At 56.8% G+C, this 114,982-nt stretch carries 107 protein-coding genes (1 of these 107 running past the window's edge); 63 read left to right on the forward strand and 44 right to left on the reverse strand.

What is annotated here, in order from left to right:
* Positions 1–81 precede the first annotated feature (81 nt).
* Both AO726_RS02965 and dapC read left to right on the forward strand, forming a co-directional pair.
* Complete coding sequence (locus tag AO726_RS02965; RefSeq protein WP_058066554.1) at positions 82–2,778, forward strand: [protein-PII] uridylyltransferase; 2,697 nt, start codon at positions 82–84, stop codon at positions 2,776–2,778.
* A gap of 62 nt (positions 2,779–2,840) precedes the next feature.
* A complete protein-coding gene (dapC, locus tag AO726_RS02970) occupies positions 2,841–4,049 on the forward strand; it encodes a succinyldiaminopimelate transaminase (RefSeq protein ID WP_058066555.1) in 1,209 nt (402 codons plus the stop codon).
* Positions 4,050–4,090: 41 nt separating this feature from the next.
* On the opposite strand, the gene AO726_RS02975 is transcribed toward dapC, so the two are convergent.
* Positions 4,091–5,728 carry a Na+/H+ antiporter gene (locus AO726_RS02975; RefSeq protein WP_058066556.1) on the reverse strand — a complete coding sequence of 546 codons (1,638 nt, stop codon included), beginning with the start codon at positions 5,726–5,728 and terminating at the stop codon, positions 4,091–4,093.
* Positions 5,729–5,925: 197 nt separating this feature from the next.
* On the opposite strand from AO726_RS02975, the gene AO726_RS02980 reads away from it, so the two are divergent.
* From AO726_RS02980 to AO726_RS02995, 4 genes are all read left to right on the forward strand, one after another.
* The gene (locus tag AO726_RS02980; protein ID WP_058066557.1) at positions 5,926–6,273 is read left to right on the forward strand and encodes an ArsC family reductase; all 348 of its coding nucleotides are present in this window, start codon (positions 5,926–5,928) and stop codon (positions 6,271–6,273) included.
* A gap of 39 nt (positions 6,274–6,312) precedes the next feature.
* On the forward strand, positions 6,313–7,347 hold the full coding sequence (gene dapD, locus AO726_RS02985) for a 2,3,4,5-tetrahydropyridine-2,6-dicarboxylate N-succinyltransferase (protein ID WP_058066558.1): 1,035 nt from the start codon (positions 6,313–6,315) through the stop codon (positions 7,345–7,347).
* Between the two features lie 114 nt (positions 7,348–7,461).
* Entirely contained in the window at positions 7,462–8,667 is a 1,206-nt protein-coding gene (locus AO726_RS02990; protein WP_058066559.1) for an aminotransferase class V-fold PLP-dependent enzyme, read from the forward strand.
* Positions 8,664–9,074 carry a SufE family protein gene (locus tag AO726_RS02995; protein ID WP_058066560.1) on the forward strand — a complete coding sequence of 137 codons (411 nt, stop codon included), beginning with the start codon at positions 8,664–8,666 and terminating at the stop codon, positions 9,072–9,074. The genes AO726_RS02990 and AO726_RS02995 overlap by 4 nt, the downstream gene beginning before the upstream one ends.
* Before the next feature lie 77 nt (positions 9,075–9,151).
* On the opposite strand, the gene tcdA is transcribed toward AO726_RS02995, so the two are convergent.
* Positions 9,152–9,967 carry a tRNA cyclic N6-threonylcarbamoyladenosine(37) synthase TcdA gene (gene tcdA / locus AO726_RS03000; protein ID WP_058066561.1) on the reverse strand — a complete coding sequence of 272 codons (816 nt, stop codon included), beginning with the start codon at positions 9,965–9,967 and terminating at the stop codon, positions 9,152–9,154.
* Positions 9,968–10,220: 253 nt separating this feature from the next.
* On the opposite strand from tcdA, the gene AO726_RS03005 reads away from it, so the two are divergent.
* From AO726_RS03005 to AO726_RS03020, 4 genes are all read left to right on the forward strand, one after another.
* Positions 10,221–12,815 (forward strand): glycosyltransferase, encoded by a 2,595-nt coding sequence (locus AO726_RS03005; RefSeq protein WP_058066562.1) that lies wholly within the window; start codon positions 10,221–10,223, stop codon positions 12,813–12,815.
* Positions 12,816–12,902: 87 nt separating this feature from the next.
* Positions 12,903–14,057, forward strand: coding sequence for a succinyl-diaminopimelate desuccinylase (gene dapE / locus AO726_RS03010; protein ID WP_058066563.1), 1,155 nt, complete (start codon positions 12,903–12,905; stop codon positions 14,055–14,057).
* Positions 14,054–14,860 carry a putative RNA methyltransferase gene (locus tag AO726_RS03015; protein ID WP_058066564.1) on the forward strand — a complete coding sequence of 269 codons (807 nt, stop codon included), beginning with the start codon at positions 14,054–14,056 and terminating at the stop codon, positions 14,858–14,860. Before dapE ends, AO726_RS03015 begins: the two co-directional genes overlap by 4 nt.
* Positions 14,861–14,862: 2 nt before the next feature.
* Positions 14,863–15,234: a hypothetical protein gene (locus tag AO726_RS03020; protein WP_058067077.1), complete on the forward strand. Its 372-nt coding sequence runs from the start codon at positions 14,863–14,865 to the stop codon at positions 15,232–15,234.
* Positions 15,235–15,518: 284 nt separating this feature from the next.
* On the opposite strand, the gene fadD1 is transcribed toward AO726_RS03020, so the two are convergent.
* From fadD1 to AO726_RS03035, 3 genes are all read right to left on the reverse strand, one after another.
* Positions 15,519–17,207 (reverse strand): long-chain-fatty-acid--CoA ligase FadD1, encoded by a 1,689-nt coding sequence (gene fadD1, locus AO726_RS03025; RefSeq protein WP_058066565.1) that lies wholly within the window; start codon positions 17,205–17,207, stop codon positions 15,519–15,521.
* Positions 17,208–17,497: 290 nt separating this feature from the next.
* On the reverse strand, positions 17,498–19,186 hold the full coding sequence (fadD2, locus tag AO726_RS03030; RefSeq protein WP_058066566.1) for a long-chain-fatty-acid--CoA ligase FadD2: 1,689 nt from the start codon (positions 19,184–19,186) through the stop codon (positions 17,498–17,500).
* A gap of 240 nt (positions 19,187–19,426) precedes the next feature.
* Entirely contained in the window at positions 19,427–19,828 is a 402-nt protein-coding gene (locus AO726_RS03035) for a hypothetical protein (RefSeq protein WP_058066567.1), read from the reverse strand.
* 627 nt (positions 19,829–20,455) lie between these two features.
* Between AO726_RS03035 and AO726_RS03045 the strand changes: the two genes are divergently transcribed.
* Together AO726_RS03045 and AO726_RS03050 are read left to right on the forward strand one after the other, a co-directional pair.
* Positions 20,456–21,415, forward strand: a complete 960-nt coding sequence (locus tag AO726_RS03045; RefSeq protein WP_058066569.1) for an alpha/beta hydrolase — start codon at positions 20,456–20,458, stop codon at positions 21,413–21,415.
* Entirely contained in the window at positions 21,415–21,885 is a 471-nt protein-coding gene (locus AO726_RS03050; RefSeq protein WP_058066570.1) for a MaoC family dehydratase, read from the forward strand. Before AO726_RS03045 ends, AO726_RS03050 begins: the two co-directional genes overlap by 1 nt.
* 35 nt (positions 21,886–21,920) lie before the next feature.
* Here the strand turns inward: AO726_RS03050 and AO726_RS03055 are convergent, their stop codons facing one another.
* A complete protein-coding gene (locus AO726_RS03055; RefSeq protein WP_058066571.1) occupies positions 21,921–22,910 on the reverse strand; it encodes an alpha/beta fold hydrolase in 990 nt (329 codons plus the stop codon).
* 145 nt (positions 22,911–23,055) lie between these two features.
* Positions 23,056–25,359: a 5-methyltetrahydropteroyltriglutamate--homocysteine S-methyltransferase gene (gene metE / locus AO726_RS03060; protein ID WP_058066572.1), complete on the reverse strand. Its 2,304-nt coding sequence runs from the start codon at positions 25,357–25,359 to the stop codon at positions 23,056–23,058.
* Between the two features lie 147 nt (positions 25,360–25,506).
* On the opposite strand from metE, the gene metR reads away from it, so the two are divergent.
* Positions 25,507–26,427, forward strand: a complete 921-nt coding sequence (metR, locus tag AO726_RS03065) for a transcriptional regulator MetR (protein ID WP_058066573.1) — start codon at positions 25,507–25,509, stop codon at positions 26,425–26,427.
* A 5-nt stretch (positions 26,428–26,432) separates the two neighbouring features.
* Here the strand turns inward: metR and AO726_RS03070 are convergent, their stop codons facing one another.
* The 3 genes from AO726_RS03070 to AO726_RS03080 all read right to left on the reverse strand — a co-directional run bounded on the left by AO726_RS03070 (position 26,433) and on the right by AO726_RS03080 (position 29,051).
* Positions 26,433–27,119, reverse strand: coding sequence for a class I SAM-dependent methyltransferase (locus AO726_RS03070; RefSeq protein ID WP_058066574.1), 687 nt, complete (start codon positions 27,117–27,119; stop codon positions 26,433–26,435).
* Positions 27,120–27,248: 129 nt separating this feature from the next.
* Entirely contained in the window at positions 27,249–28,076 is an 828-nt protein-coding gene (gene cheR / locus AO726_RS03075; protein WP_058066575.1) for a protein-glutamate O-methyltransferase CheR, read from the reverse strand.
* A gap of 36 nt (positions 28,077–28,112) precedes the next feature.
* Positions 28,113–29,051 carry a chemotaxis protein CheV gene (locus tag AO726_RS03080; protein ID WP_058066576.1) on the reverse strand — a complete coding sequence of 313 codons (939 nt, stop codon included), beginning with the start codon at positions 29,049–29,051 and terminating at the stop codon, positions 28,113–28,115.
* 75 nt (positions 29,052–29,126) lie between these two features.
* On the opposite strand from AO726_RS03080, the gene flgA reads away from it, so the two are divergent.
* From flgA to AO726_RS03100, 4 genes are all read left to right on the forward strand, one after another.
* A complete protein-coding gene (gene flgA, locus AO726_RS03085; RefSeq protein ID WP_058066577.1) occupies positions 29,127–29,885 on the forward strand; it encodes a flagellar basal body P-ring formation chaperone FlgA in 759 nt (252 codons plus the stop codon).
* 151 nt (positions 29,886–30,036) lie between these two features.
* The gene (gene flgM, locus AO726_RS03090) at positions 30,037–30,384 is read left to right on the forward strand and encodes a flagellar biosynthesis anti-sigma factor FlgM (protein WP_058066578.1); all 348 of its coding nucleotides are present in this window, start codon (positions 30,037–30,039) and stop codon (positions 30,382–30,384) included.
* Positions 30,385–30,463: 79 nt separating this feature from the next.
* A complete protein-coding gene (locus AO726_RS03095; protein ID WP_058066579.1) occupies positions 30,464–30,931 on the forward strand; it encodes a flagella synthesis protein FlgN in 468 nt (155 codons plus the stop codon).
* Between the two features lie 92 nt (positions 30,932–31,023).
* Complete coding sequence (locus AO726_RS03100; RefSeq protein WP_058066580.1) at positions 31,024–31,770, forward strand: flagellar brake protein; 747 nt, start codon at positions 31,024–31,026, stop codon at positions 31,768–31,770.
* A gap of 38 nt (positions 31,771–31,808) precedes the next feature.
* Here the strand turns inward: AO726_RS03100 and AO726_RS03105 are convergent, their stop codons facing one another.
* Together AO726_RS03105 and AO726_RS03110 are read right to left on the reverse strand one after the other, a co-directional pair.
* Positions 31,809–33,125, reverse strand: coding sequence for an MFS transporter (locus AO726_RS03105; protein WP_058066581.1), 1,317 nt, complete (start codon positions 33,123–33,125; stop codon positions 31,809–31,811).
* A gap of 51 nt (positions 33,126–33,176) precedes the next feature.
* Positions 33,177–34,418 carry a glutamine synthetase family protein gene (locus AO726_RS03110; RefSeq protein ID WP_162491576.1) on the reverse strand — a complete coding sequence of 414 codons (1,242 nt, stop codon included), beginning with the start codon at positions 34,416–34,418 and terminating at the stop codon, positions 33,177–33,179.
* A gap of 429 nt (positions 34,419–34,847) precedes the next feature.
* Here AO726_RS03110 and AO726_RS03115 point away from each other — a divergent pair, with 429 nt between their 5' ends.
* Positions 34,848–35,366 (forward strand): hypothetical protein, encoded by a 519-nt coding sequence (locus AO726_RS03115; protein WP_058066583.1) that lies wholly within the window; start codon positions 34,848–34,850, stop codon positions 35,364–35,366.
* Positions 35,367–35,735: 369 nt separating this feature from the next.
* Entirely contained in the window at positions 35,736–36,959 is a 1,224-nt protein-coding gene (sstT, locus tag AO726_RS03120; RefSeq protein ID WP_058066584.1) for a serine/threonine transporter SstT, read from the forward strand.
* A 91-nt stretch (positions 36,960–37,050) separates the two neighbouring features.
* On the opposite strand, the gene AO726_RS03125 is transcribed toward sstT, so the two are convergent.
* Positions 37,051–37,992, reverse strand: a complete 942-nt coding sequence (locus AO726_RS03125; protein WP_058066585.1) for an alpha/beta fold hydrolase — start codon at positions 37,990–37,992, stop codon at positions 37,051–37,053.
* Positions 37,993–38,026: 34 nt separating this feature from the next.
* Positions 38,027–38,455, reverse strand: coding sequence for an organic hydroperoxide resistance protein (locus tag AO726_RS03130; protein ID WP_058066586.1), 429 nt, complete (start codon positions 38,453–38,455; stop codon positions 38,027–38,029).
* A 117-nt stretch (positions 38,456–38,572) separates the two neighbouring features.
* On the opposite strand from AO726_RS03130, the gene AO726_RS03135 reads away from it, so the two are divergent.
* The 10 genes from AO726_RS03135 (at position 38,573) to AO726_RS03180 (ending at position 46,778) form a co-directional block, all read left to right on the forward strand.
* On the forward strand, positions 38,573–39,424 hold the full coding sequence (locus AO726_RS03135) for an AraC family transcriptional regulator (protein WP_058067078.1): 852 nt from the start codon (positions 38,573–38,575) through the stop codon (positions 39,422–39,424).
* 117 nt (positions 39,425–39,541) lie between these two features.
* The gene (locus tag AO726_RS03140; RefSeq protein WP_058066587.1) at positions 39,542–39,823 is read left to right on the forward strand and encodes a peptidylprolyl isomerase; all 282 of its coding nucleotides are present in this window, start codon (positions 39,542–39,544) and stop codon (positions 39,821–39,823) included.
* Between the two features lie 142 nt (positions 39,824–39,965).
* On the forward strand, positions 39,966–40,667 hold the full coding sequence (locus AO726_RS03145) for a YebC/PmpR family DNA-binding transcriptional regulator (protein ID WP_058066588.1): 702 nt from the start codon (positions 39,966–39,968) through the stop codon (positions 40,665–40,667).
* A gap of 188 nt (positions 40,668–40,855) precedes the next feature.
* Positions 40,856–41,476, forward strand: a complete 621-nt coding sequence (locus tag AO726_RS03150; protein ID WP_177330532.1) for a hypothetical protein — start codon at positions 40,856–40,858, stop codon at positions 41,474–41,476.
* Positions 41,477–41,539: 63 nt separating this feature from the next.
* Positions 41,540–42,142: a hypothetical protein gene (locus AO726_RS03155; protein WP_058066589.1), complete on the forward strand. Its 603-nt coding sequence runs from the start codon at positions 41,540–41,542 to the stop codon at positions 42,140–42,142.
* A gap of 13 nt (positions 42,143–42,155) precedes the next feature.
* Complete coding sequence (locus AO726_RS03160; protein WP_058066590.1) at positions 42,156–42,734, forward strand: hypothetical protein; 579 nt, start codon at positions 42,156–42,158, stop codon at positions 42,732–42,734.
* 116 nt (positions 42,735–42,850) lie between these two features.
* The gene (locus AO726_RS03165) at positions 42,851–43,177 is read left to right on the forward strand and encodes a DUF2025 family protein (protein ID WP_058066591.1); all 327 of its coding nucleotides are present in this window, start codon (positions 42,851–42,853) and stop codon (positions 43,175–43,177) included.
* Positions 43,178–43,347: 170 nt separating this feature from the next.
* Positions 43,348–45,087 (forward strand): N-acyl-D-amino-acid deacylase family protein, encoded by a 1,740-nt coding sequence (locus tag AO726_RS03170; protein WP_058066592.1) that lies wholly within the window; start codon positions 43,348–43,350, stop codon positions 45,085–45,087.
* Between the two features lie 95 nt (positions 45,088–45,182).
* Positions 45,183–45,584: a GNAT family N-acetyltransferase gene (locus tag AO726_RS03175; RefSeq protein ID WP_058066593.1), complete on the forward strand. Its 402-nt coding sequence runs from the start codon at positions 45,183–45,185 to the stop codon at positions 45,582–45,584.
* 156 nt (positions 45,585–45,740) lie between these two features.
* A complete protein-coding gene (locus AO726_RS03180; protein WP_058066594.1) occupies positions 45,741–46,778 on the forward strand; it encodes a GGDEF domain-containing protein in 1,038 nt (345 codons plus the stop codon).
* A 3-nt stretch (positions 46,779–46,781) separates the two neighbouring features.
* Here AO726_RS03180 and AO726_RS03185 read toward each other — a convergent pair whose 3' ends face one another.
* From AO726_RS03185 to AO726_RS03205, 5 genes are all read right to left on the reverse strand, one after another.
* Complete coding sequence (locus tag AO726_RS03185) at positions 46,782–47,969, reverse strand: HlyD family efflux transporter periplasmic adaptor subunit (protein WP_058066595.1); 1,188 nt, start codon at positions 47,967–47,969, stop codon at positions 46,782–46,784.
* Between the two features lie 7 nt (positions 47,970–47,976).
* The gene (locus AO726_RS03190; RefSeq protein WP_058066596.1) at positions 47,977–50,124 is read right to left on the reverse strand and encodes a type I secretion system permease/ATPase; all 2,148 of its coding nucleotides are present in this window, start codon (positions 50,122–50,124) and stop codon (positions 47,977–47,979) included.
* The gene (locus tag AO726_RS03195; protein WP_058066597.1) at positions 50,114–51,376 is read right to left on the reverse strand and encodes a TolC family protein; all 1,263 of its coding nucleotides are present in this window, start codon (positions 51,374–51,376) and stop codon (positions 50,114–50,116) included. The genes AO726_RS03190 and AO726_RS03195 overlap by 11 nt, the downstream gene beginning before the upstream one ends.
* Entirely contained in the window at positions 51,373–58,311 is a 6,939-nt protein-coding gene (locus tag AO726_RS03200) for an Ig-like domain-containing protein (RefSeq protein WP_058066598.1), read from the reverse strand. Before AO726_RS03200 ends, AO726_RS03195 begins: the two co-directional genes overlap by 4 nt.
* 481 nt (positions 58,312–58,792) lie before the next feature.
* A complete protein-coding gene (locus AO726_RS03205) occupies positions 58,793–59,635 on the reverse strand; it encodes a CvfB family protein (RefSeq protein ID WP_058066599.1) in 843 nt (280 codons plus the stop codon).
* Here AO726_RS03205 and AO726_RS21245 point away from each other — a divergent pair.
* The 3 genes from AO726_RS21245 to AO726_RS03215 all read left to right on the forward strand — a co-directional run bounded on the left by AO726_RS21245 (position 59,591) and on the right by AO726_RS03215 (position 62,521).
* Positions 59,591–59,839, forward strand: coding sequence for a hypothetical protein (locus tag AO726_RS21245; RefSeq protein ID WP_162491568.1), 249 nt, complete (start codon positions 59,591–59,593; stop codon positions 59,837–59,839). The two genes, AO726_RS03205 and AO726_RS21245, sit on opposite strands and share 45 nt — an antisense overlap.
* Positions 59,840–59,915: 76 nt before the next feature.
* Positions 59,916–60,095 (forward strand): hypothetical protein, encoded by a 180-nt coding sequence (locus AO726_RS03210; RefSeq protein WP_058066600.1) that lies wholly within the window; start codon positions 59,916–59,918, stop codon positions 60,093–60,095.
* Positions 60,096–60,283: 188 nt separating this feature from the next.
* The gene (locus AO726_RS03215) at positions 60,284–62,521 is read left to right on the forward strand and encodes an LTA synthase family protein (protein ID WP_058066601.1); all 2,238 of its coding nucleotides are present in this window, start codon (positions 60,284–60,286) and stop codon (positions 62,519–62,521) included.
* 57 nt (positions 62,522–62,578) lie between these two features.
* Here AO726_RS03215 and AO726_RS03220 read toward each other — a convergent pair whose 3' ends face one another.
* A complete protein-coding gene (locus AO726_RS03220) occupies positions 62,579–63,922 on the reverse strand; it encodes a DEAD/DEAH box helicase (RefSeq protein WP_058066602.1) in 1,344 nt (447 codons plus the stop codon).
* Positions 63,923–64,097: 175 nt separating this feature from the next.
* Between AO726_RS03220 and AO726_RS03225 the strand changes: the two genes are divergently transcribed.
* Positions 64,098–64,523 (forward strand): anti-virulence regulator CigR family protein, encoded by a 426-nt coding sequence (locus tag AO726_RS03225; RefSeq protein ID WP_058066603.1) that lies wholly within the window; start codon positions 64,098–64,100, stop codon positions 64,521–64,523.
* Between the two features lie 19 nt (positions 64,524–64,542).
* On the opposite strand, the gene rarD is transcribed toward AO726_RS03225, so the two are convergent.
* The 3 genes from rarD to AO726_RS03240 all read right to left on the reverse strand — a co-directional run bounded on the left by rarD (position 64,543) and on the right by AO726_RS03240 (position 66,669).
* Positions 64,543–65,439, reverse strand: coding sequence for an EamA family transporter RarD (rarD, locus tag AO726_RS03230; RefSeq protein ID WP_058066604.1), 897 nt, complete (start codon positions 65,437–65,439; stop codon positions 64,543–64,545).
* A 171-nt stretch (positions 65,440–65,610) separates the two neighbouring features.
* Complete coding sequence (locus AO726_RS03235) at positions 65,611–66,210, reverse strand: FMN-dependent NADH-azoreductase (RefSeq protein WP_058066605.1); 600 nt, start codon at positions 66,208–66,210, stop codon at positions 65,611–65,613.
* 144 nt (positions 66,211–66,354) lie between these two features.
* Positions 66,355–66,669: a hypothetical protein gene (locus AO726_RS03240; protein WP_058066606.1), complete on the reverse strand. Its 315-nt coding sequence runs from the start codon at positions 66,667–66,669 to the stop codon at positions 66,355–66,357.
* Positions 66,670–66,800: 131 nt separating this feature from the next.
* Between AO726_RS03240 and AO726_RS03245 the strand changes: the two genes are divergently transcribed.
* The 8 genes from AO726_RS03245 to AO726_RS03285 all read left to right on the forward strand — a co-directional run bounded on the left by AO726_RS03245 (position 66,801) and on the right by AO726_RS03285 (position 73,884).
* Positions 66,801–67,730 carry a LysR family transcriptional regulator gene (locus AO726_RS03245; protein WP_058066607.1) on the forward strand — a complete coding sequence of 310 codons (930 nt, stop codon included), beginning with the start codon at positions 66,801–66,803 and terminating at the stop codon, positions 67,728–67,730.
* 9 nt (positions 67,731–67,739) lie between these two features.
* Entirely contained in the window at positions 67,740–68,552 is an 813-nt protein-coding gene (locus tag AO726_RS03250) for an alpha/beta fold hydrolase (protein ID WP_058066608.1), read from the forward strand.
* A 4-nt stretch (positions 68,553–68,556) separates the two neighbouring features.
* Positions 68,557–69,111 carry a peptidylprolyl isomerase gene (locus AO726_RS03255; protein WP_058066609.1) on the forward strand — a complete coding sequence of 185 codons (555 nt, stop codon included), beginning with the start codon at positions 68,557–68,559 and terminating at the stop codon, positions 69,109–69,111.
* 76 nt (positions 69,112–69,187) lie between these two features.
* Positions 69,188–71,020 (forward strand): ABC transporter ATP-binding protein, encoded by a 1,833-nt coding sequence (locus tag AO726_RS03260; protein WP_058066610.1) that lies wholly within the window; start codon positions 69,188–69,190, stop codon positions 71,018–71,020.
* A 286-nt stretch (positions 71,021–71,306) separates the two neighbouring features.
* The gene (locus tag AO726_RS03270) at positions 71,307–71,726 is read left to right on the forward strand and encodes an NUDIX hydrolase (protein ID WP_058066612.1); all 420 of its coding nucleotides are present in this window, start codon (positions 71,307–71,309) and stop codon (positions 71,724–71,726) included.
* 289 nt (positions 71,727–72,015) lie between these two features.
* On the forward strand, positions 72,016–72,492 hold the full coding sequence (eco, locus tag AO726_RS03275; RefSeq protein WP_058066613.1) for a serine protease inhibitor ecotin: 477 nt from the start codon (positions 72,016–72,018) through the stop codon (positions 72,490–72,492).
* A 157-nt stretch (positions 72,493–72,649) separates the two neighbouring features.
* Positions 72,650–73,117 carry a DUF2846 domain-containing protein gene (locus tag AO726_RS03280; RefSeq protein WP_058066614.1) on the forward strand — a complete coding sequence of 156 codons (468 nt, stop codon included), beginning with the start codon at positions 72,650–72,652 and terminating at the stop codon, positions 73,115–73,117.
* Between the two features lie 176 nt (positions 73,118–73,293).
* Complete coding sequence (locus AO726_RS03285) at positions 73,294–73,884, forward strand: NAD(P)H-dependent oxidoreductase (RefSeq protein WP_058066615.1); 591 nt, start codon at positions 73,294–73,296, stop codon at positions 73,882–73,884.
* A 12-nt stretch (positions 73,885–73,896) separates the two neighbouring features.
* On the opposite strand, the gene AO726_RS03290 is transcribed toward AO726_RS03285, so the two are convergent.
* Entirely contained in the window at positions 73,897–74,748 is an 852-nt protein-coding gene (locus AO726_RS03290; protein ID WP_058066616.1) for a CAP domain-containing protein, read from the reverse strand.
* Between the two features lie 191 nt (positions 74,749–74,939).
* On the reverse strand, positions 74,940–75,314 hold the full coding sequence (locus AO726_RS03295; protein WP_058066617.1) for an HPF/RaiA family ribosome-associated protein: 375 nt from the start codon (positions 75,312–75,314) through the stop codon (positions 74,940–74,942).
* Here AO726_RS03295 and AO726_RS03300 point away from each other — a divergent pair.
* Entirely contained in the window at positions 75,313–75,570 is a 258-nt protein-coding gene (locus AO726_RS03300) for a hypothetical protein (RefSeq protein ID WP_058066618.1), read from the forward strand. The genes AO726_RS03295 and AO726_RS03300 overlap by 2 nt on opposite strands.
* Here AO726_RS03300 and AO726_RS03305 read toward each other — a convergent pair.
* A complete protein-coding gene (locus AO726_RS03305) occupies positions 75,567–76,328 on the reverse strand; it encodes an ABC transporter permease (protein ID WP_058066619.1) in 762 nt (253 codons plus the stop codon). The two genes, AO726_RS03300 and AO726_RS03305, sit on opposite strands and share 4 nt — an antisense overlap.
* 34 nt (positions 76,329–76,362) lie before the next feature.
* Positions 76,363–77,286 carry an ABC transporter ATP-binding protein gene (locus tag AO726_RS03310; protein ID WP_058066620.1) on the reverse strand — a complete coding sequence of 308 codons (924 nt, stop codon included), beginning with the start codon at positions 77,284–77,286 and terminating at the stop codon, positions 76,363–76,365.
* 159 nt (positions 77,287–77,445) lie between these two features.
* On the opposite strand from AO726_RS03310, the gene AO726_RS03315 reads away from it, so the two are divergent.
* Together AO726_RS03315 and AO726_RS03320 are read left to right on the forward strand one after the other, a co-directional pair.
* On the forward strand, positions 77,446–77,757 hold the full coding sequence (locus AO726_RS03315) for an I78 family peptidase inhibitor (RefSeq protein WP_058066621.1): 312 nt from the start codon (positions 77,446–77,448) through the stop codon (positions 77,755–77,757).
* 62 nt (positions 77,758–77,819) lie between these two features.
* Positions 77,820–79,355, forward strand: coding sequence for a sigma-54-dependent transcriptional regulator (locus AO726_RS03320; RefSeq protein ID WP_058066622.1), 1,536 nt, complete (start codon positions 77,820–77,822; stop codon positions 79,353–79,355).
* Positions 79,356–79,464: 109 nt separating this feature from the next.
* Here the strand turns inward: AO726_RS03320 and AO726_RS03325 are convergent, their stop codons facing one another.
* The 5 genes from AO726_RS03325 to AO726_RS03345 all read right to left on the reverse strand — a co-directional run bounded on the left by AO726_RS03325 (position 79,465) and on the right by AO726_RS03345 (position 83,298).
* Positions 79,465–80,373, reverse strand: coding sequence for an SDR family oxidoreductase (locus tag AO726_RS03325; RefSeq protein WP_058066623.1), 909 nt, complete (start codon positions 80,371–80,373; stop codon positions 79,465–79,467).
* A gap of 115 nt (positions 80,374–80,488) precedes the next feature.
* The gene (locus tag AO726_RS03330; protein ID WP_058066624.1) at positions 80,489–81,019 is read right to left on the reverse strand and encodes a DUF1569 domain-containing protein; all 531 of its coding nucleotides are present in this window, start codon (positions 81,017–81,019) and stop codon (positions 80,489–80,491) included.
* A complete protein-coding gene (locus AO726_RS03335) occupies positions 81,016–81,906 on the reverse strand; it encodes an alpha/beta fold hydrolase (protein WP_058066625.1) in 891 nt (296 codons plus the stop codon). Before AO726_RS03335 ends, AO726_RS03330 begins: the two co-directional genes overlap by 4 nt.
* Positions 81,903–82,685, reverse strand: coding sequence for a class II aldolase/adducin family protein (locus AO726_RS03340; protein WP_058066626.1), 783 nt, complete (start codon positions 82,683–82,685; stop codon positions 81,903–81,905). Before AO726_RS03340 ends, AO726_RS03335 begins: the two co-directional genes overlap by 4 nt.
* Positions 82,686–82,845: 160 nt before the next feature.
* The gene (locus AO726_RS03345) at positions 82,846–83,298 is read right to left on the reverse strand and encodes a flavodoxin (protein ID WP_058066627.1); all 453 of its coding nucleotides are present in this window, start codon (positions 83,296–83,298) and stop codon (positions 82,846–82,848) included.
* Between the two features lie 253 nt (positions 83,299–83,551).
* On the opposite strand from AO726_RS03345, the gene AO726_RS03350 reads away from it, so the two are divergent.
* From AO726_RS03350 to AO726_RS03375, 6 genes are all read left to right on the forward strand, one after another.
* Positions 83,552–84,157: a hypothetical protein gene (locus AO726_RS03350; protein ID WP_058066628.1), complete on the forward strand. Its 606-nt coding sequence runs from the start codon at positions 83,552–83,554 to the stop codon at positions 84,155–84,157.
* 159 nt (positions 84,158–84,316) lie between these two features.
* Positions 84,317–85,027, forward strand: coding sequence for a dihydromonapterin reductase (folM, locus tag AO726_RS03355; RefSeq protein WP_058066629.1), 711 nt, complete (start codon positions 84,317–84,319; stop codon positions 85,025–85,027).
* Between the two features lie 21 nt (positions 85,028–85,048).
* The gene (gene folE / locus AO726_RS03360) at positions 85,049–85,609 is read left to right on the forward strand and encodes a GTP cyclohydrolase I FolE (RefSeq protein WP_058066630.1); all 561 of its coding nucleotides are present in this window, start codon (positions 85,049–85,051) and stop codon (positions 85,607–85,609) included.
* Entirely contained in the window at positions 85,609–85,980 is a 372-nt protein-coding gene (gene folX / locus AO726_RS03365; protein WP_058066631.1) for a dihydroneopterin triphosphate 2'-epimerase, read from the forward strand. The genes folE and folX overlap by 1 nt, the downstream gene beginning before the upstream one ends.
* Before the next feature lie 155 nt (positions 85,981–86,135).
* Positions 86,136–86,429 carry a DUF1244 domain-containing protein gene (locus tag AO726_RS03370; protein WP_058067080.1) on the forward strand — a complete coding sequence of 98 codons (294 nt, stop codon included), beginning with the start codon at positions 86,136–86,138 and terminating at the stop codon, positions 86,427–86,429.
* Positions 86,426–86,770: a HopJ type III effector protein gene (locus AO726_RS03375; protein ID WP_058066632.1), complete on the forward strand. Its 345-nt coding sequence runs from the start codon at positions 86,426–86,428 to the stop codon at positions 86,768–86,770. The genes AO726_RS03370 and AO726_RS03375 overlap by 4 nt, the downstream gene beginning before the upstream one ends.
* A gap of 76 nt (positions 86,771–86,846) precedes the next feature.
* Here AO726_RS03375 and trxB read toward each other — a convergent pair whose 3' ends face one another.
* The gene (trxB, locus tag AO726_RS03380; RefSeq protein ID WP_058066633.1) at positions 86,847–87,791 is read right to left on the reverse strand and encodes a thioredoxin-disulfide reductase; all 945 of its coding nucleotides are present in this window, start codon (positions 87,789–87,791) and stop codon (positions 86,847–86,849) included.
* Positions 87,792–88,063: 272 nt separating this feature from the next.
* On the opposite strand from trxB, the gene cysZ reads away from it, so the two are divergent.
* Both cysZ and AO726_RS03390 read left to right on the forward strand, forming a co-directional pair.
* Complete coding sequence (gene cysZ, locus AO726_RS03385) at positions 88,064–88,819, forward strand: sulfate transporter CysZ (RefSeq protein WP_058066634.1); 756 nt, start codon at positions 88,064–88,066, stop codon at positions 88,817–88,819.
* Positions 88,820–88,834: 15 nt separating this feature from the next.
* Positions 88,835–90,046, forward strand: coding sequence for a glycosyltransferase family 4 protein (locus tag AO726_RS03390; RefSeq protein WP_058066635.1), 1,212 nt, complete (start codon positions 88,835–88,837; stop codon positions 90,044–90,046).
* On the opposite strand, the gene sfsA is transcribed toward AO726_RS03390, so the two are convergent.
* Positions 90,043–90,750, reverse strand: coding sequence for a DNA/RNA nuclease SfsA (gene sfsA, locus AO726_RS03395; RefSeq protein WP_058066636.1), 708 nt, complete (start codon positions 90,748–90,750; stop codon positions 90,043–90,045). The genes AO726_RS03390 and sfsA overlap by 4 nt on opposite strands.
* Positions 90,740–91,924 carry a pyridoxal phosphate-dependent aminotransferase gene (locus AO726_RS03400; RefSeq protein ID WP_058066637.1) on the reverse strand — a complete coding sequence of 395 codons (1,185 nt, stop codon included), beginning with the start codon at positions 91,922–91,924 and terminating at the stop codon, positions 90,740–90,742. The genes sfsA and AO726_RS03400 overlap by 11 nt, the downstream gene beginning before the upstream one ends.
* A gap of 196 nt (positions 91,925–92,120) precedes the next feature.
* Here AO726_RS03400 and dksA point away from each other — a divergent pair, with 196 nt between their 5' ends.
* Complete coding sequence (dksA, locus tag AO726_RS03405) at positions 92,121–92,564, forward strand: RNA polymerase-binding protein DksA (RefSeq protein ID WP_058066638.1); 444 nt, start codon at positions 92,121–92,123, stop codon at positions 92,562–92,564.
* Positions 92,565–92,627: 63 nt separating this feature from the next.
* Complete coding sequence (gene gluQRS / locus AO726_RS03410) at positions 92,628–93,515, forward strand: tRNA glutamyl-Q(34) synthetase GluQRS (RefSeq protein WP_058066639.1); 888 nt, start codon at positions 92,628–92,630, stop codon at positions 93,513–93,515.
* Between the two features lie 21 nt (positions 93,516–93,536).
* On the opposite strand, the gene pgm is transcribed toward gluQRS, so the two are convergent.
* A complete protein-coding gene (gene pgm, locus AO726_RS03415; protein ID WP_058067081.1) occupies positions 93,537–95,132 on the reverse strand; it encodes a phosphoglucomutase (alpha-D-glucose-1,6-bisphosphate-dependent) in 1,596 nt (531 codons plus the stop codon).
* Positions 95,133–95,305: 173 nt separating this feature from the next.
* Here pgm and AO726_RS03420 point away from each other — a divergent pair, with 173 nt between their 5' ends.
* Positions 95,306–95,842 (forward strand): hypothetical protein, encoded by a 537-nt coding sequence (locus tag AO726_RS03420; protein WP_058066640.1) that lies wholly within the window; start codon positions 95,306–95,308, stop codon positions 95,840–95,842.
* 46 nt (positions 95,843–95,888) lie between these two features.
* On the opposite strand, the gene AO726_RS03425 is transcribed toward AO726_RS03420, so the two are convergent.
* Positions 95,889–97,010 (reverse strand): beta-ketoacyl-ACP synthase III, encoded by a 1,122-nt coding sequence (locus AO726_RS03425; RefSeq protein WP_058067082.1) that lies wholly within the window; start codon positions 97,008–97,010, stop codon positions 95,889–95,891.
* Between the two features lie 506 nt (positions 97,011–97,516).
* Between AO726_RS03425 and AO726_RS03430 the strand changes: the two genes are divergently transcribed.
* Positions 97,517–98,242, forward strand: a complete 726-nt coding sequence (locus AO726_RS03430) for a substrate-binding periplasmic protein (RefSeq protein WP_241492040.1) — start codon at positions 97,517–97,519, stop codon at positions 98,240–98,242.
* On the opposite strand, the gene AO726_RS03435 is transcribed toward AO726_RS03430, so the two are convergent.
* The 4 genes from AO726_RS03435 to AO726_RS03450 form a co-directional block, all read right to left on the reverse strand.
* Positions 98,239–99,552, reverse strand: coding sequence for an FAD-dependent oxidoreductase (locus tag AO726_RS03435; RefSeq protein ID WP_058067083.1), 1,314 nt, complete (start codon positions 99,550–99,552; stop codon positions 98,239–98,241). The genes AO726_RS03430 and AO726_RS03435 overlap by 4 nt on opposite strands.
* A 41-nt stretch (positions 99,553–99,593) precedes the next feature.
* Positions 99,594–100,019 (reverse strand): hypothetical protein, encoded by a 426-nt coding sequence (locus AO726_RS03440; protein WP_058066642.1) that lies wholly within the window; start codon positions 100,017–100,019, stop codon positions 99,594–99,596.
* Positions 100,020–100,138: 119 nt separating this feature from the next.
* Positions 100,139–100,576, reverse strand: coding sequence for an HIT family protein (locus AO726_RS03445; protein ID WP_058066643.1), 438 nt, complete (start codon positions 100,574–100,576; stop codon positions 100,139–100,141).
* A 93-nt stretch (positions 100,577–100,669) separates the two neighbouring features.
* Positions 100,670–101,518, reverse strand: a complete 849-nt coding sequence (locus AO726_RS03450) for an oxygenase MpaB family protein (protein ID WP_058066644.1) — start codon at positions 101,516–101,518, stop codon at positions 100,670–100,672.
* 178 nt (positions 101,519–101,696) lie between these two features.
* Here AO726_RS03450 and AO726_RS03455 point away from each other — a divergent pair, with 178 nt between their 5' ends.
* Positions 101,697–102,401 (forward strand): glutathione binding-like protein, encoded by a 705-nt coding sequence (locus AO726_RS03455; protein WP_058066645.1) that lies wholly within the window; start codon positions 101,697–101,699, stop codon positions 102,399–102,401.
* A 201-nt stretch (positions 102,402–102,602) separates the two neighbouring features.
* Positions 102,603–103,817 (forward strand): MFS transporter, encoded by a 1,215-nt coding sequence (locus tag AO726_RS03460; RefSeq protein ID WP_058066646.1) that lies wholly within the window; start codon positions 102,603–102,605, stop codon positions 103,815–103,817.
* 45 nt (positions 103,818–103,862) lie between these two features.
* Here AO726_RS03460 and hrpA read toward each other — a convergent pair whose 3' ends face one another.
* On the reverse strand, positions 103,863–107,894 hold the full coding sequence (gene hrpA, locus AO726_RS03465; protein ID WP_058066647.1) for an ATP-dependent RNA helicase HrpA: 4,032 nt from the start codon (positions 107,892–107,894) through the stop codon (positions 103,863–103,865).
* Positions 107,895–108,099: 205 nt separating this feature from the next.
* On the opposite strand from hrpA, the gene AO726_RS03470 reads away from it, so the two are divergent.
* From AO726_RS03470 to AO726_RS03490, 5 genes are all read left to right on the forward strand, one after another.
* On the forward strand, positions 108,100–109,047 hold the full coding sequence (locus tag AO726_RS03470) for an alpha/beta fold hydrolase (RefSeq protein ID WP_058066648.1): 948 nt from the start codon (positions 108,100–108,102) through the stop codon (positions 109,045–109,047).
* Between the two features lie 245 nt (positions 109,048–109,292).
* Positions 109,293–110,216: an ABC transporter ATP-binding protein gene (locus tag AO726_RS03475; protein ID WP_058066649.1), complete on the forward strand. Its 924-nt coding sequence runs from the start codon at positions 109,293–109,295 to the stop codon at positions 110,214–110,216.
* Positions 110,213–110,947 carry an ABC transporter permease subunit gene (locus AO726_RS03480; protein ID WP_058066650.1) on the forward strand — a complete coding sequence of 245 codons (735 nt, stop codon included), beginning with the start codon at positions 110,213–110,215 and terminating at the stop codon, positions 110,945–110,947. The genes AO726_RS03475 and AO726_RS03480 overlap by 4 nt, the downstream gene beginning before the upstream one ends.
* An 8-nt stretch (positions 110,948–110,955) precedes the next feature.
* Positions 110,956–112,791 (forward strand): GldG family protein, encoded by a 1,836-nt coding sequence (locus AO726_RS03485; RefSeq protein ID WP_058066651.1) that lies wholly within the window; start codon positions 110,956–110,958, stop codon positions 112,789–112,791.
* 270 nt (positions 112,792–113,061) lie between these two features.
* Entirely contained in the window at positions 113,062–113,271 is a 210-nt protein-coding gene (locus tag AO726_RS03490) for a cold-shock protein (protein WP_058066652.1), read from the forward strand.
* Between the two features lie 81 nt (positions 113,272–113,352).
* Here AO726_RS03490 and dsbG read toward each other — a convergent pair whose 3' ends face one another.
* Positions 113,353–114,126, reverse strand: coding sequence for a thiol:disulfide interchange protein DsbG (gene dsbG / locus AO726_RS03495; protein ID WP_058066653.1), 774 nt, complete (start codon positions 114,124–114,126; stop codon positions 113,353–113,355).
* Positions 114,127–114,341: 215 nt separating this feature from the next.
* Positions 114,342–114,982 carry the 3' portion of an NADH:flavin oxidoreductase gene (locus tag AO726_RS03500; RefSeq protein ID WP_058066654.1) on the reverse strand. 463 nt of this gene lie beyond the right edge of the window, so 641 of the gene's 1,104 nt are visible here — the last part of the coding sequence; the start codon falls outside the window, past its right edge — the gene reads right to left on this strand; it ends in the stop codon at positions 114,342–114,344.

A 114,982-nucleotide genomic window follows, 5' to 3' on the forward strand; every position in this document is an offset into this window, starting at 1 on the left:
AACCTTTATATGCAGCCCAGGCGGGCCACCTCCTTCTGAGCCCACCCGATGGCCGGACTTGTTTATAGAAGGAAAACGGCCATGCCGCAGGTAGATCAAGAGTTGTTCGACCGGGGCCAGTTCCAGGCAGAACTCGCCCTTAAAAGCAGCCCTATAGCAGCCTTCAAAAAAGCCATCCGACACGCGCGAGAAACCCTGGACGAACGCTTTAAATCAGGCCGTGACATACGTCGTTTGATTGAAGACCGAGCTTGGTTTGTCGATCAGATCCTGACGGAAGCCTGGCACAGGTTTGACTGGAACAAAGGCGCTCAGATTGCCCTGCTGGCTGTAGGTGGCTACGGCCGCGGCGAGCTTCACCCCTACTCCGACATTGACCTGCTGATTCTTCTGGACAGCAACGACCACGAAACTTTCCGTGAACCGATTGAACAATTTCTTACGTTTCTCTGGGATATCGGCCTGGAAGTCGGGCAAAGCGTCCGTTCTGTTGCTGAATGCGCCGAAGAAGCCCGCAATGATCTGACCGTTGTCACCAACCTGATGGAAAGCCGGACCATCACCGGCCCTGAAGAGCTGCGCCAGCGCATGCAATCTGTAACCAGCAGTCAGGTGATGTGGCCCAGCCAGCAGTTCTATCAAGCCAAACGCGACGAGCAACGTGCCAGGCACCGCAAGTACAACGACACCGAATACAACCTGGAGCCCAACGTTAAAGGCTCTCCTGGTGGTTTACGGGACATCCAGACCATCCTCTGGGTTGCCCGCCGGCATTTCGGAACCCTCAACCTGCACGCCATGGTAGGTCAGGGCTTCCTTCTGCAGAACGAATACCAGCTGCTGGCGGCCAGCAAGGAATTCCTCTGGAAGGTTCGCTATGCCCTGCACATGCTCGCCGGGCGCGCTGAAGACCGCTTACTGTTCGACCATCAGAGCGCAGTGGCAAAACTGCTCGGCTTTGATGAGGCTGATCAAAAGCGCAGCATCGAGCGCTTTATGCAGAAGTACTACCGCGTGGTGATGGGCATTGCCGAGCTGAGCGAGCTGATCACCCAGCACTTCGAAGAAGCTATTCTGCGCCCAGACCATGATGCTCCAATAACACCGATCAACAGCCGGTTCCAACTGCGTAACGGTTACATCGAGGTCACCAACCCAAGCGTCTTCAAGCGCACCCCGTTTGCGATTCTCGAAGCCTTTGTACTGATGGCACAGACCCCGGATGCCAAAGGCATGGCGGCCGATAGCATCCGCCTGCTGCGCGACCATCGCCATCTGATTGACGAGGATTTCCGCCGCGACCTGCGCAATACCAGTCTATTCATTGAGCTTTTCAAAAGCCCGCAGGGCATCCACCGCAATCTGCGCAGGATGAACCGCTACGGTATTCTGGGCCTGTATTTACCGGAGTTCGGACATATCGTCGGGCAAATGCAGCACGACTTGTTCCACATCTACACCGTGGACGCTCACACGCTGAACCTGATCAAACACCTGCGCAAATTCAAATGGCCGGAATTGGCTGAGAAGTTCCCGCTGGCCAGCAAGCTGATTGACGAGCTGCCGAAACCGGAACTGATCTATATCGCAGGCCTGTATCACGACATCGGCAAAGGCCGTGGCGGTGACCACTCTGAGGTCGGCGCAGTGGATGCCGAAGCCTTCTGCAAACGCCATCACCTGCCGGTATGGGACTCCAAACTGATTGTCTGGTTGGTTCAGCATCACTTGGTGATGTCTACGACCGCACAGCGTAAGGATCTGTCCGATCCACAGGTAATTTTCGACTTCGCCCGTCTGGTGGGCGATCAGACCCGCCTTGACTACCTCTACGTACTGACTGTGGCCGACATCAACGCCACCAACCCCAGCCTGTGGAACTCCTGGCGCGCCAGCCTGCTGCGCCAGCTTTACAGCGAAACCAAGCGCGCACTACGCCGCGGCCTGGAAAACCCACTGGACCGTGAAGAGCAGATTCGCCTGACCCAAAATGCCGCACTGGACATTCTAATAAGCCAAGACGTCGATACCGATGAAACCGAGCAGCTCTGGTCGCAACTGGGTGACGACTACTTTCTGCGCCACAGCGCCAGTGATGTGGCTTGGCACAGCCAAGCCATCCTTAACCATGGCAACAACAGTGATCCACTGGTTCTGGTCAAAGAACCCAGCGAGCGAGAATTTGAAGGCGGCACTCAGATTTTCATCTACGCCCAGGATCAGCACGACTTCTTCGCCGTAACCGTGGCGGCCATGGCCCAGCTGAACCTGAACATTCACGATGCTCGAATTCTGACCTCTACCAGCCAGTTCACCCTCGATACCTACATCGTGCTGGACGCAGAAGGCGGCTCAATCAGCAATAACCCGGAACGCCGTGAGCAGATCCGTCAGAGCCTGATTGACGCACTGAAGAACCCCGACGAATACCCGAGCATCATCCAGCGCCGAGTCCCGCGCCAACTTAAACATTTTGCTTTTGCCCCGGAAGTCACCATCCACAACGATGCACACCGCCCAGTCACCATTTTGGAGGTCACGGCACCTGATCGCCCAGGCCTGCTGGCCAGAATCGGGCGCATCTTTCTGGATTTCGACCTATCCGTTCAGAACGCCAAAATTGCCACGCTGGGCGAGCGCGTAGAGGACGTGTTCTTCATCACCGACGCCAACAACCAGCCACTGTCTGACCCGGAGCTGTGCCAGCGCCTGCAGGAAACCGTGACCGAGCAATTGTCCGACACCTGCGACGCCCATCCGACCAGCATTCGCATTTAACCCTGCCCAAGACTGAGCCACCGGCCCCCAACGCCGGTGGCTGGAACCTTCAGGAACCTGTAATGAACAACGCGTTAAATCAGCTGCAGCCTTACCCGTTTGAGAAACTTCGCGCCCTGCTCGGTAGCGTGCAGCCACCGGCTCATAAAAACCCAATCGCCCTCTCCATTGGCGAGCCCAAGCACCCGGCCCCTGCATTTGTTGCCGAAGCGCTGAGCAACAACCTCAGCCAACTCTCGGTGTACCCAACCACTTTGGGCATTCCGGCGCTGCGTGAAGCCATGGCTGCCTGGGCTTGCCGCCGTTTCGGCCTGACTGCCGGCGCAGTTGATCCGACACGCCACATCCTGCCGGTAAACGGCACCCGTGAAGCGCTGTTTGCCTTTACCCAAGCAGTGGTTAAACGCAGCGAACCGGGCCAGGCACCAGGTCTGGTGGTCAGCCCTAATCCGTTCTATCAGATCTATGAGGGTGCCGCGTTTCTCGCCGGCGCTGAGCCGCATTACCTGCCGTGCCTCGAAGCACATGGCTTTAACCCGGATTTTGACGCAGTCAGCGATGACATCTGGCAGCGTTGTCAGATTCTCTTCCTATGTTCACCGGGCAACCCAACAGGCGCGCTAATTCCGGTTGAGACACTGAAAAAGCTGATCGCTCTGGCAGACAAGTTCGACTTCGTTATCGCCGCGGATGAGTGCTACAGCGAGCTGTATTTCGATGAAGAAAACCCGCCTGCCGGCCTGCTGACTGCCTGCGCGGAGCTGGGCCGCAGCGACTTCAAACGCTGCGTGGTCTTCCACAGCCTATCCAAACGCTCCAACCTGCCAGGGCTGCGCTCCGGTTTTGTGGCCGGTGATGCAGAAATCCTCAAGGCCTTCCTGCTGTACCGCACCTACCACGGCTGCGCCATGCCGGTGCAAACTCAGCTGGCCAGCGTAGCAGCCTGGCAAGATGAAGCCCATGTCAAAGCCAACCGCGACATGTACCGTGAAAAATTCGATGCCGTGCTGGCCATTCTTGAAGGGGTGATGGACGTCAAACGCCCTGACGGTGGTTTCTACCTGTGGGCGAAGACGCCTACAGACGATGAAACCTTTACCCGCGAGCTCTTTGCCCAAGAACACGTAACGGTGGTGCCGGGCTCCTACCTGTCCCGCGAAGTGAATGGCACCAACCCTGGTGCCGGCCGTGTACGCATGGCGCTGGTTGCTCCGCTGGCGGAATGCGTTGAAGCGGCTGAGCGGATCGCCCGTTTTATTCGCGCCCGCTGATTAAAAGCCCGTGCAAGCGTCGCGCCTGCACGGGCTCAGCCTCACACCTTGTGCAGGCGCGCCTCGGCAATATCGAGATCGCGCAGAATCTCCATCAGCATATCGTCGTCCAGCTGATTCTCCCGACGCATGCGATAAAGCTCCTGACGCTGAGTACGCAAGGCATCCAGACGCAGGCGATGCTCCAACTGCGCCGCCACTGCATGCTGCTCACCCGCCTCATCACTGGCATCTTGGGTACGCGCCAACAACTCGCGGTATTCACTCATCAACTTAGCTTTAACTTCAGCTGTGGCCACCGCCGTGTGGGCATCGGTGGCACGCTCGTCATCGGCCTCCAGACAACGAATGGCGGACTCCAGAACCTGCGAACGATGTCGGTTTAACTCACGCTCACGCAACTCGGCATTATCCGCCGGCAACAGCGGCAGAATTTTCGGCAAAGCAGCACTGGCAACCAGCAGAGATACCAGAATGACACCAGCGGCGATCAAAATCAGCAGATCCCGCTCAGGGAAGTTTTGACCGTTGTTCAGCAACAACGGCAGCGACATCACCCCCGCCAACGTCACGGCTCCACGCACTCCGCCGAAGGTGATCATCGCAGACAACGCAATGCGCGACTGCCCGGCAAAGCGGGTCTTCTTGCCCCGCCAGCGCCGCAAACTGCCTGAAATCCGCCAGTACACATAAACCCAGACAAAGCGCAGGGCCATCAACACAACATAGACACTCAGCACACAGGTAAGAGCCCAGCCGATAAAGCTCCATTCGCCCTGATGCCCGTTGAACGCCGCGGTGACAATGTCCGGCAGTTGCAAGCCCAGCAACAGAAAGATCAAACCGTTGAAGGTGAACTCCAGCAACGTCCAGACACTGCGGTTGAGCAGACGCGTGGTGGTTTGCTTAGGCAGCAGATCCAAACGACTCTGCATCATCCCGGCCGCAACCGCCGAGAGAATCCCGGACAACCCTAAATGCTCGGCGACCACATAGGCTGCAAAAGGCAGCAGCAACAGCATCAACACATGCGGAGCCGGATCTTCCCAACCGCGAGCAATCATCCACGCGCGCAAACGCCCGAACAGATAGCTCAGCACCACCCCGACCAATACCCCGCCGACCGCCACCAATACGAATTGGAAACCTGCATCCACCAGCGAGAAGACCCCGGTCAGAGTGGCCGCCACAGCAAACTTGAACGCCACCAGACCAGAGGCATCATTCATCAGCGCCTCCCCCTGCAGCAGGTTATTCAGGGTGCCCGGTAACCGGCCGTGGGTAATCGCCGAAACTGCCACCGCATCGGTCGGCGAGAGTACGGCCGCCAGTGCAAAGCATGCTGCCAGCGGCACCTGTGGCAACAGCCAGTGAATGAAATAACCCGCACCAACAATGGTGAAAAACACCAGCGCAAAAGCCAGCACCAAAATAGGCGTACGCAACTCGCGAAACTGCCCTTTGGGCATCCGCCAGCCGTCCACAAACAGCAGCGGCGGGATAAACAGCAACAGAAATAGCTCCGGCTCCATCCGCACATGCAACCCCAGCGCAGGCACTGCAAGCAGCGCGCCGATCAGAATTTGCAGCAGAGGCAGAGGAACAGGAATGAACTGGGCGGTAATTCGGGTACCACTGACCACCAATAGCATGATCAGAATGGTGTAAAGCAATTGCATGATGGAACCTCAAGGCAGGAGTTGTCAGTCTAGAACCTGCATGGCCCGAAGGCGAACGTTCTTGTCGTTCAATGATTGTCATCTGCGCCGGATAGTCTTGCCCCGGTACGTTTGCGTCTCCGGCATGGCATAATGGCCGGTCAGAATTTGCAGAAAATCGCGCCCGACATTGGGGCGTTATGACCATGGAAAGCCCAATGAGTTACGTTCTGTATGGAATCAAAGCCTGCGACACCATGAAAAAAGCCCGTACCTGGCTGGAAGAACATGGCAAGCAGTTCACATTTCACGATTACAAAGTCAGCGGTATTGACCGTGGGAATCTGGAGAAGTGGTGCAACGAGCATGGCTGGGAAACCATCCTGAACCGTGCCGGCACCACGTTCCGCAAGCTGGATGATGCGCAGAAAAGCGATCTGAACCAGCACAAAGCGATCGAGCTGATGCTCGCTCAACCGTCGATGATTAAACGCCCGGTGCTGGATATCGGCAACAAGACACTGGTTGGCTTCAAGGCTGACCGCTATGCCGCCGAACTGGCCTGATCCAGTCGGCACACACGAATTTGCGGCAAGGAAAAAAATATGAGCACTACCCTTTACAGTTTGGCCTTCGGTGTTGGCACCCAGAACCGTCAAAACAACTGGCTGGAAGTTTTCTATGCACAGCCGATGCTCAACCCGCCCAGCGAGCTGGCCGAAAAGGCAGCGCAAGTTCTGGGCTACGAAGGTGGCAACCAGGCCATCGCCCTGAGCAACAACAAGGCCGCCGAACTGGCCGAAGCTCTGAAGAGCATCGACGCCGTTCAGTCTGCTCTGCTGACCCGCCTGGCCGAAAGTCAGAAGCCGCTGGTAGCCACCTTTATTGCCGAAGACGCTGCGCTGACCAGCACACCTGAGGCGTACCTGAAGCTGCACCTTCTCTCCCACCGTCTGGTTAAACCGCACGGCCTGAGCTTGGCTGGCATCTTCCCGCTGCTGCCAAACGTTGCCTGGACCAATCAGGGCGCGATCGACCTGGCCGAACTGGCTGAGCGTCAACTTGAAGCCCGCCTGCGTGGTGAGCTGCTGGAAGTGTTCTCGGTAGACAAGTTCCCGAAAATGACCGACTACGTGGTACCGGCTGGCGTGCGTATCGCCGACAGCTCGCGCATCCGTCTGGGCGCTTACGTAGGTGAAGGCACCACCGTCATGCACGAAGGCTTCGTCAACTTCAACGCAGGCACCGAAGGTCCGGGCATGATCGAAGGCCGTGTGTCGGCTGGCGTCTTCGTCGGCAAGGGCTCCGATCTGGGCGGCGGTTGCTCAACCATGGGCACCCTGTCTGGCGGCGGCAACATTGTAATTTCCGTTGGCGAAGGCTGCCTGATCGGCGCGAACGCCGGTATCGGTATCCCGCTGGGCGACCGCAACACCGTTGAAGCCGGTCTGTACATCACCGCGGGCACCAAAGTGGCTGTACTCGACGGCGAAAACAATCTGGTGAAAGTGGTTAAAGCCCGTGAGCTGGCCGGCCAGAACGACCTGCTGTTCCGTCGCAACTCGCAAAACGGCGCAGTGGAGTGCAAAACTCACCTGTCGGCCATCGAGCTGAACGAAGCATTGCACGCCCACAACTAAGCATTTGCTATAGAGTGGCTGCTTAGCAGCACCTAAGGCCCGGAACGTACATCAAGTGCCGCATCCGGGCCTTTTCGTTTTCTCAGTAACCAGCCGCGTGACACCTGAACAGCTATGCCATTAACCTCCCCCTGGCGCGCCGACTTCCCCGGTATCCTCAATCTGGCCGACGAAGGTCAGACCTACCTGGACAGCGCTGCCACCGCGCAAAAGCCGCAGATAATGCTGGACGCCTTGCTCGGCTACTACGCAAGCGGTGCGGCAAATGTTCACCGCGCCCAACACCTGCCAGGTGAACGGGCGACGCGGGCGTTTGAAGCCACTCGGGAGAAGGCTGCACAGTGGTTTAACGTGGCTGACGCACAACAAATCATCTTCACCCGCAGCGCTACGGAAGCCTTCAACCTACTGGCCTACGGACTGGAATCGCAATTTCAGGCCGGTGATGAAATCGCCATCAGTGCAGTGGAACACCACGCCAACCTGCTGCCCTGGCAACAGCTGGCCCTGCGCCATCAGCTCAAGCTGGTTGTACTGCCACTAACTGAGACTGGACTGATTGATCTCAAACAGGCTGCACAGCTGATTACGCCCCGCACGCGCTTGCTTGCCCTGAGCCAACTGTCCAACGTCATCGGTGCCTGGCAACCGATCCAACCACTGCTGGCCCTGGCGAAGGCTCAAGGTGCACTGACAGTGGTCGACGGCGCGCAAGGTGTGGTCCATGGCCGCCATGATCTGCCCGCACTGGGCTGCGACTTTTATGTCTGCTCCAGTCACAAATTGTATGGCCCGGACGGCGTAGGCCTGCTCTATGGCCGTCCGCAAGCACTGAATAGCCTCAAGCACTGGCAATTCGGCGGCGAAATGCTACTGAACACCGATTACCACAGTGCCCATTTCCGTCCCGCACCTCTGGGTTTTGAAGCCGGGACACCGGCGATTGCTTCCGTTATCGCCTTGGGCGCTAGCCTGGATTATCTGAACGGGCTGGATGCCAATGCAGTAGCCCAACATGAAGCAGAACTGCACGCCGAACTGCTTAACGGTCTGCAACAGGTTCAGGGCGTGAAGGTGCTGGGTCAGCCGGAAGTGGCACTGGTCAGCTTTGTGGTAGAGGGCGTACACAGTGCCGACCTCGCTCACCTGCTGACTGAACAAGGTATTGCCGTGCGCGCTGGGCACCACTGCGCGATGCCGCTGCTCCAGAGCTTGGGCGTCAATGGTGCAATCCGCGTATCGCTCGGCCTGTATAACGACAGTAGCGATCTGCAGCGTTTCTTTACCTCACTGGACCAAGCGCTGGAGCTTCTGCAATGAGCCTCCCGCCCCTCGCACAACAGGCGCTGGACGCCTTCACCGCCTGCTCTGGCTGGGAACAGCGCGCGCGCCTTCTTATGCAATGGGGCGAACAGCTGAAACCACTGACTGACGCAGAGCGCTGCGCTGCCAATCGGGTCGAAGGCTGTGAGAGTCAGGTATGGCTGGTGGCAGATCGCTCAGGTACGGGCTTGAGCTTTCGCGCCAGCAGCGATGCACGCTTACTGCGTGGTCTGCTGGCCCTGTTGCTGGTCCGGGTTAATGGCCTAAGTGCTGAGGCCGTGCAACAGCTTGATCTCCCCCAGTGGTTTCATGACCTGGGCCTGAGCCGAAACCTGTCGCCTTCACGCAGCAATGGATTGAATGCAGTGCTGCAGCGGATGAATGACCAGCTGAAGACTGCCTGAATAACCCGGTTTGAGGACAGCGCTTTAAACCGTGAGTCTGGCAACCACGCCCATCACCTGCACAATTGAAGTCGGTATTACTGATTTTGTGCTGCTTTGCGCTCTGAAGGCCGACGCGTACCAGCCACCAGTTTGTCGACGATACGTGCTGCTGCGACCATGCCAAACGTCGCCGTCACCATCATCACCGCGCCAAACCCACCGGCGCAGTCCAGTTTGACGCCGTCACCGACAAACGCCTTGTACTGACAGACCGTGCCGTCCGGCTTGGGATAACGCAGCTGCTCATTGGAAAACACACACGGCACACTGTAGTTGCGCCCCGGCGTTCGGGAAAAACCATAATCACGACGCAGGGTGGACCTCACTTTGGAGGCCAACGGGTCGTTCCAGGTCTTGTTCAGATCAGCCACCTGCACCTGGGTCGGGTCGATCTGACCTCCTGCACCGCCAGTGGTGATGATCTGAATCTTGCGGCGCTTACACCATGAAATCAGCGCGGCTTTGGCGTTAACGCTGTCGATGCAGTCGATCACCGCATCCAACTCTTCGGTGATGTAGTCCGCCATGGTATCGCGCGTGACGAAGTCAGCCACTGCATGCACCACGCAGTTTGGGTTGATCGCTTTGATCCGTGCGGCCATGACCTCAACCTTGGCCTGCCCAGTTGTGCCCTCAAGCGCATGCAGCTGACGATTGGTATTGCTTACACAGACATCGTCCAGATCAAACAGTGAAATCTCCCCAACACCGGAACGGGCCAGCGCCTCGGCTGCCCACGACCCAACGCCGCCAATGCCGACCACCGCCACATGCGCAGCCGCCAGGCGTTCAGCGCCGAGTCTGCCGTACAAGCGGGCAATTCCGGCAAAGCGTTGTTCATCCACAGGCATTGTGTTTCCTCACTCTGGCCACCAATGGCGGCGCGCATTATAGAGAGCCCGCAAGCCAGGCCCAAGCCTTGTTCGAAGCAGCGCACGCTCACTGCCGAGAAGACTGACTGGCGTGCACAAAAGTGGGAACCTCCCGCTCGCGAAAAAGTCCCAGAAAAGTGCCCGTTAACCCGCTATACAGCCCTGATACGGCGGCGTAGCATGCGCCACCCGAAGCCTGGCTTTTCTCTCCCCAGCGTTGGACCTACTCTCTATGCCTTCGCGTAAGTTTGGACTCAATCTCATCGTTTTCCTGGCCGTTGCTGCTGTTTTCATCGGCATTTGGGCCTTGTACAACCGTCCGGTCAGCGCTCCCGATTGGCCGGAGCAGATATCTGGGTTCTCCTACTCGCCGTTCCGCGCCGGACAAAACCCGCAGCAAGACACCTACCCCAGTGACGACCAGATCCGTGAAGACATGGAGCTGCTCAGCACCCACACCAATAACATCCGCACCTACTCGGTGGATGGAGCACTGGAGAGAGTCCCGCAACTGGCCGAAGAATTCGGTCTGCGAGTGACCTTGGGCATCTGGATCAGCCCTGATTTGGAGCGTAACGAGCGGGAAATCACCAAAGCGATCGAAATTGCCAACCATTCCCGCAGCGTAGTGCGCGTGGTAGTTGGCAACGAAGCGCTGTTCCGTGAAGAAGTCACGGTAGACGACCTGATCGCTTACATCGACCGTGTGCGTGCAGCGGTTAAAGTGCCGGTAACCACCTCCGAGCAGTGGCACATCTGGGAAAAATACCCCCAGCTGGCCAAGCACACCGATCTGGTTGCAGCGCACATTCTGCCGTACTGGGAGTTCATCCCCATGCAGGACGCCGGAAAATTCGTGCTGGAGCGCGCTCGTGACCTGAAGAAACTCTTCCCGAAAAAACAGCTGCTGCTCTCCGAAGTGGGCTGGCCGAGCAACGGGCGTATGCGCGGCGGTGCTGATGCCTCCCAGGCCGATCAGGCGATTTACCTGCGTACGCTAGTCAACAGCCTGAACAGCCAAGGCTACAGCTACTTTGTCATTGAAGCTTTTGACCAACCGTGGAAAGCCAGCGATGAGGGCTCAGTCGGGGCGTACTGGGGTGTATACAACCTCGACCGGCAACCCAAATTTGCCTTGGAAGGCCCGATTGTCGCTATTCCTCAGTGGCGTTTGCTGGCGATTGCCTCAGTGGTTCTGGCCCTGCTCAGCCTGACTCTGCTGCTGATCGACGGCAGCGCCCTGCGCCAGCGTGGCCGCACCTTCCTTACCCTGGTGGCGTTTGCGGGCGGCACCGCGCTGGTATGGATTGGCTACGACTACAGCCAGCAGTACAGCAACTGGTTCAGTACCCTGGTGGGCGTACTGCTGGGTATTGGCGCACTGGGCGTGTTTATCGTGCTGCTGACTGAAGCCCACGAGCTGGCCGAAACCGTTTGGGTGCGCGCCCGCAGAAGGCCATTCCAACCGGTGGTCAGTGACCAGGCCTATCGCCCGAAAGTGTCGATCCACGTGCCTTGCTACAACGAGCCGCCAGAGATGGTGAAACAGACGCTGGATGCGCTCGCGGCTCTGGATTACCCGGACTACGAAGTCATCATCATCGACAACAACACCAAAGACCCAGCCGTGTGGGAGCCTGTGCAAGCTTATTGCGAACAGCTAGGGCCGCGCTTCCGTTTCTTCCACAAAGCGCCGATACACGGTTTCAAAGGTGGTGCGCTGAACTACATTCTGCCGTTCACCGCACCAGACGCCGAGGTCGTTGCAGTGATCGACTCCGACTACTGCGTCGACAAGAACTGGCTCAAGCACATGGTGCCGCACTTCAGCGATCCGAAAATTGCCGTGGTGCAATCCCCCCAGGACTACCGTGACGGCAACGAGAGCACCTTCAAGAAACTCTGCTATGCCGAATACAAAGGCTTCTTCCATATCGGCATGGTGACCCGTAACGACCGTGACGCCATCATCCAGCACGGCACGATGACCATGATCCGCCGTAAAGTGATGGATGAGCTGAAGTGGGCTGACTGGACCATCTGTGAAGATGCCGAACTGGGTCTTCGCGTATTCGAAAAAGGCTACAGCGCGGCTTACGCCCACCAAAGTTTTGGTAAAGGGCTGATGCCGGACACCTTTATCGACTACAAAAAACAGCGCTTCCGCTGGGCCTACGGCGCCATTCAGATCATGAAAGGCCACGCCCGCAGCCTGTTCCTCGGTAAAGACACTCAACTCAAAAGCGGCCAGCGCTACCACTTCATTGCAGGCTGGCTGCCGTGGGTTGCAGATGGCCTGAACATATTCTTCACCGTAGGCGCATTGCTGTGGTCAGCGGCCATGATCATCGTGCCGCAACGGGTCGACCCGCCGCTGCTGATTTTCGCTGTTCCGCCGCTGGCGCTGTTCTTCTTTAAGCTCGGGAAAATTCTGTTCCTCTATCGCAAAGCTATGGATGTCAGTTTGGTACGTTCCTTCCAAGCTGCCATTGCAGGTCTGGCACTGTCGCACACCATTGCCAAAGCTGTGTTGTACGGGGCCTTTACCAAGACCATCCCGTTCTTCCGCACACCGAAAATGGCCAGCAACCATGGCATTCTTGTAGCTCTGGCTGAAGCCCGTGAAGAAGTGTTCGTGATGCTTCTGCTGTGGGGCGCGGCAATCGGCATCTGCTTTGCTCAAGGGCTGGAAAGCGCGGATGAGAAGTTCTGGGTCGCCATGCTTCTTGTGCAATCCTTGCCCTATCTGGCGGCATTGATCATGGCGCTGCTCTCCTCGCTGCCTGCACCCAAGCCAGAAGAAGCCGGGGAACCGGCCACGCCCTGATACACCATTCGCACGGAAGCGGCGGCCATTGGCCGCCGTTTTGCTTTAAGATTGCCCCCTTTCCGCCTGAGCCGTTCTGGAGCTGTAATGACCACCACCGCTGCGCCCTTGTCCCCGACGCTGGAACTCGCCTGCGAGCTGATCCGTCGCCCGTCTGTTACACCTCTTGATGAAGGCTGTCAGGAGCTGATGATGCGGCGTCTGGCCGAATGCGGCTTCCAGGTCGAGCCGATGCGCATTGAAGAGGTCGACAACTTCTGGGCCAGCCACGGCGAGCAAGACGGCCCGGTGCTGTGTTTTGCCGGTCATACCGACGTCGTCCCCACCGGCCCGGCGCAGAACTGGCAGCACCAGCCGTTCGATGCGCTGATTGATGCCGACGGCATGCTCTGTGGCCGCGGCGCAGCCGACATGAAAGGCAGCCTGGCATCCATGGTGGTCGCAGTTGAACGCTTTGTGTTGGATTATCCGCAGCACAAAGGCCGTATTACCTTCCTCATCACCAGCGACGAAGAAGGCCCGGCACAGCACGGCACCAAAGCGGTGGTCGAGCGTCTGCGCGAGCGTAACGAACGCCTGGATTGGTGCATCGTTGGCGAACCCTCCAGCACAGAATTGGTCGGCGATGTGGTCAAAAACGGCCGCCGTGGCTCCCTCGGTTGCACCTTGACCGTTCGTGGCAAGCAAGGCCATGTGGCCTACCCGCATCTGGCCCGCAACCCGATCCATCTGGCAGCTCCCGCACTGGCCGAACTGGCCGCGGAACATTGGGATAACGGCAACGACTTCTTCCCGCCGACCAGCTTCCAAGTCTCCAATCTGAATGCTGGCACAGGCGCTACCAACGTGATTCCGGGCGAGCTGAAAGCGGTATTCAACTTCCGCTTCTCTACCGAATCCACCGTGGAAGGCCTGCAGCAACGGGTCACGGCGATTCTGGACAAACATGGCCTGGACTATGAGCTTGACTGGGCGCTTTCTGGCCTGCCGTTCCTGACTGAGCCCGGCGCATTGCTGGATGCCGTCGCCGCCAGCATCAAGAGCACCACAGGTCGCGATACCAAGCCGTCTACTAGCGGCGGAACCTCGGACGGACGCTTTATCGCCACCCTCGGCACACAAGTGGTTGAGCTGGGCCCGGTCAACGCAACCATCCACCAGGTTGACGAGCGCGTTCTGGCCAGCGATCTCGATGTGCTGACCGAAATCTATTACCAGACCATGGTCAAGCTACTGGCATGAGTCTGATCTGTCCTATCTGTCAGGGCGCCTTACAGCGCGTCGATAACGGTGCGGTCTGCCCGGCTAACCACCGTTTCGACCGCGCGCGGCAGGGCTACCTGAACTTGCTCCCAGTGCAGCACAAAAATAGCCGTGATCCCGGCGACAACGCAGCAATGGTCGAAGCCCGTCGGCGTTTTCTTGAGGGCGGCCACTACGCGCCGCTGGCCAAGCGCCTGGCTGAGTTGGCAGCAAGCTACGCGCCTGAGCGCTGGGTCGACATCGGCTGTGGCGAAGGCTATTACACAGCCCAGCTGGCAGACGCCCTGCCCGACGCTGATGGCTACGCACTGGATATTTCCCGTGAAGCGGTCAAGCGCGCCTGCAAGCGCGCCCCACAACTAAGTTGGCTGGTCGCCAGCATGGCACGGGTTCCGCTCGCAGATTCCAGCTGCCAGCTGCTGGCCAGCGTGTTTAGCCCGCTGGACTGGCTGGAAGCACGCCGCCTGCTCGCTCCCGCCGGCGGCCTACTGCGTATGGGCCCGACCCGTGATCACCTCATGCAGTTGCGCCAGAAGCTCTATGATGAAGTGCGTGACTACGATGATCAGAAGCACCTGGAGCTGATTCCTGAGGGCATGCGTCTGGCGCACAGTGAAACCTTGAGTTTTACCCTGAACCTTGCAAGCAGCGAAGCCCGTGCCGATCTGCTAGCCATGACCCCGCACGGTTGGCGCGCCAGCGCCGAACGCCGTGCGGCAGTGATCGCTGAGCCCTTCGACGTAACTGTTGCCATCCGCTATGACTGGATCGAGAAGCTATGAGCATGCGCCAACCCGATATCGAGATTTACCTCAAAGACGCCGACCACACTGCAATCGCCGCCTGGCTCAGCAGCGCTATTGGCCCATGCAGCGACTGGCAACAGAAAGGTCAGACCTACAAATGCCGCGCTGGTGATGTACCCGTTACATGGCTGCCAAACGCCGTCGGCAAATGGCACAGCCTGTATCTGGAAAGCGACGCCACTCCGTGGGACGACGATCTGGCCTGCGCACAAGCAGCGTTTGCCGCTCTCAACGTGGAAGTACGCTGCTCCACCGGCGGCTGGGAAGAGGAAGAAAGCGACGAGCAGGCTGACCGCTGGATGCGCATCAGTGCCGACGGGGTCGAAGAGATCACCTGGCGTACCAGCTGATCGGCGACGATTGCGCTCACCTATCTCAACAAGCCCATATTAAGTTCGCCTGCGTTATTGATGCCCACACCCTATGCTCATTCAGGAGTGCTCTAGAGTTAACGTGGAAGAGGTTTAGCGAGATAAATAGCGCACCGTGGCGGACCTCTTAGCGGTAGCTAGCGAAGGGCCAGATGGCTGGCAGACTTATCCCAAATAAAAATGCCGTAGTCCTCGATCAGGGCTACGGCATTTTTACAAGTGAAGTGGGTAACGTCTAAAAGCTATAAGTGCCTCTAACAGCCTTACTTCTTGCCCATCTTCTTCAGTTCTTCGTCACGCAGCTCGCGGCGCAGAATCTTGCCTACGTTGGTGGTCGGCAACACATCGCGGAACTCAACCGCCTTCGGCACCTTGTAGCCAGTCAGGTTACTGCGCATATGCTCCATAACCTGTTCTTTAGTCAGACTTACGCCAGGCTTGAGCACGATAAACACCTTAATCGCCTCGCCTGACTTCTCATCCGGGATACCGATGGCCGCGCACTGCAAAACACCCGGCAAGGTAGCCAGCACATCTTCAAGCTCGTTCGGATAGACGTTGAAGCCAGACACCAGAATCATGTCTTTCTTACGGTCAACGATACGGATAAAGCCGTCATCCTGAATCACTGCGATATCGCCGGTGCGCAGCCAACCCTCGCTGTCGAGGATCTCATCCGTTGCATCCTGGCGCTGCCAGTAGCCCTTCATCACTTGTGGCCCCTGGACGCACAGTTCGCCAATAGCGCCGATGGGCTGCTCGACTCCAGCGTCATCAACGATGCGGCACTGAGTCGAGGGAACAGGAATACCAATGGTGCCGATCTGGTTGCAACCAAACGGATTCACTGACACCACCGGGCTGGTTTCCGTCATCCCGTAGCCTTCACAGATGGCACAGCCGGTTACTTGCTCCCAACGCTCAGCGGTGGCCAGTTGCAACGCCATACCGCCACTGAAGGTGGCCTTCAGCGTGGAGAAGTCCAGTTTGCGGAACTCTTCGTTGTTGCACAGTGCAACAAACAAGGTGTTGAGGCCGACAAAACCGGTGAACTTGTACTTGGCCAAATCCTTGGTCATTGCAGGCAGATCACGCGGATTGGTGATCAGTACGTTGTGCCCGCCAATCAGCATCATCGCCATGCAGTGAAAGGTGAAGGCATAGATGTGATACAGCGGCAGTGGCGCGATCAGCACCTCGCTGCCTTCACTCATTTCTGAGCCCATCAGCGACTTGACCTGCAGCATGTTGGCAATCAGATTGCGGTGGGTCAGCATCGCGCCCTTGGCAACGCCCGTGGTGCCGCCGGTGTACTGCAGTACTGCGATGTCAGCGCTGGACGGTGCGCTGTCTTTAACGCTGTGAGCACGGCCTTTACTCAGGACAGTGGTGAACTTGGTGGCGTTCGGCAAGTTGTAGGCCGGCACCATTTTCTTCACATGCTTAACTACAGCGTTCACCAATAAACGCTTGAGCGGCGGCAGCATGTCACCCACTTCGGTGATGATAACTGTCTTGATGCTGGTTTTAGGCAGGACCTGCTCTGCCAGGTGCGCCATGTTGGCCAGACTGACGAGCGCCTTCGCTCCGGAATCGTTGAACTGATGCTCCATTTCCCGCGCGGTGTAAAGCGGGTTGGTATTCACCACAATCAAACCTGCGCGCAATGCACCAAACACCACAACTGGGTATTGCAGGATATTCGGCAGTTGTACAGCGATGCGGTCACCCGGCTGCAAGTCGGTCTGGTTTTGTAAATAGGCCGCGAAATGCCCAGAGAGCTCATACAGCTCTGCATAGGTGATTGTTTTGCCCATGTTGCTAAATGCAGGCTTGTCGGCAAAACGTTGGCAGGAGTCCTTCAGTACTGCTTGGATATTCGGATACAGATCTGGATTGATCTCGGTAGGAATACCGACTGGATATTTATCCTTCCAAAAATTCTCGGTCATAAAAGACCACTCCTCAGCAACACCATGATCTTCGGGCCGCGTAAACCCATGTTTATGCGACCGTTTTATTATTTATATGTGCACTTTTATAGCGTCAGGGCACAAAAAAGCTGACCGAGAGTAGCAGCTTTGCCAAATAGCGACCAGCACCAAAATGCGTCGAAGCGGTCATTAAAATGACTCGCAAACACACTTTGGTCACAGGTTTTATCTGACGATTCGAGGCTGGCGGGATTAAAAAAGGCGCTCTGCAAGCCTGCTCAGAGCGCCTGATGGTAGATACGAAAGCGTTACACCGTGTCGCGCAGCTCTCGCCGAAGGATTTTGCCAACCGGGCTCATTGGCAAGGCATCACGCAGGACAATCTCTTTGGGGACTTTGTAGCCGGTGAAGTTTTCCTTGCAGTAGTCATGCAGCTCTTCAACCGTCAGGGATGCATCACGCGGAACCACAAAGAGCTTAACCGCCTCGCCGGATTTGGCATTGGCAATACCAATGGCAGCACAGTTGGCCACTTTCGGATGGGCCATAACGACATCTTCAATCTCGTTGGGGTATACGTTGAAGCCCGAGACAATGATCATGTCTTTTTTACGATCGACGATACGCACAAAGCCATCCGGATCAATGATCGCGATGTCACCGGTTTTGAACCAACCCTCTTCATCCAGCACTTCTGCCGTCGCTTCAGGACGATTCCAGTAACCCAGCATCACTTGCGGACCTTTGATGCACAGTTCACCGCGCTCGCCGAGCGGCTGCTCCACGCCTTCATCATTTATCACTTTGAAGCTGGTACCAGGCATCGGGATGCCCACAGTGCCAAGGCGCGCCGCGTCGCCATAGGGATTAGCACTGGCCACTGGCGAGGTCTCGGTCAAGCCGTAGCCTTCAACAATGGTACAGCCGGTGATTTCTTTCCAGCGCTCAGCGGTTGCCTTGACCAACGCGGTACCGCCGGAGTTGGTCAGCTTGAGGTGGGAGAAATCGAGGTTGCGGAACTCCGGATGATCCATCAGCGCGACAAACAAGGTGTTCAGTCCCAGTAAGCCGGAGAACTGCCATTTACTCAGTTCTTTAACAAAGCCAGGAATATCGCGGGGGTTGGTAATCAATACGTTATGGTTGCCGTTGACCATCATGCACATGCAGTTCGCGGTAAAGGCATAGATGTGATACAGCGGAAGCGGCGCGATCATGATCTCCTGGCCCTGCTTCATCATCGGCGTACCATCAGCGCCTAACTGCGACATGCAGGCATCCACCTGCAGCATGTTGGCGATCAGGTTACCGTGGGTCAGCATGGCACCTTTGGCCACACCAGTGGTACCGCCGGTGTACTGCAGTACGGCGATATCCTGCTGAGTCAGCTTGACCGGCTTAAGCGCATGGCCGTGGCCCTGCTTGAGTGCAGTTTTGAAATGAACCGCTTGGGGCAGGTGAAAGTCCGGCACCATCTTTTTAACTTTTTTGACCACTGTATTGACCAGCCAGCCCTTGAGCCCAGGCATCAGGTCGCCCATACGGGCTTCAATCAGGTAGTCGATTTCGGTATCTGGCAGTACATCCTGGACCAGCTTGCCGAACATATTCAAATACACCAAGGCACGGACCCCGGCATCTTTAAACTGATGGCGCATTTCCCGCGCGGTGTACAGCGGGTTGGTGTTGACCACCACCAGCCCGGCACGCATGGCACCGAATACGGCGATGGGATACTGCAGGACGTTGGGCATTTGCACGGCGATGCGGTCGCCGGGCTGAAGATCAGTGTTTTTTTGCAGGTAGGCTGCAAAGGCAGCAGAGAGACGGTCCAGTTCAGCGTAAGTCAGCGTGACTCCCATATTGCTGAAGGCCGGGCGATCGGCGAAGGTCTTGCAGGAGCGTTCAAACACCTCGACGACCGATTTGTAGGCACTAATGTCTATCTCGTTTGGAACGCCAGCTGGGCGCTTATCATTCCAGAAATCCGACTGCATTATTTTTATCCTCTTACCCTGAGAACTTCATTCCGCACATGCGGAGTTGCAGGGAAAGTAGCAGCTAACGGGGAACTGGCAAATAGCGCCAAAGCTTGATTGATGGGATGAATTCTGCCTCCCCTCTGCAAGCTATTGATATATAGGGCCGCACGCTCAGCCCATGGTGCTGCCCTGAAACACGGCGAAGCATTTGACTCAAACGTCCTGTGCAGGCGCGCGGCGAATACGGTTTACACGTTATTGCGCGCCGCTGAGTTGCTGACTTGCCGCAACATAATCCTGGCGGAATTGCTCGCTCTCAATCCAGGCTAGTGCAGCCGCTTCGTCACTGCCCTCAGCCCATTGGTGATACTCAATCAACGCGGCAAGAATAAAGTCGGTCGCGCCCTCCTCACCTTCCTGCTCAAAAACGATTTCCAGCAGCGGATGATTGAGGAAAGCCAGGCAAAGCGCCTGCTGGCTGTTCTTACCGGCATCGCGCATGGCGATAAACAGCTCGGTCAGGTCGACGGCTTCGAGGTCGATGCGATCATCATTCGGGTCCAGATCAGGCGCAGGAGCCTGGCGTTTCACCCGATTCTCACGGGCCTTGGTCTTCGCCCGCTGAGCGCGCTTTTGTTGCTTGGATACGGATGCCATAAATGCCTTGTCATGTACGCAGTGGAAATGCACCGGACACCTGCCTGTTCAGGGTCGGACGCGGCTGCAAAGCATGCCACGTATCGGTGTTTCAGGCACCCGGGCAAATCCGTTTAGGTACTCAATGGCATGCCGTATCCACCAATCAGTCGTGTTGCATGCCCCTCGGAATCAATTCGACCTTGTAGCCATCCGGGCCTTGCAGCAAAGCGATCACGGTCTTGCCGTGCTGCATAACGCCTGCCTCACGCACCACCTTGTGCCCAAGCCCACGGGCATGTTCGCAAACGCGCGCAGCGTCATCAGCCCCGAGGAGTTGGGGGAGCTTGAGTCATATGTGTTTGGCAAAAACTGCTATTACCGGCATCAGGTGGATCAAATGAACTGACTCCCTGCGACATCTATTTCGTCTGGCGCAAGCAGCAGCTGTCGCCGCTGGTGGCGGACTTTATCGCGTAAATCACGGAATAAATGCCCGCAGGTTGAACCTATTGCTGCCCCCCTCTTTCCAATCAGCCAGATCCAGAACGGCAGCCAGCAGCGGCTCTCTGAAAAGGACCTAGTTTTGCCAACACAGGCAACGGAATGCAGAATGGTGAAAATCAGCCGGTCGCTGGAGGGCTCCCGATGAACCATCATTCTTTGTGGCTGGATTGCGCGGATGCGCCGCCCTTGTACCTCAATCACTGGTCCTGCGGGCAACCCGCCAAGGCGGTGGTCATGCTTGCCCATGGCATGTCGGAACACAGCGGTCGTTACGCCCGCCTGGCTGAAGCGCTAACGGCTGAAGGTATTGAACTGTATGCCCACGATCAGCGCGGTCACGGCAAAACTGCTGCCGAACACGGTACTCCCGGGCACTTTGCAGATGCTGACGGATGGAACTTGGTCATCCGTGATCTTGAGCGGGTCAACCACCATATTCGACGTGACCATCCGCAAACCCCGATTTTTCTGCTCGGCCACAGCATGGGCAGCTACATCGGCATGGCCTATCTGATGCGCCACAGCTGCAGCGTGGCAGGCGCAATTCTGTCGGGCTCGAATTACCAACCAGTCGCGCTGTACCAGATGGGGCAAAAGCTGGCCCGTTTCGAACGCTGGCGGCAGGGTCCATTAGGACGCAGTGCATTGATTGACTATGTTTCGTTCGGATCGTTTAACAAACGCTTCAAGCCCAACCGCACCGCATTCGACTGGCTCAGCCGCGACCCACACGAAGTCGACAAGTACATCAGTGACCCTTTCTGCGGACAGCGCTGCAGCAATCAGCTATGGATTGACCTGCTTGGCGGACTGCAATCCATCACCCCACTGCGCAACCTCGCCCAGATCGACAGTAGACTCCCGATGCTGGTCATCGGCGGAAGCTGTGACCCGGTTAGTCAGGGCCAGCGTCAGCTAGATCTGGCCAGTGCATTGCGCAAGGCAGGTCATCAGCATGTTCAGGTCCAGCTCTACCCCGAAGCCCGGCATGAACTGCTGAATGAAACCAACCGTGATGAGGCTACGCGTTACATCATTGACTGGCTGTTAAAGGCCCTCGACCCCATGCAACAAACACCACCTGAGCAAGAGAGAACGTAATGACTCAAAGCACCAATACCACCTATGACGAGCTGGAAGTCGGTCAAACCGCCAGCTACAGCAAAACTGTGACCGAGCGTGATATCCAGCTGTTTGCCGAAGTGTCCGGTGATCACAACCCAGTGCACCTGGACGCCGAATATGCTGCCAGCACCATGTTCAAAGAGCGCATCGCCCACGGCATGTTCAGCGGCGCACTGATCAGCGCAGCTGTCGCCTGCGAGCTGCCTGGCCCAGGCACCATTTATATCGGCCAGACCATGAGTTTCACTGCTCCGGTGAAATTCGGTGACACCCTGACTGTGCGTTTGGAGATTCTGGAGAAGCTGCCGAAATTCCGCGTCAAGGTTGCCACCCGCGTATTCAACCAAGACGACCAATTGGTTGTAGATGGCGTTGCCGAGATTCTCGCTCCGCGTAAGAAGCAAACCGTAGAGCTGACTAAGCTGCCTCCGATCACCATCGGCTGATCACGTTTGAGCCATGCAGGCCCTTCCACGCTGATTTACAGACCAGCCAGATGGGTATCCCCGCGATGGGCCTGCAAATGCGGCAGTACCGCTGACAGAATCGGCTGCTTGAACGCCTCCTGAAAGCGGTGCGCCAGCCCCGGAATCAACTTCAATTCACTGCCCTTGATATGCGCCGCCACATGCACACCGTGCATCACCGGTAGCAGCGGGTCCGCAGTCCCGTGTACCACCAGCGTCGGCACGTGCAGACGGTTAAGCAATTCGACCCGGCTTGGCTCAGCCAGAATAGCGATCAACTGACGTTTCACCCCTTCGGGATTAAAGGCACGGTCATAGGATTCCTCCGCCTGTTGCAGCAGCAGCTTGCGGTCATCAGGAACCAGCGGACTACTCAGTGCCGAAAGTAAATCTGCCTGCTGTTCCAGAGCTTGTTCACGGTCTTTAGCTTCGCGCCGGGTCAGCAGCTCCATCAGCTCAGGTCTGGGCGACGGCAAACCTGCCGCACCGGAACTGGTCATCACCAGCGTCAGCGTAAGTACGCGTTGCGGCTCAAGATCAGCCAGATGCTGAGCAATCATCCCGCCCATGCTTGCACCCAACACATGAAAACGCTGCACGTTCAACGCATCCATGAGTTTCAGGGCGTCACCGGCCATGTCCCGCAAACTGTAGGCGGAATCCACCGGCAAGCCCAAACGATAACGGATCACCTCATAAACCAGATTGCGCCGCACCGGGGCCTGCTTCCAGCGGCTGAGCCCGGCATCGCGGTTATCAAAACGCACAACCCTAAAGCCCTGCTCGCACAGGCTGGTAACCACTTCATCGGGCCAGTTAATTAACTGGCCGCCCAAGCCCATCACCAGCAGTAAAACCGGATCACGCTCATAGCCGACGCTCTGATAGGCCAACTGCACATCGCCTGCATCGGCGTACCGAACCGCCGTTGTGACATCACAACGGGAGGACGCAAAAGACGGTACGGCCCACAGCAGGGCCGTAATAATTAGGATAAATCGCATACATCACCAGAAGCTGAAACTGCAGGACGCAGTTGGCGCAAAATGCGAGATTCTGCCGATAGCGATTCAAGACTGCTGCCACAAAACCGTGACAGTTTGATGAAGAAAGCCGAACGGCTATTGCCGTCCGGCTTCGCGAGTTGCCTCAGGCAAACTCTTTGCGCAAGGTCTGCGCAGCAACCACCATGTTCACCAGCGCTGCTTCCGTCTCAGCCCAACCACGGGTTTTCAGGCCACAGTCCGGGTTGACCCACAGGCGCTGAGCCGGAATCCGCCGGGCGGCCTTGCGCAGCAGCTGGACCATCTCGCGGGTATCTGGCACGCGGGGTGAGTGAATGTCGTACACACCTGGGCCAATCTCATTCGGATAGTCGAATGCCTCAAACGCGTCCAGCAGCTCCATATCCGAACGGGAGGTTTCAATAGTGATCACGTCCGCGTCCATAGCGGCGATGGACTCGATCACATCATTGAACTCGCTGTAGCACATGTGCGTATGAATCTGAGTTTCGTCCGCCACACCACTGGCACATAGGCGGAAGGCTTCGGTCGCCCAGTTCAGGTAGTTGTTCCACTGCGCCTTACGCAGTGGCAGCCCCTCACGGAACGCCGCCTCATCGATCTGCACAATGCGGATGCCGGCGCGCTCCAGATCCACCACCTCATCCCGAATCGCCAGAGCCAATTGACGAGCCTGCTGCTCGCGGGAGATGTCATCCCGCGGGAACGACCACATCAGCATGGTCACAGGGCCAGTCAGCATGCCCTTCATGACCTTATTGGTCAGCCCTTGGGCATAGCGGATCCACTCAACGGTCATCGCCTTAGGACGACTGAGGTCACCGTAGATGACCGCCGGCTTCACGCAGCGGGAGCCATAACTCTGCACCCAGCCAAAACGGGTGAAGGCATAGCCATCTAACTGCTCGGCGAAGTACTCAACCATGTCATTACGCTCAGCTTCGCCATGCACCAGCACATCCAGGCCGAGGTTTTCCTGCACCTCAACGGCATGACGGATTTCGCTGTACATCGCCTCGGTGTACTCCGCCTCAGAAATCTTGCCCGCTTTAAAGGACTGCCGCGCCAGGCGAATCGCTGAGGTCTGCGGGAACGAGCCAATGGTAGTTGTCGGGAACAGCGGCAATTGCAGATGCTCACGTTGCAGCTTGATGCGCGTCTCAAACGGCGAATGTCGTTGACTGTCCCGGGCAGTGACCGCCGCCAGGCGCGCTTGCACCTCAGGCTTGTGGATACGCGGCGACGCAGCACGGGTGGCCTGCACGCTGCGGCTGAGTTCAAGGGCGGCCTGCACCTGGCTGTTGTTCGGATCGTTCAACGCCAAAGTCAGCACCGCGATCTCTTCGCACTTCTGCACGGCAAAGGCCAGCCAGCTTTTCAGCTCTTCATCCAGACGATCTTCGCGCCCCAAATCCACCGGGCTATGCAGCAGCGAGCAACTCGGCGCAACCCACAGGCGATCGCCTAGACGCTCCTGAGCCTGCTGCAGAATCTCCAGTGCTTGGTTCAGATCGGTGCGCCACACGTTGCGCCCGTTAACAATGCCCAGTGACAGCACTTTATAGGCAGGCAAGCGGTCGAGAATGCCGGGGAACTGTTCCGGAGCGCGTACCAGGTCGATATGCAGACCGTCCACCGGCAGACTAGCGGCCAAGCCAAGGTTGTCTTCCAGCCCTGCGAAATACGTGGCGACCAATTTTTTCAGAGGGTCGCGCTGCAGCAGGTTATAGGCACGCTCAAATGCGTTTTTCCAATCTTGGGGCAGGTCCAGCGACAGAATCGGCTCGTCGATCTGCACCCACTCAACGCCAAGGCCGGCCAGACGCTGCAGCACCTCCCCATAGACAGGCAGCAGCGACTCCAAGAGCTCAAGGCGATCGAACTCCTCACCCTTGGCCTTGCCCAGCCACAGATAGGTCAGCGGGCCGATCACCACAGGCTTGACGTTGTGGCCCAAGGCAATGGCCTCTTTAACCTCTTCAAACAATTGTTCCCAGCTCAGAGCAAACTGCTGATCGCGGGTGAACTCAGGGACCAAGTAGTGATAGTTAGTGTCAAACCACTTGGTCATCTCTTGCGCATGGGCACCGCCACAGCAGCTGCTGCCGTGCTCAGCCGCAACGGTGCCACGCGCCATAGCAAACAGGGTTTCCAGAGTCGGCTTACCCGACTTCGGACGGAAGCGCTCAGGAATCACGCCAAACATCAGCGAGTGGGTCAGGACTTGGTCATACCAAGCGAAATCCCCCACCGGCAGCAGGTCGATACCCGCCTCTTTCTGGACCTGCCAGTGCGTGGCACGCAGCTGCTGACCGGTACTGCGCAAGCCGACTTCGCTAAGCTCGCCACGCCAGTAGGCTTCAAGGGCTTTTTTAAGTTCGCGGTCGCGACCAATCCGGGGGAATCCAAGGTTATGAGACAAGGCCATGTCGTAGTGCTCCATCAGTATTCAAGATGGGCACATTCTCGGCAGCCAACCAAATTGAGACAAACTCAATATATTTGTCTTGATCAATAGTTTTTCTCATGTTCAGCTATTAGCACAATGGCATCACCTGAACAGCAAAGAGCCTCCATGTTAGAACTACGCCACCTGAAAACCCTTCACGCCCTGCGCGAGAGCGACAGCTTGGTCGATGCCGCCGACCGGCTGCACCTGACCCAATCCGCACTGTCTCACCAGTTCAAGGAACTGGAAGAACGTCTGGGTATGCAACTATTCGTACGCAAAACCAAGCCAGTACGCTTTACCAGCGCTGGCCTGCGCCTGCTACAACTGGCAGATGAGGTGTTGCCGATGTTGCGCGCCACCGAACGGGATCTGGCCCGACTGGCCGGAGGAACCGCCGGCCGCCTGCACATGGCGATTGAATGCCACAGTTGTTTTCAGTGGCTGATGCCGACCATCGACCAATTCCGCGACGCCTGGCCGGAGGTGGAGCTGGACCTGGCCTCAGGCTTCTCCTTCGCCCCGCTCCCAGCCCTGGCCCGTGGCGATCTGGATTTGGTGGTGACCTCTGATCCGCTCGAAATCGCAGGTATCACCTATGTGCCGCTGTTTACCTATGAAGCGATGCTGGCCGTCGCCAATCAGCATCCGCTGGCAGGCAAGAGCTGCATCCGCCCGGAAGACCTGACCAGTGAAACCCTGATTACCTACCCGGTGGAACGTGACCGGCTGGATATTTTCACTCGTTTTCTGGAGCCTGCAGACGTCGAACCGGCCCAGGTCCGTACTTCGGAACTGACAGTGATGATGATGCAACTGGTCGCCAGTGGGCGCGGCGTGTGCGGGTTGCCCAACTGGGCGTTGCATGAATACAGTTCTCGGGGTTATGTCACGGCCAAACGTCTTGGCGAGAAAGGCCTGTTTGCCACGTTGTATGCCGGTATTCGTACGGACATGCTGGATGCGCCGTTTATGCGTGACTTCCTGCTAACAGCCAAAGACACCTCGTTCGCCAACCTCGAAGGGGTCAGCGTCGCCAAGGGCTGAGCAGGTCAGTTATTTTCCGAGCTGAGCAGCATCAGCAGCGACACCGGCTGCTCGCTTTCCGGATGCAGCGGCTCCTGGAGCCACTGCAAGCGCCAGCCCGTTTCAGAGAACAGGCTGAGCCACGACTCCAGGGTCCGGAAAAACCAAGGCATTGGCTCACTGAAGCCTTCACCAAAACCAGCAAAGGTCTCAACCCGCCAGCCATCGCGGTAACTGGCATCGTTACAGGCACGCCATGGATGCAGGGTCTGGATCAGTAGACGACCGTCCTTGCTGATCAAGCTGTGCATGGCTTTCAAGGTCGGGGCCAGGGGCTCTTCGAGCAAAGCGAAGTTGCACACCAGCACATCAAAACGTCCGAGCTGCGGAGCTTGAGACTCCAGCTCGGCATAGCCGCAAATACGGTATTTGGGAGTGCTGCCGGAAGCCTTACGGGCTTCAGCAATCAACGGTTCAGAGGCATCGACCCCGACCGCCTCAATACCATGCTCCACCAAACCCCGACACAGCCAACCTTCGCCGCAGCCGATATCCAGCACACGTTTGGGGGCCAGCGCGAGGATGGCCTGGATGATCGCAGCATCGGTCACCAGCCGGCGGCTTTCGATGCGTTTTTCCCTGACAGCAGCGGTCCACGCATCGGCATTGGCCTGCCAACTGAGATTCAACTGTTCTCTGTGATCGCGCTGCATAACCCACTCACCGAGTTTGATCGCCGACTCATACTACCAGTACTTGTCGCCAGACTTACGCCTGCAAATACGCAGGCGACGAATGCAAAAACGGGAGGTCTCAGCCTCCCGTTACACCTCGCCTATGGCTTACTTTGCCTTGTAAATAATGCCCGGACTGCATTGCACCATCTGATACAGATCCGGCAGGCCGTTCAACGCTTCGGACGCACCAAGGAACAGATAGCCACCCGGCTTCAGCATCGCGTGGATGCGGGTCAGGATGTCTTTCTTCACCTCAGCGGAAAAGTAGATCAGCACGTTCCGGCAAAACACCACATCAAACTTGCCCAGCGTGGCGTAGCTGTCCAACAGGTTAAGCGGACGAAACTCGACGCGGCTGCGAATAGCAGGTTTGACCACCCAACGCCCAGGCCCTTTCGGGTCGAAGTAGCGCTGCAGACGTTCCTGGGAGAGGCCGCGCCCCATCGCCAGACTGTCGTACTCACCGGCTTTGCACGCCGCCAGCATCGACGGAGACAGATCCGTGGCCACAATCTGCACACCAGCCTTGAGCTGACCGAGGTTGGTCCTCTCAAACTCATCAATGGCCATCGACAGCGAATACGGCTCCTGACCAGACGAGCAGGCCGCCGACCAGATACGCAGGCGCTGCGCCGGGTAAGCCTTGATCAGCTCAGGCAACACTCGGCTTTTCAGCACTTCGAAGGGATAGGTGTCGCGAAACCACAGGGTTTCATTGGTGGTCATGGCATCAACAACCTGCTCACGCAGGCCACCACGCGGCTGGGTCTGCATACGCTGAACCAATTCGCCGAGGGACTTGATGCCATGCTGTTCCATCAACTTGTTCAAACGGCTAGCAACTAGGTACTGCTTATTGCTGCCAAGCAAAATGCCGCAGGCTTTTTCCAGGAAAGTCCGGAACTGCTCAAAATCCAAATTACCTGTAGACACTCACTCAGCCTCAACAAACATACATTTAACTGGACGCTAGCCTTCGCTTGCCGTAACCGCATTAATACGGTCGACAACACGAGCTGCCAGATCATCGGGATGGAACTTGGCGAGAAAATCGTCCGCCCCAACCTTTTTAACCATTGCCTGGTTGAACACCCCGGACAGTGAAGTATGCAGGATGATGTGCAACTTTTGCATACGTGGATCAGCTCTGATCTCTGCGGTGAGGGTGTAGCCATCCATTTCCGGCATCTCAATATCGGAGATCAGCATGAGGAATTCCTCATCAGGCCGTTTGCCCTCCTCAACCATATCCTTCAGGTAATTCAAGGCTTGGCGGCCATCATTGAGGGCAACCACTTCCACGCCGATGGTCTCAAGACAACGGGACACCTGCTTGCGCGCCACGGACGAATCGTCGCAGGTCAGCACCCGCATATTGACTGCACGGGCCTGAGTCTCCGGCGTCAGAACACCCTCAGAAATCACCTCTGATGTGGGTGAAACCTCCGCGAGGATTTTCTCCACATCAATGATTTCCACCATCTGGTCATCCAGATGAGTCACCGCCGTCAGGTAATGGTCACGACCAGTACCCTTGGGTGGCGGATGAATCGACTCCCAGTTCATGTTGACGATGCGTTCAACCGAATGCACCAGAAAGCCCTGAACCTTGGTGTTGTATTCAGTAATGATGACAAAGCTGTTGTCGATATCCCGCAGCGGGCGACTACCCGTTGCCATGGACAAATCCAGAATTGGAATCGTCCCCCCACGAATATTGGCAACGCCACGAACCACCGGGCTGGACTTGGGCATGATGGTGAGTTTGGGGCACTGCAGCACCTCCTTCACCTTAAACACGTTGATCCCATACAACTGGCTGCCGTTCAGACGGAACAGCAGCAACTCCAGACGGTTCTGGCCAACCAACTGAGTTCGCTGGTTAACCGAATCCATCACACCGGCCATACCCAAACTCCTTAATTATGAGTAGCAGAATCCTGTCAGCGTAGCAGGCGGCACGCACCTTGCTTCTACAGAATCATGAAAACTGAAATGACAACTTACCGACGCGCTATGGCTAATTGCCTTCACTTGCTGGCAGTTGTACCTGCTTTGTTGACGCTCGGCTATAGCAATGTGGCATTAGCCACTGTTACTCGCACTGATCAGCTTATCGGCGCGGCAGAAGCTTTTCTTGAGCTAACCGTGAGCGAATATTTACAACGTAGCCAAATTGCAGGCCGCCACGAGATTCAAATCAGCCGTCTGGACCCTCGCCTGCGCTTGCCGTTATGTGACCAGGAACTGATCAGCACACTGGAAAGCCCAGGCGAACCCATAGGCCGCACCACTGTCCGCGTACGCTGTGATGGCAGCAGCCCGTGGACGATCTTCGTGCCCGCTCAAGTGCGCCTCTATAGACAAGTGGTCACAGCCAGCCGACCACTCAAGCGCGACAGTCAATTGAGTGAAATGGACCTTACCTTGGCAGAGCGCGATGTCGGCTTACTCAATCAGGGTTACTTGACTGACCTCAACCAAGCCATCGGCAAAAAATTGACGCGCTCGCTACTCCCCGATCAGGTTCTCAGCCCTGCTCAAGTGCAATTAGCTGAAGCCATTCGTAAAGGCGACCAAGTTGTCATAACCGCTAAGACCGGGAGCATTAATGTGCGCATGCCCGGTGAAGCGCTGTCCAATGGCACCGTGGGTAAACAGATCAGCGTAAAAAACCTCAGATCCAATCGAGTCGTCAGGGCCCGTGTAGTGGGGCCAGGGCAAGTGGAAGTGGCAATGTAGAGACGATTCTTGTTTAATCTCGCTTCAATAAATCAGCCACTTTGGTTTCCAGCGCCGTATCGGGTACGCCCTTCGGTAAAAAAGCACTAAAGTTTTCTTTAGAGCAGCCGAAAAACTGGCAAGCGTCCAAATACAGCCCGAGGTTTACATCATGGTCACTGACATCAACCGACTCAACAATGCCGCTTCGCCTGGCAATTCAGGCCGCGCTGGCAATGTCCAGTCCGGCGGCCGTAATGAAGCCATTAGTAATCAGCCAGCCCCAGCTCCTCAAGCAAAAGCAGCTGAACAAGCACAGAACGCAGGCAAATCCGGTGAGACTGTTCACCTGAGCCGGGAAGCCCAGCAACTGCAGAAAGTCAGTGAAAAGCTTCGCGACCAGCCCGTCGTCAACAAAGAGCGTGTTGCCCAGCTCAAAGCCGCCATTGAAGATGGCAGCTACCAGGTTGACAGCCAGCGCGTCGCAAGCAAATTGCTCAATTTCGAATCCCAGCGCTAGTCTCGGGCTACGCTGGGGGATTTTGGCCGCCTAACAGGAACCGCCCTCCGCGTCCTGTTGCTTCCCCTAAGAGCCCAACATGCACAGCACAACGCTACTTGAACTGTTCAGTGACGATATCCGCACTGCCGAACAGCTGCTTGAACTGATCGAAAGTGAATTCCAAGCGCTTACCGAGCGTGACTTGACTCAGCTACAAGAGATTCTGGGCAAGAAGCAGCCGCTGCTCGCTCTGCTCGATCAGCACGCCAAAGCCCGCAGCCAGATCCTGACCAACCTTAACCTCGGAACCAGCCGTGAAGGCCTCAAGGCACTTGCCGACACAGTGCCCGAAGGGCAGCAGTTGCTTGAGCAAGGTGATCAGCTCAACGCATTGCTTGAACAGTGCCGAACTGGCAACGAGCGCAATGGTCGCCTGATTCGCACCAGCCAGAAATCGACCAGCGCGATGCTCAACCTGCTGCATGGCAGCGACACACCCAATCTCTATGACAAGCGCGGCTCAACCCTCAGGGTCAGCCAGCAGCGGCCTCTAGATCAGGCCTAACCCCTACTATTCGTAATTGAACAGGGTTAGCGATTATGATGTCATATAGCCATCAATTTTGCCCCAAGATTTAATGTGGAGAACCACGGACCGTGTCCAACCCATTCAGCCAGGATGATGGCCCACAACCCCCAAGAACCCTAAAAGCGCCCGTTGAGATCGTCGCCAACCTCCGCCTACTGCAACAGCACAACGATCCGCTGGTGATCAGCTTTGTAAACCGCACCCAGCGCTACCAGAGTTATGTCATTGATGTAGATAGGGACAAGCAACTGCTGATTCTCGATGAAATCATGCCGTCTGACGGCGAGCGCTTGCTACTCAGTGGCGAACACTTTACTGCCGAGGGCTTCCATGAAGGCGTTCGAATAGCCTGGAAATCGAATCTGCCCATTTCCGCTGGCGAGTATGAAGGCCACCGTTGCTATTTCTGCCACCTGCCGCAGGAAATCACCTACCACCAGCGCCGCAACGCCTATCGAGCACCGCTCAAGCAGACTGATCCGGTAAAGGTTGATCTGGCCTTGGATGACAATCGAACGCTGTCCGGTCAATTGATGGATATTTCCGCCACAGGGGCCAAGGTGCGCTTTAGCGGAGACGTTCAAAACATCCTTAATCCTGGCGCAATCCATGAATGCTTCACGGCACACCTGCCCTTCGGCGCGATGACCACGCCGATTGAGATTCGGCACGTTCAGTTTGAAGACAAGGTCAATCTGAGCTTCGTTGGGATACGTTTTCACAGCATCAATGGTCAGGCTCAGCGCCAAGTCGAACGCTTTGTCTATCAGCTTCAGCGCGAGGCCCGCCGCTTCGAAAGCGAAGGCCTATTCTGACAGGCGGGCGACACGGCAAACCTGTCGCCCGCCACCGCTCAATTACCAGCGTCCTTTTCCGCCTCACTCTGCCTTGCTTCGACCTCTGCAACAGCCGGTGCAACCATCTGCTCTTGTACCACCTGCTCATCTACCCGCGGGTCGAGGGCAGCAGCCAATGGAGAGCCGACCATACCATCAGGCATAGCCACGTGCTGCAAGGGCGCATCCTGATCCTGATACAGGTGGACCGACAGCGCCGGGCGCACGCGAATGATCAGAATGAGTGAAAAGATGAAGAAGAACACATAGAGCATGTTCGCTCCCCATAGGCGCATCATCAAACCGGCCAGCAATGGCCCCGCACACGCCCCCACACCAAAGACCACCAACAGCACTGCAGTAAGCGAAACGCGACGGTCCGCCTCAACATGGTCATTGGCCAGCGCAACCGCCAGCGGGTAGAGACAAAACTGCAAGGCACACACGATAAAACCAAATACCAGCAGCGTAGCCATGGATGCTTCGGTCATCACAGCCAGAGGCAATGAGGCCACAGCCAACGCTATGGTGCAGGAGCGAATCAGTTTAATCCGCTCGTAACGGTCAGACAGCCAGCCCAGAGGGGCCTGAACCAACACCCCGGCCAGAATCAGGCAGCCCATAAATACACCGACTTGCTCGGTGGTGAGCCCCATACGAGCCCCATACAATGGCGCCAGGCCGTAGAACGCCCCAACCATAAGACCCGACACCGCAATGGTAGTCAGCGACAGTGGCACATGCTTGATGAAGAACGGCAACTCCATAGGTGCCGGATGCAGAGGTTTGGGATGCATCTTGCGCGTCAGAGCAATAGGCACCAAGCACAAGGCAAAGCACAACGCCACGACCATCAGCAGCTCAGAACCCAGCTGCGGATGAACAACAAGAATCAGTTGCCCGAGGATCATCCCCGCGTAGAAGGCAATCATGTAACCGGCAAACACCCGCCCGCGCGTGTCACTCTCCGCCTGCTCATTGAGCCAGCTTTCGATCACCATGTACTGGCACATCATCCCCAGCCCCACCAGAGCCCTAAGGAAAAGCCAGCTCGGCAGCCAGTCACTCAAGCCATGGCCCAGCACAGCAGCAGTCACGACTCCGGCACAGGCAACGTACGCCCGGATATGCCCAACCCGGGCGATCAGGCGGTGCCCGACCTTACCGCCCAGCACCAAACCAAAGTAATAAGCGGCCATCAGCGCACCAACCCAAAGACCATCCGCACTACTGGACAGACGCAAGGCCAGATACGTACTCAGCAAACCAGAGCCGATCAGCATTAATACAGTGGCAAAGTAAAGAGAACCAAACGACCTAAGAATAACCGTCATGGGGAAGACCAGACTCCAAAGCTGCCGGAGGCTTACTCCGGCAATCAGACGCTAGACATGGGCAGCCAGAACACGGCGTTCCCATGGTGTGATTTCATCGTAATAGCTGCTCAACTCCATTGTTTTGCTGGCCAGATAGCCCTCAACAAACTCCTTGCCAAACATCTCCAGAGCCAAAGCACTGCCTCTCAGACGCTCGATAGCAGCCTGCATGCTACAGGGTAGACGCAAATTTTCAGGCACCTCGAACTCGCCCTGCAAAGGCGCAGTGGGCTCCAGCTTGCGCTCAATGCCAACCAGTCCCGCCGCCAGGCTTGCTGCCAACGCCAGATAAGGGTTGGCATCCGCTCCGGGCAGACGGTTCTCCACACGCCGAGCCTGCGGCGGGCTTGCAGGAATACGCAAGCCCGCCGCGCGATTGTCGTGGGACCAGCAGGCGTTGTTAGGTGACGCATAAGGATGGAACAGACGCTGGTAGGAGTTCACATTCGGTGCAAACAACAAGGTGAAATCCGCCATTGCCGCCTGCTGCCCGGCAATAAACTGGTAAAACTCAGGACTGGCCTCGCCGTCGTCCAAAGTAAATATATTGCGCCCACTGGACTGGTCCACAATGCTTTGATGCATATGCATTGAGCTACCAGCAGTGTGTGCAAGCGGTTTGGCCATGCACACCACGATCAGGCCATGCTTCAGCGCCACCTCTTTAAGCAGGTGTTTGAACAAAAAGGTCTGGTCAGCCAACAACAGTGGATCACCGTGCAGCAGGTTGATCTCAAACTGATTAAGCCCCATCTCACTCATAAAGGTGTCGCGCGGCAGGCCCAGAGCAGCCATGCAGGCATAAACCTCCTCAAAGAACGGGCGAAGGCCGTTAGCCGAACTGACACTGAATGCCGAACCACCTGTCTCGCGCCGACCATCGAGGCCAACGGGCGGCTGAAAAGGCTGCTGCGGGTCTTTATTAGGCGCAAACACAAAGAACTCAAGCTCGGTGGCCACCACAGGCTGCCAGCCTCGCTGAGCATAGGCCGCTACGATCTTTTTCAGTAAGCCTCGGGTTGATAGCCCGCAATCCCTGCCATCAAGCTCTACCGCATCACAAATGGCAAAAGCCCTCGACCGCTGCGCCCAAGGCAGACGATGTACTTGGCCAAGAACTGGAACCAAGGCCAGGTCGCCATCATCGCTCCCATAAAAGCTGGCATCCGGATATCCACCCATGATGCATTGCAATAAAACACCGCGGGCCAATTGCAGGCGGCGGCCTTGTACAAAGCCTTCCTGAGTCATGACCTTGCCACGCGCAACGCCATTGAGATCCGGAGTTACGCACTCCACCTCACTCACATTCTGCAGCATCTCAACCAAAGCGGAACCAGCGATTGAACTCATCAGCGTACGTCCCTTTAGGAACCTAATAGCGGAACCACAACATACCCAGCCGGTGTTCAGAATATCAAGCACTCCGCACAAGAGATCTACAATTACTTACCCTGCTAAAATATCTATAAAACAGATTTAATTTATCTATTATCAATCGATATGAAAAAAGTGATTACCGCCCACAAATACAACGCAATACATTGATTTTAATAGAGTAAAAACCACTATTAATTGCGTCAATTTCAACCATAAACACAGTAAACTTTTATATCTAATTTTTAGAATTAATATTGGCTCCGTACTCAACTTTTATGTGAAATCACAAGGAGCCACACAATGAAAAAGCAACTTCTCGCCGCCATAATTCTGGGCACACTTTCCCTGAACAGCTTTGCCCTGCCAGTACATAGCGCACAGCCACTGCTCGGCGAATCACACGACAGCAGCGTTAAAACCCTGATCACTCATGGAGCTAATCTGCAATCTGGAGGAGGCTCTGATCGTTTGATTGAGCGCCAACGCATGCAGGTTGCGGAAGGTGGTTCCGATCGCCTGATTGAACGCCAGCACAAACGCCTGCAAGTCGCTGAAGGTGGCTCTGACCGCCTGATTGAGCGTCGCCAGCAACACATTCAAGTCGCGGAAGGTGGGTCTGATCGCCTGATCGAGCGTCGCCAGCAACACATGCAAGTCGCTGAAGGTGGTTCTGACCGTCTGATCGAGCGTCGCCAGCAACACATGCAAGTCGCTGAAGGTGGTTCTGACCGTCTGATCGAGCGTCGCCAGCAACACATGCAAGTCGCTGAAGGTGGTTCTGACCGTCTGATCGAGCGTCAGCACAATCGCATCGTCTGATTCAGGCCGCTCGGCCTCACTCAGGAACCTTCAGCCAGCTAAAGCACCTTCGGGTGCTTTAGGCCTTTCTGGTCCTCCCGCACTTCAGTAGCAGCGCCCTGCTCCCCGCACGCTCAGCACCCACTGTCTACACGCTGCTGGACAAACCGCCCTCGCAAACCCGCTTAGCTGCGCACTCGCAAGCAGCATTCTGGCAAAACTCGAATATGCTTAGGTCTGTGGTAAAGTCTGCCACCATTTTTGTGAACCTGACCGTTTGGTTCATAAATGTTAAATGCGTCACGCGGTAAGCATCCCGCAGCCAGACCCCGTTCCAGGCAGGTACAGAAGAGATCGCAGTCGTGCTCGCCCACCCTTAGAGATCCGCTTATGTCCACTGCGCAAAACCCGTTTCTCCAGTTGCTGAACCGAGTCAGCCTTGTTACTCAAATCATTATCGGCCTGATCGCCGGCATCGTACTGGCCCTGCTGCTGCCCGACGCCGCGGCCAGCGCCAGCTTTCTGGGTACGGTTTTCGTATCTGCCTTAAAAGCCGTAGCTCCAGTACTGGTTTTTGTACTGGTTGCAGCCTCGATCGCCAACCATGAGCAAGGCCAGCAGACCCACATCAAGCCAATTCTGCTGCTGTACCTGATCGGCACCTTCAGCGCGGCCTTGATCGCCGTTGTCGCCAGTTTCGCATTCCCGTCGACACTGACTCTGGCTACCAGCACAGCCGAGCTCTCACCTCCCGGCGGCATCACAGAGGTGCTTAAAAGCCTGCTGCTGAACGTGGTCGACAACCCGGTCAACGCCCTCCTGAAAGGCAACTTTATCGGCATCCTGGCTTGGTCCATTGCACTTGGCTTGGCTTTCCGCCACGCCAACCCGGCCAGCAAGCAAATGCTTGCCGACTTGTCCAATGGGGTGACCAGCATCGTTAAACTAGTGATTCGCCTGGCACCACTGGGGGTGTTTGGTCTGGTTGCGGCCACGCTAGCTGAGTCGGGCATGAACGCCCTGCTGGATTATCTGCACCTGCTGGTGGTGCTGGTCGGCTGCATGCTGTTCGTGGCATTGGTGGTCAACCCGCTGATTGTCTACACGAAGATTCGCCGCAACCCGTATCCGCTGGTATTGATGTGTCTGCGTGAAAGCGGCATTACCGCGTTCTTCACCCGCAGTTCGGCCGCAAACATTCCGGTCAATCTGCAGCTGAGCAAGCGCTTGGGCCTGCATGAAGAAACCTACTCGGTATCGATTCCACTGGGCGCGACCATCAACATGGCGGGCGCGGCGATCACCATCACCGTGCTGACGCTGGCGGCAGTAAATACGCTGCAGATTCCGGTTGACCTGCCAACCGCCCTGCTGCTGAGCGTACTGGCCTCGGTTTGTGCGTGTGGTGCTTCAGGTGTGGCGGGTGGTTCGCTGCTGCTGATCCCACTGGCGTGCAGCTTGTTTGGGGTTCCCAGTGAAATCGCCATGCAAGTGGTTGCAGTAGGCTTCATCATCGGCATTGTTCAGGACTCTGCCGAAACCGCGCTGAACTCCTCCACCGACGTGCTGTTTACTGCGGCCGCCTGCATGGCTGAAGAGCAACGCAAGGCGTAATAACACCTCACTCTCCTCTGCTTTTGCCCCACGCTTAAGCTAAAAAACCACCCGCAGGACTGACCTGCGGGTGGTGCATCCAAATGCTTCATCACTGCTGCAGGAAATCCAGCAAGTCCTGATTGAAGCGATCTTTGTGAGTGTCTGGCAGCCCATGAGGCGCGCCTTTATAGACAATCAGTTTCGCCCCCTTGACCTGAGCAGCTGCAGCCTTACCGGTTACGTCAATCGGTACGATCTGATCATCATCACCATGGATAACCAGAGTCGGCACATCAAACTTCTTCAAGTCCTCGCGGAAATCAGTGGCTGAGAACGCGCTAATGGAGTCAAAAGTGTTCTTGTGCCCGGCACGCATCCCTTGCGCGACCCAATGATTGATCAAACCTTGGGATACTTTCGCACCTGGCCGGTTAAAGCCGTAAAACGGGCCGGAGGCCAGGTCCAGATAAAACTGCGCACGATCTTCCAACGAGGCCTTACGGATGTCGTCAAACACCTTCAATGGCACACCGTTGGGGTTATCGTCCGTGCGCAACATCAGCGGCGTCACAGCACTGACCAGTACGGCTTTTTTAACACGTTCAGTACCGTGACGGCCGATGTAGCGCGCCACTTCGCCGCCACCGGTTGAGAAGCCAACCAAGGTGACATCGTGCAGGTCCAGCGCCTGGATGACGGCTGCGAGGTCATCCGCGTAGTGATCCATATCGTTGCCTTCCCAGGGCTGACTGGAGCGGCCGTGACCACGACGGTCATGTGCCACAACTCGGTAGCCCTTCGAAGCGAGGAACAGCATCTGCGACTCCCAGCTGTCCGAGCTCAGCGGCCAGCCGTGACTGAAGGTAACGACTTGCCCATCCCTTGGGCCCCAATCTTTGTAATACAGCTGCACACCGTCAGGCAGCGTGATGGTCGTCGCCGTGCGGGTAATCGCTGCATCGGCCACAGCCTGTACCGGCTCAGCGTTTGCTACTGACTGCATGGCAATGACCAACAAGGGAGTGGCCAGAATACGAGATATAAGGTTCATAACAGTGTGTCCTTTGATAGTTAAGGGTGGCTAATCAGTTGGCGATATGGATGGTGACGTCGATGTTTCCGCGAGTAGCGTTGGAGTAAGGGCAAACGATGTGCGCCTTATCTACCAAGGCTTGCAGCACCTCGCGATCTAAACCCGGAGCGGTCACAGTCAGCTCGGCCTCAATGCCAAAGCCTGTAGGAATTGCACCGATCCCGACCTTGCCACTCACGGTGGTGGCCAGTGGCAGAGCGACTTTTTCACGACCGGCCACAAACTTCAGGGCCCCGAGAAAACAAGCTGAATAGCCAGCGGCAAACAGCTGCTCAGGATTGGTGCCGGTGCCGCCAGCGCCACCCAAGGCTTTGGGCGTGGACAGCGACACATCCAGCGCATGGTCTGAGGACACCGCACGGCCATCACGGCCACCTGAGGCAGTTGCGGTGGCGACATAGAGAATTTTTTCGATCGACATAACCTGTACTCCTGCTGAGAACGTAAGCGGACGGGCGTGTCCGACAGGAGCTATATTGATCGCCTAAAAATACTTGTGGTGATATAAAATCCAGAAAACTTGATCGAGAGTATTTTAATCATGGACAGACTGGCAGCCTTGATGCGGCATTTCCCGGTAAGCGCCCACGTGTTTAACGCCGGCCCCCTGTGCGGGCTTAATTCACTGCCCGGAGATGGCGTCCAGGGCCAGCTACACCTGATCCGCCAAGGCGCTGTTCGAGTGGGCTACAGGCAGCAGTCCATACACATAGAACGACCCAGCCTGCTGCTGTTCCCACGCCCGCTTGCCCATCACTTCGTTACCGATCCGCTACGTGGTGCTGACATGGTCTGCGCCAACCTTCAGTTCGAAGGCGATCAGCACAACCCCATCGCCTTAGGTCTACCCGAAGTGGTGTGCCTGCCGCTGGAAGAGATTGAAGGTGCTGAGCCAGTGCTCACCCTGCTATTTACCGAAGCCTTTGAACAACGCTGTGGACGCCTGGCCGTGGTCGAGAGGCTGTTTGAAGTGGTGATGATTCAGGTGCTGCGCCACCTGATGGAACGCGGCGAAATCCGCGCCGGACTTCTGGCAGGCCTGGCGCATCCCCGGCTGCGCAATGCTCTGGTGTCCATGCACGAAACTCCAGCCCATGAGTGGAGCCTTGAAGAGCTGGCCAGCGTCAGTGGCATGTCACGCAGCGTGTTTGCCAGCAGTTTCCGGGAAACTCTGGGTATGACGCCAGGACAGTACCTGCAGAGCTGGCGCGTACGCCTTGTGCAAAAAGCCCTGCTGCTAGGTCGGCCGCTGAAAATGATCGTCGGGGAAGTCGGCTACGGCAGCGAAGCCGCCCTGTCCCGCGCCTTTAAGACGCAAACCGGACAGTCGCCACGGCAATGGAAAAACCACTCCCTCACCGCCTCGCAAAACCCGGAAAGCGCGGACTAACCCAGTCACGCCCATGGCCAGACAGGCATTTTTGACAAAGGTGAATGACATCCGGCGTTTTACTGCCACCCCGATTGCGGTAGGCTTTGCGGCTTAATTCATATAGGAGTTCACCTAATGGCACGCGCCACAGCCCGCCACATCCTGGTTTCCTCTGAAGCCAAGTGCAACGAATTGAAAGCCGCCATCGAGGCTGGTGCAGACTTCGCTGCCATTGCCAAAGAACACTCCTCCTGCCCATCCAGTCGCGACGGTGGCAACTTGGGTTCTTTCGGCCCAGGTCAGATGGTTAAAGAGTTCGACACCGTCGTATTCAGCGCACCGGTGAACGTCGTACAAGGTCCGGTCAAGACCCAGTTCGGTTATCACCTGCTGGAAGTAACCAGCCGTCAGGACTGATACACCCGCCAGGCCGCACTGGCCTGGCACACATGCACCAGGCGATGCGGACAACAACTGAATCCGCTCACCGGTGCAAGAGTAAGTAGTGCGGGATTACAATCCCGCCTCCATTCATCTACACGTAAGACGAGATTCAGACATGGGCGCCCAGTGGAAAGCCAAACCTAAAGAAGCCGCCGCCAACGCCAGAGGCAAGATCTTCGGTCGATTGGTCAAGGAAATCATGATCGCTGCACGTAACGGTGCCGACCCGGACATGAACCCCAAGCTGCGTTTGGCCATACACCAGGCGAAAAAAGCGTCCATGCCCAAAGACACACTGGAACGTGCCATTAAGAAGGGTTCTGGCCAGGGCGGTGAAACCGTCAACTTCGAACGCACCACCTATGAAGGCTTTGCGCCGCATCAGGTACCGCTGATCGTTGAGTGCCTGACCGACAACATCAACCGCACCGTTGCTGAGATTCGCGTACTGTTCCGTAAAGGCCAGATGGGCGCATCCGGCTCCGTAACGTGGGATTTCGACCACGTCGGTCTGATTGAAGCCACCACCGACAGCGACGCAGACCCAGAGCTGGCCGCCATCGAAGCAGGTGCTCAGGACTTTGAGCCAGATGACGAAGGCAGCACCCTGTTCATCACCGAGATCACCGATCTGGATGCCGTATGCCGTGCACTGCCGGACCAAGGTTTCACCGTGAACTCGGCCAAAATTGGCTACCGCCCAAAGAATCCGGTTACCAACCTTACGCCGGAGCAGCTGGAAGAAGTTGAAGCCTTCCTGGAAGCCATCGACGCCCATGACGATGTGCAGAACGTCTATGTAGGCTTGGCTGGCTGATTTTCGAAAGCCCAAAACCTTGCACACCGGGCTGTCTCAGACAGCCCACCGCCAGGCCTCCTGCGCATCCAAAATATTTTTTGCTTGCGCCATACCGCATTTTGGCTTGACCGCAAGAGCTTAAGTAAGAAGAATCCCCTTCCTTTGGCGCTCGCCAACACACTTTCGCCAAACGCCGGAGCTCTACTGTGTACAAGTTTCTGACGTTGTCGCTTTGTCTGTTTCTCACAGCCTGCGCCAACACTTCCCAGACTTCTTATCAGCAAGAAGTGCAAGCCGGAACCACCCCGCTGGCCAAAAGCCCGCTTGAAGCGATCCACAATACCCGGGCGATTCCGCTACCGATTACTCCCGAGTCGCTGGCGCCACAGTGGTCCATCAGCGCTGCCGAACCGCGCCTGGACTTCGGCAGTTCAATCTCCAATTACCGCGTGTTTTCACTGGAGTTGAAAAAAGGTGAACGCTATCAGCTGAATATTCATTCGCGCTGTAACGACAGCTGCATGGGTGTCAGCAAGTACGCACTTAAACCACGCGCACTGATTCTCGACGCTTACGGCACGATCGTGGCGGACAAGCCCAGCCATGTCTCGATCCTGCCTGAGCAGATCAACATGAGCTGGAAAGGTGAAGCTATTGAAGACGGCACCTATTACTTGCTGGTAGCCGCTGACAATGACTCGCCAGGTCAAACCATCGTGATTAATGATATTTGGGTCAATAACTCGCCATTGATGGGGGTTAAAACCAGCATGTACAGCAGCCCGTTTGGCACCATCAGCGCCTCAGGCACCGGTAACGCCCACTAAGTACGCTTGAACTTGTTTCTGTAGTTAGCGCTTCGCCAGGAGCGCTATTGATCAAGGCATACCATGCAATCCCCGCACTTTTTACTGGCAGGCCTGCTCCCTCTGGCTTTGTCAGGCTGTATGTCATTTATTCCGGCAGGCCCTCTAGACCTGCTACCCCAAGAGCGTGCTGCAACCCGCAGTGAAACCCTGATGGTGAACGATGTCAGCATCACCGACAGCGATATCTCTCCCCAGCAGAACAGGCTGCTGATCCCGCAGCTCACCAGCCAACTTGCCGCTGAACTGGAGAATAAGGGTTACTTCGAAAAAACCATCACATTCCCCGCTACAGCCGCAGAGCAGGATGTTCAACTGCAGCTGACGCTTTCTTCGCTCGAAGCCAGGCGTACAGCACATCCGGCCTACTTCCCCGGTGCAATCCTGACAGCAACGATCTGGATCTGGGCCAACGGCCCCATCTACATCGACAAGTACGACTTGGCCGGAACTCTGAGCATCACTGATGCCCAAGGCAAGCCGCTCGCCAGCAGCCAATCAAGGCTCAAGAGCAACCAGAGTGTCGGCTTCTGGAGTCAGGACTACCTCAACTCCGCACTGGGCGCCAAGCAGCTCAACCAACTGATTGGCGATCTGCTTACAGACAGCCTCAAACAACTGCACTGAACCGGAAGCTCATATGAAAACCCTCTGCACGACGCTGTTACTCTGCGCTGTGGTCACTCTCAGTGGTTGCCTGTCCTACTCACACAATCAACTCAAGCAGGTCGAACAATGGCCGTTAGGCAGCGAGCAGGCGCAAGCACCCTCCGCCTATATCAAGATCGAAACCCAGTATCTGCATAACGAAAAGCCCCATAACGCCCAGTTCAATCTGCCCAAACTGGAAGAACGGATTCTTAAGGAGTACCAAAGCAGCCAGCGCTTTACTCAGGTAACAACAGAGCGGGTGAATTCCGACCTCTATATCGACATTCGTTTGACCAACCATGAACGCAGCAATCTGGTAATGGCCTTTATCTCAGGGTTTTCCCTGATGCTGATTCCCACCAAGGCCGATAACGAATTGATCATGGAAACTACCTTTAAAGACGCTCAGGGCACCGAGCTTGGGAAAGTGACTAAACGTGAGGCGCTAACCACGTGGATTCAGATCGGGCTGATTTTTGCCATACCTTTCAATCCTTCGCTTGATCCGATCCTGAGCAAGCTGACACGCAGCACGCTGGAAGAAGCCGCGGACAAGAGGCTGATTTAACCTGCGACTCATTGTCATTCGTAAATTTCCCGCACTATTGATCCTGAGCAAGATACCCATCTGTGCTCGCCTTAGCCTACGTCGGTGTCTGAACTTTCAACATCGACGAGGCTGTCATGAGCATCACCTCCGCCACCATCTGCGCAGCGGCTGACCAACTGCAGGGTTTGGTTGGTTTCAACAGCAAAACCGGCCAGTACATCGTGCGTTTTTCGGAAGACTCCTTCGGCCTGGACATTGAAGAGGCCAGCATTACCCCAACCTGTGAATTTGTATGGCGAGCCCTCGAGGGCGAAACCATGACCCTGGACCGTTCGCGCCTGCTCCTGCTGCTTGAGCAAAACATCGACGACCGGCTCAATATCAGCGAACCACTTCGGGTGTACGTGCGTCGTACCGATCTGCCAGAGATCAGCGCCATTCGGCATCGACTGGACGCTTAATCTGCCTGACCGGGCACCGATTCGCGCCACTGTGGGCAACCGGCCGGGCCGCATGTCCGGTCCGCCACAGGTTTGTGCACATATGTCCTAACTTAACCATTCAGCGGCACGTTACTCTCATTCGACAAAGTTGCGGTCTCAACCAATAACAACAATCCGGGAGCAGTCCGATGTTCGATGTGCTGATTAAAAATGCGCTGTTTTTCGACGGCCAGGGATCGCCGGGTTCCATTCGCCATTTGGGCATCCGCGATGGCAGGCTCATCAAAATCAGCGCAGAAGCGCTGGATGAGACGGGCTGTGCTGAAGTCATTGATGCCGCTGGCCGCTGGGTCACGCCCGGTTTTATCGACATGCACACTCACTATGATGCAGAGGTGGTCGCAGCTCCGGCGCTCAAGGAATCAGTTCGCCACGGCGTCACGACGCTGATGATCGGCAGCTGCTCAATAAGCATGATCCTAGCCAGCCCAGAGGATTGTTCCGATCTGTTCACCCGTGTGGAGTCGGTTCCCCGCGAGCATGTGCTGCCATTGCTACAGCAACGCAAGACGTGGAATACCCCCACAGAATTCGCCACCTTCCTTGATCAGCATCCGCTGGGCCCAAACATCTGCGCCTTCCTCGGCCACTCCGATCTGCGTGTAGCAGTGATGGGGCTGGACCGTTCGGTGGATGCCAGCATCAAGCCCACCGAGGCAGAGCTCACGCGCATGGAGCGCCTGCTGGAGGAGGCGCTGGATGTCGGTCTGATTGGCCTTTCGACCATGACCAACCCGTGGGACAAGCTGGATGGCGACCGCCAGCGCTCCAAATCCCTGCCTTCGGTGTACGCCTCTTGGGCTGAATACACCCGCCTGAACAAAGTGCTGCGCCAGCGCAACCGCATCCATCAGGGTGCGCCTAACTTGGTCACCAAAGTCAACGTACTGGCATTCCTCTGGGACAGCATCGGCGGCTGGTGGCGTAAGCCGCTCAAGACCACATTAATCACCCTGATGGATGTCAAAGCCGATCCTTGGCTGGCGAAAATCCTCGGCCCGATCACCCGTTTTATCAACCGTCTGGGACGCGCTGACTTCCGCTGGCAAACCCTACCGGTGCCTTTTGAAACCTATGCCGACGGCATGGAATTTGTGGTCTTTGAAGAGTTTCCTGCTGGCCAGGCAGCGCTGCATCTGGCCAGCCACGCGCAGCGCAGTGAGCTGTTTCAGGACCCGGAGTACCGGTTGCGCTTCCGTAAGGATGTGGAGAAAAAATTCGGACCAAGAGTCTGGCACCGTGACTTTAACGATGCCTGGGTGGTGGACTGCCCGGATGCCAGCGTGGTGGGTAACAGCATTGGCGAGCTGGCCCAAAAACGCGATGTTCACCCGGCCGATCTGTTCCTTGATCTGCTCGTTACCCACGGGCCGCGCCTGCGTTGGCGCACACTGATCGCCAACCACCGCCCCGAAGTGGTGGAAAAACTGGTGTGCGAGCCCAGCACTCTGATCGGTTTTGCCGACTCCGGTGCACACATCCGCAACATGGCGTTCTACAACTTCAGCCTGCGCATGCTGAAACTGGTGCAGGATTCCCAGCAGCGTGGCCAGCCCGTCATGCCTCTGGAAACAGCGGTATGGCGGCTGACCGGCGAACTGGCGGACTGGTTCAGCATCGACGCGGGCAAACTCTATGAAGGTGCCCGTGCCGATCTGGTGATCATTGATCCGCACAAACTCGATGACTCACTTTCAACCTATCAGGAAGCACCAATGGAGGCCTTTGGCGGCCTACAGCGGATGGTCAACCGTGGCGACGCCGTGGACGCCGTGCTGATCAATGGCAAAGTAGCGTTTAAAGACGGCCATTTTGCCGACGACCTGGGTCAGACGCGCGGCTACGGCCAGTTCCTACGCTGCCAGTAAACGCTACCTGCCTTGCCAGGCTATCTGGCAAGGCAGGCTGGCCTGATCGCTGCTAGGCCTCTAGACTGCGCCCGAACCATAGCCAGCCACCTTCCATGCACATCCGCCAACTCCCGCCCGCACTCAAGCCTCTGGCAGACAAGTTCTACCGCAGTCAGCGCGCCGTCATCGGCAAGACCGCCGGTGCCCAGATATGGGTCGCTCAGGAGACCGAGATCATTGCAGCGTTGGTGCTCCACCCTGTGGCTGACGGGCATTGGCTGACTAGCCTGTTGGTGGATGCAACGCAGCGCAAGCGCGGCATTGCCAGGCAACTGATCTCGACCGTACGGTCAGAATGCGACACCAAAGTCTGGCTGTTCTGCCACCCAGACCTTTACAGTTTTTACACTCGACTTGGCTTCGAGATTTGCCGTCAACTTCCTCCTGAACTGGCCGCACGTTTAACCCGCTACCAACAGAGCAAACCCTTACGCGCCATGATTTTGCCGTCATAACCGACAAAAGTTCGGCGTCAAATAGCCAACCCCTCACCTAAACTCCCTTTCATTGGCAATCATTCGATAGTGGCACTTTGTCTAAAATAGTATTTGCCTCTTAGGTATAAGGTCTGCATGCTTCAGCCCATAACAACTAAAAATAGTGGCTTGCCTATGCGAAAACCGCACTTCGTCAAGCGCCTGCGCAAAGACTTCCAACTGTCCATCATGACCCTGATGGGTATCTTCGGCGTCCTTGGAATTGCCCCCTACGCGATCTATCGCCTCAGCTCTGGCGATATGGTGGTTGGCATTGCTGATAGCGCCATCGTCTGCTCGACTGTTCTGGCTGTTGTGTATGCATGGCGCACCGGCGACACCATCAAACCCGGTATTGTCCTATGCATGGTGTTTGCTTCAGCCGCCACACTGATTGCCATCAAGCTCGGCGTTAACGGGCTGTTCTGGATTTACCCGCTGATCCTGTTCAACTTCTTTATGGTCTCGCCCGGTAAAGCGCTGGTTGCCACAACGCTGGTTCTGCTGACACTGGCGACTTACGGCAAAACCCATCCGGGCCAGGTGTTTGAAAGTGACTATCAGATGACCTCGTTCCTGGTCACCGCGATGATGGCCAGCATCCTCAGCTTCGTCTTTGCCTACCGCACCCGCAGCCAGCGCGATCAGTTGCAACAGTTAGCGATTCAGGATCCGTTGACCGGCGCACGCAACCGCCGGGCAATGAACGAAGAACTGAAGATTGCTGCAGCAACCCACCGCCGTCACGGCAACATCTATTCCGTGCTGGTGATGGACCTCGACCACTTCAAAACCATCAATGACACCTATGGGCATCAGGCAGGTGATCAGGTGCTGATGGATTTTGTCGAGCTGATCAAAAGCTCGTCGCGAAAAGAAGACAGGTTGTTCCGCTTTGGCGGCGAAGAGTTCCTGCTACTGCTGCACAACACGGATCAGACTGGCTTACAAGCTGCTGCAGATCAGCTGCAACGTAAGGTCAGAGAACATCTGATCGGCCCCGGCGGACCGGTCACGATGTCAGTAGGCGGTGCGGTGTACCATCCGACTGAACACTGGGAGGAAACCCTGCGGCGAGCTGATCAGCGCCTGTACAGAGCTAAGAGTTCAGGTCGTAACTGCATTGTCATCAGCGATCCTGAGGAGCGTCAGAACAGCCTTTCGCTGGTCTGACGCTCAGTAGAGTCGCGCCTTTATCAGTGGCCTGATCAGGTAATTCAGGACGCTGCGCTTGCCGCTGAGAATATCCACTTCAGCCACCATGCCAGGGATGATTGGCAGGACCTTATCCTCCCGAACCAAGTGGCTGCTATCGGTTTTTATCAGCACCTGATAGTAGGGCTCTTTACCATAGGGCGTGGTCTCCTCAATGGTGTCCGCGCTGATCTGCTCCAGCGTACCGGCCAGATCACCATAGATGGTGTAATCGTAAGCAGTGATTTTGACTTTGGCCGGCATACCCGGCACCAGGAATGCCACATCTCTGGGCTTGATCTTGGCCTGCACCAGCAGTTGCTCTTCCACTGGTATCACTTCCATGATCGGCTCGCCCGGCTGAATCACACCACCGCGGGTATTGATCAGCACCGTGTTCACCCGGCCACGCACGGGTGAAATGATCTCGGTGCGGCGCAACTGATCCTGACGCTGCTGCACGATAGGCTCCAGCGCACTAAGCTCGGCATGTAGTTTAGAGCGCTCGGTGTAGGCGTCCTGAAAATAGCTGCTCTTGATCTCAACAAGCTTGCCCTGCAGCGATGCGACCTCCTGACTCAGACGCAGCGCCTCCATCTGACTAACGGCACGCTTTTCCACCATCGGCCGGATCAGCGCAAGCTGTTGTTGCGCCAAACTCATCTGCTGCTCGATAGCCCGGGTGCTCTCTAGCAGTTTTTCCCGGCGTGATTCGAACAACTCTCGCTCAGTGCGCGCCAGCGGGCTTTGCGGATCGACGCCGGGCGGGAAGACGATATCGGGCTTATTCAGTACTTCAGCGTCCAGGCGGGCTATAGCCGCGCGCAATACCGACGACTGGTTGGAGGACTCTTGATAGCTGGTCAGAAAGCGCGTGTTATCCAAGCGCACCAAGGGCTGGCCGACCTCCACCAGATCGCCCTCCTGAACCAGCAGCTTGTCGAGAATCCCACCCTCAAGGCTCTGGATTTTCTGGATGCGGCTGAACGGTACGACACGCCCTTCGCCACGGGTGACCTGATCCAACTCCGCCAGGGACGCCCAGACAATAAAGATCACAACTGTCGCAATCAGCGTCCATAACAGAGGCTGATAGACCGGATGGGTCGCCGCCAATAACGGGTCGCCCAGCTGCCTGCGCAGCTCCGCCGCGCTTTCATAATCCTTCATAGGCTCCTCACTGAGCCGCTTTGGCTATCTTTACTTCGTTACCCTTGACGATCTGACTCAAGGGGCCATCCATGACCACACTGCCTTGGCTCAACACCACCACCCGATCCACCAGCGCCAGCATGCTTTGCTTGTGCGTGGTCAGAATCAGCGTGCGGTTACCCAGCCACTTTTTCATGTACTCGATGACATGCCCTTCGCTGGTTTGGTCAAACGCTGCGGTGGGCTCATCCAGAAGCACCACTGGCGGGTCCTGCAGCAGCACACGCGCCAGCCCAACCGCCTGACGCTGCCCGCCTGACAGACTGGAGTTGCCCTGAATCGGCATATCCAGCCCCAGAGAATGGCTGCGGACAAACTGGCCAAGGCCAATGCCATCCACAACTTCCAGCATCTCCTCATCGCTCAGGGCGGCATTTTCCAGATTGAGATTTTCCCGCAAGGTGCCCTGAAACAGCGCCACATCCTGCGGCAGGTATCCGATGCCACGCTGGCGATCACTGGGGTCAATCTGACTGAGGCTTATGTCATCCAGCAGCAACCGCCCAGCCCCGACGCTAAGCAGCCCACTCATCACCCGCAACAGGGTCGACTTACCGGCGCCATTGCCGCCCAGTAACGCCACACGCTCACCGGCATTGATGCTCAGCTCTTTAATTTTCAGTACCGGCGCGCTGTCGCCATGGCTGACTTTGACACCTTGCAGCAAATAGCTGCCGTATAGCCTGGGTTTACGCGCAAAGGTTTTGTTTTCTGGGCGCTCCTGAGCAGCGGACATCAATTGATCCAAGCCTTCCATCGCCACCTTGGTGTGCTGCCAACGCCCCAGCAACTGCGCCAGCTGTGCCAGTGGTGCAACAGCCCGGGATGACAGGATCGAACAGGCTACCAAGGCCCCAACCGTCATCGAACCGTCGCTGATCAGGTAGACACCAAACACCACCACGCCCACGTAGCAGAGTTGCTGAACCATGGCCGACACGTAGGTCAGACTCGAGGCCAGTGCGTAGGTTTTCATGCTGCTGGTGGCCAGTTCAGCCGTAAGGCTTTCCCATTGTTGCAGGCATCGGCCTTCAGAACGGGTGGCCTTAACTGACTCAAGATGCTCGTAAGCCTCAAGCAAGACCGCATTCTTTTTCGCACCTTCACGCAGGTTCTGCCGTGACAAATGGCCCAGCCGGCGCTGCGCCAGCAGACCGGGCAAAATCATCAGGATGCAGCAGACGATCACCACCCAAACCACATGCCCGCCAATCAGGGCAATCACCAGGATAAACAGCAGCACAAAGGGCATATCACTGATCATCGCGGCGCTGGAGGACGTATAGAACTCGCGCACCGACTCAAACTCACGGACTTGCGAGCTGAAGGCGCCCATGGAGGCCGGTTTGGCTTCAAGACGGGTAGTCAGCACCCGACTAAACAGCAATGTGGACAGCTGCAAATCCAGACGCTTACCCAACACATTGAGCAAGTGCCCACGCATGATGCGTAGCACGCCATCCAACACGATGGCCAGGGCGACCCCGCCAGCCAAAATCCACAGGGTGTCGAATGCGCTGTTTGGCACCACCCGGTCATACACCTGCATGGCAAACAGTGCTGCGCCCACGGCCAGCAGATTGGCAACAAAGGCGGCGCTGGCCACTTCCAGATACGAGCGCCAAAGGCGCTTTAAAGGGGCAAAAAACCAGTGCTCAGGCTCGGCCTTGGCGAATGCTCCAACACGCTCATCGGAGCGATAACGGCATTTGGCAAATACTGCTATCCCGCTGTACATCGCGGTTAGCTCAGTGAGCGCTATACGTTCACGGCCACCTTCACTTTGCGGCAGCAGAACCTCAGCGCTGTCCCCTTCAACGCCCAGCAGCACAAGCGCTCCGTGGTCCTTCAGCAACAGCAAGACAGGCAGTAAGTAGCCTTCCATTTTCTCCAATGGATAGGCGGCCACTTTCGCGTTGATGTCCGCACGCCGCAATGCGCGGGGAATCAGGTTCAGCGGCAAGCGCCCCTGTTCCAGAGCGATACCGGACACCAACTCAGCGTCGCCCATCGGCCGCCCGAGATGATTACACAGCAAGACCAGGCCCTGTCTGACAGGGTCATCTGCGGCTGCAGCTTCCTGCTGCTGAATTCGTCCTGAATCAACTTTCATGGCTAAGCCGCTTCTCAAGCATGGCGCTCAGTAATCCCACCTGCGCTGCCGCACGATATTCGATGGTTTTTTGTTCTATTTTGAGGTTGATCAGCTGCCGCTCAGCTTCAAATCGCTCGCGCTGGACATTCAGCAGATCGATCACATCGCGACGGCCAACTTCAAATTGCTCACGGTAAAGTCCGGTCACTTGATCGGCCTGCTGCACTTGCTGTTGCAGTGATTGCTCACGCCAGCGCAGTGTCTCAGCGGTATCAAACAGCGTTTGCAACTTACGCCGGATATCCCGCTGCATGGCATCAGCACTCCAACGCGCCGCCTCCAGGCGCTGCTGCGCGGCGGCCGGACGATAAAAATTCGAAAGTCCCTGAATGGTCTCCATGCGAAAGCGCAAAGACACCATGGAGTCGTCCTCCATTCTGCCGCCGATCTCCCGGCGCAGATGCGAGGCCTCAAGGTTCAGCTGCGGTAGCAGCGAGGCTTTGGCTTCACGCAATTCAGCTTCGGCTACGTTGGCATCTTCAAGCGCCTTGCGCTGTAACGGTGAGCTGCTGATCACTTTGCCAACATCACCACGGGCCAGGTAGCGCTCCAGCGAATAGGGCTCGGGAATTTCCAGAGCCTCTGGTTCCTGCCCCACAAGAATCAAGAACTGGTTGCGCAGGTCTTGCAGCTTGCCCTTCTCGGCGGACATCTGTTCCTGCGCCCGGACCAGCTCAAGACTGGCACGATCCAGCTCGCTTCGGTCGGAATAGCCCTGACCACGGACTTCCGTCATCTGGCGGATGCTGTCGATATGTTCAATGTGCATCCGCACTGACTCCAGGCGTTGCTCTGCAGCCAGCAGCTCGAGGTAGGTCTCAACGATGTCCAGTGCCGCATCGTCCTGAGCCACCATGAGTTCTTCGAGCTTCTTGCGTTGGGTTGCATTGGCGCTTTCGACCTTACTGGCAACACGGCCCCAGTCGTAAAGCATCTGAGAAGCGGTGAGGTCGTAAACGACCTCACCGAAATCAAACTCCTGCGGGCCACCCGACATAGACACCGCCGGGTAATACCCGCCCTTGGCAATATCCACGTCTGTCCCGGCACGTGCGGCCTCAGCCATAGCCGCACGCACCTGAGGATTGATGGCCAGCCCAAGCTGCACAGCCTCGTCCAGCGGCATGGCCACTAGAGGCATAGAGACACCTAGACCGGTCAGGCAAAGACCCGCCCAAACCAGCCTATAGCTGGCTCGGCGTTTACTCATACCAACACCTGGACAGTATTGTCCTCAACCAACAAGGTATTGCCGCCAAAGGAGTACACATCGTAGGTCACGCCGTTGATTTCCTGAGTCGTTCCGGTGTTAGTGGCACCCGTCACTCTCAATGTGTCGTTGGCTTCGCCTGTGATCTGCAGCGTGTTGTTGCTATCAGTGATGATGCCCACTTCGGCCGCCGTAAGCGTCAGTACACTGCCGGAGTCACCTTTGCCCAGATTGATCCGCTCGATGTTGGCTAGGGTGCCAACACCCACTGCGTTGTAATCCAGGTTAATCCCACCGGCCAGCAATAGGGTGTCGAAACCGGCACCGCCATCAATGCTGGTGAAATTGGCTGAGGTGACTTCGATGGTGTCATTCCCATCACCCGCTTCTACACGGTCTCCGCTGCCGACGTTCTTGATCAGATCATGGCCGTCTGCGCCAATGATCCTTTCAGAGGAATCATTGCGAGCAGTCAGGAAATCATTTCCTGACGTGCCGGTAACGGATATTTCTCCCAGTGACAACAGTGCTCCGGAACCCAGCAAGTTCACACCATAACTAGCGCTGTCATTGCCAAAAGAGTCAGTTGCCACAATGTTGAACGAAAGACCTGCGCCGAGATTCAGTATGTCCGTCACGCTCAATCCCAAATCACTCAATAACTGTGGATTGAGCAGGTTCACCGAGAAATTTCCATTTGCATCGACAGTAGGATCAACAATCACGGTGGTCAACGGGGTGATCACTTCAACCCGAACAGAGCTGCCGGAGCTTGCAGTGCCAGACAATCCCAACACTGGAGTAGGGAGAAGTCGCACATCCAAACCAAAGTCACCCACGGTAACGGGCTGAGGCAAATTCGGCCCGATACCAACGGTGGCGATGTTCCCCTGGTTACCCGCCAGATCTTCACCACGAGCCGACACAGACGCTGTGAGCAACTGATCCCAGCTTAGCTCTATATCCAAGTCGGTAAGCAGGTTGATCAAGGCCTTGCCCTGACTGTCAGTAGCCACTGCCACAGTTGCGGTCACACCGCCAACTGCCACCTCGACCAAGACCTTGGTAAAAGGCTCGCTGGTGACCGTCAGCAGGTTGCCGACCAGTGTCAGCAACGGTGCTGCAGGTGGGATGGTGTCGACAACAAAGTTCACCGCAGTACTGCTGGTGCCGCCACTGATATCTGCGGTAATCGCCGCTGCACCCTCAGGATAAGCAGCACTTCCCCCCTCCGGCGCCAGCGTAATGTTGATGCTGCCAGCGGCGATATCGTCGCTGCTCAGGGTGTGAGTGACACTCTGCTCATAGCCGTTTTGGCCGCTGAACTTCACCGTCACAACCTGGCCTACCTGCATGGTCGGACGCAGCCCTACAGTGACCTGGATACCATTGCTGATTTCCACCGCATTGACGTAGCCATCAGCCGCTTCTGTCACGGTCACAGTCGGCGGAGCCAAATCCAGGGCATAGATAGTGGTCGGAGCACTGGTATTGCCAGTTGCATCCACAGCAACCCCACGGATTGACTCGCCCGCTACCAGTGCCGGGTCAATTGGCAGGCTGAACGTGCCATCCCCGCCAACGGTGACAATGATTGGATTGCTCTCATCACCATCGATAACGAGGTGCAACTTGCTGTTGGCCTCAGCCGTGCCGGTCAGCAGATTGCCATCGTGGTTGAGAACCAAAACCGGCGCACCTGGGGCCACCTTATCCACAACCATAGTGGCTGGATCACTTATGTTGCCCGTCGCATCGGTGGCAGTTGCCGTGACCACAGTGTTATGAGCCAGCGGGGTCGCCGGCGTTACGGTCCAGGTTCCGTCAGCACCAACGGTGGCTTGCCCAATTGGGGCGTTATTACCATCGGTGAGCTTAATGACCGCACCGATTTCCCCTGTACCCGTGATGATGGCTCCGGTACTTGGATTAATCACAGGTATATCCGGGGCCTCCGAGTCAACGGTCATAGTGGTGGTACCACTGCTGTTGCCTGTTGCGTCTTCAGCGCGGACCGCTACCACCGTATCGTGGGCAATCGGAGTACCCGGCGTATAGCTCCAATTACCAGCCCCATTGGCCTGGACTTCAATCTCCGGGGCTCCGCCGATGGAGATGAACACCTTGGCACCAGCTTCAGCTGTACCGGTGATGCTAACCCCTGTGCTCGGCTGCACAATCGGATTGTCAGGAGCGATGCTATCGACAGTAGTCGCTGCCGGGCCGCTGGTATTGCCAGCAGCGTCTTGGGCGCGCGCGTTAATCACCACACCATTGCCCAGCGCTGGCGACGGGCTGTAGCTCCAGGAGCCATCAGCACCTGCGGTTGCCTCACCAATCACTGTGCCAGAGCCAGTGGTCAGCAGAACCTTCGCGCCCACCTCTGCGGTACCGCTGATCAGCGAGCCATTGCTCAGATTCAGCACGGGCACTGCCGGTGCCTCAGCGTCTACGATGGCCGTTGCTTCACCGCTGGTATTCCCTGCGGCATCCCTCGCTACAACTTTGACCTCGGCGTCATGTTCCAGCTTCGGATTGGGTGTGAATGTCCAGTTGCCCGCGCCATCCGCCGTGACTTGACCGATCTGATCACCCGCGCTGTTTTTAATCAGCACGGTTGCGTTCGCTTCAGCGGTACCGGTCAGCGTGACCCCATTGGTAGGAGCAATAGTCGGCAGCCCCGGAGCCTCAGCATCCACTGTAGTCGTGGCGGGACCACTGGTATTACCAGCGGCATCCTTAGCCACCACGCTCACCACAGAGTCATGATCAAGACCGGGCGTCTGGGTATAGCTCCACTTGCCGTCAGGTCCCGCGACCACCAGGGCCAATTCACCCAGGACACTATCGGTCAGGATCACAGTGGCACCCGCCTCAGCGGTACCTGAGAACTCAACCCCATTGCTGTCGTTAACTGTTGGCGTCGCAGGTGGCTGCGCGTCCACAACAATCGTGGCCACCCCACTCTCGCTGCTCAGCGTATTAACTGCCTTAGCACTGACCACATCCCCGTGAGCCAAGTCAGGAGTCGGATCGAAGGTCCACGTGCCGTCTGGTTGAACCATGATCGTACCGGCCTGCTCAACACCGTTAATGCTCAGCTTGATCTCAGTACCCAGTTCACCTGTACCGGAAATCACAGTGCCGTTGCTTGGATTGATATGAGGAGTCGAAGGTAAGTCGGCATCTACCGTAATGGGTGATGACGGTAGGCTGATATTGCCTGCCGCATCCGTAGCCGTCACAGTAACCACCTGACCGGTAGTCAGCGGCGTGGCTGGGGCGTACTCCCAATTACCAGCACCATCAGTCATGACGGTGGCAACGACGGTGCCATCGACGGTGATTTCAATCTCAAGATTGCCTTCGGAAGCTGTGCCTGTAAGCAAGCTGCCGTTGCTTGGTGAAACCACAGGCTGCAGAGGCGCTTCGGCGTCGATGGTAACGGAGGCCTCAGGACTGGTATTACCTGCAGCATCGCGGGCCACAACCTTTAAGGTGTCACCATGGATCAGCGCAGGTCCAGGCACTGGAGACACACTCCAGGTGCCATCTGCCCCAACATCGACCGTGCCTAGCTCGACATCATTGCTGTCATAAATTACCAGCGTTGAGCCAGCCTCAGCCGTACCGCTCAGGCTGCTGCCATTGCTTGGCGCAACGATCGGAGTGGCTGGCGCAATGGCATCCACGGTCACTGCAGACGTATCACTGACATTACCGGTTGGATCGACGGCAGTCGCAATAACCACTTGGTCGTGAGCCAGGCGCGGGTTGAAATCGGCACTCCAGGTACCATCCCCAGCCACCAAAACGGTGGTCAGCACAGTGCCGCCGATGTCTGTCAAAATGACCGTAGTTCCGGCTTCGGCCGTACCGCTGACGGTGTGTCCATCACTCGGGAGGATCACCGGTGCATCAGGCTCAACCGAGTCAATGGTCACAGTTGCAGCCGGACCAGTGTTACCCGTGGCGTCACGAGCCTCCACAGTAACAACAGTGCCATGAGTTAACGCAGGGCTTGGGGTGTAGCTCCAATTACCATCTGAGCCAACACTTGCGGTCCCGATTTCTGTACCACCAGCACCTCGAATTACCACTGTGCTTTCAGGCTCAGCTGTACCAGACAAGCTGGTGCCGTTACTTAGATTGACGGTCGGAATCAGCGGAGCTTCGCTATCGATCACCACGCTTCCGCTTGGGCCGACGTTGCCCGCCGCATCACGTGGCACAGCAGTCACCGTACTATCATGTGGCAGTGAGACTGGCGGGACTTGGGCCGCCGGATCAAAACTCCACGTGCCATCTTCCTCAACAATGACCTCGCCAATCGGCGTGCCATCCAGGCTCAGCGTTAGGATGGAGCCAGGCTCACCCGTACCACTCAGCTCAGAGCCATTACTCAGGTGAATGATTGGTGCCGGAGGTGCCTGAGTATCCACAGTCGCTGCAGCAAGCCCACTGGCGTTTCCGGCAGCGTCCACTGCCTGCGCCTGAATGACAGTGCCATGTGTCAAATCCGGATTTAGGTCAAAGCTCCAGACACCGCCGACCACAGTGGTCTCCCCAACGGTATTACCACCAGCATCCTTGATCAGGATTGTGGCTCCTTCTTCACCAGTGCCACTGAGGGTTTTCCCATCTGTAGGGTTGATCACCGGAGCAGACGGAGCTTCAGCGTCGACGGTCAGATTGGCGACCACACTGGTATTACCCGCCGCATCCTTGGCCACAATATTCAATTGAGCATCGTGAGGCAGTGGGCTGGACGGAGTGAACGACCACGAACCATCTGCTGCGGCGACGGTTTCGCCTACTGGAGTGCCGTCAGCTAAGGTGATGAGTACGGTACTGCCTGCTTCAGCAGTACCTTCGATCACAGTGCCGTTGCTGGCCTTTGGCGTTGGCGCGTTGGGCGCTTGGGCATCAATGGTCGCATTGACCACAGTGCTTTCGTTGCCCGCAGCATCAGATGCCACAGCACTCACCACATCATCATGCTGTAGCGCAGAGCCTGGCGTTACGCTCCAGGTCCCATCAGGGGCGACCAGCGAAGAGCCCAACTCTGCACCACCGACCAGCGTGACCGTCACGGTAGAACCCGGTTCACCTGTTCCATGAATAACAGTGCCATTGCTCGGTGCGATATCCGGCGCGGCAGGTGCAATGCCATCCACCACAACAGTGACATTCGGGCTGGGATTGTTATTGCTGTCGACTGCATTCACGGTCAGAACCGTGCCATCCGGGACCGGAGAAGCCAGCGTGGTCGACCAGTCACCATTGGCGTCAGCCGATGCGGTGCCGATCTGATTGCCGCCCGCATCGCGAATGATGATGTCGACACCCGCTTCAGCGGTACCACTGACCTGAGTGCCGTTAGAAGGGTTAACCACGGGTGCTGCTGGGAAATCAGGCGCGGTAACAGTGACCGGCGTGCTTGGATTACCCGCAGGATCGCGCACTACAACAGTGACAGTCTCACCATCGGTCAATGGCGGAGTGAAATTACCGCTGAAGGTGCCATCCGGTTGCGCAACAACGGTTATATCCGGCTGACCATCGCCATCGGTGTCGATTTCAACATCAGCCCCAGCCTCGGCAGTACCGGTCACAGTGGTGCCGTCAGGTGATATCTGCACATTGCCAGCAGCCGCAGGAGGCGTGGTATCGGGTGCAGTCGCATGGGTCGGCGGGCTGCTGTTGCCCGCAGGATCTGTCACCACAACGGTGACTGTCTCACCATTGGTCAGCGGCGGGTTCAAGGTTCCGCTGAAGGTGCCATCGGGGTTGGCGACCACAGTAACGTCCGGCTCACCATCGCCATCGGTGTCAATTTCAACATTAGCACCTGGCTCAGCAGTACCCGTCACGGTGGTGCCGTCCGGCGACACCTGAACATTACCGGCTGCAGCTGGCGGCGTGGTATCGGGTGCGGTCGCATTGGTCGGCGGGCTGCTGTTGCCCGCAGGATCTGTAACCACAACAGTGACGGTCTCACCATTGGTCAGCGGCGGGTTCAGGGTTCCGCTGAAGGTGCCATCCGGATTGGCAATCACAGAGACATCTGGCACTCCATCGCCATTAGTATCGATTCCCACCGTAGCACCAGGCTCGGCGGTGCCGGTTACAGTGGTGCCGTCCGGCGACACCTGGACATTGCCCGCCGGATCAGGAGCAGTTGTGTCGGGAGCGGTAACTACCGCAGGCGGGCTGGTATTGCCTGAAGGGTCGGTGACGACCACAGTAATCGTTTCACCATTGGTCAGCGGCGGCACCAACGGAGCTTCGAACGATCCGTCCGGCCCCGCGATCACAGTGATATCCGGCTTACCATCGCCGTTGGTATCAATACCAACCGTGGTACCTGGCTCGGCTTTACCAGTGAGTTTGCTGCCGTCCTCAGACACTTTCAGGTCGCTGGCAGCATTCGGTGGAGTGGTATCAATCAGTTGCCCTGAAGGGCTTCTCGAACCACCGCCACCACCGCCACCGCTACTCCCAACTGCAGCCCCACCTGCGGCCACAGTGCCTGCCGTCAGGAGAATGGCACCCAGACCAATGCCATCGGAGTCGGAGGTCAGTGACTCAAATCCAGCCACGGTTTCCTGAGGGATATAGCTCGCCAGCAGAGGCCCATCAGTAGCACTCAGCGGGAGACTGACAGCAACTAGCTTGTCTTCCTCGACCAGAAACAGCTGACTTGGCTGCTGGCCGTCCGCATAGAAATTGGCAATGCGGATAGTCTCACCTGACTTCAGTTGAACGATCAGGTCAGAACCACTTTTGGAGTAGCCCACGACATCGGCGGGCGCGACATTGAGCGCGACTTTACTGCTTTCGGTGAGGGAGATCAGACCATCCGCTGAAACTTCAATTGCGGATGAAGAGGCAACATTTTGTGAGGCAGATGAGACTTTTGCTTGAATAGACATAGCTGATATTCCTTTCTTCCATGACCAATTTGAAACGCAGAGTCAAATTGATAACAAAAGGAATAGCATCGTTCTTAAAATAGTCACAGCCACATAATTTGGTTTTCCGACGAAGTGAAACGATGGTTCACAAAACTTCTGAAAGCCCCGTCAACACTGGGCTAACACCTCTCTCGAGATGAGTAATACGAGTGTGTTATCACCAACTTCAAAAGTGGGACATTCGTTCGCACTTAAGGTAGAACAACACCAAATCAATAAATATTTCATTGCTGTAAATCAACATTAGGTCCATTAAGGGCAAACTGCCAGCAGTCAAATGAAATAAACGTGCAGCTCGTCGGAATGTTGACGCCGGGAATCCTTACGCATGTTTCAGAAGAAAAGGGACACGCAAAAAAAACCACCGCTTGTCGGTGGTTTTTCTGATTGGATCAACGTCAACTGACGTTCGAGTCAAATCCTTGATAATCAGGTGACATCAGGAAGCAGCCAATTCGATCCGGTCATCGTGGATAACGATCAGCCCTTGCTTATACAGACCGCCAATCGCCTTCTTGAAATTACCCTTACTGACCCGGAACAGAGCCGCAATCTCTTCCGGCGAACTTTTATCGTTCAGCTTCAGCATCCCACCCTGCTCACGCAGCTGGGCCATAATCTGTTCAGCCAAGCCTCCCACTGCCCCCTGTCCTACAGGCTGAAGACTCAGGCTGATCTTGCCGTCAGCACGCAGCTCCTTAATAAAGCCTTTTTCCTGCATGCCACTGCGGATGAACTTGAACAGCTCGTTCTTGTGGATCAACCCCCAGTGCTTGCCATTGATGATGGCCTTGAAGCCCAGGTCAGTGGCCTCAGCCACCAGCAAATCAACCTCCTGCCCTACCGTGTAGATGGCCGGCTCATTGTCCAGGTGACGATCCAGTCGTGCTGTGGCGGTAATGCGCTTGGTGCGTTTATCCACATAGACATACACCACACAGTAATCGCCAATCTGCAGCGGGCGCTTTTCTTCGGAGTGCGGTAGGAGCAGATCTTTGGGCAGCCCCCAGTTGAGGAACAAGCCGACACGGTTTATATCCACCACCTTCAGGCTGGCAAACTGGCCAACCTGAACTTTGGGTTTCTCCGTGGTAGCAATTAATTTGTCTTCGCTATCCAGATAAACAAAGACATTCAACCAGTCATCTACCTCAGTGCTGGTGTTTTTCGGGATATAACGCTTTGGCAGCAGAATTTCGCCATCCGCCCCGCCATCCAGATACAGGCCGAAGTCTGTGTGCTTCACGACCTGCAAACTATTCATCCGTCCGATTACCGCCATGGTGCCTTACTCGATTTTCCAGAGCGACATTCTAGCCGAGTTACCCGTGAAATTCTTGCAGACGGCGTATTTACGCCGGGGCAGGAAATTGATTCAGTCATTCTGACCAGTGGTTTAAAAGTAATAAATAAACCATTTAAAACAGACGGTTATAAAAATGATAGCGCCATAAATAACGGAATAATTCAGTTATTTATGGCCTGACCGGACTATTAATTCTGCATTTATTGATCAATTAACGTACCCTGTCAGGTCAACTTTGATTAAAGGGGACACTTTCATGCGCGTAAAAGCTTCCGCTGCCAAAGCCAAACCAGCCCCGGCAACAGAAACCAGCGACTCGCTCGACGCTCAGGTCGAAGCCTTCCTTAAGTCTGGCGGTAAAATCCAGCAGATCGCCAAAGGCGTGAGCGGCCAGACCTACGGTGTTAGCAAGCAGATCACCATCAGCAAAAAGTAATTCGCCTGGCCATGCGCCCTGTTGTTCTGACAGGGCGCCAGCCGGCCCCAGCCACATCTCACGGGTGTGACTGGCACTCCTGATGCGCATGCCTCAAACTTGTGCCTGCTGAATATCGGCCACTCAGCCCCGCACAGTCCCAGCTAACTCTGTGCTCACGCTGAGAGTGCAAGTTCACCGGAGTTATTGTGCGCCCTCCCCGTTTTACCCTGCACCGCCTTTCATGGCCCTTAATCAGTCTGACCTTGCTGCTGCTCGGCATTCCGCTCGCACTGCGTTTAAGCCTGGGCTGGAATCATCTCTACGGCTATTTGTCTGACCTCGCCATTGGCAGCCTGTTGGTGGTGTTGGTGCATCAACGTCACTGGTTGCTCAGCGGCCTCAGTCTGGTGCTGTGGGGCATCTTATGCCTGGGCTCGGTTGAACTGGTCAGCGCAGTCGGGCGCATGCCCGCCCTCTCCGACATCCAATACCTGACCGACCGCCAGTTCCTCAGCCACTCAACCCAAGGCAGCGGCCCGACCTATCCCGGCCTGGCGCTGGCACTGCTGGGCACACTGCTGATCTACCTGTTCACCCGCTTGTGCCGCTCAAACACCGCCACCCGCTTCAAGCGCACCGCCCTGCTATTACCGCTGGCTCTGCTGGCAGCCCACGGTTTGCTGCAACAGCTCAAGCCCAGCGAGGCGGATCAGTGGCTGCAATTCAATTTGCCGCACAAATTGCTGGCTGAGGCAGGCAGCAGCGCCCGCCAACAAATACTCGATTGGATTGATCCGCCGCCGGCCGGCCCGGTCGATATTCGCGGCCTGAGCCAGCTGGACCTGTCCGGCAGCCCGCTGCTCAAGCAGGCCGGCAGCGCCCGCAATGTGCTGATTATCACCCTTGAAGGTGTCCCCGGTGCCTACCTGCAAGCCAGCCGCACCGCCATCGGCAGTCCGTACAACCAACAGCCTATGCCTCGCCTGAGCCAATGGGCCGAGCGCGGCATGCTTACTTACGACTATGTGCTGCACAGCCATCAGACTATTCGCGGCCTCTACGCCATGCTCTGCGGCGATTACAGCAAGCTGGATACCGGCACCCCGAAGGGGCTGGAACTACTCAACAACCCACAACGCAGCGAGCAGTGTCTGCCCGCACAATTGCGCGAGCGCGGCCTCAGCACCCACTTCCTGCAAGGGGCAGGCCTGCGTTTTATGGCCAAAGATCAGATCATGCCGCGCATGGGCTTTGAGCACACACGGGGCCGCGACTGGTTCCGCAACAAGCCCTATCTCGAATTTCCGTGGGGCATGGATGACAAGGCCTTTTTTGAAGGTGCGCTGAATTACATCCACACCCTGCGCCAGCAAGCTCAGCCGTGGATGCTGACCCTACTGACCGTCGGCACTCACCAACCCTACTCGGCACCGCAGGAGTATCTGGATCGCCACGAGACACCGAAACTGGCGGCCATCGCCTATCTGGACGATGCCGTCGCCGACTTCCTCGACAGCCTTGAACAACGCGGCGTGCTTAACGACACCTTGGTGATTGTCACCTCCGACGAGTCCCACGGTCTGGAGAATGTCCGGCTTGCCTCAGCCTGGGGCTTTAACCTGCTACTGGCCCCAGAACAGTCAGACTTGCCGAAGCTTAAACACGGCGTTTACGGCCACGTGGACCTAACCGCCAGCGTACTCGACTACTTTGCCTTCCCGGTGCCAGATGCACTCTCCGGCCGCTCCTTGCTGCGCAATTACGCCCACGGCCGGGAGATGATCTCCTACACCAACGGCCTGCTACGCCTGCATGATGGCCATGGCAGCCTGACTGAGTGCGACTTCCAGAATGTCTGCCGTCGCTACGACAGCGAAGGCTTTATTGCCGCTAACGCCCCGTTTGTTGGTCGTATCACGGGGCGACCAGCCAGGCTGATCAGCCAGCGCGCCGCCCTGCTGGATCAATCATTGCTGCACAACCAGAGCGAACAGCGTTTCCAGTTTGCCAACAGTCATCCTGTCGCCCTTAAAAACGGCGAGGTGGATGACTGGGCCGACAACCTGATCGGTGCCCAATACCTCACCCTCAATGCAGCTAGCCGTACCCAGGTCAGCCTGAAAATTCGCGCTACCAAACTAGACAAAAACGGAGCCCGGTTGCAGCTGAAGACCAAGGAATATGAACGGGAAACCGACATCGAAATCCCGCAGTTGCCGCTGCTGACCCGAGATCAGCCGGTAGAACTGACCTTCAGTTTCGACAATCCAAAAACCCGCAAGGCCTTCTCCTTCCACTTGACCGGGCAAGGTAACGGGGCCATCGAGATTGTCGATTTCACCGTAACCAGCACACCACTGCAGGATGAATCTGAGCTGCTCGCCACTCAGTCAGAAGCAGAGTCGAGCGAGCCTGGGGCAGATGCAGAGATGACAACGCCCTAACGCAAAACGGCGGATCAAGCTTAGGCTGATCCGCCGTTTCTGTTTCCCGCGCTGAGCTTATTCCGCTGTCGGCTTGCGACGCTTCAGCGGTGCCAGTCCATCCTGACTGACCAGCGTAGGTGCATCCGCCTTCGGCTTGTTGCGCTTGGCTGGCGACTTGGCGGCTGGCTTCTTCGCCGCTACCTTTTTGCCGTTTTTGCTGTCGGTCTTTTTCTTCTTGGTGCCTGCTGCCTTGCCCGACGCTTTGAGGTTCTTCGGCCCCTGATAGGTGCCTTTGAGCTCTTTGATGTTACGGCGCTCAAAGCGCTGCTTCAGGTAGCGCTCGATGCTCGACATTAACGACCAGTCGTTATGGCAGATCAGAGAAATCGCCAGACCTTCGCCACCTGCACGCCCCGTACGACCAATGCGGTGTACATACTCGTCACCGGAGCGCGGCATGTCGAAGTTGATCACCAGATCCAGGCCGTCCACATCCAGACCACGGGCCGCTACATCAGTGGCCACCAGCACTTTTACAGCCCCTTGCTTAAGGCGCTCGATGGCCAGCTTGCGATCTTTCTGGTCTTTTTCCCCGTGCAGGACAAAGGTTTTGAATTCTTTAGCGACTAACTTGCCGTACAAGCGATCGGCCTGGGCGCGGGTATTGGTGAAAATGATGGCCTTATCGTAGGTCTCATTGGTCAGCAGCCACTCGGCCAGCTGTTCTTTGTGGTGCGCGTGATCAGCCGTAATGATCTGCTGATGAATGCCCTCACTGATCTCACTGACCCGATTGAGCATCAGGTGCTCAGGATTCTTCAAAACCTTGCTGACCACATCACGCAGCGCTGCACCGCCCGAGGTCGCGGAGAACAACAGCGTCTGACGCTCGACATTGCACATTTCGGACAGGCGAAGCACGTCTTCAGCAAAGCCCATATCGAGCATGCGGTCAGCCTCGTCCAGCACCAGCACCTCTACTTCATCCAGCAGCAGGTTGCCCGCATTGGCGTGCTCAATCAGCCGGCCCGGCGTACCGATCAGAATGTCCACCTTGCGCAGCATGGCCGCCTGAACCTTGAAATCTTCACCGCCAATGATCAGCCCTGGCTTGAGGAAGGTGTACTGAGCAAAACGCTCCACTTCCTTAAGGGTCTGCTGCGCCAGCTCGCGGGTCGGCAGCATGATCATGGCCCGCACACTCATGCGCGGTCTGGACGAACCATCGCCAAACAGACGGCTCAGCATCGGTAGAACGAACGCAGCGGTTTTACCGCTGCCGGTTTGCGCGATAACCCGCAGGTCTTTTCCCGCAAGCGCCGGAGGAATGGCAGCAAGCTGCACCGGGGTAGGCTCGACAAAGTTCAGCGCGGCCACGGCTTTAAGCAGGCGTTCATGCAGGGCGAATTGGGAAAACACGTAATAACCTCGACGGAAGAAGCAAATATCAGCCGCATAGCGTACCGCTTTCCGGGCTTTTGGCCGAATTTCTTTGCATTCTGAACGATAAAAATGACGACATACCGAGAACAAATGTCCTCGCAACCGATCAAACTGTCCAACAAACCGCAATCAGTGTTGATTGGAGACTGTTATGCGCACACACCGAACTCCGCTGTTATTGACAGCCCTGCTCAGTCTTGCAGTACTGGCACAACCGGCGTTATCAGCCCCCAAGCATGACAATCCTGGCCGGGGTAATGGCAATGGAAACGGCAACAACAGTGACGTCAGCATCAACCTGAATGGCCCGTCTATCGACATTGGCCGGGTGCGCGTCGTACTTGGGGATAACCGCAACCTGATTGGCCCGACCCAGGCGTTACCGCCAGGCATTGCGAAAAATCTCGCTCGCGGTAAGCCGCTGCCGCCGGGCATTGCCAAGAATTTCGACAGTCGCCTGCTCAGCCAATTGCCGCACTATGACGGCTACGAATGGAAGCAACTCGGCACAGACGTTGCACTCGTGGCCATCACCACTGGCATCATCTATGAAGTGCTGCGCAACGTGATCGACTGACCCCACGCCAGTCCCGTTGCTAATCCACTTGGCGGGCCTGCTTCATCAGCACGCGCCCGCTGTCCAGCCCAACCAACAACACCGCCAGCCAGATCGGCAGATAAGTCAGCCACTGAGCCGAGTCAAAGTGTTCTCCCAAAAACACCAGCGCTACCAGAAACAGCAGCACTGGCTCTACATAACTGAGAATGCCAAACAGCCCCAACGGCAACAGCCGACTGGAGGCGATCAGCGAACCGAAAGCTGCCGAGGTCAGTACTGCCAATCCCGGTAGCAGCCAGAGCAATTGCGGTGAGTGGCCGAACAAATCTTGCGGCCCGTACTGCAGCACCAGCCAGATGGCCACCGGAGCCATCAGCATCATCTCAAACACCAAGCCACTGAGAGCATCCAGCCCCATACGCCGACGCAGCATGTAATACGGCGGATAGCCAAACGTCACCAGCAGCACCAACCAGGAAAACGCCCCGGTGCGCCACAACTCGTGAGCCACCCCCAACAACGCGCTGAACACCGCCAGACGCAGCAAAGGCCGCAGCCGTTCGCCATAAAAAATCCGCCCCGCAAGTACCATGGCCAGCGGCGTCAGAAAGTACCCCATTGAGATTTCCAGCATCCGCCCCTGCAGCGGTGCCCACAAAAACAGAAACCATTGCGTCCCCATCAACAACGCCGCCAGCGGCAGGCACAGCATCAATATGGGGTCTCGGCGGACCCGCGCAAACGCAGCCAGCAGATTCGGCCACTGGCGCAGCAACGTGATCAACAGCAGCACGGCGGGTATTGACCACAGAACTCTGTGGGCAAACACCTGCAGGCCGTCCAGCGGCTCAAGAAAACGAACATAGCCCGGCACCATGGCAAACAGCACCGAAGCCAACAACGAAAGCGCCACCCCACGCCCGGAAAGCTGCATCAAAATCCCCTAATGGCAAACTGCGAGGTTAATCACAAGGCAGCCATTCTGCATGGAAGTACCGTTAAACCCCAGTAGTGAGGGAGCAAAAATAAAAAGCCCGGTCAATTCGGGAAAAGACCGGGCAAATCGTCCTACGGGGAAGGACGAAAGGAGCATGGGATAAATCTTTCAGATCGCTTCAGCCAACCTGGCCTGAGCTTCGTTCAAACCGCGCTTCATAAACTCTTCACCCAGGTTCAGGCCTTCGGCATGAATAAAGCTCACATCATGGATGCCGACAAAACCCAGGACCTGGCGCAAGTACGGCTCCTGATGATCCTGTGGGCTGCCGGAATAAATGCCGCCGCGAGCCGTCAGCACATAGGCGCGCTTGCCAGACAGTAGGCCTTGCGGGCCGGTTTCGGTGTACTTAAAGGTCACACCTGCACGCAGCACATGGTCAAGCCAGGCTTTGAGCGTGCTGGGAATGCCGAAGTTGTACATCGGGGCAGCCAGCACCAGCACATCAGCAGCGAGCAATTCTTCAGTCAACAGATTAGAGCGCTCAAGCGCCGCCTGCTCCGCTGCACTTTGCTGATCAACGGGCTTCATCCAGCCGCCGAGCAGATCGGCATCCAGATGGGGCACCTGATCAACCGCCAGATTACGCAGGGTGAAGGTATCGCTCGGGTGGTTAGCCCGGCGCGCGGAGATGAATGAATCCACCAAATGATGCGATACCGACCCTTCGCTGCGGGCGCTGCTTTCAATCACCAGAACATGTGCCATTTCCATTCTCCATTCGGCCGGTAAGCGTTAATGGAGTGGAATGTTATGAGCGCAAATACCGATAAAAAAGCGCAATTAACTGCGCATTTCTATCTGATTATTTGATTTATCTGGCAATGAAATTTAGTCTGGTGATCAAGTCAGTCATTCCTGCTCGCAGGTGACGTTGATCCTGAGTTTTATGATGCTGCGATTGGATTTGAGTGTCAGCGTGCTGACCTGCCCAGCACCGATGACGGCCCGACGCGTCCGTGGAGCTTCAGGACCGCTGCGGAACACGGCCTTACAGCGGGCACCGATCTCACCATAGTTGTAGAGCTGCACGCTGGCCATATTGTGGTCGATCTGCAGAGGCGTTACAGACACCTCAGCGCCGTTGAGTTGTTTTTCAACGTCGATCGGATAGGCCATTACTGCCAGAGGAAAACTGGCAAGCACCGCGCAGCAAAACTTCTTCATCAGGGCAGTCTCCAAAACAGGAAGGCCAGTTTAGGGGCTGGGGGAGAAGCCGTCGAGTGCGTACCCGTTTCCCTAGTCAGTCTCGGCTCACGAATGTTTAGGCACCCGCTGTCAGTGCAAAAGGACCGGATATGAAAGCTCCACGGGTAACACTGGATCAATGGCGCACCCTGCAAGCCGTGGTTGACCACGGCGGCTTTGCTCAGGCAGCAGAGATGCTGCACCGCTCGCAATCGTCGGTCAGCTACACCGTCGCCCGCATGCAGGAACAACTCGGCGTACCACTGCTGCGCATCGACGGACGCAAAGCGGTGCTCACAGAGGCCGGTGATGTCCTTCTGCGCCGCTCACGACAACTGGTTAAACAGGCCAGCCAGCTGGAAGACCTAGCCCATCACATGGAACAGGGCTGGGAGGCAGAAGTGCGCCTTGTGGTGGATGCCGCCTACCCAAACGCCCGGCTGGTTCGCGCCCTAACCGCATTTATGCCGCAAAGCCGGGGTTGTCGCGTGCGCCTGCGGGAAGAAGTGCTCTCAGGCGTTGAGGAAATCCTTCGCGCAGGCACCGCAGACCTGGCCATCAGCGGCTTGAATATCACCGGTTTTCTCGGCAGCCAGCTGCACACCGTCGAATTTGTCGCTGTAGCCCATCCGGACCACGCCCTTCATCGCTTGCAACGTACCGTGACCTATCAGGACCTTGAATCGCAAATGCAGGTGGTGGTGCGCGACTCAGGCCAGCAACAACCCCGCGATGTTGGCTGGCTGGGCGCAGAGCAACGCTGGACCGTAGGCAGCTTGGCCACCTCAGTAACATTCGTCAGCAATGGCCTGGGCTTCGCCTGGCTGCCGCGCCACATGATCGAGCGCGAACTCAACGAAGGTCTGCTCAAGCCCTTGCCGCTGGAGCAAGGCGGTCAGCGCAATGCCACCTTCTATTTGTACCGTAACAAGGACAAACCCCTAGGCCCTGCAACACAGATTTTGGTCGACCTGATCACTCGCTTTGATACCGTGCCTCTGGGCGCCCCTTTCGCCGCCCCCGAACCTCACAAGCCTTGAGGCCCCGCCATGCCAGTGTTCACCCATAACGGCTGTAATCTCTATTACGAAGAGCACGGACAAGGCGCACCGGTGTTACTGGTGCACGGCCTTGGCTCCAGCACCCGCGACTGGGAACTGCAAATCCCTGTGCTTTCTCAGTACTTTCGGGTAATAGCGTTTGACGTACGCGGCCACGGACAATCCTCCAAGCCCCGCGAGCGTTACAGCATCAAAGGCTTTGCCGATGACACCGCTGCGCTTATCGAGCACCTGAACCTGCCCTGCGTACATCTGGTCGGAATTTCCATGGGCGGCATGATCGGTTTTCAACTGGCCGTGGATCACCAGCATTTGCTCAAGAGCCTATGCATCGTCAACAGCACGCCTGAGGTCAGAGCGCGACATTGGGGCGACAGGCTTGAGATAGCCAAGCGCTGGACGCTCGCACGGTTGTTGAGCCTGAATACACTGGCCAAAGCGTTGGGCAAGCTGCTGTTTCCCAAACCTGAACAAACCCTGCTACGGCAGAAAATGGAAGAACGCTGGCCGCAAAACGATAAGCGTGCTTACCTGTCCAGCCTGGATGCCATCATCGGTTGGAGCGTGCGGGAACGGCTGAGGCTAATCACCTGTCCGACCTTGGTGGTTGCCGCTGATCATGACTACACGCCGGTCGCTCTGAAGCAAACCTATGTTGATGAAATGCAAAATGCCCGGCTGCTGGTGATTGAAGATTCCCGACACGCCACGCCGCTGGATCAACCTGAACACTTTAACCGCAGCCTGTTAGCCTTCCTCAGTGAAGTCGAACAGACTGCCAACCCTGCCGATAAGGACTAAAACGATGCTGAAGCAACTGACCCTCGCCGCCTGTTCCATGCTGCTGGCCGGTAGCCTGATGGCCGCAGAAAACCCAAAAGTGCTGCTGACCACCACTGCTGGTGACATCGAGATTGAACTGAATCAGGAAAAAGCACCGATCAGCACCGCCAACTTCCTCAGCTACGTCGACAGCGGCTATTACAACGGCACTCAGTTTCACCGTGTAATTCCGGGCTTTATGATCCAGGGCGGCGGTTTTGATGCCAACCTTAAGCAGAAAGAAACCCAGGCACCGATCAAGAACGAAGCCGACAACGGCCTGCACAACGTGCGCGGCACTCTGGCCATGGCCCGTACTCAGGCCAAGGACTCCGCCACCAGTCAGTTCTTTATCAACCACAACGACAACGCCTTCCTCGATCACGGCGCACGCGACTTCGGTTACGCCGTATTCGGCAAAGTGACCAAGGGCATGGACGTGGTCGACAAGATCGCCCAGGTACCAACCGGTAACCGCGGCATGCACCAGAACGTACCAACTGAACCTGTATTAATAGAAACAGCCAAGCGTCTCTGATAGGCACCGCCGGAGGCCCAACCTCCGGCACTTTTGCAAGCAGGGACGCCCGCACTCAGGCAGGAAGCCTAACGCCATGTTATTTCGCTACTTCGAAACACTTATCGACGTCTTCAAACCCAGCCCGGACGTCGAACCACCCTCCGGCATAATCGCCTTCTACGCCCACTACCTGCGCCAGATCTGGCCCCTGATGATCGCCGTGCTGGTGCTTGGCTTCTTCGCCGCCTTTATCGAAGTTTTGCTGTTCAGTTACCTTGGCAGGCTGATCGACATGATCCAGGCCACGCCCAGCAGCGAATTCTTCAGCAAATACCAGACCGAATTGATCGGCATGCTGCTGCTCGCGCTGGTCATTCGCCCTGTTGTTTTCGGCATTCATGACCTGCTGACACACCAGGCCTTTAACCCCGGCCTGACCAACATGATCCGCTGGCAGCACCACCGCTACGTGCTCAAGCAAAGCCTGAACTTCTTTCAGAACGACTTTGCCGGGCGTGTCGCTCAGCGCGTATTGCAAACCGGCCAATCCCTTCGTGAATCCACCATGCAGGTGGTCGATGCACTGTGGTTTATCGTGGTCTACACCGGCAGCGCGCTCTACTTGTTCGCCTCTGCTGACCCACGCCTGATGATCCCCCTGATCAGCTGGATCATCCTCTACACAGCCCTGCTCAGCTACTTCGTACCGCGCCTGAAAAACCGCTCAGCAGCAGCCTCAGAAGCACGCTCAAAACTGATGGGCCGCGTAGTCGACAGCTACAGCAACATCACCACCCTCAAACTCTTTGCCCACACCCAGTTTGAAGAGCAGTACGCTGGCGAGGCCATGGGCGAGCTAGTGCACAAGTTCCGTCTGCAAGCTCGCACCATTACCCTGATGGACTTTCTCATCACCAGCCTTAACGGCCTGCTGATTGTCGGGACAGGCGCACTGGCACTGTGGCTGTGGAGTGGTGACCTGATCTCTGCAGGCGCGATTGTGCTGGCACTCGGACTGGTGATCCGCCTGAACAACATGGCCGAATGGGTCATGTGGGTGGTCAACGGCATCTTCGACAACGTCGGCTCCGTGCAAGACGGCATGAAGACCATCGCCCAGCCGCGTCTGGTGGTGGATAAGCCTGACGCCAAGACGCTGCAACTTGAGCAAGGCGCCATCCGCTTCGACAACATTCACTTCCACTACGGCAAAGAACACGGCGTGATCAGCGGCCTGAGTCTGGAGGTAAAACCAGGTGAAAAAATCGGTCTGGTCGGCCCATCCGGAGCAGGCAAATCGACCTTGGTCAGTCTGTTGCTGCGCCTGTACGACCTGCAAGACGGCGCGATCCTGATCGACGGACAAAACATCGCCGAGGTGACCCAAGACAGCCTGCGCGCACAGATCGGCATGATCACCCAGGACACCGCCCTGCTGCACCGCTCCATCCGTGACAACCTGCTCTACGGCAAGCCCGAGGCCAGTGAAGAAGAAATGCTCGCCGCCGTGCGTAAAGCCAGCGCCGACAGTTTTATTCCGCAGTTGGATGACGGCCAGGGCGGACTGGGTTTAGAGGCCACAGTCGGCGAACGCGGGGTAAAACTCTCCGGCGGCCAGCGGCAGCGTATCGCCATCGCCCGTGCGCTGCTGAAAAACGCGCCAATCCTGATCATGGACGAAGCCACCTCAGCGCTGGACTCGGAAATCGAAGCAGCGATTCAGGACAACCTCGACACCCTGATGCAAGGCAAAACCGTCATCGCCATCGCCCACCGCCTTTCCACCATCGCGCGGATGGACAAATTGGTCGTGATGGATCAGGGCTGCATCATCGAAACCGGCACCCACGCCGAACTGATCGAACGCGGCGGCCTCTACGCCCGCCTATGGCAGCACCAAACCGGAGGTTTTGTCGGCATCGATTAACCCAGTCCCGCGGGGTGGATCGGGGAGCTCTTCTGGCATTTCCCCCATCCACCTTTCTCAGGTGCCAGCAAGCTAACGGAATGAGACAGCAGAACCACCGCCACAGAATTGCTCTCAGCGATTATCACGCTCCCTTGGCGGATGAATACAGCGTCAACAATCTTGCATCCCGGCTCAGACTTCATAGAGATGGCGAGTTCATGACTTGATTATCCGGGGATGAGTCAGAAGCCGTCTTTACAGGTTTAAAATCCACACCAGTCTTATCAAACCGAAACACTTCGCCATGCCCACCACACTCTCGATATCCGCCGCTTGCCTGTTCGACGATAACGGTCGACTTTTACTAGTGCGCAAACGTAACACCCACGCTTTTATGCTGCCCGGCGGAAAAACCGAACCCGGTGAAGATGCGATCACAGCCCTACAACGGGAGCTGGAAGAAGAGTTGAATCTGCAGTTGCCTGCCGATGCCCTAAATCACCTCGGCCAGTTCAATTCACCTGCCGCCAACGAGACAAATACTTGGATTGATGCCTGCATCTTCACTGCGCACCTGCCCCACCCTGTCAGCCCCGCTGCTGAGCTGGAAGAGCTGCGCTGGCTGACACAAGATGAACCGTTACCCGAAACTCTTGCTCCGTTACTCCGAGAGCATGTGTTGCCAGTAATCTGGGCAAAAACAGTTACTCCAGTAATGCCTTAACTGCCCAACTAAGCAACCGGCACTGAGCGCATAGAGTCAGTCTGTACGGTCCCGATAACAACGCGCCTCAACCCCTTGAAACCAACCCGCCAGTACTCCATGGCAACCTTCGTACTCACTAAGCCATGGGCCGAGCAACTAAACCCGCTCAGGATTCTCTGACGTAATCGTCAGACAACCCAACTTGCGACAAAGGGGAACTTGGCCTATTTAGTTGGGTCAGTAAAACTCAATGCCCGAAGGGCTTCTGTAACAGCTGCCGTCAGGTAGCCACGGAAAACGGATTTTTATGTACGAATTTAATAAAGCCTTCGCCTCCATGATCTGCAGCCTGCCGCTAATGGCCTGTGCAGCTACACCTGACGCCCTCAAGCCTTATCCTGCCCCGGCTGAAGGGTATACCCGCCATGTGATCGACCTGCCTGTTCTGGACAATGAAGGCGACCATAAAGTTGAGATCCTGGCCGGTAAGACCATGGAAGTGGATTGCAACGTGCGTCGCCTCGGCGGCCAGTGGCAGGAAAAAACAGCTGAAGGCTGGGGCTACACCTATTACGAATTGAGCGAAGTTGGCCCAGGCATCAGCACCATGATGGGCTGCCTCAACAACGAGTTGAAAAAAGCCTTCGTTCAGGCAGGCGGCGAGCCTAAGCTGGTTCGTTACAACAGCAAGCTGCCGATTGTGGTGTACACACCAGCCGACGTTGAAGTGCATTACCGCATTTGGTCCGCCAAGCCCGAGTCAACGGTCGCCAAACAGCAGTAAGTTCATCTGAGTACGCCTGAGCCCCTCACAGCACAGGCGTACTTAATTTAATCCTCACCTCACTTTTCAGTTTTCAGCACCTTTTAATACAGATACCGTTCCGGCTGGCGGCACATTGATGTGACCGCTTTACACCAACACTCAGGAACGAGTACCTATGCTCAATACACTCAAACTCTCTGTAGCATCCCTCGCTTTTATCCTTTTGGCTGGCTGTGCCTCAGTGCCAATGGAATCAACCGATAAAGACCGCGAACTTAAAGCCTTCCCAGCGCCCGCAGCAGATCAGGCAGGGCTTTATATTTACCGCGACTCCTTCTTCGGCAAGTCGCTGAAAAAAAGCCTCTATCTAGATGGAAAGTTACTCGCCGAAACAGCCAACAGAACTTACATCTACACCCCGCTTAGCCCTGGCAAACATACGCTGGAAACCGAGTCCGAGTTCGGCAATAACGCGCTGATTCTGAATGCTGAGGCCGGCAAAAATCACTATGTGCGCCAGAGCCTAAGATTGGGCGCATTCGTTGCCGGCGCAAGCCTCGCGGAGGTCAGCGACATAGAAGGCAGGAATGCTGTGCTCGCCAGCCAATTGCTGCGAATACAAACACCAGCGCCGGCCAACTAACCCCCTCCGTTCATCCCTGTTTTACAGGGATGAACCATCCGCCCCTTGAAGTTCCCCTCAACACCCTCATCTACATCAGTCTGAACAACCCGCGAGCCAACCTCCCGGCTCACCATTCACTGACGTGAATGTCTCTGTGAACGGCCTCCGGGCCGAACTGATTGATTTGGATACCGATGAAAAAGATTCTGTTGCTCGATGGCGGCAAAGCGTTCGCCCATTCCCAAGGCCAATACAACACCACCCTGCACAGCGCCGCTGAAGCCTTGCTGCTGGAAGCCGGTTTTGAAGTAAAAACCACCTATATCGACGCCGGTTACAACGTGCAGGACGAGCTGGAGAAAATGCTCTGGGCCGACGTGGTGATCTGGCAGATGCCCGGCTGGTGGATGGGTGCACCCTGGACCGTGAAAAAGTACATGGATGAAGTCTTCACCGAAGGCCACGGCAGCCTCTACGCCAACGATGGCCGCACCCGCTCTGACGCCTCACAAAAGTACGGCAGCGGCGGTCTGGTGCATGGCAAGCAGTACATGTTGTCCTTGACCTGGAATGCTCCGCTCCAGGCCTTTGAAGACCCAACAGATTTCTTTGAAGGCAAAGGTGTCGATGCTGTGTACTTCCCGTTCCACAAAGCGCATGCCTTCCTTGGCATGGAGGCTTTGCCGACCTTTATCTGTAACGACGTGATGAAAGTGCCGAACATCGAAGGCGACGTGCAGCGTTATCAGCAGCACCTGCGCGACGTATTCGGCATCGCTCAGTAAGATCTGCGGGCATTACGGCGCGCCAAACATGGCCGTCCAGTAGATACCCGCATCACTTTTCGGATCGCTGGCATAGGCAGCGCCAAAGTCTTTGTACTGCGCGCCCATCAGGGTGTTGCAGTGGCCCGGACTGCTCAGCCAGCCCTCCACCACCTTCGCGGCTGTGTCCTGCCCGGCAGCAATATTCTCTCCGATGCCCTGGCCGCTATAACCGGCAATCTCTGCCCGATCACCCGGCGTGCGGCCATCTCCGTCTATATGGGAGAACACATTGCGGTTGGCCATATAGCGGCTGTGTGTTTCAGCCGTGCTGCCAAGGGTTTCATTCCAACTCAGTGCAGCCACAGCGGGCAGCATCTGTGCACTGCCGCACTGGCGGGCACTGCTGCGGGCCTTATTAATTTCTTCCAGCAGCTTTTTACCTTCGGCATGCCACTCGCCAAGTCGGCTCGCCAGCAATGGGCGCGCCACAACAATGCGCCACTCACGGTCAGCGCGGCTAACACCGATGTCCACGTACTGTGGATCAAGGAAGACGTTGCAGAAGCTTTCTTTCAGCACTTTCAGTGCAGAGGCGGCATCACGCGGCCCTGACAAAGTTACCGACTGCACATTGACCATTGGATAGCCGTTTCGCGCCATCGACGCCTGTAGATCCACCGCGCCGGATGCGGAGAGCTGAAGGCGACTATCTGCAGCCAGCGGCGGCAGCTCCTGAGAAGCCGAACCGTCACAAGGCTGAGGCAGGCTGCGGTAATGATTGATCAGGCCAATCAACTGGGTTTCTTCCGAGGCATGCGCCACGCTGCCCAACAGGGTCAGCGACAAAACTAAAAACGCGTTCATGGAAAAACCGGTTGCCATGCTTGCTCCTCAATTGATTAAACCCAGGCAGAGTTCTGCCAAGGTGATGATCTTGGCGCAGAGCCTGTCACGAAACCAGCCCCCTGAAACGACTGCGCCCCCACATATGCATGCGGGGGCGCTGTTTAAGCTCGCTGTCCGGCCTCAGCGGTCAGCGCTATGAACGAGGGACAAACCTGAACAGCTCTGCCTCACTCCTCTTCTTCAAGTACTACAGCATTGGCGGCTTTGGCAGCCTGCTGAGATGACACGCGCTTGCTGCGCATTTTGCCGAACTGATGATCAAGAGCGCTGTGCAGCTTCTCGATCGAACCGTCGATGGCGTGCTCCAGGGATTCGGCTTTGTGAGTAACGGAGACAGGTTGCAGGCCTTTGGGACGGGCCTCGATCTGGCAGCGCTTGTCCTGTGCGCCAGCTTTGGAGCCATTGTCGTCGTGCAGGTGGACAACAATGCGGGTGAGTTCTTCATCAAAACGCTCAAGGCGGCTGGCCACACTTGCGCTTACCCAATCAACCAAACGTGCACTGCCAGCAATGTTGTTATCGCTATGAACTTGGATTTGCATGACGCTTTCCTTCTTCAACCTTGCGAATAGCGTCGCTTCTCAGGGCGACGGCTTCAGCCTACGCCAACCCTCCCCCCCTGAGGCAAGCCCTAAAACATTGATCCAGGCCATGGAACTTGATTTAGCGCACGGGCACCTGGCTGTAAGCCTGATGCTCCGTGCGTTTGCGCATTTGCGCCAATATTTCAAACAAATCATTACGACTGATTTAACACATCAAATGGCGCTTTTGCCACTAAGAAACCAGATGCGTTAGCTTTTCAGGCGATAGCCCGTCTTGAAAATCCAGCCAACTGCCAAAATGCACAGCAGCAAAAAGCCCAAAATCATAGCCAAACTCAGGCCGACGTGAACATCGGAAACGCCAAAGAAACTCCAGCGAAATGCGCTGATCAGGTAGACAACCGGATTGAACATGGTCACCGTCTGCCATGCAGCCGGAAGCATACTAATGGAGTAAAAGGCACCACCGAGAAAGGTCAGCGGAGTGACAATCAGCGCCGGGACGATCTGCAGCTTTTCCCAACCATCAGCCCACACCCCGATGATGAAGCCGAACAGGCTAAAAGTGAGTGCCGTGAGGATCAGAAAAGACACCATCCAAAACGGATGCTGAATTTCAAAATCGACGAACATCCGCGCAGTCATCAGGATTATCGTGCCCAAAATGATGGACTTAGTCGCAGCAGCGCCGACATAGCCAATCAAGATTTCCAAGTATGAAATCGGCGCGGAAAGAATCTCGTAAATGCTGCCCGAATATTTCGGCATATAGATACCGAACGAAGCGTTGGAGATGCTCTCCGTCAACAGTGCCAGCATGATCAGGCCCGGCACGATAAACGCGCCGTAGCTCACGCCCTGCACCTGATTCATGCTGCTACCGATGGCCGAGCCAAACACCACAAAATACAGCGATGTACTGATCACCGGAGTGGCAATGCTTTGCAGCAAGGTGCGCCAGGTGCGTGCCAGTTCGAACAGGTAAATCGCCTTAATGGCGTAAAAATTCATACTCAGTACGTCCTTAAAAAGGTTACAGCCAGGCTTAGCGCTCAGACACTAACGAGACAAAAATCTCTTCCAGCGAGCTCTGGCTGGAATGCAGATCCTTGAAATCGATGCCGTGCTGGGTCAGTTCTTTCAGCAGCTCGGCAATCCCGGTCTGCTCGCTCTGGGCATCAAAGGTGAACACCAAGTTATGGCCTTCATCGCTAAGTTCCAGCGGATAGTGGGAAAGACCGGCGGGAATGCTTGTCAGCGGCTGCTGCAGGTGCAGGGTCAGCTGTTTTTTGCCGAGCTTCTGCATCAACGTATGTTTGTCTTCAACCAGGATGATTTGGCCTTTGCGGATTACACCGATGCGGTCCGCCATCTCCTCGGCCTCTTCGATGTAATGGGTGGTCAGGATGACGGTGACGCCGCGCTCACGCAGACTGCGAACCATGTTCCACATATCGCGGCGCAGCTCCACGTCGACACCGGCGGTCGGTTCGTCGAGAAACAGAATTTCCGGCTCGTGGGACAACGCTTTGGCGATCATCACCCGGCGGCGCATGCCCCCTGAAAGCTCAAATATCTTCGCGTCGCGCTTTTCCCACAGCGAAAGATCCCGCAGCAAGCGCTCCAGATAGGCCGGATCAGGCTTTTTGCCGAAAAGCCCACGACTGAATTTCACGGTCGCCCAGACAGTTTCAAACACATCGTTGACCAGCTCCTGCGGCACCAGACCGATCTGCTCGCGCGCCGCACGATATTCCTTAACGATGTCCTTGCCGCCTACCAGCACACGGCCGCCGCCCGGATTGACGATGCCGCAAATAATGCTGATCAGCGTAGTTTTACCCGCACCGTTAGGGCCTAACAGGGCAAAAATCTCGCCCTTACGGATTTCCAGATCAATGCCCTGCAGGGCCGGATGGCCGCTGGCATAGGTCTTATTGAGTTGCTGAATAGAGATCACTGCCGACACAGGATGAGTACCTTAACCGGTAAAATCGAACAGTTTAGGGTGTCAGTGAGCCTGACGATATCCAAAAAACGCTGAACCCCAGCCGCATCACAGTTAGCACCAGCAACGCGCAGAGATTGAGCACGGGTCAACTACACTGCTAGGCTGGATAACCACGCAATGGCCAAGGAACAGATCATGGTGCTTCGTCCGACCCTAACCGGCTTTTTACTGCTTGCAGCGCTTGCGGGCTGCAGCTCCTCACCGGACTCTGAGCAGTCGCGTGGCGGCGAATGCAATGTCGCCCACCTGCAAAACATGCTTGGCAAGCAAATCGACCGCAAGGTTGTCGATGAGCTGCAGGAAGATGCCAATGCCGACAGCGTGCGTGTACTGGCCCCCGGCGACATCACCACGATGGATTTCAACCCGCAACGCCTGAACATTGATATCGACGACAGCGAAACGATCGTACGTCTGTCCTGCGGTTAGCCACTGACTAAGGCCGCTTGAGCGGGCATACTGATGCCCGTCCTTATCAAGCCTCTTTCTCCATGCGCATTCACGTCACCTTTATCGATCGCGTTGGCATCACCCAGGAGGTCCTGGCCCTGCTCGGTGGACGCAATCTCAACCTGGATGCGGTGGAAATGGTTCCACCCAACGTCTACATCGACGCCCCGACCCTGAGCTCTGAAGTGCTGGATGAACTGCGTGATGCGCTATTCAGCGTGCGCGGTGTTCAGGCTGTCACCATTGTCGACATCCTCCCCGGCCAGCGCCGCCACCTGCAGCTGGACGCTCTGCTCGCAGCCATGACCGATCCGGTGCTGGCAGTTGATAATCAGGGCCACATCCTCCTGGCCAACCCAGCACTCATTGAATTGTGTGGCTGCCAGCCTGACGGGATGAGTATCGGCGAACTGTTTGCGGACGCCCCCTTACAGCAGGAGCTGCTAAGTCAGGATTTCCGCCTGCCAATGCGTGAAATCACAGTTAAAGGTCAGGCGCTGCTGCTAGATGCCCAGCCAATCACCGAAAGCATCGATATTGGCACCCGCCGCCTGACCGGCGGCCTACTCAGCCTATATGCCCCCAACCGGATTGGTGGACGACTGGCCGCATTGCACCACGACCACGTTGAGGGCTTCGATGCCCTACTGGGTGATTCACTCGCCATTCGCAATCTGAAAACCCGCGCTCAACGTATCGCCGCGCTGGACGCACCGTTGCTGATCCAGGGCGAAACCGGAACAGGTAAAGAACTGGTCGCCCGCGCCTGCCATGCCAACAGTTCGCGTAGTGCTGCACCGTTTCTGGCGCTTAACTGCGCAGCCTTGCCGGAAAATCTCGCCGAAAGCGAGCTGTTCGGCTACGCCCCCGGCGCGTTTACCGGTGCTCAACGTGGCGGCAAGCCCGGCCTGCTGGAACTGGCTCACCAGGGCACTGTGTTTCTCGATGAAATCGGTGAGATGTCCCCTTATTTGCAAGCCAAGCTGCTGCGTTTTCTCAGCGATGGCAGCTTCCGCCGGGTTGGCGGTGAGCGCGAAGTAAAGGTCAACGTGCGCATTCTCAGCGCCACCCACCGCGACTTGGAACAAATGGTCAGCGAGGGCACATTCCGCGAAGACCTGTTCTACCGCCTTAACGTACTCAAACTGGAAGTACCGCCACTGCGCGAGCGCGGCCAGGACATCCTGCTGCTGGCCCGGCATTTTATGCAGCAAGCCTGCGCACAGATTCAGCGCTTACCCTGCCGACTGACGCCCGAAACCTACCCGGCACTGCTAAGCAACCGCTGGCCAGGCAATGTGCGCCAGCTACAGAACGTTATCTTCCGTGCGGCTGCGATATGCGAAAGCAATTTGGTGCAGATTGATGATCTTGACATTGCTGGCACCTCTGTAGCTGCCCAGCGAACCAGTGGTGAGATCAACAGTCTGGATGAAGCGGTATCTGAGTTCGAGCGTAACCTGCTGGAAAAGCTCTACCCAGATCACCCGTCCACACGGCAACTGGCCGCGCGCCTTAAAACGTCCCACAGCGCCATCGCCACACGCCTGCGCAAATACGGGATTCCCAAAACCTAAGCTTTGTTCGCGGCTAAAGCAGCCCCAACACAGAATAGTTTTGTAGGGTGGATAAGTCCGCATAGCGGATTATCCACCAGCCCTTCAACACCGCTTAAAACCAGCAGACTCAAGTAAACTTCTGCAAGTTCGCCATCATTTCCTTCATGGCTTCGATATTGTCTTTGGGGTGAGCGGCACCCTCAAAGTCGCAAATCTTGCTGAAGTTGGCCGCCACGTCTTCCGGGCTATAGCCTTCACGCGGGTCAAAGCCAACCCCCAGACTACGCTCCCAGCGCACCTTCCCCATCCAGCCGCCACCCACTTCATATAGGCCAGCGGTGTCCTCACACGCGCTGCTGGCCAGATACACAACCAGCGGGCTGACCAACTCAGGCTTAAGCTGCTCAAAAACCTGCGACGGAATCAGGCCCTCAGTCATGCGGGTACCGCCAGTTGGAGCAATAGCGTTAACCAGAATATTGTTCTTACGCCCTTCCAGTGCCAGCGTACGGGTCAGGCCGTACAGGCCAAGCTTGGCCATGCCGTAGTTGGACTGGCCGAAGTTGCCGTAAATGCCGGACGTTGAAGCGGTAAAAATCACCCGTCCATAGCCTTGCTCTCGCATGTGCGGCCAAGCGGCGCGGGTTACTTTGTAAGCCCCTTCGACATGCACCTTGTAAACCAAGTCCCAGTCAGAGTCTTCCATCTTGTGGAAGGTCTTGTCGCGCAGAATCCCGGCGTTGTTCACCACTACGTCGATGCGACCGAAGTGATCCAGTGCGCACTGAACAATTTTTTCGCCATCCGTCACCGAGTCGTGATTTGCCACGGCCGTACCGCCAGCTACGCGAATCTCCTCAACCACCTTGTCAGCGGCTGAAGCGTTGGCACCTTCACCATGAGTGCTGCCACCCAGGTCGTTGACCACCACCTTGGCACCGTGCTTTGCGAACAGCAGCGCATGAGCACGCCCCAAGCCGCCACCCGCGCCGGTGACGATGACAACCTGATCCTTAAAACCAATAGCATCACTCATACACAAATCCTCTTGAACATGATCAATCCCTGAAAGTGTCCAGCAAGCAATTTTCAGTCACAACTAATACGAACCGAAATGAATAGTACGCAATAAGGCAGCGGGATATTACCCATCAGGAGACCCGCAGCAAGCTCATGTGGTTATACAAATGCATCACATGGGCAAGGGCATATTCGGCGTGGCTCAGCTCACCATAAGCAAAGTGTGGTTTGAGTTCGCCCTGGTAGGCGGCAAAGTCGGCAAAGGCTTGTTGTAAACGCTTCAGAGCCTGAGCCTCAGTACTCGGCGAGTCCAAGGCCGCAGCCCCTGGAATCACCTCGTTCAATGGATGGCGCATGGCACCGCGCGCGGAAAACACATCAAACGCCAGCGGTCCAATGCTTTTACGGAACCACTCAGGTTTCAGCTGTGGATACCCGCTGATGGAATATTCGATGCTTTGCGCACAATGGTTGAACACCTCCATCGGGCTCCAGCCTGTGAGGCTTACCAGATTCTTACCTTCCAATCCCTTTATTAATTCCTGGGCGCCATCCAAGCTCAGAGCGGCCGGGCGCGGTCCGCTTGGTAATGCCCAATATCCGGTAGCGACTACCGCCGCGCCAGTCAACGCACTCCACTTCAACAGTTGTCGCCTGTTCATACCTGCTCCAGTTGTTGTCGGAATTGCAGATAGTGCTCCAGTACCTGCTCAGGCGCTTCTACCTGCGGGTAGTGGCCAATGTCCTGCAGCAAAACGGTGTCTGCATTGGGAATCAGCTCAATGTAGCGCGCGACCATATGCTCCCCTGAAATCGGGTCTACAGCGCCATCGATCACCCGCATAGGCACATCGGTCTTTTGCATAGCACTGACCCAACGATTGCGTCGCAAACGTCGTTCCGGGATGTAGTGAATCAGGCGATACATCACCCCAGCACCATCGTTGCCTGCAACCAGACTCCAGAAGTCATCCAGCTCAGCCTCGCTCGGCTGCGTGTTCGGGCCAAATACAGCAGCGAAGTTACTGGCCATTTTCTCCCGGTTGAACAGTCGGCTGAACACCACACCCAAGGGACTCAACAACAGTTTCTGCGCCAATACCGGGTAATGCGTTTCGGGAAACAAGCCACCATTGAGAAAAACACAGCTGGCAAGATTGAAGCGCTCTTCCTCATGCCGCGCCAGCAGCTCTTGGGCCACGCTGTCACCATAATCATGAGCCAGCACGTGCACAGGCCCTTTAATGTGCAAATGGGCCAACAGTGCCTGCTGAATATCGGCCTGCTCCATCAAGCTATATCTGTAAGGACGCGGTTTGTCTGAATCACCAAAACCGAGCATGTCACAGGCAATCACCCGATAGCGGGCCGCCAACGGCGCCCAGAGGTAATGCCAGTCCCAGCTGGCCGTCGGGAAGCCATGGATCAACAGGAGCGGCTCGGCGCTCTCAGCACCGGCTGCCCAATAGCGGATAACGTGCTTGCCGAAGGTGAAACTCAGCCCCTGACTGCGCCAGTCCTTCAGAGCGATTCCGGGCAACGCCGTCATGCTTCATACCCTGGCATCTGTTGATCGAGTTTGCGCAGCAAAGCAGGCCACGGCAGTGCCCCGCCAAGCCCTTGAGGGCTCTTCATGACGCCTGCAATCATGGCCCTGGCTCCATCAAGAATCTGCTGTGGGATATGGATCAATTCACTACCGCCACTTTGCGCCATGACCTGAATCTCACAGGCCCTTTGCAATACAAACATGCCCAGAAAAGCATCTGCGATGGTAGGAAATGCCGTCAGCAGCCCGTGATTAGGCAGAATCATGAAATTCTTATCTCCCAAATCCACCTGCAGCCGTGCCTTTTCTTCATGGTGAAGCGCCACCCCTTCGTAGCCGTGATAAGCCAGGCTCGACAGCACAAACAGGGATTGTTGGGACAATGGCAACAAGCCCTGCTTCTGAGCGGAGACAGCAATGCCGGCCGGCGTATGGATATGCAAGACACAGCCCACATCTGCCCGCACCTCATGCACAGCGCTGTGGATGGTGTAGCCAGCGGGATTAATGTCGTACGGGCTGGACATCAGCTTTTTGCCAGCCAGATCCACTTTAACAAGGCTGGAAGCAGTAATTTCGTGGAACATCAAACCGTACGGATTGATCAGGAACTCTTCCGTTCCCGGCACTTTCGCCGAAATATGCGTGAAGATCAGATCATCCCAGCCGTACATAGCTATCAGCCGGTAGCAGGCAGCCAGATCTACGCGAGTCTGCCATTCAGCTGCGCTTACCTGGTCTTTAACACTTTCAACAGACGGGGTTTGAGATACAGACATAACGCTTACCTCAGCTTTCGTTTTTATTAGTGCCAAGGAGTCTAACCAGAGAGCGCAGCGTCGTTAGTTGCTCTGGCGGCCAGCAGAATGACCTTACGGGTCAGATCGAATGCAAGCCCACTGGCTTGCATCCATTCAGCCCCATAGTTGAGTGCAGCGATTATGCACGCAGGGCGCTTATCAGCTCACCCAACCAAGGCTCGGCATCCACCTCTGGTGTAACCGTTTCGCTGGCATCCAGACGCAACATGGGCAGCACCTCTCGCAGACCCAGTTCAGCAAAAAGCTCACGCACTTGCTCACCACCACCGCAGTAGGTATCACCATAGCTGGAGTCACCCAGGGCAATCACCGCCCCCGGTAAACCTCCCCACGCCGGAAACTGATCACGGATCGAATAGAACAAAGGCTGCAGGTTATCCGGCAAATCCCCCATCCCCGTAGTGGACGTCACCGCCAGCAGCGCGTCAGGCGCAAAAGCCTGGATATCCGCCAACGTGGCACGAGGGTCGTAACGCACCTCAAATCCGGCCTCCTCCAACAAACGCGCGGCATGACGAGCCACTTCCTCGGCAGAGCCGTAAACAGAACCGGAAAACAGTGCAACTTTCATCAATTTCTCCGAAGAAAAGGAAATTCCCTACAGACAAACATTATGTAGGACAGCCCTAATAAGAGTCTCGCTCAAAACAGACGAACACATCTAAACGCGAAACGTCTAAAACGCGACTTTCAGCCATATCGACCAAATAGCCATCACATGTAAGCAATTAGCCGAAATTACATACAAATTGGCGACGAATGGCCACAACAAAGTTTTGATCGAACTGTCTTATCGTATGACTTTAACGCTATCGGACTAAGGAATGTCTTCTCAGCAACCAGTTTTGACCAAAGCAGAATTGGCTTTTATTCGCCAACTGAACGAATCTACCGAGTTGAACAAGGCAGCTCCACAGCGCCTGCAACTTGTGGAAATTGGCGAACAGCTGACTGAACTTTTTGCCCGCTATGCGGCTGCAGAAACATTGACCCTGCATGCTCATCTTGCCAATCAGCATCTGACCTTCGACCTGCATATCCAACAGGACGACGACAGTGCGCCTAGCCTGCAACTCAGCGCCCCACAGATTTATGACAACAGCGACATCCAGCGCCCCTGGCGGACCAAGCTGGAGACGCCTCTGCCATTGCGCAAAAGGAATCTCGCCACCACCGGCTTGCTCATTCACCAGTTGTCTATGAACAGCGCACTGGTTGAGTGCCGCGCCAAACAGGCTCCTAAGCGCTTCCAGCTGTATCTCCAAGTCGACGGTCATCCGCTGATAGCAGTCGGTGGTGAACTGGTACGTGAAACCGATCAGGGTTTGTTAGCCTACTGGTTACACGCCTGCGACCCGGCCAGTGACGAACACCTGCGCCAGTTCATCTTCGAACAACATCTACTTGATAAGAACGCAGGTCGCGATTAACTCTCGCGACTCTGCCGCTTTCACCTCATTGCGCCTGCTCACTGACTTCATCCGCCTCCAGACAACTCGGACCCACCTCTCCCTCGACCCAGCTGGTATACACTTCACCGGGTTTGCAGCCTGAATACGGCCGACACCCCCTAGTTGCCAGAGTTGAGCATGAGTTACAGCCAAGCCCCCATTCTGATTACCGGCACCAGCCAGCGTATTGGCCTGCACTGCGCAGAGCGCCTGATGGATGATGGTTTCAGCCTGATTGTTACGTACCGCACCGAGCGTGACAGCATTGAGCGGCTAAGGCAGCGTGGCGTGACAGCTCTCAAGGCAGACTTCTCCACCGAAGCTGGCATACTCGCCCTGATTGAGCAGCTGAAAAGCCAGACCGACAGCCTGCGCGCCATCGTGCATAACGCATCGGACTGGATGAGCGAATCCGCAGGCGAAGAAGGCAAAGCTTTCACACAACTCTTCAACGTACACATGCTCGCGCCGTACCTGATCAACCTGCATTGCCGGCCGCTACTTGAGCGTTCAAGCCAAGCTGACATTGTCCATATCAGCGATGATGTGGTGCGCAAGGGTAGCGCCAATCGGCCAGCCTATTGCGCCACCAAAGCCGGGCTGGACAGCCTGACCCTGTCATTTGCAGCTCGCTATGCGCCGCATATCAAGGTTAATGGCATTGCCCCGGCACTGATCATGTTCAACGCTGACGACGATGATGCATATCGCGAGAAAGCCCTGAGCAAATCGGTCATGGGCATTGAGCCCGGCCCTCAGGTGATCTATCAGAGCCTGCGCTACCTGCTGGACAACCCGTATGTCACCGGCACTACTTTGACCGTAAACGGCGGCCGCCACCTCAAGTAGGCGGCCACGAGGATATTTTTGATGAGTTCACAACTGACTGACCATTACCGCGAGATTCTCCTAGGTGTCGGGGAGGATCCACAGCGTGAAGGCCTGCTGGATACGCCTAAACGCGCAGCAAAAGCCATGCAGTTCTTGTGCAATGGCTACAGCAAGAGCTTGGATGAAGTGGTTAACGGCGCACTGTTCGAATCTGACAACGACGAGATGGTCATCGTCCGCGATATCGAGCTCTACTCCCTCTGCGAACACCACATGCTGCCCTTTATCGGCAAAGCTCACGTGGCCTACATTCCAACCGGCAAAGTATTGGGTCTGTCGAAGGTCGCCCGCATCGTTGATATGTTTGCCCGTCGCTTGCAGATTCAGGAAAACCTGACCAAGCAGATCGCCGACGCTATCCAGCAAGTTACGCAAGCCGCAGGTGTGGCAGTGGTAGTTGAGGCCAAGCACATGTGCATGATGATGCGCGGTGTGGAAAAACAGAATTCGGTAATGACCTCTTCAGTGATGCTGGGTGCCTTCCGTGACTCCAGCAACACCCGCCATGAATTTCTGCAACTGATAGGACGGAGCAAGTAATGCCGCGACTGGAACCCGGTATGGCACGTATCCGCGTCAAGGATCTGTGCCTGCGCACCTACATCGGTATCAAGGAAGAAGAGATCAACAACAAGCAGGACGTGCTGATCAATCTGACCATTCTCTACCCGGCGACCGATGCCGTGCGTGATAACGATATTGACCATGCCCTGAATTACCGCACCATCACCAAGGCCATCATTCAGCATGTCGAAGGCAACCGCTTCGCCCTGCTGGAAAGACTGACACAGGAGATTCTGGATCTGGTCATGGCCAACCCGAGCGTGCGCTATGCCGAAGTCGAGGTGGACAAACCCCACGCCCTGCGTTTCGCTGAGTCGGTGTCCATCACCCTCGCTGCTCATCGCTAACCCCGCCCGCCGCGGCCGTCCAACGACGGCCGTGTCTGCCTGTTTAGAGCGCGTCATCTGCAAGACACGTACACCGAGCCAGAGCCGTTGCAGCCATGCAGGCAAGCTCCTATCATCGCCGCCAATACTCCCAGCCAGCCAAAGAGAGCATCAACATGACCGAGCAAGAACGCCTCGAACTTGAAGCCGCCGCCTTTCGCAGCCTGGTTCAACACCTGCGCTCGCGCACCGATGTACAAAACATTGATCTTATGAACCTGGCAGGCTTCTGTCGCAACTGTCTGTCCAAATGGTTTAAGAGCGCTGCCGACGATCTGGGTGTCAGCCTGACGGCGGATGAAGCCCGCGAAGAAATCTACGGCATGCCCTATGCCGACTGGAAAACCAAGTACCAACGAGAGGCCACCGCAGAGCAGCAAGCGGCCTTCGACAAAGGAAAAAAACCATGACTGCACTGACCGATTTCCGCACTCGCCTGCACAGCGAGCAGTTTGCCTTTGCGGAAACACTGGCCTTTATCGCCGAACATTACGACTACACACCCAGCGCGTTCACCAATGGCGGCGTAGAAAACGCAGCAGGCCAAAATGAAGGCTCATGCAAAACCTTAGGCCTGGCTCTGCTCGAAGGCTTCAGCCTTGAGGAAACTCTGCTCTGCTTCGGCGAGCATTACCGCAGCGTCCTGGCCACACCGCAAGGCACTGACCACGGCAACATCCGCGCCCTGATGAACAATGGCCTGGAAGGCGTAAGCCTCAGCCAGCAGCCGTTAACCCGCAAAGCAGCCTAAGCCCGCTCTCAGGTTGTTTGCCCCAACAAAAACGCCCCGTAATGATCGGGGCGTTTTTGTTGGGAGGTTCACTTAGCTAGCCGTCCAGATAGCGCTCAGCATCCAGAGCAGCCATGCAGCCTGAAGCGGCGGAGGTAATAGCCTGACGGTAAACATGATCAGCCACATCCCCAGCGGCAAACACGCCCGGCACACTGGTCGCCGTGGCATTACCATCGCGACCTGACTTGACCACGACGTAGCCATCCTTCAGTTCCAACTGCCCTTCAAACAGCTGAGTGTTGGGTGTATGCCCAATCGCCACAAACAGGCCGTCAGCATACAAAACATCCCGACTGCCATCTTGATTCAGCACGCGCACACCGGTGACACCCATCGAGTCACCCTGCACTTCATCCACCACTGCGTTGAGCCTGAGCACAATCTTGCCCTCAGCGACCCGCTCCTGCAGCTTGTTCTGCAAGATTTTCTCGGCGCGGAAACTATTACGCCGATGTACCAACGTCACCCGGCTGGCAATGTTAGCCAGGTACAACGCCTCCTCCACGGCCGTATTGCCACCACCAACCACTACCACCTCGCGGTTGCGGTAAAAGAAGCCATCACAGGTCGCGCAAGCTGAAACACCTTTGCCCATAAATAGCTCTTCACTGGCCAGGCCCAAGTAGCGAGCACTGGCCCCAGTGGCCACAATCAAGGCATCACAGGTGTAGACACCGCTATCGCCAGTCAGTCGAAATGGCTTATCTCGCAGTTCAACTGCATTGATATGGTCGTAAACAATCTCAGTATTGAAGCGCTCTGCATGGGCCTGCATACGTTGCATCAACACGGGGCCGGTCAGTCCTTCGGCATCGCCGGGCCAGTTGTCCACTTCAGTCGTAGTGGTTAACTGGCCGCCAGCCTGCAGACCGGTGATCAGCATTGGCTTGAGGTTGGCCCGGGCTGCATACACCGCTGCGCTGTAACCCGCTGGTCCGGAGCCCAAGATGATCAAAGGCGAGTGACGCAGAACAGACATGCAAACCTCTTCAGGTACAAGCAGAAATAAAAAGGGTCTTCAGATAAACCAGAGGGATGGCAGGAGCCCTGAAGACCCGGTAAACGATGTTGAAAAACTGGCGTCAGACTATGCTCTTGGCACAAAGCCCGGAAATTCTCTTTGTTAATGCAACGCATAGTCCTGACCTATCAGCCAACTTTATTGAAATTCGTTAACGCGCTTTTCAGAGCCTTTCACCAAGTCGGTAAAGCCGGTAAGGTCGCCGCGGTAAACCTTTGGAGACTGTTCTAATGCCTGCACCTGTCCTGTCTGGTCCGCAATATCTTAAAGAAGGACTCAAGCTGGTACTCAGCCCCGGCCTGCGGCTTTTTGTGATACTGCCGGTGCTGATCAATCTGATCGTGTTCACAGGCCTGATCGTGCTGGCCGTGCAGCAATTCAGTGGCTGGGTGGATACGTTTATCCCGTCGCTGCCATCCTGGCTGTCCTTTCTTGAATACCTGATGTGGCCTTTGTTTGTGGTTCTTGTCCTGGCCTTAGTGTTCTTTACGTTCACCATGCTCGCCACGCTGATTGCTGCACCGTTCAACGGTTTTCTCTCAGAAAAGGTTGAGGTGGTTGTCAGAGGCAAAGATGAATTCCCCCCTTTCAGTTGGGGTGAGCTGGTGGCTATGGTGCCGCGCACCATGGGGCGTGAGATGCGTAAGCTGGCTTACTTCCTGCCCCGTGCGATTCCGCTGCTGATCCTGACCTTTATCCCCGTGGTCAATCTGGTGGCTGCGCCGCTGTGGATTCTGTTCGGCGTCTGGATGATGGCTATCCAGTACATCGACTACCCGGCGGATAACAACAAAATGAGCTGGCAGGACATGCTCGCTTGGCTGCGTTCCAACCGCTGGCAGAGTATGAGCTTCGGCGGCATCACCTACCTGGCCCTGATGATCCCTGGTCTCAACGTGCTGATGATGCCAGCTGCGGTAGCCGGTGCCACGGTGTTCTGGGTGCGTGAGCGCTCTGAAGCCTCTGTCATCACTTCGCAGCAATAACGTCACACAAACTAAATGGCAGCAGCCGACACTGCTGCCATGAGCACATCTTCTCTTCGCATCGCCCTGATCAGTGAAACCTTTCCACCTGAAGTAAACGGCGTGGCAAACACCCTTGGCCGCTTGGTAGATGGCTTGCGCAAGCGTGGGCACACCGTTCAGGTAATCCGCCCGCGACAAAGTTCGGACCAGGGCCTGATGGATGATGCCACGCTACTGATTCGTGGCTGGCCCCTACCCGGCTATCCGGGTCTGCAATGGGGGCAGTCGTCTATGCACAAGCTGTTGCACAACTGGAAAAAGCAGCGACCGAATGTGCTCTACATCGCCACCGAGGGACCGCTGGGGCTATCCGCATTGCGCACTGCGCGTCGCTTGCAGATTCCGGCCGTAACCGGCTTTCACACCAACTTTCAACAGTACACCGAGCATTACCGTGCCGGTTTGCTGACCAAACTGCTCACCCACTACTTGCGCTGGTTCCACAACCGCTCGCAGATGACTCTGGTGCCTAGCATAAGCCAGCGGATTGATCTGCAGCGCAAGGGCTACGACAACCTGGAGTTACTTAGTCGTGGCGTGGACAGCCAACTGTTTCACCCCAGCAAACGTAGCAACAGCCTGCGTGCACAATGGGGCCTGAGTGACGACGACATCGCCGTAATTCATGTCGGGCGGCTGGCCCCGGAAAAGAATCTGGGACTGCTGAGCAAGACCTTTCACGCCATGCAGTTGGCGCACCCACAGCAAAAAATGAAGCTGATCTTGGTAGGCGACGGGCCGCAACGCAAAAGCCTCGAACAGCAATTACCATCAGCTATTTTCTGCGGCATCCAGCGTGGTGAGGCCTTGGCCGAGCATTATGCTTCAGGCGATCTGTTCCTCTTTCCAAGCGTCTCAGAAACCTTTGGCAATGTGGTGTTGGAGGCGCTGGCATCAGGCCTCGGCGTGGTGACATACGACCTTGCTGCAGCCGCTCTGCATATCCGTCACGGCCACACTGGAGTACTCGCTGCACCGGGTGATGAAGACGACTTTATCTCTGCCGCCAACTGGCTGCTGGAGAATCGAGAGGCACTGCGTCGAGTGCGCCTTAATGCGCGCAAACATGCGTCGCTACAGGGCTGGAATGGAATCGTCGAGCTGTTCGAGCAGCACCTGCGTCAGGCGATGCAACCTGAGTCACGGCTGCCCGAAGCCCACGCCGTCGCACATGAGCGCCGCTAGCTGAGCACCTCAAGACGCCGCACCAGACGGACCTCGCCCGCACTGATGTCAGCGCCATAGGCAAGCACCTCTACGCCCGCGGCTTTGGCCTCGCGTAGGGCCGCGGCATAGGCTGGATCGATCTCTTCAGCGGGGCGCACTGCGTCTATCTCGCTGAGATTGACGCAATACAGCTGCACCGCCCGCGTGCCGGAACGCGCCAACGCGGCCAATTCTCGCAGGTGCTTGCTGCCGCGCTCGGTCCGCGCGTCTGGGAAGGCGGCAATCCGGCTGTCAGCAAAACCAAGCGTTACGCTTTTGACTTCGATGTAAGCCGGACCATCTGCAAACTCCAGCCGAAAATCGATGCGACTACGCTCCTGCCCATACGGCACTTCGCGCTTGAGCGCAGCAAAGCCGTTCAGCTCAGAGATCACACCTGCATTAAGCGCCTCTTCAACCAAGGCATTGGCGCGACCGGTATTGATCACCGCCAGGCGTCCGTGAGGCGTCTCGCCCACCTCCCAGGTGCCCGGCAGTTTGCGCTTGGGGTCATTGCTGCGGCTGAACCAAACCTTAGCCCCTTCAGCCATGCAATTGAGCATCGAACCGGTATTGGGGCAGTGAATGGTCAGCAGCTCGCCGCTGCTGGTTTCAATATCTGCCAGAAAGCGCTTGTAGCGGCGCAGCAGGCGACCCTCTTCCAGCGGCGGATCAAAGCGCATGGCTGGCCTGCCAGGTTTTCAAACCACGGGCGATGCGCTCTACAGCCTGTTCAAGGCGCGGCAGGTCTTGCGTATAAGCAAAGCGCACATGTTGTGTGGCCAGGTAACGACCAAAATCCAGCCCAGGGGTAAAGGCCACATGCTCGGTCTCCAGAAAGTGCTGGCAGAAAGCAAAGGCATCGCCGCCAAAGGCGCTGATGTCTGCATATAAATAGAATGCACCTTCCGGCTCAACCGCAATCTTGAAGCCCAGCTCGCGCAGCGCAGGCAACAAATAATCACGACGCTGGGCGAAGGCGGCGCGTCGTTCTTCCAGAATCGCCAGGGTATCGGCCTGGAAGCAGGCCAGCGCAGCATGCTGGGCCATTGATGGCGCACTGATATAGAGATTCTGTGCCAGCTTTTCCAGCTCAGGCACTGCTTCAGGCGGTGCCACCAGCCAACCCAGACGCCAGCCAGTCATGCCGAAATATTTCGAGAAACTATTTAATACGAAGGCTTCATCATCTACCTCCAGCACGCTGGCGGCATCCAGACCGTAGGTCAGGCCATGGTAAATCTCATCCACCACCAGATGTCCGCCCCGCTCTTTCAGCGTTCTGGACAGCCCGGCCAACTCCTCCCGGCTGAGCACCGTGCCGGTCGGGTTAGCCGGTGAGGCGACCAACGCGCCGACACTTTGCGAGTCCCAATAACGCTCCACCAGCTCAGGCGTCAGTTGATACCGCACCTCCGGCCCCACTGGCACCAGCTGCGCAGCCCCTTCAACCAAACGCAGGAAGTGGCGGTTGCAGGGATAGCCCGGATCGGCCAGCAACCAGTGTTTACCAGGGTCGACCAAAAGGCTGGAGGCCAGTAACAGGGCGCCTGAGCCGCCGGGCGTGATCAAAATTCGCTGCGGATCAATGCTCAGGTTATAACGCTGCTGATAAAACCCGGCGATGGCTTCACGCAACGCAGGCAGACCGCGCGCGGCAGTGTAGCTGGTGTGGCCAGCAGCCAGCGCCGCCTGGCCAGCCGCCACGATCGGCGCGGCAGTGGTGAAGTCCGGCTCACCGATTTCCAGATGAATGACATCATGGCCATCGGCCTGAAGCTGATTGGCCCGAGCCAGCAACGCCATGACATGAAAGGGTTCGATGGCACGACTACGTGCGCTATAAGTGAAAGCCATGTGAATGCCTGAAGAGGGTGAAATAGAGCGATTCTAAACCATGGTCTCGGGCAAACGGCACCGCCTTCGTCAACAGGGAGTAGCGTTGGGCATATTGTTCTGGTAAGTTCGCCCGCTTGCAGGCGCAGGGCCGACATGATGTCGGCGAGGGATACCGTCCTGTGCGGGGATAAGAAAGAGTGAGAGGCGGCCATCTATGCCCACTAAAGCAAAAGCGAAAAGCAGTCATCTAACTCGTGGCTTCGAACCTTATAAGGAAACTAAAGGTGAGGAGTACATGAGTGAGCCGATGCGCGCCCACTTCACCGGCATCCTCAATAAGTGGAAGCTGGAACTGATGGAGGAAGTTGATCGTACCGTGCATCACATGCAGGACGAGGCGGCCAACTTTCCTGACCCGGCAGACCGGGCCAGCCAGGAAGAAGAATTCAGCCTTGAGCTGCGCGCCCGCGACCGCGAGCGCAAACTGATCAAAAAGATCGACGAAACACTGACCTTGATCGAAGAAAACGAATACGGTTGGTGTGACTCGTGCGGCGTTGAGATCGGCATCCGCCGTCTGGAAGCCCGCCCGACTGCCACGCTCTGCATTGACTGCAAGACGCTGGCAGAGATCAAAGAAAAGCAGATCGGCTCCTGATCTGACCCAAAGGGTGCTTCGGCACCCTTTGTTGTTTCTGGCCTGCTGTATTTGTTGCCTGCTATGAACAGACCTGCCTATATCGGGCGCTTTGCCCCTACGCCCAGTGGCTACCTGCACTTCGGCTCGCTGGTTGCCGCCCTTGCCTCCTATCTTGACGCACGCGCCGCCAACGGCAAATGGCTGCTGCGCATGGAAGATATTGATCCGCCCAGAGAAATGCCGGGCGCACAGGCTGCGATTCTGCAAACCCTGGAAACCTATGGTTTCGAATGGGACGGCGAAGTGGTCAGGCAAAGTGAGCGACATGACGCTTATCAGGCACTGATCGACAAACTGCTTAGCCAAGGGCTGGCTTACGCCTGCACCTGCTCGCGCAAACAGCTGGAAGGCACCAACGGTATTTATCCCGGCACTTGCCGCAACGCCGGCCATGGTTTTGATAACGCTGCCATCCGCATCCGCGTGCCGGAGCTGATCTACCAATTTACTGATCGTGTGCAGGGCGAGTTCCGCCAGCATCTGGGCCGAGAATCCGGGGACTTCATCATCCGCCGCCGCGACGGTCTGTATGCTTATCAACTGGCCGTGGTGCTGGATGATGCCTGGCAAGGCGTGACCGACATCGTGCGCGGTGCTGACCTGCTCGACTCCACCCCACGCCATCTGTATCTGCAGGAATTGCTCGGCCTGCCGCAACCACGTTATCTGCATGTGCCGCTGCTGACTCAGCCAGACGGGCACAAGCTGGGCAAATCCTACCGTTCACCGCCCTTACCCTCCGACCAGGCTACACCGCTGCTGATTCGTGCCCTGCGTGCGCTCGGCCAAAAAGTGCCCGATGGCGCAGCCTATGGCCAGCCAGCAGAGCTGTTGAAATGGGCAATTGAGCGCTGGGACGCTGGGCGCATCCCACGCGTGCTGAGCATGCCGGAAGCTCAACTCGATTAAGCGAGCCTCCGGCAACAGGCGTTACAGCGCAGCGCTGACCAGCGCCTGCGCTTCGCTGAAGATACGTTGGAGATGGGCTTCGTCGCGGAAGCTTTCGGCGTAGATCTTGTAGATATCCTCAGTGCCGGACGGACGCGCAGCAAACCAGCCGCCTTCGCTAATCACCTTGATGCCACCGATCCCCGCGCCATTGCCCGGTGCCTTGTCCAGCACCTGAACGATGGCATCACCCGCCAGCTCGCTGTTGCGCACTTGGGCTGCCGACAGTTTGCTCAGAGCGGCCTTCTGCTGCGGCGTTGCCGGAGCATCCTGACGATCAGCCCAAATGGCACCGAACTCGTTTTCCAGGCCGCGATACAGCTCGCCCGGATCACGCTCGCGCACAGCGGTCATTTCCGCAGCCAGCAGGGCCAGAGCGATGCCGTCCTTATCCGTCGTCCAGACCTGACCATCACGGCGCAGGAAAGTGGCACCGGCACTCTCCTCGCCACCAAAGCCCAGCGAGCCGTCAAACAGGCCGCTGGCGAACCATTTAAAGCCCACCGGCACCTCCTGCAACGGACGCCCCAGACGCAGCGCCACGCGGTCAATCATCGCGCTGCTGACCAAGGTCTTACCCACAGCAGCACCCGCACTCCATTGAGGGCGATTCTGGAACAGATAGTCGATGGCAACGCTTAGGAAGTGGTTCGCCGGCATCAGGCCGACGCTCGGCGTGACGATGCCGTGGCGGTCGTAATCGGTATCGCAGGCAAAGGCGATGTCGTAGCCGTTCTTCAGGCCGATCAGACGCTGCATGGCGTGACTAGACGACGGGTCCATACGGATCTGTCCGTCCCAATCCAGACTCATAAAAGCGAACTGCGGATCAATCACCTGGCTGACCACATCCAGATTCAGGCCGTATTGCTCAGCAATGCGCCCCCAGTAATGCACACCAGCCCCACCAAGCGGGTCAACGCCCAAACGCAGACCAGCGCTGCGGATCGGGTCAAAGTCGATGACATTGCCCAGATCATTCACATAGCTGCTCAGGTAATCGTACTCACGCACGTTATCCGCCTGGCGCGCCTGAGCCAGCGGCATGCGCTTGACCTCACGCAGGCCGCCTTCCAGCAACGCATTGGCACGGTTCTGAATCCAGGTGGTGATGTCGCTATCGGCTGGGCCGCCATTGGTAGGGTTGTACTTGAAGCCGCCGCAATCCGGCGGGTTGTGCGATGGAGTAATCACAATGCCATCCGCCAGAGCGCTGCTGCGCCCGCGGTTGTGCACCAGAATCGCCTGAGACACGGCCGGAGTCGGAGTGAATTCGCCGCCTGCCGAAATCAGCGTGTGCACGCCGTTAGCCGCCAACACTTCAATGGCGCTTTCCAGGGCCGGATGGGACAGTGCATGGGTGTCAGCGCCGATAAACAACGGCCCGGTGATGCCCTGAGCAGCGCGGTACTCGCAAATAGCCTGACTAATCGCCAGTACGTGCTGCTCGTTAAAGCTGCCACTGAAGGAGCTGCCGCGATGCCCTGAGGTGCCAAACGCAACACGTTGGGTCTGATTAGACGGATCAGGCTGCTGTTCGTAGTAAGCCGCCAGCAAGCGTTCAATATTGGTCAACATCGTTGCCGGAGCCGGCTGCCCTGCCAGCGGATGAATGCGATCGCTCACACAAACTCCATAGTACAGTTCTTAAAAAACGCGCAGCTTAACAGCCCGTCGGCGCGAAACGCAGCGCCTGTCGACGGATTTCGGGCTATCCTTTGCGACCATTTGTTTGCCGCAGGATTCACCCTATGAAAAACCAGCTCGAAGAATTGATCAGCAAAATTAGCTCGGGCTGCATGTTGCCAGAAGAAGTCGCCAAGATCGCCGACGAAGCTGCCCAAGCTTACGCCGACCCGCAGGCTTTTCTGGCCGCAAACCCGGATATCAACTACGACGACACCTTCCCGATCCCGCTGGGCGAATGGATGATTGTCGGCAGCCTGCCGGAGACCGTGCTGTTCCAAGCTGACAGCTATGAAGAGCTGTTCAAGCAGATCACCGAATCCTTCGGCCCTGAAGTCAACTTCGTACTCAAGCCCAAGCAACTGGCCAAGACTGAGGCACTGAAAGCCCTGAACCGTATTCAGGTGCAGCTCTCCAGCCTGTCGCCGGAAACCAAAGGCTATGTACTGGTGGACTTCAGCGAACCGCTGGATGACGAACTACAAGCCGTGCTGGTCTACACCACCGATCTGCCTCGGGTGATGGAGTTGGCCGTAGAAGTAGGGATTTACGCAGCGCCCGCCTATGAGGCACTGAAAGCAGCGCAGAGTGAAGCAGAGTAAGCACAGCACCAGCAGCGCCAATGCGGCGCTGCTGATCTAAAGCGGATTAGCGCTTGCGCAGAATCACGCTGCCGATGGAGTAACCGGCACCGAACGAGCTCAGCACACCCAGCGCACCAGACGGTAGATCGTCCTGATGCTTGTGCAGTGCAATCACCGAACCGGCCGAACTGGTGTTGGCGTAAGTATCCAGAATCACCGGAGCCTCATGCGGCTCAGCATCACGCCCCAACAGCTTGCGGATGATCAGCAGGTTCATGTTGAGGTTGGCCTGGTGCAGCCAGAAACGCTTCACATCGTTAACGTTGAGGTTGTTCTCCTGCAGGTGCGTCGCGATCTGCTCGGCCACCATCGGGCACACCTCTTTGAACACCTTGCGACCTTCCTGCACAAATAGCTTGTCGACAGCGCCTATGCCCTCTTCCGCACAGCGGTTGAGGAAGCCGAAGTTGTTGCGGATGTTGTTGCTGAACTGAGTCGCCAGTTTGGTGCTGACGATGTCGAACTGATGCTTGGAGGTGGCCTGATCGGCACGCTCAACAATCACTGCAGTGGCCGCATCACCAAAGATAAAGTGGCTGTCGCGGTCGCGGAAGTTCAAATGGCCAGTACAAATTTCCGGGTTAACCAACAGCACCGCACGGGCTTGGCCCAGCTGCACGCTGTTGGCTGCGGCTTGCAGGCCAAAGGTCGCCGACGAGCAAGCGACGTTCATGTCATAGCCAAAACCGTTGATGCCCAGCGCAGCCTGAACCTCAATGGCCACAGCCGGATAAGCACGTTGCAGGTTGGAGCAAGCGACGATTACACCGTCGATATCCGCAGCCGTACGACCGGCCCGCTCAAGGGCTTCTTTGGCGGCAACTACAGCCATCTCGCAGAGGATGCCCCACTCGTCGTTGCTGCGCTCTGGAATGCGCGGGGTCATGCGCTGCGGGTCAAGGATGCCATCACGATCAATGACAAAACGGCTCTTGATGCCTGACGCTTTTTCAATAAAGGCACTGCTGGATTCATTCAGTGCCTCAACTTCACCGCTGGCAATAGCAGCAGCATTGTCGGCATTGAATTGCTGCACATAGGCGTTGAAGGCCGCCACCAACTCATCGTTGGAAATGCTATTTGCAGGGGTGTACAACCCGGTACCGCTGATAACGACGTTGTGCACGGTCATTCCTCTTGTTCATCGCCACAGGCAGCGATCAATTATGCAAAAGCCCCGATCCAACAACCGGGGCAAAAGTCGGGGGGACAGGTACTGTTATGGATTCGATTTAATTGACCTGTATGAACGTTAGATTCTGCCACACCAAAGGCTTATCCGTCCGCTCACTCGATCAGGTTATATGCACCAAACTACCCGTTATCAGGGCAAAAATGCCAGCAAAGTGGGCGAACATGGCATTTCCGCATGCTCAATAGTGCGCTCCAAGATGCCCCACGCACAGCTACAGACTGCGCCTGGCAATGCCTTGGGGATTGACTAATAAGTCACGGCATGAAAAAAGATTAGAACGGCTTCACAAATAGTACGAAGTTACCTGGTTGCCATTTGCCGGCATTGACTACGGTCTACCGCCCCTAACGCTTCGAACCATCCTGAACCGTACGCTTTGCGATCTGTGTCGGCTGGGCTGATCCAGCCGTGTTGTCACACTTGCTCTGGAATTTCAGGTGCTCAAGTTCATAGCTGCTTGCCTGTTGCTGGCCTGCACAACGCTTCAGGCTGACCAGTCCCCCCTGCGCTTTGCCATCAATGACAGTTGGGGCATGCCGATGGTTCGCATCGAACATGACACTGCCGTAGAGGGCATTTTGGTTGATCTGCAGCGGGCGCTGGCTGCCAAGGTTGGCCGTGAAGCAAAGCTGATTGTGTTGCCGCATATGCGCGTCGAGCGGGCGATGGACTCCGGGGATATCGACGTGCGCTGCTATGTGAGCCCAAGCTGGATTAACGCAGGCCATAAGCGCTTTATCTGGACTCGTCCCTTTATGAGTCAGCGCGATCTGCTGGTCAGTACCGAACCGGGCAGTTTTAAGGTCGAGGAGTTGCAGCGAGAGCGTATAGGCACCGTACTGGGTTTTAACTACCCACGCCTGCAACCACTTTTTGAGCGCGGGCAGTTATTCCGTGAAGACACCCGCACGCAAGATCAGGCGCTACTGAAACTACGAGCCGGTCGCTACCGCTATGCCATCACCAATGAACACTCGCTAGCCTGGTTCAACCGCCATCAAACGCCAGAGCAACGCCTGTTTGCTCAAAGTGTGCTGGCCACCGTACCCGTCTCCTGCATTGTTCGTAATGAACCGGATGTGCCCGTGCTTGAGCTGTTGCACGCCATGGAGCAAATGGCCGAGGAAGGCAGGTTTGATCAGATAATTAACGAATATCGCTAGAGCGCAGCAGTCGACTCTTCCTCAGAGACACCATCGCGGATGGGAGCGGGCTGTTGTTTACCGTCCCAACAGTGCAGTTCGCATGCACTGGCGTTAGCCCACCAGCTTTGCCGTCCGCCAACCAGAGTGCTTGCAGCATGATGGCGACCCAGCGGGTTATGCCGGGCCAACACCATCAGCACATCACGCACCAGGCCCCAGCTTTGGGTGTGGGACTGAAATAACGGCGTTAACAGCCGGCTGGCCTGACGGTAGAAGCGCAGATGTGTATGGCGCGCCTGAGCGTATCCGGCAAACGTCTCCGGCCAGTTCGCTGCAGTCACGGCTTGCCTGGCAGCACAGGCCGCCAGCGCAGCGGCATCCACCAGGGCCATATTCGCGCCCTGCCCCAGCTGCGGGCTCATGGCGTGAGCACAGTCCCCCACAGCCAATACCCGACCATCATGCCACTGCTGCATGCGCACATCGGCATAGACCGCCTGACTGATCTGTTCAGGCTGACTGATCTGCTCCAGATAAGGCTCAGCAGCGGAACCGGCTAATGAAAGTACGTCAGCCTTCCAGGCATCAATCCCACCTTCACGCCAGTGAGCGAACCCTGTAACTGGAATGCTCCAGAACAAACTGCTTAAGGCTTGCTCGGGCGCGTGATAAGGCCTGCCTGTTGGCATGATCCCGAACATCTGTGAACAACCTTGATACCACTGGCGTAGCTCAGTGCTCGCAGCATTAATCGGGGTGGGCACCAGACTCCAGAGCGCGCCCCACGGATAAGGCTCGAACCACTGCTTTACCTTCATCTGCTGACGCAACACTGAGCGCACACCATCAGCGAGAATCAGCGCACTGAAATCCCCCACGTGCTGCTCTGCGCCCTGGCCGTCAGCGCGAAACAGCTGTACGCAATTAGCCTGCTGGCTGAAGCGACTGATTTCGACTCCGGTTTCAACCTCTACGCCAGCTTCCCGCAGCGCGTTGCGCAGGACGGTCAGCAGCACACTGCGGTGCATGCCCATGCCGAAACTGCCCGGCTTCCAGTGGGCATAGCGCGTGTCCAGAATTGTCCGGCCTTTCCTGGTGGTGCCGTACAGGCGGCTTACCGGAGCACCAAAGCGGCTGCATTCGGCCAAAAGCCCCAGTTCCTGCAAAACAGCCATGCCTGAGGGTTGCAACAACACTCCGGCACCAACCGCCTGCAATGACTGCACGCGCTCCAGCACCCGCACACTGAACCCCAGACGACGCAAAAACAGTGCGCAAGCAAGTCCCGCCGTGCCTGCGCCGACGACCGCTACAGATAGTCCCTGCACAGGCACTCCCCCCTCAAAACCAAGATGGCAACCAAGCGTCCCTATTCTTCAACAGGTGTGATGTAGACGCCTTTGATGTTATCGGTACGAATGCGGAATGCGTGCTGGCTGCCAGCCTCTACGCTAAGCGCCTGCTCCAGATTCAGACGGCCCTTACCGCACAAGGTGTCATCCGCCTTATCGATGCCGATACCCAATACACGAGTACCTACCGGCACCTGAAACTGCGCCTCTTCGCCAACGCCAATCCGGGCGGCGACCTTACGGTCGATCAAGACGGCGATATAGCAACCTGCGCCCATACCGCCCAAATCGCGGCTAACCGTGATCTGGCCACCCGTCGCCAGCGGTTGCTGGTGACTGAGTAGGCGATCCGCTGGAACTGGTCGGATATCCTCCGGCGCTACCTTCCAGGATGAGCAACCGGTTACCAAAGACAATACAAGTGCCGCACCGATCAATCGCATAGCAGCCCTCCATGGGCAGATGAATGCAGAAAATGGGCAAAACAGATGCTGCTGCGCCAGGCTTAAGCGCCTTACGCAGCAGCATCAGCATGGCACAGGGAGGTACGTCAGTACGATAGTTATAATCCCAGACGACGCTGTATCCGTGCCTGCAAAGCAGTCAGCACGTCGTCGTCAGCCTTACCGGCGGCATGAATACCCAACGCCTCGCCGTCAAAGCGCGGAATGATATGGACATGCAAGTGGAACACGGTCTGCCCGGCTGGTGCGCCGTTGAACTGGGCGATTTGCACGCCTGCAGGCTCAAGCTCTTCGGCGATCACGCGGGACAGTTTTTGCACCACGCCCATCACCTTACTCAGGTTGTCCGGATCGATTTCCAGAATGTTGCGGGCAGCGGCACGCTTGGGAATAACCAACGTATGGCCATAGGACTGGGGAAACAGGTCAAGGAAGGCCAGTACATCGTCATCTTCGTAGACTTTGTAGCACGGTGCTTCACCGCGAATGATCTTGGCAAAGATGTTCTGGTCGTCGTAGTCGCCATAGAGGCTCATAGGTTCACTCCATACAGTTGCAGTCTGACCCCGCCACGATACCGGCTTATTTCGTGCGGGAGAAATCCGCTGTGCAGATCAGCGGGCAAGCCTTCAAACCAGAGGTTTGCCGCTGCGCAGGCGACGGCGCATATCCCACAGATAATAATTGAGCGGAAACTGACGCAGGATGCGCGGTTGCAGCTTGAGCAACACGCGTATGAGCCTCATCAGACGGTCAAAACGGCGTTGCTCAGAGGCCGTCCAGCGCATGTACATAGCGTTGCGCAACGGTTCCGGCAAGCAGCCTGCCACCACAAACCGGTGCAGCCGCGCAAACAGCCACTCCACACCGCGCGGCAACATCTTCAAATCGATCAGATCATTGAAGAAGCGCCGGGTCGTGTCATCAATCTCAAGCGTGCTTAGCTGCGCATCCCAATATTCCTGAAACGCTGCACGATTGGCCGGCCACATTTCCGCGCGCACCTGCAACGTAGTCCCCAGGCGAGTGCTGTGGGCGTAAAAAGCATCAGCGGTGGCCTCATCCATAGGCCCGCGCACCTTCTCCAGCAGATCGACAAAACCGTAATACAGACACGCCGCAACCCACAGTTGCAGGTTCGGGTCAAAAGCGTTGTAGCCCACCGGGCTGCCTGGTTTGCTGCGTATGAACTGATGCACCTGATTCACCTCCTGGCGATATGCCTCACGCTCTTCCTCGCTGCCAAGCATGGCGACGGCGAGATACGTGAGCGTAGTTCGCAGGCGTTTGAACGGATGCTGCATGACGTTGCCACTGCGTACAGTGCTCTCCATTACACCGTAAGCAACAGGTTGCAGGCCCAGTTGCATGATCACATTAGCGGTACCGCCGAGAAAGGCCGTGACACCGATGATGTGCTCACCAATATTAAAGTGATCGGATTGCATAAGGTGTACGCTGGGGCTCTCGTCTGTCATATCAACACTCTTCCATAAGATTTACAGAATAGCCGTTGCTCCTGGCCGTCATGAAGCCTGCACAGCTGTTCAGCTACTCAGGGAAACTTTCGACAGCCGGCCCATGAAATTCTGCAAGACTGCCCCCAGCTCTTAAAGCCCGCTACTCTGGATCACTGACCTAATGAACGGAGGTTCCATGTCAGATCTCTCAGCTTTCCCGATTACCCGTAAATGGCCTGCAAAACACCCCGAGCGCCTGCAGCTGTATTCGCTGCCAACGCCAAACGGGGTGAAGGTTTCAATCATGCTGGAAGAGACCGGTCTGCCTTATGAGCCGCACCTGGTCAGCTTTGACACGAACGACCAGTTAAGCGAGGCCTTCCTGTCTCTGGCCCCAAACAACAAGATTCCAGCCATCCTCGACCCCAACGGCCCGGACGGAAATGCTCAGGCACTGTTCGAGTCTGGCGCGATCCTGATCTACCTGGCCGACAAAACCGGTCAGCTTCTGGCCAAGAGCGGTACGCAGCGTTACGAAACCTTGCAATGGCTGATGTGGCAGATGGGTGGTGTGGGACCGATGTTCGGCCAACTGGGCTTCTTCCATAAGTTCGCGGGTAGCAGCTACGAGGACAAACGCCCGCGTGACCGTTTTGTCGCCGAGTCGCAACGACTGCTCGGGGTGTTAGACCAACATCTGCAAGGCCGCGAATGGATCATGGGCGACGATTACAGCATTGCCGATATCGCCGTATTCCCGTGGGTGCGGAATTTGATCGGTTTTTATGAAGCCGCTGATCTGGTCGGCTTTGAGAAATTCCCACAGGTGAAGCGTGTTCTTGAACGCTTTGTCCAACGCCCGGCGGTTGTCCGGGGGCTGAATATTCCCGCGCGCGGCTGAACCCAGAGAGTCGTGTTGCGCTCAGGGCCGCAGAACTCGGCCCTGAGCCGCTTAAAACCTTTAGTTATAAATAGCGAACTTTAGAAAATCACTCAGCCTGATTTGTACTATCAAAACACTCAGGTATTTGAGTGCCCGCTCCCGTTCTTATACTCGCGCTCATTCTGTCCAATGGACTTAAACCAGCTTGGAAGCGCGATCATGTCGATATTCAGACCCACGTTGCAGCACCACCAACAAAACAAACTCCAGCAATGGCTCGCGCTTATCTCGGTGTCCATGGGCGCGTTTGCGCTGGTTACCAGTGAGTTTCTGCCAGTAGGCGTACTTAACGACGTCGCCACCGACCTGAACATCAGCTCCGGAGACGCAGGCCTGATGGTCACTCTGCCCGGAGTAATGGCGGCCCTGTCAGCAATTTTTACTTCAGTGGGCATCCGAGCTCTCGACCGCCGCTACCTGTTGATCGCACTGACACTGCTGATGATAGTGGCCAACATCCTGACCTCATTCGCCTCAGACTTCGGCACACTGCTGTTCGGACGAATCCTGCTCGGCGCAAGTATTGGGGGCTTCTGGGCCACAGCCATTGCCCTGAGTGCCCGGCTCGCTCCCGATGGCGTTGATATCGCCAAGGCCAGCGCCATCACCATGGCAGGTGTGACCCTGGCAACCGTGGTCGGCGTTCCCTTAGGCACTTGGCTCAGTGGTTTGATGGGTTGGCGCATGACTTTTATGGTCACCGGGCTGCTGGCCATCCCGGTGCTGCTGATGCAAGTCTTCTGTCTGCCACAGCTGAAACCGGAAAAGGCCATCGGCATCCGTGATCTGCCTGCGTTGCTGTATATCCCGAAAGCACGGGTGGGCATGATTGCGGTACTGCTGATCGGTCTGGCGCACTTTGCGGCATACACCTACGTTGCGCCCTTCTTCAAATACAACGCCCATTTTGATGCGGCTACGATCAGCTCGCTGCTGTTGGTCTATGGGGCAGCCGGTGTCGTTGGGAATGCCTTCGCTGGTTATGCCGCTAATCGCAGCGTACGTCACACCCTGACACTGGTGGCGCTCTTACTGGGCAGTAGCGCCCTGCTGATTCCGCAATTTGGCACCAGCCTAAACGGGGCTGCCATGCTGATCGCGATATGGGGCTTTGCCTTCGGCGCATTCCCGACCACCGCTAACATCTGGATGTTCGTGGTCGCGCCTAAAGACGTTGAGCGTGGCATGCCGCTGTTTGTCTGCCTGTTCCAGGTCAACATCGCGTTGGGATCGTTCTTCGGCGGGCGCTTGGTTGACAGCATCGGCGTCAGCAGCCTGATCAGCCTAAGCACCATTCTGGTGGCCATCGGCATCGTGACCATCCTCGTCTACGGCCGCTCGGTGAGTAACAAACAAGTGGCTCTGGCCAGTTGATAAAGCAAAACGGGCGGCCCTCACAGGTCGCCCGTTTTTATTGGATCAGGCCTCGACCTGACTCCACTGCTTACTCAAACGCTTATCCGAAACCGGCTGCTTGGTACCCAGCTGCTGAGCGAACAGTGACACGCGGTACTCCTCCAGCAACCAGCGGTACAGCTCCAACTGCGGGTCGCGCTTGCCTTCCTTACGGTGTTTACCCAAGCGCGCCTGATACTGCTCCCAATAGCCTGCCAGCTCGCCACTCCAGACACGGTCGCGCTGCACCTGACTGCCGATTTTGTCCAGCCGCTGTTCAATTGCCTTGAGATAACGCGGGATTTCCTTAAACCACTGCGCCGGGGTTTCGCGGACAAAACCGGGATATACCAGATTGCTCAGCTGTAATTTGATGTCATTGAGCGCCATGGCCTGAGCCAGGTCGATCTTGCCTTTAAAGCGCTTCTGCAAACCGTGCCACAGCTTGAGAATTTCCAGCGTCAGTCGCGCCAAGCGTTCAGCATGGCTGGTCCAGTCACCGCGCTTGCTTTCAGCCAGCGCAGCCAGCCCGGCGCCATCGCGGGGCAGCGGCTCAGCACCTTCCAGCACGCAGCTGTCGAGGCTGGCCAGCAAAATGTCTTCAACCAGCGCTTCGATGCGGCCTTGCTCGCGGTACAGCAAGCCCAACTCAGTCAGCCCCGGTAACTTGCCGCGTAGGAATTTGGCCTGCTCGCTCAACTGTTGCAGAAGCAGACGTTGCAGAGCACGGCGATGTTGGAAATCGGCCTCGGCCTGGGTCGAGAAGCGCCCTTCCTTAACCACGCCGCCCTCTTCCACCAACGCCGGATAAACCGTCATCGACAGCCCCGCGACCTTCTGCTGAGTCTTCTCGGCGACGTTATTGAAGGCCTTGGCCTCCACCGGCTTCTGCGTCTTTTCCGTCTGCGGCAGCGCCAGACCGGCCTGACCTTCGGCGCTGAAACGAGCAGTCAGCTCAGCCAGATCACGGCCCTCGCCCAGCACCTTGCCCTGATTATCGACCACCTCGATATTCATCCGCAGATGCGGCTCCAGCTGCGCGGCAGACTCGGCCCAGGCCTCATCGCTAATGCGCACACCGGTCATACGCAGCAACTCACGTCCCAGCGCATCGTGCAGGCTGCCGTCGGCAAAGGTGATCTTGTCCAAAGCCGCGCCAACAAAGTCAGGCACCGGCACAAAGTTTTTGCGCAGAGCTTTCGGCAAGCCGCGCACCAGTGCCAGGCAACGCGCTTCCAGCAGACCCGGCACCAGCCACTCCAACCGTTCCACCGGCAACTGCGGCAACAGAGCAGCCGGGGCACGCAGGGTCACGCCATCACGCGGGTGATTAGGCTCGAAGTGATAGCTCAGCAGCAGCTTCAGCTCACCGATACGTAGGTTGTTCGGGTACTGCGCGGCGGTCACTTCGCGGGCGTCGCGGGCCAGCACGTCCTCTTCCTGCATGATCAGCAGGTGCGGGTTCTTCGCGCTTTCGGTTTTGTACCAGCTGTCGAAGGTGGCGGTCTGATAGATGTTCTCTGGCAGGCGCGTGTCGTAGAAGGCGAACAGCGCTTCTTCGTCCGCCAGAATGTCGCGGCGGCGGGCCTTGGCTTCCAGCTCATCGAGCTTTTCTAGCAACTGCCGGTTAGCCGTCAGGCAACGAGCGCGGGAGTTGATCTCACCGCCAACCAGACCTTCACGGATAAACAACTCACGGCTAGCAGCCGGGTCAATCGGCCCAAAATGCACGGCACGGCGACCGACCACAATCAGCCCGTAGAGGGTGATCTGTTCATAAGCCACTACCTGCCCGCGCTTCTTCTCCCAATGCGGTTCGAGATGGTTTTTCTTGATCAGGTGCCCGGCCAGCGGCTCAATCCAGTCCGGCTCAATCTTGGCCACCATACGCGCAAACAGCTTGCTGGTTTCCACCAGTTCAGCGGCCATGATCCAGTTTGGCTTTTTGCGCCCAATTACTGAGGACGGATGCACCCAGAAGCGGCGCTGACGGGCACCGAGGTAATCGCCGTCGTCAGTCTTCTGGCCGATCTGACTGAGCAGGCCCGCCAGAATCGCCTTGTGTACCGCAGCGTAATTTTTGCTGCGCTGGGCCGCCTGTTCCTTCTCGGCCAGCTCTTTGGCCTTTTGCGCAGCGCTCAGTTGCTGATCCTGCTTCGGCGCATTCTGCGCTGGCTGTGGTTTGTTCTGCCCGCCACGCTGACCTTTACCGCTCAGTTGCAGATCGCGGCACAGCAGCACCAGCTGGCGGTGTGCATCACGCCACTCACGCAAACGCAGGTAGTTGAGGAAGTTCTTCCGGCACCAACTGCGCAGCGCGCTACTCCCCAAGGCCTGACGTTGTTCCTCAAAGCCGTTCCACAGGTTGATCAACGCAGCGAAATCGGAATCCACATCCTTCCACTGCGCATGGGCTTGATCAGCGGCCTGCTGACGATCACTCGGACGCTCACGCACATCCTGCACCGACAAGGCGCTGGCGATAATCAGCGTTTCGTCGAGACTGCCCTGCTTCGCCCCTTCCAGCACCATACGGCCCAGACGCGGGTCCACCGGCAGCCGCGCCAACTGGCGGCCAATCGGGGTTAACTGGCCTTCGCGGCTAACCGCTGAAAGCTCTTGCAGCAGATTGAAACCGTCGCTGATGGCCTTGCCATCTGGCGGCTCGATAAAGGGGAAGTCCTCAATCCGGCCCAGACGCAAATGCAGCATTTGCAGGATGACTGCGGCAAGGTTGGTACGCAGGATTTCCGGGTCAGTAAAGGCCGGACGGCTGTTGAAATCCTCTTCGCTGTACAGGCGGATACAGATACCCGGCTCAACACGACCGCAGCGACCTTTGCGCTGGTTGGCGCTGGCCTGGGAAATCGCCTCAATCGGCAGACGCTGCACCTTGGCCCGATAGCTGTAGCGGCTGATACGCGCCGTGCCGCTGTCGATCACATAACGAATGCCCGGCACCGTCAGCGAGGTCTCCGCGACGTTGGTGGCCAGCACGATTTTGCGTGCCCCCATCGGCGCGAAAATTTTCTGCTGCTCAGCCGGTGTCAGCCGCGCGTACAACGGCAGCACCTCGGTCATGCGCAAATTGGCTTTGCGCAGCACTTCAGCGGCATCGCGGATTTCCCGCTCGCCGGGGAGGAATACCAGAATATCGCCGGGGCGCTTGCCTTCGGCCTTCTCATAAGCGCTGATTTCATCCAGCGCGGCGAGAATCGCCTGATCCACCGACAGGTCTTCTTCGACGCGGTTGCCGTCTTCGTCCTGCTCAGCCGCCAGTGGCCGGTACCAGGTTTCCACCGGATAGGTGCGGCCGGACACTTCCACAATCGGCGCGCCACCGAAGTGCTTGGAAAAGCGCTCCAGGTCGATGGTCGCCGAGGTGATGATCAGCTTCAGATCAGGCCGACGCTCCAGCAGGGTTTTCAAAAAGCCCAGCAGGAAGTCGATATTGAGGCTGCGCTCGTGGGCCTCGTCGACAATGATCGTGTCGTACTTTTCCAGATAACGGTCGTGCTGGGTTTCAGCCAGCAAAATACCGTCGGTCATCAGCTTGATCAGGCTGCGCTCGTTGCTCTGATCCTCAAAGCGCACCTGATAGCCGACTAACTCGCCCAACGGCGTGCCGATCTCCTCCGCCACCCGCGTCGCCACACTGCGCGCTGCCAGACGACGCGGCTGGGTGTGGCCGATCAACCCGCTGACACCGCGCCCCAGCTCCAGACAGATTTTCGGCAACTGAGTCGTTTTACCCGAACCGGTCTCACCGGCAATCACCACCACCTGATGCTTGGCGATGGCCGCTTTGATTTCGTCACGCTTGGCGGCAATCGGCAGCGCATCGTCATAACGGATCGTCGGCACACTCAAACGCCGCGCTTCGACCTTGGCTTTGGACGCATTAAAGCGCTCCAGCCACTGCGCCAGCTTGGCCTCATCCACCGGAGTCTGCTTACGCAGCTCATGCAATTGCCGGCGCAAGCGATGGCGGTCAGCCAGCAACGTCTGGTCGAGGTTCTTCAGCAGTTGATCAAAAGCAGGAATGGCGTTGGTCATGCGAACTGTCGTGCGGATTTTTGAAGGGCGGGATTGTCGCAGATTTGCAGGGTCGGGTCAGGCGCTGCTCGACAAGCTATGAAACCTGCTGCTTCCTTTGCTTGTCTCTTTAGCCGGTAAGTGCAGCGTTTTTTATAAATGAGATAAATCCTAAGCTAGTATTGGCCGGGACGAATTTCCGATGCGCTCAGAGAAAGGACCGGCCATGAAGCGTTTCGCCAGGATCGTACTGATTGCTCTCGCACTGATGGCACTGACGTTTGCCATCGCGGCGATCTCCAGCTGGGCACCGGATCGGGAGGTTGCCGAGCTGAAGCAGCGCTGGGCGCAGCCGCCCTCACAGTTTGTGGCCATAGACGGCATGCTCGTGCATGTCCGTGATCAAGGCCCGCGGGACGATCCAGCGCCTGTCGTGCTGCTGCATGGCACCTCTGCCAGCCTGCATACCTGGGAAGGTTGGGCGGCGGTGCTGCAGGATAAGCGCCGGGTGATCAGCCTCGACCTGCCTGGCTTCGGCCTGACCGGCCCCTTCCCTGACGGCGACTATCGCATCAGCCACTACACACAGTTTCTCGGCAATCTGCTGGATCATCTGCAGGTGAATAAAGCCGTACTGATCGGCAACAGTTTTGGCGGGCAACTGGCCTGGCAGTTCAGCCTGGCCCAGCCGCAACGGGTCAATCAGCTTGTGCTGGTGGATGCAGCGGGTTATCCGCGTGCGGCCACCTCCGTTCCGATTGGCTTTCGCGTTGCGCAGATTCCGGCACTGGCACCGCTGATGACCAAGCTGCTGCCGCGCTCAATGATCGAGTCCAGCATCCGCAATGTGTACGGTGATCCAGCCAAAGTCAGTGAAGATCTGATCGACCGCTATTACGAGTTGACTTTGCGTAGCGGCAACCGCGAAGCCCTGCGCCAGCGATTCATTCAAGCCAGCTCCGATGAGGATTACAAAGCCATCGCCCGCATTCAGGTGCCGACCCTGATTCTTTGGGGTGGCCGCGATGAGTTGATTCCCCAGATCAACGCTGAGCACTTTAAGCGCGATATAAAAGGCAGCCGCCTGGTGATTTTCGATCAGCTCGGCCATGTGCCGCAGGAGGAAGACCCGCTGCAAAGCCTTGCTCCGGTGCTGAGCTTTATTGCGCGTTAAATCCATATGCCAGACCGCCCGCTGAGTGGAGCGGTCTGTACAACAGTGCAAGCAAACCCTTGTAACAACTGCCTTTTAGCGAAAAGCCCCAGTACCGACCAAGGTTGTAGTGAACTGGGCAATGACTCCGCCGTCAGTATCTTGCGTTGCCGGCCGTCGACTCCTTATAGTCCGCCGGCATTCTGAAGTCCTGCTTCGCCAGCAGCGGCTACAAGCAGGACCGACTACCGCAATGGTGAGAGTCCATGATCGAAATAAAAAATCTAACCAAGCGTTTTGCGCAGCACACTGCGGTTGATGACCTGTCTTTCAGCGTCCAACCCGGTGAGGTGTTGGGTTTCCTCGGCCCGAACGGTGCCGGTAAATCCACAACCATGAAGATGCTCACGGGATTCCTTGCGCCCACAGCCGGTACGGCCAGCATTTTCGGTTTTGATATCCGTAAGAACACCCTCAAGGCCCAGCAGCAGATCGGTTATCTGCCCGAAGGCGCGCCCTGCTATGGCGACATGACAGTGCGTAGCTTCCTTGAGTTCATCGCCGAAGTGCGCGGTTTCAAGGGCGCTGAAAAGCGTGAGCGCGTCGCTAAAGCGGTGGCTCAGGTGGAACTGGATAAGGTGCTGGATCAGAGCATCGAAACCCTCTCCAAAGGCTTCAAACGCCGCGTCGGCCTGGCTCAGGCGATCCTGCATGATCCGCGTGTGCTGATCCTCGACGAACCCACCGATGGCCTTGATCCGAACCAGAAGCATCAGGTGCGCAAGCTGATCCAGAGCCTGGCACAGGACAAGATCGTGATCATTTCCACCCACATCCTCGAAGAGGTGTCCGCTGTCTGCACCCGTGCAGTGGTCATCGCCCACGGCAAGCTGCTGGCAGACGGCACGCCGTTGGAGCTGGAAAGCCGCTCTCGCTATCACCAGGCAGTGACGCTGGTGGCCGCAGAACCACTGGATAAAGACGCGCTGGCCGCCCTGCCAGGTGTTGCCGGTGTGGAAGAAAACACACTTGAGAACAGCCTGAGCGTGCTGGCCAAACCGGGGGAAGTGATCTTCCCGCAGGTCAATGAGCTGATTGCTCAGCGCGGCTGGAAAGTGAGTGAGTTGAATGTGGAACGCGGGCGGCTGGACGAAGTGTTCCGCAGCCTGACCCGTGGGGAGGTGGTATGAGTCAGTTATCCGTGGTCTTCAAGCGTGAGCTGGCGAGCTACTTTGCGACGCCGCTGGCTTATGTGTTCATTCTGATTTTTCTGGTGCTTTCCGGGGTTTTCACTTTCTATCTCGGCGGCTTCTTCGAAGGCGGCCAAGCCGAGCTGTCGGCGTTCTTCAACTTCCATCCGTGGCTGTACCTGTTCTTGGTGCCGGCCATTGCCATGCGCCTGTGGTCTGAAGAGCGCAAGAGCGGCACCATCGAGCTGCTGATGACCCTGCCTATCACCCGCTTTGATGCGGTCACAGGTAAGTTTCTCGCAGCGTGGGTGTTTGCCGGTCTGGCGCTGCTGCTGACCTTCCCGATGGTGCTGACGGTGAATTACCTGGGCCAACCGGACAACGGTGCCATCCTCACCGGTTATATAGGCAGCTGGCTGCTGGCCGGGGCTTACTTGGCCATCGGCTCATGCATGTCGGCACTGTCGAAGAATCAGGTGATCGCCTTCATTCTGGCGGTGAGCGTGTACTTCCTGTTTATCGTCAGCGGCTTCCCGATGGTGCTGGACGGTTTCAGCGCCTGGGCACCGCAATGGATGATCGACTCGGTGGCCTCGCTGAGCTTCCTGACCCGTTTCGATGCGATCAGCAAGGGCGTGATTGATCTGCGCGACTTGCTCTATTTCGTCACCCTGATTGCGGCCTGGCTGGCGGCAACTGCGGTGGTCATCGACCTGAAGAAAGCTGACTGAGGACGCCCATGAAAAAGCTGATGGTTTCCAGCGCCGGGCTCGTCGTCATTGCCCTGGCGTTTCTTGCCTTCAACCTGCTCTCCAGCTATGGCCTGAGCGGCCTGCGCCTGGACCTGACCGAGCAGAAGCTGTACACCCTGTCCAAAGGTACCGAGCAGATTCTCTCGGAGCTGGACAAGCCGGTGGAGCTGAACTTCTTCTACTCCAATGCCGCAACCAAAGACGTACCGGTGCTGCGCACCTACGCCAAGCGCGTCGAGGAAATGCTCAAGGCTTACCAGCTTGCAGCCGGTGGCAAGCTGAAGCTGAACATCATCGACCCGCAGCCGTTCTCTGAAGATGAAGACCGCGCCGCTGAATACGGCCTGCAGGGTATTCCTCTGCAGCAAGGCGGTGATTCGATCTACTTCGGTCTGGCCGGTAAGAACGCCGAAGGCCATGTGCAGGTGATTCCGTTCTTTGCACTGGATCAGGAGGAGTTCCTCGAATACGAACTCAGCCGTCTGGTGCACAGTCTGGCCAAGCCTGAGCTGCCGGTTGTCGGCGTGCTGTCTGGGCTGCAGGTCAACGGTGGCTTCGACATGATGGCGCGCCAGCCGACCCCGGCCTGGATGCTGATCGAAGAAATCCGCCAGATGTTCCAGATCGAAAGCCTCAAGCGCGATGTGGACAAGATCCCGGATAACGTCTCGGTACTGCTGCTGATTCATCCGAAGGACCTGTCCGAGCAGACCCGCTATGCGATCGACCAGTTCGTTCTGCGCGGCGGCAAGCTGCTGGCCTTCGTCGATCCGTACAGCGAAGCCGATACCCAGGGCGACATGCTCAGTGGCGGTGGTTTGGATAAGAATTCCGATCTGCCTGAGCTGTTCAAAGCCTGGGGCGTGCGGATGGTGCCCGATCAGGTTCTGGGCGACGGTGCCTACGCCATGGCCATCAACATGGGTCAGGGCCAGCGCCCGGTGCGTCACGCCAGCTGGATCAACCTGCCGCAAAACGCGTTGGACCAGAACGACATCAGCACCAGCGGCCTGGAAAGCATCACCATGGCCACACCGGGTATTCTGGAGCAGATTGAAGGAGCGAAAACCACCTTCACACCGCTGATCCGCAGCTCGCAGTACGCCATGCCGTTTGATGCCAAACGCTTCGGCATGCTGGCCAACCCGGAAGAGCTGATCCGCGAACTGCAACCGACCGGCGAACGCTACACCCTGGCGGCCCGTATCAGCGGTCCGGCGCAGACAGCTTTCCCGGACGGTATCGAAGGTCAGAAAGATGGCCTGAAGCAAGCCGACAATATCAACGTCATCGTGGTGGCCGACACCGATATGCTGGCCGACCGCATGTGGGTGCGCGTGCAGGACTTCTTCGGTCAACGCATTCCTCAACCATGGGCCGACAACGCCAGCTTTGCGATTAACGCACTGGACAACCTGGCAGGTTCCGAAGCCCTGATCAGCGTGCGCTCACGCGGGCGCTTCACCCGCCCGTTCGACGTCGTTGAGAACATTCAGCGCGAGGCTGAGGCCCGCTTCCGCGAGAAAGAGCAGGCCTTGCAGGCTCAACTGGCGGATACCGAGAAGAAGCTGGCCGAACTGCAACAGAACGAAGACCCAAGCAAGCCGCTGGAGCTGACGCCTGAGCAGCAAACGGCCGTGCAGCAGTTTGTGCAGCAGAAGCTGACCATCCGCAAGGAGCTGCGCGACGTGCGCTACCAGCTCAATGCAGATATTGATGCACTGGGGCGCACCCTCAAGTTCATCAACATCGGTCTGGTCCCACTGATGCTCACACTGGGCGTTCTGGCCCTGTGGCTGTGGCGTCGCCGTAAACAGCGTTAATCCTCCCTCAATGCCGTGGCAGAGCCCCTTCTCTGCCACGGCAGTTCTGTCGCGAAATAGTGCTTATATTCTGGGAACGACCTCGTATCCCTGAAAACTGGTACTAGCCCGCGAAATTTCACGAAAAATCTCATACATAGTTAAAAGTACGGACGTACAGCTATTGCTTTGCTGAGCAATACGCTGTTTTATAATCGTTCTCTGGTGATGGCTGCTCTGCCGGCACGCTATCGTCGAAAAATAAAAATTTGTAGGCTGGAGATTCAGGCAATGGCTGATCGCGAGACAGGCACCGTTAAGTGGTTCAATGATTCCAAAGGTTATGGTTTTATCCAACGCGAAAGCGGTGCGGATGTTTTCGTCCACTTCCGTGCGATTCGCGGTGAAGGCCATCGCACTCTGCTCGAAGGGCAGAAAGTTGAATTTGCAGTAACTCAAGGCCAAAAAGGCCTGCAGGCGGACGACGTAGCGGCTCTGTGAGCCTCGACTCTCTGATCTGAAACAAAACGCCCGGTCACTGTACCGGGCGTTTTGTTTTACGGTGCAGCCACAGCCTCCGACTCAGGCATCTGGCAACGGCCCCAAAATCTGCTGCAATGTTTCAGCTCGTGGGGCGCCTTGGTGCTGCTGCAAACGGTCACCGTCCATATAGAAAATCGCAGGTGTAGCCGCTGCGCCAAGATCCCGCATCAGAACAAGATTCGCCGCCAACTTACCGTTGATAGCATCCGGTATACGCACCAGCGGTCTTATATTGCTGTCCTTGCCAGCGGCTTCATGGTTGTTCAGCGCAGTTTGCGGGGATTTAGAACTGAGTATCGCGGCGGCTTTTCCGGCGCTGTCTTCACGCAAAATCCCTACCAATACGTGACGCAATTGCACATTACCGGCCTTCACCCATGGCCGTGCCTGCTTCCAGAACTGACTGCAATACGGGCAGTTTGCATCAGCAATGACATAGACAATGCGGGGCGCATCCGCCGCACCATCCAAAACCCATGTGCTGAGCTCCAGGCGCTGCCAGAACTCCTTGCCCATAGGCTGATACACCAGTTTATCGACCGGTTCTTTGCTCAGATCATTGCCCTGCGCATCGTAAAGACTGCCGACAAGTACATTCTTGCCGTCAGGCGTCAGGTACATCGCAATGCCCTGCCCGTTGTAACGTGCGGCAAAGCCTTGCAAGCCATTGGGCGCGTCGAAGCGACCGACGACCTTCGGCCCGCGTTTCTCAATGGCCTGAATGGGCTCCGGCCACTGCTCAGCCAGAACCTGCTGGACCGTCAGAGTAGCCACTGTCGCCCCCATAAAGCCCAGAGCACGCAATACTTTCATGCTTAATCTTCAACCTTCGATTAATGATGCATCAGCCTGATTATCATCTGGCTTGAGCACGGATGATGCAGACATGAGTGATACTGATCACTATGACTCTCGCCGGTTCAACCTGAAAGCTATTCACTGAGCGAACAGCGTTTCAGCAGGTGCCCAGATAAACAAAGCCCATCATTACGATGGGCTTTGTCACAACAACCACACACCGAACGCAATCAGACCAACTTGGTCAGCGCATCACGGCTAAACGGCAGAATGTCTTCCTCGCGGCCATCACGCACTTTCACCGCCCAGTCTGGATCGACCAGCAGCGCGCGGCCGACAGCAACCAGATCAAACTCCTGCTTATTCAGGCGCTCCAGCAGTTTTTCCAGACTCGCAGGCTGGGCCACCTTGTCGGTGTTGACCATAAACTGCATAAACTCCTCATCCAACCCGACGCTGCCGACAGTAATCACCGGCTTACCAGTGAGCTTACGGGTCCAGCCAGCCAGGTTCAGGTCGGAGCCTTCAAACTCCGGCTCCCAGAAGCGGCGGGTTGAGCAGTGGAAGACGTCCACACCAGCATCCGACAGCGGCTTGAGGAATGCTTCCAGCGCTTCCGGAGTTTGCACCAGACGCGCGGTGTAATCCTGCTGCTTCCACTGCGACCAGCGCAGAATAATCGGGAAGTCCGGGCCAACCGCTTCACGCACTGCCTTGATCAACTCGATGGCAAAGCGTGAGCGCCCCGCCAGATCACCGCCGTATTCGTCAGTGCGCTTGTTGCTGCCTTCCCAGAAAAACTGGTCGATCAGGTAACCATGAGCGCCATGCAGCTCAACGCCATCCATGCCGATGCGTTTGGCGTCTTTGG

The organism is Pseudomonas sp. TTU2014-080ASC (assembly GCF_001446935.1).
Lineage (GTDB): Bacteria > Pseudomonadota > Gammaproteobacteria > Pseudomonadales > Pseudomonadaceae > Aquipseudomonas.

Bases quoted from the DNA above. Each gene is read 5' to 3' on its own strand.
- AO726_RS03130 (WP_058066586.1), bottom strand. From the start codon at position 38,455: ATGTCGATCGAAAAAATTCTCTATGTCGCCACCGCAACTGCCTCAGGT.
- fadD1 (WP_058066565.1), bottom strand. From the start codon at position 17,207: ATGACCGAGAATTTTTGGAAGGATAAATATCCAGTCGGTATTCCTACC.
- AO726_RS03020 (WP_058067077.1), top strand. From the start codon at position 14,863: ATGCGCCAACCCGATATCGAGATTTACCTCAAAGACGCCGACCACACT.
- AO726_RS03480 (WP_058066650.1), top strand. From the start codon at position 110,213: ATGAGTCAGTTATCCGTGGTCTTCAAGCGTGAGCTGGCGAGCTACTTT.
- AO726_RS03015 (WP_058066564.1), top strand. From the start codon at position 14,054: ATGAGTCTGATCTGTCCTATCTGTCAGGGCGCCTTACAGCGCGTCGAT.
- AO726_RS03095 (WP_058066579.1), top strand. From the start codon at position 30,464: ATGCACAGCACAACGCTACTTGAACTGTTCAGTGACGATATCCGCACT.
- folE (WP_058066630.1), top strand. From the start codon at position 85,049: ATGAGTTCACAACTGACTGACCATTACCGCGAGATTCTCCTAGGTGTC.
- AO726_RS03300 (WP_058066618.1), top strand. From the start codon at position 75,313: ATGACGCTTTCCTTCTTCAACCTTGCGAATAGCGTCGCTTCTCAGGGC.
- AO726_RS03400 (WP_058066637.1), bottom strand. From the start codon at position 91,924: ATGGCTTTCACTTATAGCGCACGTAGTCGTGCCATCGAACCCTTTCAT.
- AO726_RS03070 (WP_058066574.1), bottom strand. From the start codon at position 27,119: ATGCAGCGCGATCACAGAGAACAGTTGAATCTCAGTTGGCAGGCCAAT.
- flgM (WP_058066578.1), top strand. From the start codon at position 30,037: ATGGTCACTGACATCAACCGACTCAACAATGCCGCTTCGCCTGGCAAT.
- AO726_RS03195 (WP_058066597.1), bottom strand. From the start codon at position 51,376: ATGAGTAAACGCCGAGCCAGCTATAGGCTGGTTTGGGCGGGTCTTTGC.
- AO726_RS02990 (WP_058066559.1), top strand. From the start codon at position 7,462: ATGCCATTAACCTCCCCCTGGCGCGCCGACTTCCCCGGTATCCTCAAT.
- AO726_RS03180 (WP_058066594.1), top strand. From the start codon at position 45,741: ATGCGAAAACCGCACTTCGTCAAGCGCCTGCGCAAAGACTTCCAACTG.
- AO726_RS03375 (WP_058066632.1), top strand. From the start codon at position 86,426: ATGACTGCACTGACCGATTTCCGCACTCGCCTGCACAGCGAGCAGTTT.
- AO726_RS03470 (WP_058066648.1), top strand. From the start codon at position 108,100: ATGAAGCGTTTCGCCAGGATCGTACTGATTGCTCTCGCACTGATGGCA.
- dapE (WP_058066563.1), top strand. From the start codon at position 12,903: ATGACCACCACCGCTGCGCCCTTGTCCCCGACGCTGGAACTCGCCTGC.
- AO726_RS02980 (WP_058066557.1), top strand. From the start codon at position 5,926: ATGAGTTACGTTCTGTATGGAATCAAAGCCTGCGACACCATGAAAAAA.
- AO726_RS03225 (WP_058066603.1), top strand. From the start codon at position 64,098: ATGCGCACACACCGAACTCCGCTGTTATTGACAGCCCTGCTCAGTCTT.
- AO726_RS03270 (WP_058066612.1), top strand. From the start codon at position 71,307: ATGCCCACCACACTCTCGATATCCGCCGCTTGCCTGTTCGACGATAAC.
- AO726_RS03345 (WP_058066627.1), bottom strand. From the start codon at position 83,298: ATGAAAGTTGCACTGTTTTCCGGTTCTGTTTACGGCTCTGCCGAGGAA.
- cysZ (WP_058066634.1), top strand. From the start codon at position 88,064: ATGCCTGCACCTGTCCTGTCTGGTCCGCAATATCTTAAAGAAGGACTC.
- AO726_RS03460 (WP_058066646.1), top strand. From the start codon at position 102,603: ATGTCGATATTCAGACCCACGTTGCAGCACCACCAACAAAACAAACTC.
- sstT (WP_058066584.1), top strand. From the start codon at position 35,736: ATGTCCACTGCGCAAAACCCGTTTCTCCAGTTGCTGAACCGAGTCAGC.
- flgA (WP_058066577.1), top strand. From the start codon at position 29,127: ATGAAAACTGAAATGACAACTTACCGACGCGCTATGGCTAATTGCCTT.
- AO726_RS03235 (WP_058066605.1), bottom strand. From the start codon at position 66,210: ATGGCACATGTTCTGGTGATTGAAAGCAGCGCCCGCAGCGAAGGGTCG.
- hrpA (WP_058066647.1), bottom strand. From the start codon at position 107,894: ATGACCAACGCCATTCCTGCTTTTGATCAACTGCTGAAGAACCTCGAC.
- AO726_RS03490 (WP_058066652.1), top strand. From the start codon at position 113,062: ATGGCTGATCGCGAGACAGGCACCGTTAAGTGGTTCAATGATTCCAAA.
- AO726_RS03440 (WP_058066642.1), bottom strand. From the start codon at position 100,019: ATGCGATTGATCGGTGCGGCACTTGTATTGTCTTTGGTAACCGGTTGC.
- folM (WP_058066629.1), top strand. From the start codon at position 84,317: ATGAGTTACAGCCAAGCCCCCATTCTGATTACCGGCACCAGCCAGCGT.
- AO726_RS03185 (WP_058066595.1), bottom strand. From the start codon at position 47,969: ATGAAGGATTATGAAAGCGCGGCGGAGCTGCGCAGGCAGCTGGGCGAC.
- AO726_RS03105 (WP_058066581.1), bottom strand. From the start codon at position 33,125: ATGACGGTTATTCTTAGGTCGTTTGGTTCTCTTTACTTTGCCACTGTA.
- AO726_RS03290 (WP_058066616.1), bottom strand. From the start codon at position 74,748: ATGGCAACCGGTTTTTCCATGAACGCGTTTTTAGTTTTGTCGCTGACC.
- AO726_RS03160 (WP_058066590.1), top strand. From the start codon at position 42,156: ATGAAAACCCTCTGCACGACGCTGTTACTCTGCGCTGTGGTCACTCTC.
- AO726_RS03115 (WP_058066583.1), top strand. From the start codon at position 34,848: ATGAAAAAGCAACTTCTCGCCGCCATAATTCTGGGCACACTTTCCCTG.
- AO726_RS03475 (WP_058066649.1), top strand. From the start codon at position 109,293: ATGATCGAAATAAAAAATCTAACCAAGCGTTTTGCGCAGCACACTGCG.
- dksA (WP_058066638.1), top strand. From the start codon at position 92,121: ATGCCCACTAAAGCAAAAGCGAAAAGCAGTCATCTAACTCGTGGCTTC.
- AO726_RS03165 (WP_058066591.1), top strand. From the start codon at position 42,851: ATGAGCATCACCTCCGCCACCATCTGCGCAGCGGCTGACCAACTGCAG.
- AO726_RS03305 (WP_058066619.1), bottom strand. From the start codon at position 76,328: ATGAATTTTTACGCCATTAAGGCGATTTACCTGTTCGAACTGGCACGC.
- AO726_RS03245 (WP_058066607.1), top strand. From the start codon at position 66,801: ATGAAAGCTCCACGGGTAACACTGGATCAATGGCGCACCCTGCAAGCC.
- AO726_RS03155 (WP_058066589.1), top strand. From the start codon at position 41,540: ATGCAATCCCCGCACTTTTTACTGGCAGGCCTGCTCCCTCTGGCTTTG.
- AO726_RS03055 (WP_058066571.1), bottom strand. From the start codon at position 22,910: ATGCGATTTATCCTAATTATTACGGCCCTGCTGTGGGCCGTACCGTCT.
- AO726_RS03045 (WP_058066569.1), top strand. From the start codon at position 20,456: ATGAACCATCATTCTTTGTGGCTGGATTGCGCGGATGCGCCGCCCTTG.
- pgm (WP_058067081.1), bottom strand. From the start codon at position 95,132: ATGTTGACCAATATTGAACGCTTGCTGGCGGCTTACTACGAACAGCAG.
- AO726_RS03485 (WP_058066651.1), top strand. From the start codon at position 110,956: ATGAAAAAGCTGATGGTTTCCAGCGCCGGGCTCGTCGTCATTGCCCTG.
- AO726_RS03080 (WP_058066576.1), bottom strand. From the start codon at position 29,051: ATGGCCGGTGTGATGGATTCGGTTAACCAGCGAACTCAGTTGGTTGGC.
- AO726_RS03205 (WP_058066599.1), bottom strand. From the start codon at position 59,635: ATGGCGGTAATCGGACGGATGAATAGTTTGCAGGTCGTGAAGCACACA.
- AO726_RS03450 (WP_058066644.1), bottom strand. From the start codon at position 101,518: ATGACAGACGAGAGCCCCAGCGTACACCTTATGCAATCCGATCACTTT.
- dsbG (WP_058066653.1), bottom strand. From the start codon at position 114,126: ATGAAAGTATTGCGTGCTCTGGGCTTTATGGGGGCGACAGTGGCTACT.
- AO726_RS03320 (WP_058066622.1), top strand. From the start codon at position 77,820: ATGCGCATTCACGTCACCTTTATCGATCGCGTTGGCATCACCCAGGAG.
- AO726_RS03240 (WP_058066606.1), bottom strand. From the start codon at position 66,669: ATGAAGAAGTTTTGCTGCGCGGTGCTTGCCAGTTTTCCTCTGGCAGTA.
- AO726_RS03285 (WP_058066615.1), top strand. From the start codon at position 73,294: ATGAAAAAGATTCTGTTGCTCGATGGCGGCAAAGCGTTCGCCCATTCC.
- AO726_RS03125 (WP_058066585.1), bottom strand. From the start codon at position 37,992: ATGAACCTTATATCTCGTATTCTGGCCACTCCCTTGTTGGTCATTGCC.
- AO726_RS03050 (WP_058066570.1), top strand. From the start codon at position 21,415: ATGACTCAAAGCACCAATACCACCTATGACGAGCTGGAAGTCGGTCAA.
- AO726_RS03335 (WP_058066625.1), bottom strand. From the start codon at position 81,906: ATGACGGCGTTGCCCGGAATCGCTCTGAAGGACTGGCGCAGTCAGGGG.
- AO726_RS03005 (WP_058066562.1), top strand. From the start codon at position 10,221: ATGCCTTCGCGTAAGTTTGGACTCAATCTCATCGTTTTCCTGGCCGTT.
- fadD2 (WP_058066566.1), bottom strand. From the start codon at position 19,186: ATGCAGTCGGATTTCTGGAATGATAAGCGCCCAGCTGGCGTTCCAAAC.
- AO726_RS03330 (WP_058066624.1), bottom strand. From the start codon at position 81,019: ATGAACAGGCGACAACTGTTGAAGTGGAGTGCGTTGACTGGCGCGGCG.
- AO726_RS03170 (WP_058066592.1), top strand. From the start codon at position 43,348: ATGTTCGATGTGCTGATTAAAAATGCGCTGTTTTTCGACGGCCAGGGA.
- AO726_RS03455 (WP_058066645.1), top strand. From the start codon at position 101,697: ATGTCAGATCTCTCAGCTTTCCCGATTACCCGTAAATGGCCTGCAAAA.
- AO726_RS03280 (WP_058066614.1), top strand. From the start codon at position 72,650: ATGCTCAATACACTCAAACTCTCTGTAGCATCCCTCGCTTTTATCCTT.
- trxB (WP_058066633.1), bottom strand. From the start codon at position 87,791: ATGTCTGTTCTGCGTCACTCGCCTTTGATCATCTTGGGCTCCGGACCA.
- tcdA (WP_058066561.1), bottom strand. From the start codon at position 9,967: ATGCCTGTGGATGAACAACGCTTTGCCGGAATTGCCCGCTTGTACGGC.
- dapD (WP_058066558.1), top strand. From the start codon at position 6,313: ATGAGCACTACCCTTTACAGTTTGGCCTTCGGTGTTGGCACCCAGAAC.
- AO726_RS03190 (WP_058066596.1), bottom strand. From the start codon at position 50,124: ATGAAAGTTGATTCAGGACGAATTCAGCAGCAGGAAGCTGCAGCCGCA.
- AO726_RS03370 (WP_058067080.1), top strand. From the start codon at position 86,136: ATGACCGAGCAAGAACGCCTCGAACTTGAAGCCGCCGCCTTTCGCAGC.
- AO726_RS03340 (WP_058066626.1), bottom strand. From the start codon at position 82,685: ATGTCTGTATCTCAAACCCCGTCTGTTGAAAGTGTTAAAGACCAGGTA.
- AO726_RS03325 (WP_058066623.1), bottom strand. From the start codon at position 80,373: ATGAGTGATGCTATTGGTTTTAAGGATCAGGTTGTCATCGTCACCGGC.
- rarD (WP_058066604.1), bottom strand. From the start codon at position 65,439: ATGCAGCTTTCCGGGCGTGGGGTGGCGCTTTCGTTGTTGGCTTCGGTG.
- AO726_RS03420 (WP_058066640.1), top strand. From the start codon at position 95,306: ATGAAAAACCAGCTCGAAGAATTGATCAGCAAAATTAGCTCGGGCTGC.
- metE (WP_058066572.1), bottom strand. From the start codon at position 25,359: ATGGCCTTGTCTCATAACCTTGGATTCCCCCGGATTGGTCGCGACCGC.
- AO726_RS03260 (WP_058066610.1), top strand. From the start codon at position 69,188: ATGTTATTTCGCTACTTCGAAACACTTATCGACGTCTTCAAACCCAGC.
- AO726_RS02975 (WP_058066556.1), bottom strand. From the start codon at position 5,728: ATGCAATTGCTTTACACCATTCTGATCATGCTATTGGTGGTCAGTGGT.
- AO726_RS03210 (WP_058066600.1), top strand. From the start codon at position 59,916: ATGCGCGTAAAAGCTTCCGCTGCCAAAGCCAAACCAGCCCCGGCAACA.
- metR (WP_058066573.1), top strand. From the start codon at position 25,507: ATGTTAGAACTACGCCACCTGAAAACCCTTCACGCCCTGCGCGAGAGC.
- AO726_RS03255 (WP_058066609.1), top strand. From the start codon at position 68,557: ATGCTGAAGCAACTGACCCTCGCCGCCTGTTCCATGCTGCTGGCCGGT.
- sfsA (WP_058066636.1), bottom strand. From the start codon at position 90,750: ATGCGCTTTGATCCGCCGCTGGAAGAGGGTCGCCTGCTGCGCCGCTAC.
- eco (WP_058066613.1), top strand. From the start codon at position 72,016: ATGTACGAATTTAATAAAGCCTTCGCCTCCATGATCTGCAGCCTGCCG.
- dapC (WP_058066555.1), top strand. From the start codon at position 2,841: ATGAACAACGCGTTAAATCAGCTGCAGCCTTACCCGTTTGAGAAACTT.
- gluQRS (WP_058066639.1), top strand. From the start codon at position 92,628: ATGAACAGACCTGCCTATATCGGGCGCTTTGCCCCTACGCCCAGTGGC.
- AO726_RS03145 (WP_058066588.1), top strand. From the start codon at position 39,966: ATGGGCGCCCAGTGGAAAGCCAAACCTAAAGAAGCCGCCGCCAACGCC.
- AO726_RS03295 (WP_058066617.1), bottom strand. From the start codon at position 75,314: ATGCAAATCCAAGTTCATAGCGATAACAACATTGCTGGCAGTGCACGT.
- AO726_RS03110 (WP_162491576.1), bottom strand. From the start codon at position 34,418: ATGACTCAGGAAGGCTTTGTACAAGGCCGCCGCCTGCAATTGGCCCGC.
- folX (WP_058066631.1), top strand. From the start codon at position 85,609: ATGCCGCGACTGGAACCCGGTATGGCACGTATCCGCGTCAAGGATCTG.
- AO726_RS03200 (WP_058066598.1), bottom strand. From the start codon at position 58,311: ATGTCTATTCAAGCAAAAGTCTCATCTGCCTCACAAAATGTTGCCTCT.
- AO726_RS03140 (WP_058066587.1), top strand. From the start codon at position 39,542: ATGGCACGCGCCACAGCCCGCCACATCCTGGTTTCCTCTGAAGCCAAG.
- AO726_RS02995 (WP_058066560.1), top strand. From the start codon at position 8,664: ATGAGCCTCCCGCCCCTCGCACAACAGGCGCTGGACGCCTTCACCGCC.
- AO726_RS03445 (WP_058066643.1), bottom strand. From the start codon at position 100,576: ATGAGCCTCTATGGCGACTACGACGACCAGAACATCTTTGCCAAGATC.
- AO726_RS03175 (WP_058066593.1), top strand. From the start codon at position 45,183: ATGCACATCCGCCAACTCCCGCCCGCACTCAAGCCTCTGGCAGACAAG.
- AO726_RS03315 (WP_058066621.1), top strand. From the start codon at position 77,446: ATGGCCAAGGAACAGATCATGGTGCTTCGTCCGACCCTAACCGGCTTT.
- AO726_RS03350 (WP_058066628.1), top strand. From the start codon at position 83,552: ATGTCTTCTCAGCAACCAGTTTTGACCAAAGCAGAATTGGCTTTTATT.
- AO726_RS03390 (WP_058066635.1), top strand. From the start codon at position 88,835: ATGGCAGCAGCCGACACTGCTGCCATGAGCACATCTTCTCTTCGCATC.
- AO726_RS03035 (WP_058066567.1), bottom strand. From the start codon at position 19,828: ATGGCATCCGTATCCAAGCAACAAAAGCGCGCTCAGCGGGCGAAGACC.
- AO726_RS03250 (WP_058066608.1), top strand. From the start codon at position 67,740: ATGCCAGTGTTCACCCATAACGGCTGTAATCTCTATTACGAAGAGCAC.
- AO726_RS02965 (WP_058066554.1), top strand. From the start codon at position 82: ATGCCGCAGGTAGATCAAGAGTTGTTCGACCGGGGCCAGTTCCAGGCA.